Annotated in this window: 98 protein-coding genes and 1 tRNA gene (1 of these 99 running past the window's edge); 52 read left to right on the forward strand and 47 right to left on the reverse strand. The window is 65.4% G+C overall.

Annotated elements, in window-relative coordinates:
- Positions 1-555 precede the first annotated feature (555 nt).
- Positions 556-1725 (reverse strand): hypothetical protein, encoded by a 1170-nt coding sequence (locus AC5P8J_RS11360; protein WP_478405513.1) that lies wholly within the window; start codon positions 1723-1725, stop codon positions 556-558.
- 254 nt (positions 1726-1979) lie between these two features.
- Between AC5P8J_RS11360 and AC5P8J_RS11365 the strand changes: the two genes are divergently transcribed.
- Positions 1980-2585 (forward strand): tyrosine-type recombinase/integrase, encoded by a 606-nt coding sequence (locus tag AC5P8J_RS11365; RefSeq protein ID WP_495216788.1) that lies wholly within the window; start codon positions 1980-1982, stop codon positions 2583-2585.
- A gap of 1263 nt (positions 2586-3848) precedes the next feature.
- Here the strand turns inward: AC5P8J_RS11365 and AC5P8J_RS11370 are convergent.
- Together AC5P8J_RS11370 and AC5P8J_RS11375 are read right to left on the reverse strand one after the other, a co-directional pair.
- Positions 3849-4214, reverse strand: a complete 366-nt coding sequence (locus AC5P8J_RS11370) for a hypothetical protein (RefSeq protein ID WP_478405515.1) — start codon at positions 4212-4214, stop codon at positions 3849-3851.
- Positions 4215-4268: 54 nt separating this feature from the next.
- Positions 4269-4871 carry a DUF998 domain-containing protein gene (locus tag AC5P8J_RS11375; RefSeq protein ID WP_478405886.1) on the reverse strand — a complete coding sequence of 201 codons (603 nt, stop codon included), beginning with the start codon at positions 4869-4871 and terminating at the stop codon, positions 4269-4271.
- Between the two features lie 649 nt (positions 4872-5520).
- On the opposite strand from AC5P8J_RS11375, the gene AC5P8J_RS11380 reads away from it, so the two are divergent.
- Positions 5521-5877, forward strand: a complete 357-nt coding sequence (locus AC5P8J_RS11380; protein ID WP_053443631.1) for a hypothetical protein — start codon at positions 5521-5523, stop codon at positions 5875-5877.
- Between the two features lie 45 nt (positions 5878-5922).
- The gene (locus AC5P8J_RS11385; RefSeq protein ID WP_478405516.1) at positions 5923-6453 is read left to right on the forward strand and encodes a cold-shock protein; all 531 of its coding nucleotides are present in this window, start codon (positions 5923-5925) and stop codon (positions 6451-6453) included.
- A 587-nt stretch (positions 6454-7040) separates the two neighbouring features.
- Here the strand turns inward: AC5P8J_RS11385 and AC5P8J_RS11390 are convergent.
- Positions 7041-7964 (reverse strand): RHS repeat-associated core domain-containing protein, encoded by a 924-nt coding sequence (locus tag AC5P8J_RS11390; RefSeq protein WP_478405517.1) that lies wholly within the window; start codon positions 7962-7964, stop codon positions 7041-7043.
- Between the two features lie 534 nt (positions 7965-8498).
- On the opposite strand from AC5P8J_RS11390, the gene AC5P8J_RS11395 reads away from it, so the two are divergent.
- Positions 8499-9998 carry a YifB family Mg chelatase-like AAA ATPase gene (locus AC5P8J_RS11395; RefSeq protein ID WP_217014462.1) on the forward strand — a complete coding sequence of 500 codons (1500 nt, stop codon included), beginning with the start codon at positions 8499-8501 and terminating at the stop codon, positions 9996-9998.
- 163 nt (positions 9999-10161) lie between these two features.
- Entirely contained in the window at positions 10162-10827 is a 666-nt protein-coding gene (locus AC5P8J_RS11400; protein ID WP_495216789.1) for a hypothetical protein, read from the forward strand.
- Positions 10828-10897: 70 nt separating this feature from the next.
- On the opposite strand, the gene AC5P8J_RS11405 is transcribed toward AC5P8J_RS11400, so the two are convergent.
- From AC5P8J_RS11405 to yidA, 3 genes are all read right to left on the reverse strand, one after another.
- Complete coding sequence (locus AC5P8J_RS11405) at positions 10898-11284, reverse strand: hypothetical protein (protein ID WP_430371255.1); 387 nt, start codon at positions 11282-11284, stop codon at positions 10898-10900.
- Between the two features lie 104 nt (positions 11285-11388).
- A complete protein-coding gene (locus AC5P8J_RS11410; RefSeq protein WP_494540058.1) occupies positions 11389-13707 on the reverse strand; it encodes a TonB-dependent receptor in 2319 nt (772 codons plus the stop codon).
- A 380-nt stretch (positions 13708-14087) separates the two neighbouring features.
- A complete protein-coding gene (yidA, locus tag AC5P8J_RS11415; protein ID WP_134731073.1) occupies positions 14088-14921 on the reverse strand; it encodes a sugar-phosphatase in 834 nt (277 codons plus the stop codon).
- A gap of 150 nt (positions 14922-15071) precedes the next feature.
- On the opposite strand from yidA, the gene AC5P8J_RS11420 reads away from it, so the two are divergent.
- Positions 15072-15734 carry an exopolysaccharide biosynthesis protein gene (locus tag AC5P8J_RS11420; RefSeq protein WP_111097120.1) on the forward strand — a complete coding sequence of 221 codons (663 nt, stop codon included), beginning with the start codon at positions 15072-15074 and terminating at the stop codon, positions 15732-15734.
- A 131-nt stretch (positions 15735-15865) separates the two neighbouring features.
- Here the strand turns inward: AC5P8J_RS11420 and AC5P8J_RS11425 are convergent, their stop codons facing one another.
- Both AC5P8J_RS11425 and AC5P8J_RS11430 read right to left on the reverse strand, forming a co-directional pair.
- Positions 15866-17176 carry a PQQ-dependent sugar dehydrogenase gene (locus AC5P8J_RS11425; RefSeq protein ID WP_134731007.1) on the reverse strand — a complete coding sequence of 437 codons (1311 nt, stop codon included), beginning with the start codon at positions 17174-17176 and terminating at the stop codon, positions 15866-15868.
- On the reverse strand, positions 17169-17609 hold the full coding sequence (locus tag AC5P8J_RS11430) for a DUF2231 domain-containing protein (RefSeq protein ID WP_021201954.1): 441 nt from the start codon (positions 17607-17609) through the stop codon (positions 17169-17171). Before AC5P8J_RS11430 ends, AC5P8J_RS11425 begins: the two co-directional genes overlap by 8 nt.
- A 309-nt stretch (positions 17610-17918) precedes the next feature.
- Between AC5P8J_RS11430 and AC5P8J_RS11435 the strand changes: the two genes are divergently transcribed.
- The gene (locus AC5P8J_RS11435) at positions 17919-19685 is read left to right on the forward strand and encodes a S8 family serine peptidase (protein ID WP_049441989.1); all 1767 of its coding nucleotides are present in this window, start codon (positions 17919-17921) and stop codon (positions 19683-19685) included.
- Positions 19685-20263 carry a DNA breaking-rejoining protein gene (locus AC5P8J_RS11440; RefSeq protein ID WP_478427522.1) on the forward strand — a complete coding sequence of 193 codons (579 nt, stop codon included), beginning with the start codon at positions 19685-19687 and terminating at the stop codon, positions 20261-20263. Before AC5P8J_RS11435 ends, AC5P8J_RS11440 begins: the two co-directional genes overlap by 1 nt.
- A gap of 104 nt (positions 20264-20367) precedes the next feature.
- Here AC5P8J_RS11440 and AC5P8J_RS11445 read toward each other — a convergent pair whose 3' ends face one another.
- The 5 genes from AC5P8J_RS11445 to cyoA are packed head-to-tail and all read right to left on the reverse strand — an operon-like array spanning position 20368 to position 24913.
- Entirely contained in the window at positions 20368-21048 is a 681-nt protein-coding gene (locus AC5P8J_RS11445) for an SCO family protein (protein WP_495216790.1), read from the reverse strand.
- 11 nt (positions 21049-21059) lie between these two features.
- On the reverse strand, positions 21060-21392 hold the full coding sequence (cyoD, locus tag AC5P8J_RS11450; protein WP_123959183.1) for a cytochrome o ubiquinol oxidase subunit IV: 333 nt from the start codon (positions 21390-21392) through the stop codon (positions 21060-21062).
- 1 nt (position 21393) lies between these two features.
- Positions 21394-22029 (reverse strand): cytochrome o ubiquinol oxidase subunit III, encoded by a 636-nt coding sequence (gene cyoC, locus AC5P8J_RS11455; protein WP_233653622.1) that lies wholly within the window; start codon positions 22027-22029, stop codon positions 21394-21396.
- Entirely contained in the window at positions 22026-24002 is a 1977-nt protein-coding gene (gene cyoB / locus AC5P8J_RS11460) for a cytochrome o ubiquinol oxidase subunit I (protein ID WP_495216793.1), read from the reverse strand. The genes cyoC and cyoB overlap by 4 nt, the downstream gene beginning before the upstream one ends.
- 5 nt (positions 24003-24007) lie before the next feature.
- Positions 24008-24913, reverse strand: a complete 906-nt coding sequence (cyoA, locus tag AC5P8J_RS11465; RefSeq protein ID WP_010482114.1) for a ubiquinol oxidase subunit II — start codon at positions 24911-24913, stop codon at positions 24008-24010.
- 183 nt (positions 24914-25096) lie between these two features.
- Here cyoA and AC5P8J_RS11470 point away from each other — a divergent pair, with 183 nt between their 5' ends.
- Genes AC5P8J_RS11470 through AC5P8J_RS11485 form a run of 4 tightly spaced genes read left to right on the forward strand, consistent with a single transcriptional unit; the run spans position 25097 to position 28969 of the window.
- A complete protein-coding gene (locus tag AC5P8J_RS11470; protein ID WP_495216795.1) occupies positions 25097-26512 on the forward strand; it encodes an aminotransferase-like domain-containing protein in 1416 nt (471 codons plus the stop codon).
- Between the two features lie 55 nt (positions 26513-26567).
- Positions 26568-26846 carry a hypothetical protein gene (locus AC5P8J_RS11475; protein ID WP_229301577.1) on the forward strand — a complete coding sequence of 93 codons (279 nt, stop codon included), beginning with the start codon at positions 26568-26570 and terminating at the stop codon, positions 26844-26846.
- On the forward strand, positions 26846-27445 hold the full coding sequence (locus tag AC5P8J_RS11480) for a DUF6436 domain-containing protein (RefSeq protein ID WP_155030269.1): 600 nt from the start codon (positions 26846-26848) through the stop codon (positions 27443-27445). Before AC5P8J_RS11475 ends, AC5P8J_RS11480 begins: the two co-directional genes overlap by 1 nt.
- 9 nt (positions 27446-27454) lie before the next feature.
- Complete coding sequence (locus AC5P8J_RS11485; protein WP_134735144.1) at positions 27455-28969, forward strand: aminotransferase-like domain-containing protein; 1515 nt, start codon at positions 27455-27457, stop codon at positions 28967-28969.
- Between the two features lie 180 nt (positions 28970-29149).
- On the opposite strand, the gene AC5P8J_RS11490 is transcribed toward AC5P8J_RS11485, so the two are convergent.
- A complete protein-coding gene (locus tag AC5P8J_RS11490; protein ID WP_134730995.1) occupies positions 29150-30451 on the reverse strand; it encodes an aminotransferase class V-fold PLP-dependent enzyme in 1302 nt (433 codons plus the stop codon).
- Positions 30451-32853: a TonB-dependent receptor plug domain-containing protein gene (locus tag AC5P8J_RS11495; RefSeq protein WP_495216798.1), complete on the reverse strand. Its 2403-nt coding sequence runs from the start codon at positions 32851-32853 to the stop codon at positions 30451-30453. The genes AC5P8J_RS11490 and AC5P8J_RS11495 overlap by 1 nt, the downstream gene beginning before the upstream one ends.
- A gap of 201 nt (positions 32854-33054) precedes the next feature.
- Here AC5P8J_RS11495 and AC5P8J_RS11500 point away from each other — a divergent pair, with 201 nt between their 5' ends.
- Genes AC5P8J_RS11500 through AC5P8J_RS11510 form a run of 3 tightly spaced genes read left to right on the forward strand, consistent with a single transcriptional unit; the run spans position 33055 to position 35701 of the window.
- Positions 33055-33882 (forward strand): AraC family transcriptional regulator, encoded by an 828-nt coding sequence (locus tag AC5P8J_RS11500; RefSeq protein WP_021201967.1) that lies wholly within the window; start codon positions 33055-33057, stop codon positions 33880-33882.
- Between the two features lie 49 nt (positions 33883-33931).
- On the forward strand, positions 33932-34975 hold the full coding sequence (locus tag AC5P8J_RS11505; RefSeq protein WP_428707761.1) for an alpha/beta hydrolase family protein: 1044 nt from the start codon (positions 33932-33934) through the stop codon (positions 34973-34975).
- A gap of 54 nt (positions 34976-35029) precedes the next feature.
- Positions 35030-35701 (forward strand): VOC family protein, encoded by a 672-nt coding sequence (locus AC5P8J_RS11510; RefSeq protein WP_164144027.1) that lies wholly within the window; start codon positions 35030-35032, stop codon positions 35699-35701.
- 1 nt (position 35702) lies between these two features.
- Here the strand turns inward: AC5P8J_RS11510 and AC5P8J_RS11515 are convergent, their stop codons facing one another.
- The 4 genes from AC5P8J_RS11515 to AC5P8J_RS11530 all read right to left on the reverse strand — a co-directional run bounded on the left by AC5P8J_RS11515 (position 35703) and on the right by AC5P8J_RS11530 (position 40264).
- A complete protein-coding gene (locus AC5P8J_RS11515) occupies positions 35703-37115 on the reverse strand; it encodes a TPM domain-containing protein (RefSeq protein ID WP_495216800.1) in 1413 nt (470 codons plus the stop codon).
- 141 nt (positions 37116-37256) lie between these two features.
- On the reverse strand, positions 37257-38981 hold the full coding sequence (locus tag AC5P8J_RS11520; RefSeq protein ID WP_495216802.1) for a peptidoglycan-binding protein: 1725 nt from the start codon (positions 38979-38981) through the stop codon (positions 37257-37259).
- Between the two features lie 130 nt (positions 38982-39111).
- Entirely contained in the window at positions 39112-39687 is a 576-nt protein-coding gene (locus tag AC5P8J_RS11525; RefSeq protein ID WP_229301578.1) for a hypothetical protein, read from the reverse strand.
- Positions 39688-39739: 52 nt separating this feature from the next.
- Positions 39740-40264, reverse strand: a complete 525-nt coding sequence (locus AC5P8J_RS11530) for a hypothetical protein (RefSeq protein ID WP_019661618.1) — start codon at positions 40262-40264, stop codon at positions 39740-39742.
- 206 nt (positions 40265-40470) lie between these two features.
- On the opposite strand from AC5P8J_RS11530, the gene AC5P8J_RS11535 reads away from it, so the two are divergent.
- Positions 40471-41097: a YiiX/YebB-like N1pC/P60 family cysteine hydrolase gene (locus AC5P8J_RS11535; RefSeq protein ID WP_495216804.1), complete on the forward strand. Its 627-nt coding sequence runs from the start codon at positions 40471-40473 to the stop codon at positions 41095-41097.
- Between the two features lie 55 nt (positions 41098-41152).
- Here the strand turns inward: AC5P8J_RS11535 and AC5P8J_RS11540 are convergent, their stop codons facing one another.
- From AC5P8J_RS11540 to AC5P8J_RS11560, 5 genes are all read right to left on the reverse strand, one after another.
- Positions 41153-41317 (reverse strand): hypothetical protein, encoded by a 165-nt coding sequence (locus AC5P8J_RS11540; protein ID WP_005414774.1) that lies wholly within the window; start codon positions 41315-41317, stop codon positions 41153-41155.
- Positions 41318-41591: 274 nt separating this feature from the next.
- Entirely contained in the window at positions 41592-43016 is a 1425-nt protein-coding gene (locus AC5P8J_RS11545; protein ID WP_288039298.1) for a short-chain fatty acid transporter, read from the reverse strand.
- Between the two features lie 186 nt (positions 43017-43202).
- Complete coding sequence (gene ubiA, locus AC5P8J_RS11550; protein WP_049461703.1) at positions 43203-44096, reverse strand: 4-hydroxybenzoate octaprenyltransferase; 894 nt, start codon at positions 44094-44096, stop codon at positions 43203-43205.
- 113 nt (positions 44097-44209) lie between these two features.
- Entirely contained in the window at positions 44210-45199 is a 990-nt protein-coding gene (galE, locus tag AC5P8J_RS11555; RefSeq protein ID WP_049454033.1) for a UDP-glucose 4-epimerase GalE, read from the reverse strand.
- A 111-nt stretch (positions 45200-45310) separates the two neighbouring features.
- A complete protein-coding gene (locus tag AC5P8J_RS11560; RefSeq protein WP_495216806.1) occupies positions 45311-47536 on the reverse strand; it encodes a polysaccharide biosynthesis tyrosine autokinase in 2226 nt (741 codons plus the stop codon).
- A gap of 576 nt (positions 47537-48112) precedes the next feature.
- On the opposite strand from AC5P8J_RS11560, the gene gmd reads away from it, so the two are divergent.
- The 9 genes from gmd (at position 48113) to AC5P8J_RS11605 (ending at position 56269) form a co-directional block, all read left to right on the forward strand.
- Positions 48113-49219: a GDP-mannose 4,6-dehydratase gene (gene gmd, locus AC5P8J_RS11565; RefSeq protein ID WP_495216807.1), complete on the forward strand. Its 1107-nt coding sequence runs from the start codon at positions 48113-48115 to the stop codon at positions 49217-49219.
- 7 nt (positions 49220-49226) lie between these two features.
- Positions 49227-50516, forward strand: coding sequence for an oligosaccharide flippase family protein (locus AC5P8J_RS11570; protein WP_495216808.1), 1290 nt, complete (start codon positions 49227-49229; stop codon positions 50514-50516).
- A complete protein-coding gene (locus tag AC5P8J_RS11575; RefSeq protein WP_495216809.1) occupies positions 50513-51478 on the forward strand; it encodes a polysaccharide pyruvyl transferase family protein in 966 nt (321 codons plus the stop codon). Before AC5P8J_RS11570 ends, AC5P8J_RS11575 begins: the two co-directional genes overlap by 4 nt.
- Before the next feature lie 61 nt (positions 51479-51539).
- A complete protein-coding gene (locus AC5P8J_RS11580) occupies positions 51540-52565 on the forward strand; it encodes a hypothetical protein (protein ID WP_495216810.1) in 1026 nt (341 codons plus the stop codon).
- The gene (locus AC5P8J_RS11585) at positions 52553-53356 is read left to right on the forward strand and encodes a glycosyltransferase family 2 protein (protein ID WP_495216811.1); all 804 of its coding nucleotides are present in this window, start codon (positions 52553-52555) and stop codon (positions 53354-53356) included. The genes AC5P8J_RS11580 and AC5P8J_RS11585 overlap by 13 nt, the downstream gene beginning before the upstream one ends.
- Positions 53353-53856, forward strand: coding sequence for a serine O-acetyltransferase (locus tag AC5P8J_RS11590; RefSeq protein WP_495216812.1), 504 nt, complete (start codon positions 53353-53355; stop codon positions 53854-53856). The genes AC5P8J_RS11585 and AC5P8J_RS11590 overlap by 4 nt, the downstream gene beginning before the upstream one ends.
- 2 nt (positions 53857-53858) lie before the next feature.
- Positions 53859-55007 (forward strand): glycosyltransferase, encoded by a 1149-nt coding sequence (locus AC5P8J_RS11595; protein WP_495216813.1) that lies wholly within the window; start codon positions 53859-53861, stop codon positions 55005-55007.
- A gap of 21 nt (positions 55008-55028) precedes the next feature.
- On the forward strand, positions 55029-55790 hold the full coding sequence (locus AC5P8J_RS11600; RefSeq protein WP_495216814.1) for a WecB/TagA/CpsF family glycosyltransferase: 762 nt from the start codon (positions 55029-55031) through the stop codon (positions 55788-55790).
- A complete protein-coding gene (locus AC5P8J_RS11605; RefSeq protein ID WP_313178741.1) occupies positions 55787-56269 on the forward strand; it encodes a GDP-mannose mannosyl hydrolase in 483 nt (160 codons plus the stop codon). The genes AC5P8J_RS11600 and AC5P8J_RS11605 overlap by 4 nt, the downstream gene beginning before the upstream one ends.
- A gap of 39 nt (positions 56270-56308) precedes the next feature.
- Here AC5P8J_RS11605 and fcl read toward each other — a convergent pair whose 3' ends face one another.
- The gene (gene fcl, locus AC5P8J_RS11610; protein WP_313178740.1) at positions 56309-57253 is read right to left on the reverse strand and encodes a GDP-L-fucose synthase; all 945 of its coding nucleotides are present in this window, start codon (positions 57251-57253) and stop codon (positions 56309-56311) included.
- A 195-nt stretch (positions 57254-57448) separates the two neighbouring features.
- Between fcl and AC5P8J_RS11615 the strand changes: the two genes are divergently transcribed.
- Positions 57449-57525: transfer RNA gene (locus AC5P8J_RS11615), tRNA-Arg, on the forward strand.
- A gap of 447 nt (positions 57526-57972) precedes the next feature.
- Here the strand turns inward: AC5P8J_RS11615 and AC5P8J_RS11620 are convergent.
- From AC5P8J_RS11620 to AC5P8J_RS11635, 4 genes are all read right to left on the reverse strand, one after another.
- On the reverse strand, positions 57973-58374 hold the full coding sequence (locus tag AC5P8J_RS11620) for a hypothetical protein (RefSeq protein WP_495216815.1): 402 nt from the start codon (positions 58372-58374) through the stop codon (positions 57973-57975).
- A gap of 26 nt (positions 58375-58400) precedes the next feature.
- On the reverse strand, positions 58401-59756 hold the full coding sequence (locus AC5P8J_RS11625) for a Gfo/Idh/MocA family protein (protein ID WP_109814830.1): 1356 nt from the start codon (positions 59754-59756) through the stop codon (positions 58401-58403).
- 65 nt (positions 59757-59821) lie between these two features.
- Complete coding sequence (locus AC5P8J_RS11630) at positions 59822-62797, reverse strand: TonB-dependent receptor domain-containing protein (protein WP_049480062.1); 2976 nt, start codon at positions 62795-62797, stop codon at positions 59822-59824.
- Between the two features lie 133 nt (positions 62798-62930).
- Positions 62931-66290: a TIM-barrel domain-containing protein gene (locus tag AC5P8J_RS11635; protein ID WP_494540065.1), complete on the reverse strand. Its 3360-nt coding sequence runs from the start codon at positions 66288-66290 to the stop codon at positions 62931-62933.
- Between the two features lie 322 nt (positions 66291-66612).
- On the opposite strand from AC5P8J_RS11635, the gene AC5P8J_RS11640 reads away from it, so the two are divergent.
- The 6 genes from AC5P8J_RS11640 (at position 66613) to AC5P8J_RS11665 (ending at position 73943) form a co-directional block, all read left to right on the forward strand.
- Positions 66613-67767: an SIS domain-containing protein gene (locus AC5P8J_RS11640; RefSeq protein ID WP_111098633.1), complete on the forward strand. Its 1155-nt coding sequence runs from the start codon at positions 66613-66615 to the stop codon at positions 67765-67767.
- Positions 67760-68698: an ROK family protein gene (locus AC5P8J_RS11645; RefSeq protein ID WP_111098632.1), complete on the forward strand. Its 939-nt coding sequence runs from the start codon at positions 67760-67762 to the stop codon at positions 68696-68698. Before AC5P8J_RS11640 ends, AC5P8J_RS11645 begins: the two co-directional genes overlap by 8 nt.
- Positions 68699-68715: 17 nt before the next feature.
- Complete coding sequence (locus AC5P8J_RS11650) at positions 68716-70050, forward strand: D-tagatose-bisphosphate aldolase, class II, non-catalytic subunit (RefSeq protein WP_494533499.1); 1335 nt, start codon at positions 68716-68718, stop codon at positions 70048-70050.
- A gap of 33 nt (positions 70051-70083) precedes the next feature.
- The gene (locus AC5P8J_RS11655) at positions 70084-70860 is read left to right on the forward strand and encodes a DeoR family transcriptional regulator (RefSeq protein ID WP_031270180.1); all 777 of its coding nucleotides are present in this window, start codon (positions 70084-70086) and stop codon (positions 70858-70860) included.
- A complete protein-coding gene (gene nagA, locus AC5P8J_RS11660) occupies positions 70857-71972 on the forward strand; it encodes an N-acetylglucosamine-6-phosphate deacetylase (RefSeq protein ID WP_494533500.1) in 1116 nt (371 codons plus the stop codon). The genes AC5P8J_RS11655 and nagA overlap by 4 nt, the downstream gene beginning before the upstream one ends.
- Before the next feature lie 192 nt (positions 71973-72164).
- On the forward strand, positions 72165-73943 hold the full coding sequence (locus tag AC5P8J_RS11665; protein ID WP_495216816.1) for an MFS transporter: 1779 nt from the start codon (positions 72165-72167) through the stop codon (positions 73941-73943).
- A 51-nt stretch (positions 73944-73994) separates the two neighbouring features.
- Here AC5P8J_RS11665 and AC5P8J_RS11670 read toward each other — a convergent pair whose 3' ends face one another.
- From AC5P8J_RS11670 to AC5P8J_RS11685, 4 genes are all read right to left on the reverse strand, one after another.
- Positions 73995-74411 carry a SecDF P1 head subdomain-containing protein gene (locus AC5P8J_RS11670; protein ID WP_134731065.1) on the reverse strand — a complete coding sequence of 139 codons (417 nt, stop codon included), beginning with the start codon at positions 74409-74411 and terminating at the stop codon, positions 73995-73997.
- Positions 74412-74461: 50 nt separating this feature from the next.
- Positions 74462-75013 (reverse strand): HdeD family acid-resistance protein, encoded by a 552-nt coding sequence (locus AC5P8J_RS11675; RefSeq protein ID WP_111103902.1) that lies wholly within the window; start codon positions 75011-75013, stop codon positions 74462-74464.
- 58 nt (positions 75014-75071) lie between these two features.
- A complete protein-coding gene (locus AC5P8J_RS11680; protein WP_134730947.1) occupies positions 75072-75767 on the reverse strand; it encodes a ComF family protein in 696 nt (231 codons plus the stop codon).
- Positions 75768-75864: 97 nt separating this feature from the next.
- Positions 75865-77205, reverse strand: coding sequence for a chloride channel protein (locus tag AC5P8J_RS11685; protein WP_134735744.1), 1341 nt, complete (start codon positions 77203-77205; stop codon positions 75865-75867).
- Positions 77206-77408: 203 nt separating this feature from the next.
- Between AC5P8J_RS11685 and bioB the strand changes: the two genes are divergently transcribed.
- From bioB to bioC, 5 genes are all read left to right on the forward strand, one after another.
- Positions 77409-78452: a biotin synthase BioB gene (gene bioB / locus AC5P8J_RS11690; protein WP_155030290.1), complete on the forward strand. Its 1044-nt coding sequence runs from the start codon at positions 77409-77411 to the stop codon at positions 78450-78452.
- A 67-nt stretch (positions 78453-78519) separates the two neighbouring features.
- A complete protein-coding gene (bioF, locus tag AC5P8J_RS11695) occupies positions 78520-79743 on the forward strand; it encodes an 8-amino-7-oxononanoate synthase (protein ID WP_308305382.1) in 1224 nt (407 codons plus the stop codon).
- Between the two features lie 17 nt (positions 79744-79760).
- Positions 79761-80540, forward strand: coding sequence for a pimeloyl-ACP methyl ester esterase BioH (gene bioH, locus AC5P8J_RS11700; RefSeq protein ID WP_308305383.1), 780 nt, complete (start codon positions 79761-79763; stop codon positions 80538-80540).
- 29 nt (positions 80541-80569) lie between these two features.
- Positions 80570-81349 carry an SDR family oxidoreductase gene (locus AC5P8J_RS11705; RefSeq protein WP_155030293.1) on the forward strand — a complete coding sequence of 260 codons (780 nt, stop codon included), beginning with the start codon at positions 80570-80572 and terminating at the stop codon, positions 81347-81349.
- Between the two features lie 11 nt (positions 81350-81360).
- Positions 81361-82245 carry a malonyl-ACP O-methyltransferase BioC gene (gene bioC / locus AC5P8J_RS11710; protein WP_005420131.1) on the forward strand — a complete coding sequence of 295 codons (885 nt, stop codon included), beginning with the start codon at positions 81361-81363 and terminating at the stop codon, positions 82243-82245.
- A 114-nt stretch (positions 82246-82359) separates the two neighbouring features.
- On the opposite strand, the gene AC5P8J_RS11715 is transcribed toward bioC, so the two are convergent.
- Positions 82360-83004 (reverse strand): YdcF family protein, encoded by a 645-nt coding sequence (locus AC5P8J_RS11715; RefSeq protein WP_026347214.1) that lies wholly within the window; start codon positions 83002-83004, stop codon positions 82360-82362.
- A complete protein-coding gene (locus tag AC5P8J_RS11720; RefSeq protein WP_058979056.1) occupies positions 82989-83951 on the reverse strand; it encodes a pyridoxal-phosphate dependent enzyme in 963 nt (320 codons plus the stop codon). The genes AC5P8J_RS11715 and AC5P8J_RS11720 overlap by 16 nt, the downstream gene beginning before the upstream one ends.
- Before the next feature lie 159 nt (positions 83952-84110).
- Here AC5P8J_RS11720 and AC5P8J_RS11725 point away from each other — a divergent pair, with 159 nt between their 5' ends.
- Complete coding sequence (locus tag AC5P8J_RS11725) at positions 84111-84590, forward strand: hypothetical protein (RefSeq protein ID WP_019661648.1); 480 nt, start codon at positions 84111-84113, stop codon at positions 84588-84590.
- Between the two features lie 547 nt (positions 84591-85137).
- Complete coding sequence (gene mnmG / locus AC5P8J_RS11730; RefSeq protein ID WP_021203344.1) at positions 85138-87027, forward strand: tRNA uridine-5-carboxymethylaminomethyl(34) synthesis enzyme MnmG; 1890 nt, start codon at positions 85138-85140, stop codon at positions 87025-87027.
- Positions 87028-87177: 150 nt separating this feature from the next.
- On the opposite strand, the gene smeC is transcribed toward mnmG, so the two are convergent.
- The 3 genes from smeC to smeA are packed head-to-tail and all read right to left on the reverse strand — an operon-like array spanning position 87178 to position 92948.
- Positions 87178-88593 carry a multidrug efflux transporter outer membrane subunit SmeC gene (smeC, locus tag AC5P8J_RS11735; protein WP_495216817.1) on the reverse strand — a complete coding sequence of 472 codons (1416 nt, stop codon included), beginning with the start codon at positions 88591-88593 and terminating at the stop codon, positions 87178-87180.
- A complete protein-coding gene (smeB, locus tag AC5P8J_RS11740; RefSeq protein ID WP_495216818.1) occupies positions 88590-91739 on the reverse strand; it encodes a multidrug efflux RND transporter permease subunit SmeB in 3150 nt (1049 codons plus the stop codon). Before smeB ends, smeC begins: the two co-directional genes overlap by 4 nt.
- A gap of 12 nt (positions 91740-91751) precedes the next feature.
- The gene (gene smeA, locus AC5P8J_RS11745; protein ID WP_495216819.1) at positions 91752-92948 is read right to left on the reverse strand and encodes a multidrug efflux RND transporter periplasmic adaptor subunit SmeA; all 1197 of its coding nucleotides are present in this window, start codon (positions 92946-92948) and stop codon (positions 91752-91754) included.
- A gap of 119 nt (positions 92949-93067) precedes the next feature.
- Here smeA and baeS point away from each other — a divergent pair, with 119 nt between their 5' ends.
- The 10 genes from baeS (at position 93068) to AC5P8J_RS11795 (ending at position 103696) form a co-directional block, all read left to right on the forward strand.
- Positions 93068-94471 (forward strand): sensor histidine kinase efflux regulator BaeS, encoded by a 1404-nt coding sequence (gene baeS, locus AC5P8J_RS11750; protein ID WP_019337018.1) that lies wholly within the window; start codon positions 93068-93070, stop codon positions 94469-94471.
- Positions 94468-95157: a response regulator gene (locus tag AC5P8J_RS11755; RefSeq protein WP_019337017.1), complete on the forward strand. Its 690-nt coding sequence runs from the start codon at positions 94468-94470 to the stop codon at positions 95155-95157. The genes baeS and AC5P8J_RS11755 overlap by 4 nt, the downstream gene beginning before the upstream one ends.
- A 149-nt stretch (positions 95158-95306) precedes the next feature.
- Positions 95307-96128, forward strand: a complete 822-nt coding sequence (locus AC5P8J_RS11760; RefSeq protein ID WP_197656712.1) for a nucleotidyltransferase domain-containing protein — start codon at positions 95307-95309, stop codon at positions 96126-96128.
- A 164-nt stretch (positions 96129-96292) separates the two neighbouring features.
- Entirely contained in the window at positions 96293-96823 is a 531-nt protein-coding gene (locus AC5P8J_RS11765) for a gamma carbonic anhydrase family protein (RefSeq protein ID WP_010482194.1), read from the forward strand.
- A 123-nt stretch (positions 96824-96946) separates the two neighbouring features.
- Positions 96947-97636: an RDD family protein gene (locus tag AC5P8J_RS11770; protein WP_495216820.1), complete on the forward strand. Its 690-nt coding sequence runs from the start codon at positions 96947-96949 to the stop codon at positions 97634-97636.
- The gene (locus AC5P8J_RS11775) at positions 97633-98625 is read left to right on the forward strand and encodes a stage II sporulation protein M (RefSeq protein WP_019337015.1); all 993 of its coding nucleotides are present in this window, start codon (positions 97633-97635) and stop codon (positions 98623-98625) included. Before AC5P8J_RS11770 ends, AC5P8J_RS11775 begins: the two co-directional genes overlap by 4 nt.
- Positions 98615-100237 (forward strand): DUF4129 domain-containing protein, encoded by a 1623-nt coding sequence (locus tag AC5P8J_RS11780; protein WP_495216821.1) that lies wholly within the window; start codon positions 98615-98617, stop codon positions 100235-100237. Before AC5P8J_RS11775 ends, AC5P8J_RS11780 begins: the two co-directional genes overlap by 11 nt.
- Positions 100234-101418: a DUF4350 domain-containing protein gene (locus AC5P8J_RS11785; protein ID WP_126560493.1), complete on the forward strand. Its 1185-nt coding sequence runs from the start codon at positions 100234-100236 to the stop codon at positions 101416-101418. Before AC5P8J_RS11780 ends, AC5P8J_RS11785 begins: the two co-directional genes overlap by 4 nt.
- Positions 101415-102401: an AAA family ATPase gene (locus tag AC5P8J_RS11790; RefSeq protein WP_014648782.1), complete on the forward strand. Its 987-nt coding sequence runs from the start codon at positions 101415-101417 to the stop codon at positions 102399-102401. The genes AC5P8J_RS11785 and AC5P8J_RS11790 overlap by 4 nt, the downstream gene beginning before the upstream one ends.
- Positions 102398-103696: a DUF58 domain-containing protein gene (locus AC5P8J_RS11795; RefSeq protein ID WP_495216822.1), complete on the forward strand. Its 1299-nt coding sequence runs from the start codon at positions 102398-102400 to the stop codon at positions 103694-103696. Before AC5P8J_RS11790 ends, AC5P8J_RS11795 begins: the two co-directional genes overlap by 4 nt.
- Before the next feature lie 82 nt (positions 103697-103778).
- Here the strand turns inward: AC5P8J_RS11795 and AC5P8J_RS11800 are convergent, their stop codons facing one another.
- The 3 genes from AC5P8J_RS11800 to AC5P8J_RS11810 are packed head-to-tail and all read right to left on the reverse strand — an operon-like array spanning position 103779 to position 106187.
- Positions 103779-104429, reverse strand: coding sequence for a hypothetical protein (locus tag AC5P8J_RS11800; RefSeq protein ID WP_495216823.1), 651 nt, complete (start codon positions 104427-104429; stop codon positions 103779-103781).
- The gene (locus AC5P8J_RS11805; protein WP_495216824.1) at positions 104429-105607 is read right to left on the reverse strand and encodes a glutathionylspermidine synthase family protein; all 1179 of its coding nucleotides are present in this window, start codon (positions 105605-105607) and stop codon (positions 104429-104431) included. Before AC5P8J_RS11805 ends, AC5P8J_RS11800 begins: the two co-directional genes overlap by 1 nt.
- Positions 105608-105614: 7 nt before the next feature.
- On the reverse strand, positions 105615-106187 hold the full coding sequence (locus AC5P8J_RS11810) for a DUF1190 domain-containing protein (protein WP_005420172.1): 573 nt from the start codon (positions 106185-106187) through the stop codon (positions 105615-105617).
- 467 nt (positions 106188-106654) lie between these two features.
- On the opposite strand from AC5P8J_RS11810, the gene ilvD reads away from it, so the two are divergent.
- Both ilvD and AC5P8J_RS11820 read left to right on the forward strand, forming a co-directional pair.
- The gene (gene ilvD / locus AC5P8J_RS11815; RefSeq protein WP_495216825.1) at positions 106655-108493 is read left to right on the forward strand and encodes a dihydroxy-acid dehydratase; all 1839 of its coding nucleotides are present in this window, start codon (positions 106655-106657) and stop codon (positions 108491-108493) included.
- A 138-nt stretch (positions 108494-108631) separates the two neighbouring features.
- Positions 108632-109243 (forward strand): hypothetical protein, encoded by a 612-nt coding sequence (locus AC5P8J_RS11820; protein WP_495216826.1) that lies wholly within the window; start codon positions 108632-108634, stop codon positions 109241-109243.
- Positions 109244-109281: 38 nt separating this feature from the next.
- Here the strand turns inward: AC5P8J_RS11820 and dinG are convergent, their stop codons facing one another.
- The 3 genes from dinG to aroE form a co-directional block, all read right to left on the reverse strand.
- Positions 109282-111384, reverse strand: a complete 2103-nt coding sequence (gene dinG, locus AC5P8J_RS11825; RefSeq protein ID WP_109814767.1) for an ATP-dependent DNA helicase DinG — start codon at positions 111382-111384, stop codon at positions 109282-109284.
- Positions 111385-111551: 167 nt separating this feature from the next.
- Positions 111552-111905, reverse strand: coding sequence for a hypothetical protein (locus AC5P8J_RS11830; protein WP_029379808.1), 354 nt, complete (start codon positions 111903-111905; stop codon positions 111552-111554).
- Positions 111906-111908: 3 nt separating this feature from the next.
- Positions 111909-112754: a shikimate dehydrogenase gene (aroE, locus tag AC5P8J_RS11835; RefSeq protein WP_495216827.1), complete on the reverse strand. Its 846-nt coding sequence runs from the start codon at positions 112752-112754 to the stop codon at positions 111909-111911.
- A gap of 48 nt (positions 112755-112802) precedes the next feature.
- Here aroE and AC5P8J_RS11840 point away from each other — a divergent pair, with 48 nt between their 5' ends.
- Positions 112803-113675, forward strand: coding sequence for a hypothetical protein (locus tag AC5P8J_RS11840; RefSeq protein ID WP_495216828.1), 873 nt, complete (start codon positions 112803-112805; stop codon positions 113673-113675).
- Positions 113676-113730: 55 nt separating this feature from the next.
- Here the strand turns inward: AC5P8J_RS11840 and AC5P8J_RS11845 are convergent, their stop codons facing one another.
- Both AC5P8J_RS11845 and hemB read right to left on the reverse strand, forming a co-directional pair.
- Entirely contained in the window at positions 113731-114000 is a 270-nt protein-coding gene (locus AC5P8J_RS11845; protein WP_495216829.1) for a gas vesicle protein GvpG, read from the reverse strand.
- 30 nt (positions 114001-114030) lie between these two features.
- Positions 114031-114602, reverse strand: partial view of a porphobilinogen synthase gene (gene hemB / locus AC5P8J_RS11850; protein ID WP_010482215.1) — the 3' portion only. 418 nt of this gene lie beyond the right edge of the window; the window shows 572 of its 990 coding nt (coding positions 419-990); its start codon lies off the right edge, out of view; the stop codon is at positions 114031-114033.

Genomic DNA, 114602 nt, shown 5'->3' on the forward strand with positions numbered 1-114602 from the left:
GCTGCTTACATCCACGGCTTCTACAATCCAGCCCGGCTACACTCGGCGCTGGGCTACCACTCGCCTAACAACTACGCCCGGCAGCTCCGGGCTGCCGCCTGAAACGGCTTCATGGCGTCCGTTTTCAGGGGGCCAGATCACTTCGCCCCTAGCAGCGATGCCGCAGCAGCTTCACATCAGCCACCAGCTGCTGCCGCAAGCACTCGGAGCGGGTGGCTTCGGCCCCTCGGTCCGGGCAGGTCGTGTCCACGTCCTCGACGCGCTTGATATCTCGGAACAGCATTGGCACCGTGTCCTAGAAATTCCGCCACCGCTGCGCCACATACAGGCCGGGACGATCCGGCTGCGCGTTTGGGGTGAATCTGGCCTGAGTTTCGGATAGCGCCGCCTCACGGTCACGAAGAGACCGCTTATCGCCCGGGTATTGCTGTATGTCCGCTTTGGGTCAGATGCTGCCATGTCGAGCCCACGACTGCTTCCGGCCAGCAGCGGACGTTCAACGCTTGAGTTGAGCCGCGCCGCACCGCGGCGTCGGTTTGAACGAATTGTTAGCCATCAATTCTTTTTGTCTGGGTCAAGAATGGTCCGGATCTCGTGTGGGTCCACAGGGCGTCCGAAGTAGGTAGAGATCAGTGATTTCCTGATCTCGTCTTTGTCCTGATCTTGTAGGAGCTCAATGAACGGTCCCAATGAGGCTAGTTCAAGTTCAGTTTGACGAGCGCGATCAGCATTTGTTCTATGACGCGCTGACTCACGCGCGGTGTAGAACGCTGGCGCTGCGATAGCGAGTGCATAGAGTAGGCGGACGGCAATCGCTAATGTGTTATCCGGCGTTACCGGCTCATGATAGAACTTATGGAAGGTAATGCCTGCCATTGCTAGCCCGCATGTAAAAAGACCAATAGTGATCCAGCGCCACAAGTTGGCTTGACTTGTTTCTTTATTTGCAATGGTTTGATAGTTGCCCGTTACGCCAATGTCCCCGACAACCTGAACAATTCTCGCCGCATCACTTTTGTGTCCTTCAAGCGCGGATAGAACTGCTTCGGCATTGCTGAAGAAGTCAGTCTTAGCCGTAGAGAACTCACCTCTCACTTGCTGCAGAAACTCGGCGTACTCAGTGTCGCGCTTAGTTTGATCTTTGTTAAAGACTGTTTCCAGGTTCGCAAGAGCAGCTGTCATCTCAGCTTTTGACTTCGTGGATGCATCTTGAATCTCGTCGAGCCGATTCTTTTGTGCCTCAATCTGCTTGACGAGTTGACCGATCTGCTCAGCGAGCTCATTCTTCTGCTCGTCCAGAATTCCGAAGGTTTCTCTTGATTTTTCTTGAACAGCATCAAGAATTTCAGCAACTTCAGCTCTGGAGGTAGGCGAAGCTCTTGGGTAGAAGGCCCATGCGTAATTTAGAACGTTCTGATCAATATAAGATACAGCGTTTGCAAGGTGGCCGACGTTTCGATCGGAAACGAATGATGTTAGCTCAGATATTGGCTGCTGAAGGTTTGAGTTCATTTGATTCAGAGCTGACTCTGAAACCATGGTCGCCGAACTCTGGTTTACAAGGGTTCTTAGGCTTCGTACGACGTTAAGAAGCTTGTCTCGATTGAACTGAGCTACTTCATCCGAAGCAACCTTGGGATCTTGCAGTGATTTGTCACTCAACAGTTCTAGTAATATGTTGAGCGATGCGGTTATTGCATGATCCTTCAAATTTTTGCTCGCCATGATCCCCCCTGATGGCCAATTACCTAATAGACGGACCCGTGGGTCCGGTTATACGACTTACCCACAAAGCGCCGCATGATGGGCTTTGCCCGTGATACAGCTCGATCTTAGGGCGGCTGGGTCCGCCTAACAAGGCAGCGAAACCGTGACGCAGCACTAGGCTTGGCGGCGGATCAATGGTCGCTATGGGTCGCATCACGCCCAGCTTTTCGTGCTAGTCGAACGCTGGCCAATCCCTCTACCAGGAGTTGGCCATGGTAATTCTCCAGACACCTCAACCCTTCGAGTCGTGGAACAAAGGAAAGCTGGTCGGCCAGAAGGCCCCACTGAAGCTGAAGGACATTTGGGCTATCCGGATCAGACTTCAGCTCGGCCACAAGATCCGCGACCTCGCTCTGTTCAACCTAGTGATTGATTCGAAGCTACGCGCCTGCGATCTGGTTAAGCTTCGGGTATCTGACGTCTCGCATGGCGGCCAAATAGCATCCCGCGCAATCGTGTTGCAACAAAAGACGGGGCGACCTGTCCAGTTCGAGATCACCCAATCGACTCGCGAGGCCATCCAGGCTTGGATCGCCTATGTTGACCTCAAGGTCTCGGATTTCCTGTTCCGCAGCCGCGTCGCGGAATCGCCCCACCTGTCGACGAGGCAGCACGCCTGGATCGTCCATCGCTGGGTGAAAGATGCCGGCCTCGAGTCGGGCTCCTACGGCACACAGGACCAAAGCTTCATTGATCTACCGACGCACGCGAAACCTTCGGGCCGTTCAGCTCTTGCGTGGGCATACGAAGCTAGAGAGCACCGTTCGCTATCTGGGCATAGACGTGGAGGATGCCTTGGAGATCGCCGAGCGGACTGACGTCTGAGCCCGGAAAGCTGGTCCTCGTCCTGCAGAAGGTCGAGGATCGGCCAGAAGCAGACCTTTACCCTCCCCCTGATAACGAGTGCTAATTCCAACCATCTCCCAGTCCCACCCTGTCCTGCTCGGGACCGCCCTGCGACCGCTGCTTGGAGGCGGCTAGAGGACGTGGGTTTTACCGTGGTGAATCAGGCCGCCGCGTGTTGATTTCTCGCAGATGTTGGACCAAAAACCACCGCGCACCTTCTGCCAGCCATGTTTGGCCATTAGAAAGACAGTTAGCCTGTTCTCAAATCGCTCAGCTACTTTCCAGTCCCGCGTCCGGACCGTCTTTGCACAGAGAACTGCGACCGGTCGGTGACGTCTTGTCCAGGCAGATCCCTTCCCATCAAAGTGCGCGGCGACCCGTTCTATGAACTTGCAGGATTGACCCACGTAAAAGCAGCCGTCTTCCAGCGCTAAGGCGTAGACAATGATAGGCGTTGATCTGATCGTTGAGATGGAAAGCTCTATCATCACGCCCTTGCCCACTGCGGAACATTCACTCCGATGCCCTACTGATCTGAAGCAGCTCCAGTTGATACGGATGCAAGGAATTTGCGCTACAACTGCAATTCGTAACGCAGGCGCACCAAACCCCTTACGAAGTCTTGCTGAAAGCTCTTTTGATTCGAGCCAAGATTGAGTCAAGCTCTTCGACAAGAGCGCTATCATTTTTAAAAAACGCCAGACTAAAAATGATGTACAACACTGGCGCCGCCGCTACCCAATCAAACCATTTCGGTTGCGGATTAGCATGTAAGCTCAAACAAGTGGCGATTAAGATCGCGCAGAACACCAAAGCTGCGATGCTCCGCCATACGTAATGTGCGACATCCTTTTCCATGATCCCACCAAAGTTGATCTGTCTGCCCAACGCCTGGTTACGTCGGCCTTCCCTTACCAGGCGGGTACCGTGCACAGTCACAGCTGCCGTGCTCTACAGTGAGCAGCCCTACCACCGCGCTTGCATCGCCTGATGCTACGGTCATAGTGCCCATTGATCAAGGCTCCAGGTTGCCGACCCTGTCGAGCTCCGCGACCGGTATCACATGATGGCAGTAGCTGCTGACGTAACGCGAGGGTGGCGCCCGCCCGGACTTCCATGTGGACCGGGCCAAGCCCCGCCGATGTCCGCTTTCGGCCAGAGGCGGACGCTCACAATATTTCAACCACGCCCAATCACGAAGCGGTTTGGCCCTGAAATAATTTTCGAGCCGGCCCCTACTTGAACATCTCCAACAGATCCCTGTCTTCATGCCGCAGCTCCCACGTGGAGAGAAAACAGAAGCTCACACCACCTTGCATGGCAGCCTTCTGAAACCCGGCCAGTTCTTCCTTCGTAACCGGGTACTCAACCGGATCAAAGTGCAGAATCCCCCACGGCTTGACGAGAGAGAACCCAGGCAGGAGTTCCGAGAAGATCGCCTTGAGCTGGGGCTGGATATTCGAAAAGTCCTTGATCGGACCCGCGCGATTGCCAAGGGCGTGACACTGGCGGCGGATGGTCCTGTCTCCACCGACCAAGCGCGCAATAAAATGGTCCTGGTGCACTTGGACGTAGATCAGCTGGCGGCGAAAAATTCTCATCTTGCTCTCAACTCCGCACGCTCAATCATCGCCCAAGTGCAGCATACCCTTCCATCAATGCGCCGGCTCCGCCTTCAGCGCGCTTGAACCCCTTCGCAGCAGGTACAGCGCAACCAGGAACGGCCACAGCGAGTTGATCGATGAAAACACGCGCTGGGTCAGCCCCCTGAACCCATCCGGATCCGCTCCCACCACGTTCAACCAGAGATAGACGATGCCCGCGATGCTCACCATAGCAGTCACGGCGTACGCCCTTCGGTTGGCCGACCACGCGCTCAATTCGATGTGCGACATCGCCGGTGCAATGATGTTTGCGATGCCGATGGTGTAGAAGCCGTGCATCGGATGGCCCATGGGCCAGAGCCCGTTGGTCAGCATGGAGATGCCAAAGATCATCCAGCAGATCGCGCCCAAGGCAATCCGGCGGCCGGACTCCCGCCATACCCCAATGGCAAACGCCACGAATCCCACGCCGGAGCCGATGGCGGCGATCCTGGCGCAGATGCTTGCAAGCGTTGGCGCCTGCAGCAGCTCGCTGGCGTGTTGTGCAAGCGGGTTGTAGCCCGGCGCAAACACGGCGGCAACGCTGATCCAGAACAGGAACCACGGGAGCGGGACCAGACCCGCGCAGAGAAGTAGTCGGCTGCGGCGTTGCACGTGCAGTGATCCTTGTTCTGGCCTGCGCCAGTGGGTGGAGTCCATTCGAACGCTGCGGAACCTTGCTGCTGTCGGCAGGACCGCCTTGATTGACTACAGCGGTAGTCAGATTGCGCGCGGCACTCGGTAGGTTCAATAGGCAGGAAGTCATTTAAACCATCCAGCCGGTGTCGCAGCGGTTCGGTTGTATGAGCGATCACGCATGTCCCATGGACGAGTGCTGTCGCATTTGCCGCGCCTGGCATCTCTGGCCGAAGGTTCTGCCGACTCCGTTCCAGAAGTGCCGTTCCGCTTGGCACGCCAAGGCTCTCGCCGCTTCCGGTGCTATGCGACAATGCCAAAAACGTCTCGGGTTTTGGCGGCATTGACCCCTACCCCTTGGCATTCCCAACTACGTCAGGCAACTCTGGTATCGCCACCGAAAACGGGTGGCCGGGCCTCGAAAACCCGAGCTATTAGGATGTTGTTTGCACTTGCCAGCCGGCATCACCTTGCGGGGTGCCGGCTGGCATTCCGTCTGCCGGCTATGGCGGGCGGGGCGTGGGGGCCTCGTGCCCGCCGGTTTCTTCCTAATAGCCCGGTTTTCGAGCCACGCTCTGCCCGCCACCTTTATCGGTGGCGGCTTCTGCCTGCTTGCAAGGAGCCCGCCATGACCACACCGCACTCCCCTCCCCCGCGCCCCATCCAGGAAGCGCCGTCACCCGCGCCCGCGCTGGACCCCAACAGCCTCATCGCCATCCTGCACGCCATCGGCGCGGGCGCCGCGGCCGACGGCCAGCCCTGGCCCGAGCGGCACCATCTACGCAGCCGGCAGATGCAGTTGTCCGACGCCGACTGCGCGCTCACCGGCCAGCGCATCGTGCAGGAGATCCTGCTGGCGGCCGAGCGCACGCGCCAGAACGGCGAGCCCGAACAGTACGTGGGCGACCGGGTGATGGAGGGGCTGGTGATGGCCGATCTCGCGCTGACCGCCTTCATCCACGAGCGGATGCGACCCAAGGACTGAGCGCGCTTACGGCGCGGAGTTTTCTGCCTGTGTGCGGGGTGACGAATGAAGATGCACGGCCTGGCCGCTGCGGTGGTGTGCATCGCGGTGATCGGCGCCTTGTGGGTGGAGTGGCCCGAGCCCGCGGGCGATCAGGTGTGGGCCTACCAGAAGCTGCAGCCGGCCGATTACCGCCTGCTGCACAGTGATGCGCGCGGCTTCGTGACCGCGAAGGCCCAGGAGGGCTTTGAACTGCACGCGCGCCATGCTGGGGCAACGTCCTTCGAAATCCGCTGCAAGGGCGTTCTGGTGCTGGACGTGGAGAACGCGCCCTCGCGCGTGCTGATCCGCATGCCCGCCGATGCACGGTGGCGGGCGCCGGACATCGAGCGTCTGCGCACCAGCTTCGAGCGCTGGCTGGATCTGCATCAAAGCCAGGGGCGGTTGCTGGTGGAAAGCGCGGGACCTTCGTGGGTTGAGAGGCGGTTTGGGCGCTTCAATGGGTTGGTGCTGGATGAGCAACGGTGTCTGCTTGGGGCGCCCGGCATCCGCCAGCCCGATCCCACCAACGACTTCAGCGCTGAAGTACCATCGTAGGCTGACGCTCACAGTGGCGCTGCGTCTGAACAGCAAGGGGCCGCCCGATGCTCGATCCCGAGGGGCCAAGCTCCGCCACAACTACTTCAGGAGGCTGGCGGTCGAAGCCCTTGTAGGCGGTGCACGTCTCTCCCGTCTGGCCAATGGGATACGTTGAACTCTCCACCTCTTCCCCGCAGCCCGGCAGGCCCATGGCGAGCGAGAGGGCCATCAGTACTCGCAAGCCGCCAGGGACTTGAAGTGAACGCAGCTTTTCCAGCAGCCAATGTGGAGATTGGCATGCTTTCACTTGAACGCCGGTGAACCTCCCCGCAAAAAGCACAAGCCGCCCATTGGGCGACTTGTTCTCTAGTGCAAACGAGATCACGGAAGGGGGCACGCCTATCGCCTTCGACGCGAATTTTCCCACCACTGCTTCAGCGCAAGAAACAGATGAAGGAATAGGAAGATCACCGCGAAGTAGCCCCAAATACGCAATCCCGTATGCATAGCGTCCGGGTAATTGCGGTACGTGAGAACTGCGAAGTAAGAAACGCCAAAGACCGCAGCGAGAAGCTGAGTGCCTATGAGGCCTTTCAACAAGGGACTCATTTTTTCTTCTCCAGGTCCTTCTGCACGATAGTCGCCCCTGCTCCCGCCAGGCCCTGACCCGTTTGGGACGCCGCACCCTGGAGTGCCGATTGCCTGGGAATGGCAGTTCCGGTTGACGCAGTGGCACTTGCCATGTTCGGCCCACCTGGGCCGCGGGATTGACTCAGCCGTTGGAGTGATCCGCGTGCAGCTGGGCCTGCGAAATCACCCATGGCAACGCCAACCCCGGAGGCTGCCAATCCACCCGCTGCACTGCCAATCGCATTTGAAGCGACGCCCTCCGCCGTGATGGGTTGCCCTTTGATTGCGCTCTCTGCGGCGGAGCCAGCACCGCCCGCCACCGCATTGACCACGGTCTGTATGGCAACCGCACGCCCTACCGAAATCGTGCCGGAACCCACTGCCGCAACGGCCACTCCACCAGCGCCTCCGGAGACTGAGCCAACCGCAGCAGCAATGCCAGCCTCCACTTTGTCGATAGGCTTATCCGGATTCATGGCTTTCTGGACCGCGATGTCTGCGAGGCCGCCCAGGACGGCGCCGTAGATGAATGGCATTACCGGAACCCTTCCGTCCGGATCGGTGAAGGAGTACGGATTGCCATAAGCGTAGCTGTATCGATTGAAGTGTTTCGTGCTTGAATGCGTAGAGATCGGATCCACCGAGAGGAAGAGTCCCAACTGGGGATCATAGTAGCGCTGCTGCATGTAGCTCAGCCCAGTGGCAGCGTCGCTCACGTGTCCCGTATATCCAGGTCCATCCGCAACCTGCCCGCCAACAACGGCTCCATAGGGTTCGTAGTCATAGCGCTTGACCACGTTGCCATTGGCGTCGGTCTCGGCAACCACCGAACCAAGCGCATCGGTATGAATGTAGGTGACCGTCTCGGCACTTGCCGATGGCGTCAGCGCCAGGCTCATCATTAGTGTGCAACAGAGCCAGGCCCCCACGGGGCCCCGTTCGGGAATGCGCTTCGCCACCCCCAAAAGGACGAGGGAAACACGACGATCAGCCTCCTCAAACGTTCCCCCCATCCCCTTGAAAGAGCCTTCCAGCAAGATTCCGTCTTCATATCACAGCCCCCGATGGCTGGGGAAGTCACATTGAGAACCAGTGCGAGTTGACGTGAATCAAGCGGTGGCTGTTGCCACGCTGTTTTTCCAGAAGCATCCATGGTTGCACCACCTGGATGCCCCAAGTGGAATTGGCGTAGCGCTTGGAAATGCGTGGCCATGTGTAACCGACGCCATTCAATTTGAGTAGCACGTCAATTTGAGTAGCACGGCGAATTGGCGTCCATCGTTCACTTGATGGCCGAATCTTGCTTCCGCAGAGGAGGAAGGCATGCCCCAACCGTCTGCCGGAATCCCCCTAGCCGCTTCACCAGCAATTCCCGATGGTTGGCCGCAGCTTACCTGCCGCATCATCAAGCGCCCGACTGCAGGAATCCACACATGAGCCTGGCGCTGGTCCACAGCCGTGCACGCGCCGGGGTCGATGCCCCGCTGGTGCGGGTGGAAGTGCATCTCTCCGGCGGCCTGCCTGTCACCCAAATCGTGGGCCTGGCGGAAACCAGCGTGCGCGAATCCCGCGAGCGCGTGCGAGCCGCCCTGCTCTGCGCGCGCTTCGACTTTCCGCAGCGGCGCATCACGTTGAACCTGGCGCCTGCGGACCTGCCCAAGGAAGGTGGTCGCTACGACCTGGCGATTGCCTTGGGAATTCTTGCGGCCAGCGGACAGGTCGATCCGCAGTCGCTGCTGCAATACGAGTTCCTGGGCGAGCTTGGCCTGACCGGTGAGCTGCGGCCGGTGGCCGGTGCGCTGCCCGCCGCGATCGCGGCCGCCGAAGCCGGGCGCATCCTGGTGGTGCCGCCAGGGAATGCCGCAGAGGCTGCGTTGGCCGAGCACGCTGATGTGCGTGTGGCGCGTACGCTGCTGGAATGCTGCGCCGGGCTGGGCAATCCGCGCCTGTTGCCACCCGTGGAGCGCGTGGACACGACACCATTGCCACTGCCCGATCTGGCCGACGTGCGCGGGCAGGCGCATGCACGGCGCGCGTTGGAAGTGGCCGCTGCCGGTGGGCACCATCTGTTGTTGATCGGTAGTCCTGGCTGCGGCAAGACACTGTTGGCCTCGCGCCTGCCCAGCCTGTTGCCGGATACCGAAGAGACTGAGGCGCTGCAGCTTGCCGCGATTGCGTCGGTGAGTGGCGAAGGGCTGGACCCAAGACGTTGGCGGCAGCGGCCCTTTAGAGCGCCCCATCACAGCGCGAGCGCGGCGGCGCTGGTGGGTGGGGGCAACCCGCCCTGCCCCGGTGAAATATCACTGGCCCACCATGGAGTCCTGTTCCTTGATGAGCTCCCAGAATGGAACCGCAGCGCGCTGGAAACCCTGCGCGAGCCACTGGAGTCCGGCCACATCCGCATCGCCCGCGCGGCGCGCAGCGTGCAGTACCCCGCGCGGTTCCAACTGGTGGCTGCGATGAATCCCTGCCCGTGCGGCTGGGCCGGTGACCGCAGCAACCGTTGCCTGTGCAGCGACGAGCGCATCAACCGCTACCGTGCGCGGGTGTCCGGTCCGTTGCTGGACCGCATCGATCTGCACATCGGCGTAACGCGAATGGACGCGGTGGAGCTGCGGGAGAGCACGCCACTGGGTGAGCCCAGTGCTGCGGTACGTGCACGGGTGGAAGCCGCCCATGCCCGGCAGCAGGCACGTGGCGGGCTCAATGCACATCTTCCGCCGGCGGCGCTGCGGGCGTGCACGAAGCTGAGCGAGGCCGATCAGGATCTACTTGAGCAGGCGATTGAACGTCTGCAGCTTTCCGCACGGGCGATGCACCGGATTCTGCGCGTGGCGCGCACGATTGCGGATCTGGCGGGTTGCGAGGGTATCCAGACCGCGCATCTGGCTGAGGCGATTGGCTATCGGCAGTTGGATCGGGGAAATGCATGAGCCTGATTGCCGGGAACCCTCGTCCGCACGGGAGCAGCAACAATCAAAAAAATACCCCGGCCGCGTGCCCAGAAGGACAGAGACGGTACCGGGGTGTACCTGACCACCGTACCCCACACGGCGGCACACTGCAATCGGCATCAGTGGAGGCGTCCAGGCAGCGATGAGCCATGACAGATTCGAAGAAGCCCTTTCCCTGGAGCGCTTTGGCCGCTACCTGGATTGGGCGGGGGGCGACCGTAGCCGAGCCATCGCCCTGTATGGATGCAATACCCACTTGTCTGAAAGCCTCTACGCACCACTGCAGACGTTGGAAGTGGCACTGCGAAACCGCATCCACACCGTTCTGACCCAGGCCAAGGGCGAGGCGTGGTACGGCCGAGGCGCTGGCGCCCTGAAGGTTGCTCATCAACTCGAGCAGGTCGCCAAAGCCGTCAACGAATTGGTCAGAGCGGGAAAGACGGTAACAGCAGGCGGTGTGGTCGCCAGTCTCACCTTCAGTTTCTGGACAACAATGTTCAACAAGGACTACGAGGCCCTTTGGCAGCAGATCCTTCACCGGATTGCGGACCCCAGTGCGCCCAGGGGACTGAAGAGGAGGAGCTTTTCGGGACCGCTGACTCGCATACGCGTGCTACGCAACCGCGTCGCCCATCACGAACCGATCCTCGGCTGGAACCTGCGCGGGCACCACGATGAGATTCTGACGCTGATCGAATGGCTATCGCCGCCCGCCGCGACATGGTGTCGTGAGAACAACCGCTTTCCTCAGGCATACCCGGAAGACGGAATCACCTTGGTATGTTCGCCCGAGTCGAATAGACGCTGACTGCGCGTGTCCTCCTGCGGCCGGGTGCGAAGAGCGGTCGACTAACAGTCGACCCCACCAAGGGCAGGCATCAGGCTGCCGAATGCAACCGTCCCCGCTTCGCCAGCAGCGCCACCCGACGGCTGACCAGCGCGTGCAGCTCCGCCAGCTCCGACGCCCGGTCAGCCGTCATGTTCCCGCCAAACAGCACCCGCGACAACGCCGCCTCGTCGCTGTCGTCCGGGTGCTGCCACCGGTCCCGGTACACCTTCTGGCACACCAGCCAGGCCAGCCGCAGCCCCCCACCGGGCAACGGACGGACCACGCGCTCGTAGACGTGCCAGAACTGGTACTCGGCCTGCAGGTCGATCACAGGTGTCACGGACGGCGCCTGCCGGGGCCGTCCTGGGCCCCGGATGCCGAACAGCGGGGTTCGCGGGTTGTACTGAGCCATGCCGACAGCATGACCCAGCAACATTGTGGGAACCTTGCGTCGCCGCCAGAAAATCCCTGTTGATTGCCCAAGGGGGCCAGGTGGGTTTGGGGGGCCGCCAAGTGCATCCACGCATTGCGTGGATCTACCTAGAAGGTCATCGAGGTACTGAACATCAGCTGCCGTGGCGCGCTGCGCTGCAGGGTCTGGTAGTCCCCCGAGAACGACGAGCCGGCAATGGTGGCGGTGCCGATGTTGTGGCGGTTGAACAGGTTGCTCACGTCCAGCCGCAGCTCCAGGCCGGGCACTGCGCTGTCTGCACCGAAGCGGTAGGCGGCATAGGTGTTGACCTGCCAGAAGGTCGGCACGCGGATGTCGTTCTCGTAGGTGAAAGGCTGGCGCAGGTACGAGGTGCTGGTTGCACCAAAGCGCCAGTCACCGAAGTGCGCGGACAGGTCGCTGACCAGCGAGATCTGCGGGTAGCCCGGCTGGGCATTGCCCTTGATCGGGTACACCGTGTCGCCCACCACGAAATCGCTGTCGTAGTACGAACGGGCTACGGCCACGCCCTGATAGAACTGCAGGTGGTCGGTCAGGTCGGCGGTGATGCCGAGGTCGGCACCGATCACATGCATCTTCGGCATCAGCCGAACCGTGTTGATCTGCGTGAACTGGGTACCGATGGCGGCCGACAGCAGGCGGTTGCGGATGTCGTTGTAGAACACGTCGCCGGTGATCGTCAGCCGAGCGAAGCGATGCGACGCGCCTACGGTGAGGTTCCAGTTCTTCTCCGGGCGCAGCGTGCCGGCCACGCGGTCGAACTCTTCCTGGTCGGTGATGGTCCATGCCGAGGCGGTGTAGCCGATGTTGCCGCGCTGGGCCACACGGTAGCCGTTCATGGTGTTGGCCAGGTCGATGAAGGCATCGGTGGCTTCGGTCGGGCTCCAGAACAGCGAGACGTGCGGCAGGAAGTTGCTCTTCGCGCGCAGCGTGCCGTTCACCGGCCGGTCCTTGGCATCACCCAGGCCACCACCGCGGGTGCGGAAGTCCACGGCCTTGAAGCCGACACCCAGCTTCAGCGTGTCGTTCAGCACGATGTCGTCCTGCAGGTAGAACTGGCGCGAGCGGGTCACCCAGCTCGATGCGTTGTCGGTCTTGAACGCGGGGCCGTACACGTCGAACGGGCCGGTGGCCTTCAGCGGCGGGCGCTCGCCCAGCAGTGGCTGCTGGTACCACTCGGTCTTGGCCGCGGCCTTGCTCTTCTCCTGCCAGAAACCGGCAGTGAAGGTGTGCGCGCCAGTCTCGAACTGCAGGTTGACCATGCCGCCCAGGCGGTTGAGGCGCGGCGTCTGTACCTGTTCGGAGAACGGTGCGCCGTTGGGCGACGGTACGGTCGGGTCGGTCAGCGTGGCCTGGGTGTGGCTGTTGGCGTTGTACAGCTGCACGTTGCCACTCAGCGCCGGGGTGATCTGGAAGCGATGGTTGATCGATGACACGCGGTCGCGGGTGGTCTGGCCGGTGTCGTACGGAATCAGTTCGGACAGCTCACCGCAGGTGTAGGCGCCGCAGGATTTGTCCGCGTTTTCCGGCGAGGCCACGTACCACGCCCACGCATAATCGGGATAGAAGATGTCGGCCTTCCAGCCCAGCTTGCGGATCATGTCGAAGGAGATGTTGTTGTAGCCCCAGACCTTGGCCTTGCTGTCGGACAGGAACACGGTGACATCGCCCCAGGCGACGTCCTGCTGCAGCTTCAGGTCGCCGCGCAGGAAGTTCTGCGTGCCCTCGCCCTGGTACTTGTCGGCGGACACGCGCTGCAGGTCGACCAGCACTTTCGGGCCATGCTCACCGAGCTGGCCGCTCTGCCCGGACACGGTGGTGACCAGCGTGTTGTTGCTGCCCACGCCCTGCTTCACGCGCAGGCTGGGCGTGTCCTGCAGCTCGCGCAGGCGGTATTCCAGGCTGCCGCCGTTGACGCTGCTGGAGAACACGCTGACCGGTGCGCCGCCAGGGCTGACTGTGATCGCGCCGATACCATCGGGCACGCCCACGTTCACCACGCTGGTGCCGGTGAGCGAGAGGAAGCCGTTGTCGTTCAGCGGCACGCCCTCGAAGGTGATGCCCATTTCATTCATGCGGAAGCCGCGCACGAACAGGCTGGTGGCCGAGATATCCAGGCCCAGCCCATCGGTGGCGGTGTAGCTGGCACCGGGCACCTGCTTGAGCGTGGCCAGGCCGTTGTTGCCGGTGACCATCGCGTCGAGGTCTTCGGCCTTGATGATGTAGCGGTTGGGACCGACCACCTGGGTCGGTGCCACGGCGGCGCCACGCGGCGTGGCGATGACCTGCAGGGCATTGAGCGTGGTGGGCGTGTCGTGCGCGGCATCGTGCGTTTCTGCGGCGTACGCAGGGGCTGTGATGGCCGCGATGATCGCCAAGGCAAGGCGTGTCGTGGGTGGGGTGTTCATGGCAGCAGATCCAGGGTACAGGGGGAAAGCGGCGCAGGCGCACACCCAGCGCGTTGCAGCGCCGGTGTCGGCGCCCTGGCTGGCGATGCGGTTGCGTTGGGGGTGACGGCGCAGTGCGCGCCGGTCAGTGGCAGAGGAAGACGATCCTCTGCCTCAGAATTCGATGGCGTGATTTCGACGTGCGGAATTCTTGCATCGCACTGCCGCATCCGCCATTGCACCGTGGTACAGCGCCAATGGCGGTGGGGATGGGTGGGTTATACGTGGGTATAGCCCCGGCGTGGTGGGGGCCGACCTTGGTCGGCGCTCGTGTGCCAAGCAAGGTTGGCACCCACCGGGGCGGATGAGGTTGGCACCTACCAGAGCATAGGGACGCGCGGTTACTGCAGGACGAAACGCTCAATGGCGCGCGCCACGCCTTCGTCAGCATTGCTGCTGGTCTCAAACCGCGCCACCGCCTTCACAGCATCAATGGCATTGCCCATCGCCACGCTGGTACCGGCGTACTGCAGCATGGTCAGGTCGTTTTCCTGGTCGCCGATGGCCATCACGTTGGCGCGGTCGATGCCCAGGTGCTCGGCCAGCTTCTGCAGGCTCGGGCCCTTGCCGGCGCGGTGGTCGAACACTTCCAGGAAGAACGGCGCGCTCTTCAGCACCGCGAAGCGCTCGGTCAGTTCGCTCGGCAGGCGCGCGATGGCGGCATCCAGCACGTCGGGCGCGTCGATCATCATCAGCTTGATGAAGGACATCGATGGATCCATGTCCTCCACGCGGCGGTACGACAGCGGCATCCGCGAAAGATGCGAGTCGGCTACGGTGTAGTAGCTGATGTCCTGGTTGGGCGTGTACATGCGCTGGCTGTCCAGCGCCTGGAAGTGCACGCCCAGGTCGCGGGCCACCTGCTCGCAGAACAGGAAGTCGTCGAAGCTGAGCGGATATTCGACCACGGTTTCGCGCGTGCCGATGCGCTGCACCAGGCCGCCATTGCAGGCGATGCAGTAGTCGTCGTTGCCGGTGATGCCCAGCTCGTGCAGGTACGGCGCCAGGCCCGGAACCGGGCGGCCACTGGTCAGCACGATGTGCACGCCCAGCGCCCGCGCCTGCGCGATGGCCTTCCTGGCGCGGGAGGTGAGCTGGTGCGACGGGTCCAGCAGCGTGCCATCCATGTCGATGGCGACCAGTTCGATGGTCGATTGCCTGCGGCCCATGTCCATTGCGTTCAACTCGTGCGGGGCACGCCAGTTTACCCCCCTCATGCCCGGTTCACCTCTTTGCCCACGTTGGCCGGGATACTGGGGGAGCCTGTGCGTCCCCCACCGCAGGACGGCCCGTTGACCGCCCTTCCCTGGAGAACCTTGCGACGCATGACCTACCGTGCCCCCGAAACCAATGACAGCGCGCCCCTGGCCCAGCAGATCGAGCAGATGATCGACGAGCTGCCCGGCGACCAGGTGCGCGTCGGCACCCTGCTCAGCGCGCTGGGCGATGAGGGCCTGCTGCTGATCGTGATCCTGCTCTCGGCCATCTTCATCATTCCGGTGTCGATTCCCGGGCTGAGCACCGTGTTCGGCGCCTCGATCCTGCTCATCGGCCTGAGCCGGGTGCGCAACCGCCCGCTGTGGGTGCCGCAGAAGCTGGCGCGCCGCGAGATCGCCACCGACAAGCTGAAGGCCAACCTGGGCCGTGCGCTGAAGTGGGTGCACCGTATGGAGCGGCTGTCGCGGCCGATGCGGCTGGCGGTGATGGTGCGCTCGAAGAAGATGATGCGCCTGAACAACCTGATGCTGGTGTTCGCGACCCTGCTGCTGATGGCGCCGGCCGGGCCGATTCCTTTCAGCAACACGCTGCCGGCACTGGCGCTGATGTCGTTTGCGATTGGCTTCATCCAGCGCGATGGCGCGGCGGTGGCGGCCGGTTATGGTTTCGTAGTGGCCACGGTGGTGTACTTCGGCGTGCTGCTGGGTGGCGTGGGGTTTGCTGCCGAGTCGGTGTTCAGCGGGTTCCGCAGCAGTACCGCCGAACTGTAGAGCCGAGCCCACGCTCGGCTGCTGTTCGCTCGGTGCACGGAAACCCGCGCGCTGCGCGCGTAAGCCGAGCATGGGCTCGGCTCTACAAAGGCCGGATCCACAGCAGTCGAGCGTGGCTCGACGCTACACAGCTATTTGGCCGACACCCGCCACACCACGTCGCCCACGTCGTCGGCGACCAGCAGCGCGCCCTCTGCATCCATGGCCATGCCCACCGGTGCACCCATCAGCGTCTTCTCGTCCTTCGAGGTGAAGCCGCTGACCACGGTCTGCGGCCGCCCGGTCGGCTTGCCATCCTTGAATGGTACGTACACCACTTCGTAGCCGCTCAGCGGTGAACGGTCCCAGCTGCCGTGTTCGCCGATGAAGGCACCGCCGTGGTACTGCGCCGGCAGTGCCTGGCCGGTGTAGAACAGCAACCCCAGCGGCGCCACGTGCGAGCCGATGGCGTAGTCCGGTGTGATCGCCTTGGCCACCAGGTCCGGCCGCTGCGGCTGCACGCGTTCGTCCACGTGCTGGCCGTAGTAGCTGTAGGGCCAGCCGTAGAAGCCATCCTCCTTCACCGAAGTAAGGTAATCCGGCACCAGATCGGCACCGATCTCATCGCGTTCGTTCGCAACAGCCCACAGCTTCCCGGTGCTCGGCTCCCAGTCCAGCCCGGTCGGATTGCGGATGCCCGAGGCGTAGATGCGGCTGCCGCGGGTGGCCACGTCCACTTCCAGCACCACCGCACGGCGGTATTCGACGGCCAGGCCGTTCTCGGTGATGTTGCTGTTGGAGCCCACGCCCACATACAGCTTGCGGCCATCACGGCTGGCCAGCAGTTCCTTGGTCCAGTGGTGGTTGATGGTGCTGGGCAGGTCGGTGAACTCGCGGCCCTTGTCCGACATGCGGGTTTCGCCGGGCACGTAGTGGTACTGCATGATGTTGCCGGTGTTGGCCACGTACAGCGTGTCGCCGATCAGCTGGATGCCGAACGGCGAGTGGAGGCCTTCGATGTAGACGTGCTGGGTCCAGGTGTTCGTTCCCGGCGAGCGGCGCAGCAGGGTGACCCGGTTGCCGCCCTTGCCGGCCTTGCCCGAGCGCGCCTTCACCTTGCCGGCAATCCACTGCTTGGGCGTGGTGACCGGTTCTTCGCCGGGGCCGTTGCCTTCCACCACCAGTATGTCGCCATTGGGCAGGGTCAGCAGGCGCCGCGGATGCTGCAGGTTGGCGGCGATGCGCTCGATCTTCAGGCCCTCGGCCACCGTGGGGGTCTGTCCATCAGCCCAGCCGACGCCCTTGGGCACCTGCATCGGCGGCATCAGGAAGTTGGCCGGCTTGGGCAGCGGCGGCTGCGGGCCCGACTGGTCGGCGGGATGGTATTCAGCCTTGCCGGCGCAGGCCGACAGCATCACGGCCAGCGCCAGGGCGCCCATGGTGGGCAGGATGTGCTTAGCCATGACGACCTCCCTGCAGCACCGGCGGCTGCAGTGACAGCAGGATCAGGCCCAGGGCGATCAGGGCCACGGTCAGCGCCGACAGGATCGTGCCCGGCACCGCAACGGCGTACGCATCGCGGCTGTGCACGAAGGCGTTCCAGATGGCCAGCACCACCGCGACCAGGTTGAGCAAGAAGTCGATGCGGTCGATGCGGGTGGCCGTGCCGTTGCGGCGCCAGACCGCGAACAGGTTGATCAGGCGCGGCACGATGGCGATCAGCAGGCCGAAGGTGATCAGCCAGGCGGCTGCCTTGCCCCACATCACCTCGGCGCTGTTGAGGTAGATCGCGTCGAAGATCAGTGCGCCGACGAAGAAACCGAAGGGTATCGGGTTCAACAGGCTGAACAGTGTGGTGCCGAGGCCGCGATGGGCCTGGGCGAGCGGATTGACCATCATCGTGCTCCGTGCGGAAGGGTGCACGGGCTGTAGTAGCACAGCGCGATGTGAGGGCGCGCGATGACACATGGTAGATCCACGCCATGCGTGGATATGCGGGCCAACCAAGGTTGGCGTCCACCAGATGCGGGGCTCGGCAGTCGTCATTACCCCGCGGCATAAGCGTTTGTGACGCAATCGGCACATCTGCAGATTGGGTGTGTGAAGAGGTAGGGGGTTCTTCGTTGTGTCGCGTTTGGCTCGTTGCGATGGGGCAGATCCGCCCCGCCGTCCTGCCATGCCGATTCACAACAGAAGGATTCGTGTATGAAGCGACACACGCAACGCTCGGCGCCACCGCGCTCTGCGCGCCTGGCCCTCGCCACTGCCCTGGTGCTGGGCAGCCTGGCCGTCACCGCCCAGGCCCAACAGGCCGATCCACTGGCGGGGATACAGTGGCACCTGCTCAACACCGGGCAGACTGTCCCGGCTGACACACTGCCGGTGGCCGGCAACGACCTGAACGTGGATGGCCTGTTCCGCAATGGCATCCGTGGCCAGGGCGTCACCATCGCCATCGTCGATGATGGCCTGCAGATCGCGCACCCGGACCTGGCCGCCAACGTGGCGGCGGTGGCCGGCAAGAACTTCACCAATGGCTCGAACAACCCCACCCCGACCAACCCGGATGTCGACAACCACGGAACCATGGTCGGCGGCATTGCGGGCGCGGTGGGCGCCAACAACCTGGGCGTGCGCGGTGTGGCGCCGGCGGCGACGCTGAAAGGCTTCAACCCGATTTCGCGCTCGGCCCTGGGCAACCAGCAGAGCAACATCGAGTACGCCTGGTGGGACGGCGCGGAGTCGGCCGACGTGCAGGTGTTCAACAACAGCTGGGGTGCCGGCCCGGGCAATCCGAACCTGCCGCTGGCGTACAGCGAAAACACGATTCGTTCGTATGAGCAGGCACTGTCGGGCACGCGCGGTGGCCGTGGCGGCATCTACGTGAAGTCGGCCGGCAACAACTTCAACAATGCCTCGATCAGCCAGACCCAGGATGTCTGCACCACCGACACCAAGAACCGCAACACCGGCTGCGTGCCGGCCGGACGCGATCCGCGCAACAACCTGTTCAACGTCATCACCGTAGGCGCGGTGCGTGCCGATGGCGTGCGCTCGTCCTACTCCTCCACCGGCTCGGCGCTGTGGGTCTCGGCCTTTGGCGGTGAGTACGGCCTGCAGGCGCAGTACGCGCCCGGCCTGGTGGCACGCGCCTACGACCCGGCCATCGTCACCACCGACGTGACCGGGTGCGCGCAGGGCAGCAACAAGAACACCAACCGCCAGAACACCCTGGACAGCAACCTGTCGGCCATCGACAGCACCTGCAACTACACCGCCAAGATGAACGGCACCTCGGCGTCGGCGCCGATGGTCTCGGGCGTGGCGGCGCTGGTGCTGGAAGCCAACCCGAACCTGTCCTATCGCGATGTGAAGTACATCCTGGCCACCACCGCCACCCGCAACCACCCGAACCAGCCGGCGGTGACGCTGGCCGACGGCCGCACGCTGGTGCCGGGCTGGACGGTGAATGCTGCCGGCCGTGCCTACAGCAACTGGTATGGCTTCGGCGTGGTCAACGCTGCACGCGCGGTGCAGGTGGCCGAGAACTTCCAGTCGCTCGGTGCGCTGGTCGATAGCGGCTGGCGCAACACCACGCGTACCGTGGCCATCGGCAACACCTCGGCCGCCGCCGCACGCCTGACCTTCCAGCTGGCCAACGGCGCGCGCAACATCGAGAGCGTGCAGCTGGGCTTCCGGGTCAACCACCGCAACACGCGCCAGCTGCAGTTCGTGCTGGTGTCGCCCAGCGGCACCCGCAGCGTGGTGCAGCCGGCGTTCACCGCGATCGGTTCGGGCACGGGTGGCGCGCAGAGCAACTTCACCAGCTGGGACCTGCTGTCCAGCAATGCCTTCCTGGATGAGAACGCCACGGGCACCTGGACGCTGGAAGTGACCGACATGGGGCAGGCCGCGACCGCTGCATCGCGTGGCAACCTCGAATTCTTCAAGATCCGCGTTCTGGGGCACTGATGATGAAGACGACCATTCTGTTGAGCACGCTCACCTTCGCGGTGATGACCTCCCCTGCCTGGGCACAGAGCTCGGGGCAGACCCCTCCGGCCAGGACCCTGTCGACCGTGGATGCGCAGGAACTGAAGGCATCCGCTACCGGCCGCACATTCGACGTGGGCGGCACGCGTTTCCAGCTGTCGCCCTCGGCAACGGTAAAGCAGGCCAGCGGCGGCCAGTTCACGATCACCCCGCAGGCGGCGGCGACCACCAGCGCGCGTACCAAGCGTTCGCTGGATGGCGCCACCGCCGCGCCTGCTGATGCCGGTGCCGGCAAGTTCGCGGCGGCGGTGTCCCGTGACGGCGCGCCGGTGGTGGCGACCTCGCGGGTCAAGGTGTTCTTCACCGATGCAGCCTCGGCCCAGCGCGCAGCCGCCGCCACTGGCGGTACCGTGGTGAAGGTCTCCAAGGCTTCAGGCCAGGCCATCGTGGAATACCCGTCGGTGAACGCGGCGCTGGATGCGACCACCAGGCTGCTGTCCACCGCCGGTATCCGCGCCACCGAGCCGGACGTGGTGCAGTGGGAAGAGACCAAGTAAGGCGTTGAGTGGTGCCCCGGCCGGTTGGCTCTCCTGGCCGGCCGGGGATGGGTGTGTGGGGAAGTGCCGACCAACGGTCGGCACCCACCGCGGTGGAGGTGACGTCAGCGCGCGGCGAGTGTGTCGCTTTGCTTGAGACTGCAGCTGGCCAGTGCGTCGTTGCCGGCGGCGGGATGAGAGGGCTCCAGCAGCAGGCGCTGCACGTCGGAAAACAGCTTGTCCACCGGCATGCCATAGGGCGCGAACAGGCGCAGTCGACCCTGGCGGTCGAACACGTAGCCGCCGGCAATGTGGCTCATCGTGTAGGTATCCGGTACCTGACCGGGTTCCTTTTCGTAGAACGCCTTGAAGTCGCTGGCCATCGCCGCCAGCTGCGCTTCGTTGCCGACCAGCGCGATTGCCTTGGGGTCGAACGCTTCCACGTAGGTCCGCGCAACCTCCGGGGTGTCGCGGGCCGGGTCAACGCTGACGAACACCACCTGCAGCTGGTCGGCATCCTTGCCCATCAGGTGCTTGACCTGGCTGAGCTCGACCATGGTGGTCGGGCACACGTCCGGGCAGCTGGTGAAGCCGAAGAACAGATAGGTCACCTGCCCCTCCAGATCCTTGGGCCCGCGCAAGGCGCCGCGGCTGTCGGGCATCGACCAGTGCTGGCCGAGCTCTTCGCAGGCGATGTCCTTGGAGTAGAAGTCCATGCGCGACTGCGCACTGCAACCGGCCAGCAGGCCGAGCAGCAGGCCTGCGGCCAGCCGCAGGCCACGTTGGGGGAACGCGATGCCTTTCACGGTTCGCAGGCTCAGTTGATCATCATGTGGTAGTGCATGCTCCAGATGATCCACACCGACAGCGCGACGATGATGAACAGGATCACCAGGGTGAACACGAAGCTGGCCAGGTTCCAGCCACCTTCGGACTTGCGGTCCATGTGCAGGAAATAGACCAGCTGTACCAGGATCTGCGCCACCGCGAAGCCGACCAGCAGGAACAGCGTGAGCGGCCGCGACAGCACCGGGTTCATCACCAGTACGAACGGCACCACGGTCAGCAGCGCGCACAGCACGAAGCCGATCAGGTAGGACTTGGTGGAGCCGTGCGCATTGCCTGCGCGCGAGGTTTCGACGTGGGCCATGTCAGAAGGCTCCGATCAGATAGACGAAGGTGAAGACGCAGATCCACACCAGGTCCAGGAAGTGCCAGAACAGGCTCAGGCACGACACACGGGTGATGTTGGTCGGGGTCAGGCCACGGCGGTAGACCTGGTGCATGACCACCGCCATCCAGATCAGGCCGCTGGCCACGTGCAGGCCGTGGGTGGCGACCAGCGCGAAGAACGCCGACAGGTAGGCACTGGTGCTGGGGCCCGCGCCTTCGTGGATCAGGTGCGAGAACTCGTAGATCTCCATGCCGATGAACGAGGCACCGAGCACGAAGGTCACGCCCAGCCAGCGCAGCACCGCCGAGGTGTCGTGGCGATGCATCGCCAGTACGGCCTGGCCGTAGGTGATGCTGGAGACCAGCAGCAGGAAGGTCTCGGCCATCACGAACGGCAGCGAGAACAGCTCCTTGCCGGTGGGGCCGCCGGCGTAGGCGGTGCTGAGCACTGCGTACGAGGCGAACAGCGAACCGAACAGCACCAGGTCGGACATGAGGTAGACCCACATGCCGAACACCTTCATGCCGCCCTGTTCGTGGCCGTGGTCGTGCTCGTGGTGGTCCTCGTGCGCCTGCGTGTCGCTGGCCAGCTCGGGGCGGATCAACAGGTTCATGCGCGTACCTCCTTCAGCTTGGCAAGGTTGGCCGCTTCGGTGCGCGCCACCTCTTCGGAACTGACGTAGTAGTCCACGTCCTCGTCGTAGGACCGCACGATCAGGGTCACGATCATCGCGATGAAGCTGGCCGCGGCCATCCACCAGATGTGCCAGACCAGGGCGAAGCACAGCACCAGGATCCAGATGTTGAGGATCAGCGGCACGCCGGTGTTCTTCGGCATGTGGATCGGTGCGTACTTCTTCGGCGGCGGCGGCAGGCCGCGCTTCTTCGCTTCGTGGAAGGCGTCCAGCTCATCGGCCTTGGGCACCACGGCGAAGTTGTAGAACGGCGGCGGCGACGGCGTGGCCCATTCCAGCGTGCGTGCGTTCCACGGGTCGCCGGTCAGGTCCAGGTTGCGCTTGCGGTCGCGCACGCTCACGTAGATCTGCACCAGCATCAGGATGATGCCCGCGAACACGAACAGCGCACCGATGAAGGCGGCGATCAGGTACGGCGACCACGCCGGGTTGTCGTACTGGTTCATGCGGCGGGTCATGCCCATGAAGCCGAGCATGTACAGCGGCATGAAGGCCAGGTAGAAGCCGATCACCCAGCACGCGAACGACCACTTGCCCAGGCGCTCGTTGAGGGTGAAGCCGAACACTTTCGGGAACCAGTAGGCGAAGCCGGCCAGGTAGCCGAACAGCGCGCCGCCGATGATGGTGTTGTGGAAGTGCGCGACCAGGAACAGGCTGTTGTGCAGCAGGAAATCCGCGCCCGGAATGGCCAGCAGCACGCCGGTCATGCCACCGATGGTGAAGGTGACCAGGAACGCGATGGTCCACAGCATCGGCACGCTGAACTCGACGCGGCCACCGTACATGGTGAACAGCCAGGTAAAGATCTTAACGCCGGTGGGAATGGCGATGATCATCGTCATGATGCCGAAGAAGGCATTGACGCTGGCACCGGAACCCATGGTGAAGAAGTGGTGCAGCCAGACGATGAACGACAGGATGCCGATCGCCAGCGTGGCACCGACCATCGACTTGTAGCCGAACAGCTTCTTGCGCGCGAACGTGGCGGTCACTTCGGAGAAGATGCCGAACGCCGGCAGCACCAGGATGTACACCTCCGGATGGCCCCAGGCCCACACCAGGTTCACGTACATCATCGGGTTGCCACCCAATGTGTTGGTGTAGAAGTTGAAGTCCAGGTAGCGGTCCAGGGTGAGCGCACCCAGCGCCACGGTCAGGATCGGGAAGGCGGCGATGATGATCACGCTGGTGACCAGCACGGTCCAGGTGAACACCGGCATCTTCATCAGGGTCATGCCCGGCGCACGCATGCGCAGGATGGTGATGAACAGGTTGACGCCGGTCAGCAAGGTGCCGATGCCCGAGGCCTGCAATGCCCAGATGTAGTAGTCGACACCCACGCCTGGGCTGAACTCGATGCCGGACAGCGGCGGATAGGCGACCCAGCCGGTCATGGCGAATTCGCCAACGCCCAGCGAGATCATCATCAGCGCTGCGCCGACCACGAAGATCCAGAAGCTGAAGGCGTTGAGGAACGGGAACGCCATGTCGCGCGCACCGATCTGCAGCGGCACGATGATATTCATCAGGCCGACCACGAACGGGGTGGCCACGAAGAAGATCATGATCACGCCGTGCGCGGTGAAGATCTGGTCGTAGTGCTCCGGTGGCAGGAAGCCGTCACTGCCTGGCCCGGCCGCGGCCAGCTGTGCGCGCATCATCAGCGCGTCGGCGAAGCCGCGCACCAGCATGACCAGCGCCACCACCACGTACATGATGCCGATCTTCTTGTGGTCCACGGTGGTGAACCAGTCGCGCCACAGCGGGCCCCACAGCTTGAAGTACGTCACTGCGCCAAGCAGCGCGAGGCCACCCAGCACCATGGCCGCCAATGTGACCACGACGATCGGCTCGTGCAGCGGCACGGCCTCCCACGTCAATTTACCCAACATGTTCGTTACTCCTGGGAAACCTGGGCACCACCGGCAGCGCCGGCCGGGGTAGCAGCAGCGGTGTTCTCACCGACGCCGATGAACTGGTCGATGACCTTCTTGAACAGCAGCGGTTCAACACTGGAGAAGTGCTGCACCGGTGCGTTCTTCGACGGCGCGGCCAGCGCCTTGAACTGCGTGAAGCTGAGCGCGTCGGGCGCGCTGCGCACTTCGGCCACCCAGCGCTCGAAGTCTTCGTTGCTGCTGGCAGTGGCGATGAACTTCATGTTCGAGAAGCCATGCCCGCTGTAGTTGCCGGACATGCCGCGGAACTGGCCGGGTTCGTTGGCGATCAGGTGCAGCTGCGTGCGCATGCCGGCCATCGCGTAGATCTGCCCACCCAGCTGCGGGATGAAGAAGGTATTCATCGTCGAGTTGGAGGTGATGTTGAATGCCAGCGGGCGGTTGGCCGGGAAGTTGAGCTGGTTGACCGTGGCGATGCCCAGGTCCGGGTACACGAACACCCACTTCCAGTCGGTGGCGATCACGTCCACGTGCAGCGGTTCGCCAGCCACGTCCAGCGGCTTGTAGGGGTCCAGCTCGTGGGTCGACTTCCACACGATCACCGCCAGCACCGCGATGATGATCAGCGGCACGCCCCAGACCACGATCTCCACCTTGGTGGAGTGCGACCAGTCCGGCGTGTATTTCGCTTTGGTGTTGCCGGCGCGGTAGCGCCACGCGAACACGAAGGTCAGCACGATGGCCGGTATCACCACGATCAGCATCAGGCCGATGCAGATCAGGATCAGGTCGCGCTGGGCGAGCCCGACCATGCCCTTCGAATCCAGTAGCACCCAGTCACAGCCCGACAGGCCGACGCAGGCCAGGGCGACCAGCGCCAGGCGGATGCGGTTCCAGCAGATATTCATTGGAGGTCAACCCTGTTGAAGAAGCGCGCTTGACCGGCTCGCCTGCGCGCAGCGCCCGGGCGTGGAGCGGCTACACTGTGGGTACGAGGTCGCCTACAAGCAGGCGAACCACTCCAATCAAGCCCATACAAAATACAACATTGTATGGAATTGTGCATCTGCACGTATGGAAAAATCTGACCGATGACGCCACCTGCCGCCGGCCGCCGCCTGAAACATCCCAATCGCACCTGGGTCCGCCCCTTCCGCGAGGGTGCCGGCCCGCTGTACCTGCAGATTGCCCAGCAGGTGCGCGAAGCGGTGGATGACGGCGTGCTGCGCCCGGGCGACCGCCTGCCGCCGCAGCGCGACCTGGCCCAGCAGGTGGGCGTGGACCTGACCACGGTCACCCGTGCCTTTGCCGAGCTGCGCCAGGCCGGCCTGCTCGATGCGCAGGGCGCCGGCGGCACCTTCATTGCGCTGTCGGCCGGCAACCGCAGCACCTCGGTCGACCTGAGCATGAACATCCCGCCGCTGCTGGGCAGCGCGCCGTTCGCACAGGGCATGGAGGCCGGCTTCCAGCACGTGGGCCAGCAGCTGGGCCAGGGCGAACTGATGAGCTACCACGTCGGCGCCGGCACCCGCGAGGACCGCGCCGCCGCCGTACAGTGGCTGGTACCGATGCTGGGTACGGTCGGCGCTGACCAGGTAGTGATCTGTCCCGGTGCGCAGACCGCGCTGTGCGCATTGATCCTGGCCCGCACCCAGCCGGGCGAGCTGATCGCCGCCGAACAGCTGACCTACCCGGGCCTGCTGGCCGCCGCGCGCGTGCTGCAGCGGGGCGTGGTGCCGGTGGCGATGGACGCTGAAGGCATGCTGCCCGAGGCGCTGGAAGAAGCCTGCCAGCTGCGCCGGCCGCGCCTGCTGTACCTGGTGCCGACCATCCAGAACCCCACCACGGCAACGATGTCGGCGCAGCGCCGGCAGGCCCTGCTGGCGGTGGCGAAGCGCCACGATCTGACCGTGATCGAAGACGATCCCTACTGGTTGCTGGCCGGTGATGCCTCGCCGCCGCTGGCCGCCCACCGCGACGCCGGCTGCCCGGTCTACTACATCTCCACCCTTTCCAAGTGCCTGGCACCGGGCCTGCGCACCGCCTACCTGGTGGTGCCGGCCGGCGAGCCGATGGAGCCAGTGCTGGACGCCCTGCGCGCGATCGCACTGATGCCGACCCAGTCGATGGTGGCGGTGGCCTCGCAGTGGATCCGCAGTGGCCAGGCCCAGGACATGGTGCAGCGCTTCCAGCAGGAGCTGCGCGAGCGCCAGGCCATTGCCGCGCAGTACCTGCCGTCCCGTGCCCAGGCGCATCCGGCCGGCCTGCATGTGTGGCTGCCGCTGCCGCCACGGCTTGACCAGTACCGGCTGATCCAGGCCGCGCAGGAACAGGGCCTGGGCATCGCCAGTTCCGACGCCTTCAGCGTGGAAGAACCGCCGCCGGGCAACGCCATCCGACTGTCGCTGGGCGGCGCGGTCGACCAGGGCGCTTTGGCCGGGGCGCTGGCCAAGCTGAACGAGATCCTGTCCGAAGTTCCCGAGGCCCGGCACAACGCCATTGTCTGAACCGAACGCATGGCGCCCAATCCATACAAAATGATATTTTGTATGCAATGTATGGATGAAGGGACGTGCATCGATGCGCGCCGAGAAACTGAAGTTCCACCTGGTGATGGCCGGGTGCGGTGGCTTTGTGGTGCTGATGCTGGCCGCGCTGGCCTGGGTCTGCCTGCAGCCGCAGACCGTGGACGTAAAGGCCGCCGAGCGCCACGCCATCGACCAGTGCGTGCAGCGCAGCGAGGATCCGTCGCGTAGCGAGATCCAGCGCCGCGCGCAGGCCGATTCCTGCCGCGAGATGCGCAAGCAGTACGTGCACAAGTTCGGCCGGGAAGACTCCTGATGGGCGCAGCCGCGCCGCGCCGCCGCTGGCTGCTGCCGACGATGATCGCCCTCGCCTGCCTGTTCATGGCAGGCGTGGCGGCTGCACTGTGGCAGTACTTCGGCTACAGCGCGCAATCCACGTTCACCGAACAGGCCATCGTCTTCGACGACTCGCAACTGCGCCTGCCAGCCGATCTGGCCAGTGATACCGGCCGCATCCGCGTGGTGCATTTCTGGGACCCGGCCTGCGGGGTGTGCAACCGCGAGACCGGTGCCCACCTGAGCTACCTGATCAGCATGTACCGCCGCGCCGGCATCGACTTCTACGCGATCCGTCGCCCTGGCACGCAGGGCGAACTGCCCGAGCCGCTGCGCAACAAGGTGATCAACCTGCCGTCCATCGACGGCATCGAGCACATCCCGGCCAGCCCTGCGGTGGCGATCTGGGACCGGCAGGGTCATCTGGCCTACGCCGGGCCGTACAGCATCGGCATGGTCTGCAACTCGGCCAACAGTTTCGTCGAACCGCTGCTGGACAGACTGGTGCGCGGCGAATCCGTGCGCCCGAAAGGACTGCTTGCCGTGGGCTGCTACTGCCCGTGGCAGGCCAAGCGCTGAGGACGCGCAATGACATCACTGGCTCTGGGTGGCGTGGCCGCCGCAAACAACAACGGCGGTCACCTGTCCGAACCGACCGATGGTTATGGACAGGCTCCCGCCGTTGGAAGCAACGATACGCCCCGACATGCTCCGTACATGCCGCGACCGGATGTCGCAGCGCGCGAATGGGTGCAGGACGTGCTCGCGCACAACGGGCCGATCTATCTGCGCATCGTCAATTCGCTGGAGCGCACGGTGCGTCGCGGTGGTCTTGCACCGGGGCAGCGCCTTCCCTCACAGCGCGCGTTGGCGCAGCAGCTGGGCATCGACCTGACCACGGTCACCCGCGCCTTCGATGAAGCACGCAAGCGTGGCCTGATCGAAGCGCGTGGGCCACAAGGCAGTTTCATCGCACCGCCCAAGGCCGGCTTCGACCAGGTGGTGGACCTGAGCATGAACGTGCCGCCGGTGCCCGACGCCGACGCGCTGGCAGAGACGCTGCGCCGTGGTGCCGCCGCCGTGCTTGCACGCAGCAACGCGCCGAACCTGATGACCTATCACCTGGGGGGCGGCAACCCCACTGATCGCCATGCCGCGGCGCGCTGGCTGCAGCCGATGCTGGGCGTCGTGGCTGACAACTGCCTGCTGCTGACCGAAGGCGCACAGGTGGCGCTGGCCGCGATCCTGGTCAGCCAGGGCCGCGATGGCGATACGATCCTCTGCGATGCGCTGGTCTACCCGGGCCTGCTGCAGGCCGCCGCCGCACTGGGCCGGCGGCTGCTGCCGGTGGACGGCGACGAACACGGCATGTGTCCTGCAGCGCTGCTGCGGCAGGCACGCGAAAGCGGCGCGCGCCTGGTCTATCTCAATCCCACCTGCCAGAACCCGACCGCGCTGACCCTGCCGCTGCAGCGGCGCGAGGCGCTGGCGCGTGTACTGGAGAGCGAAGGCCTGCTGGCGATCGAGGATGATCCGTACTGGCACCTTGCCGAAGATGCACCGATACCCCTGGCAACGCTGGCACCGCGCCATGTGTTCTATGTGGCGACGCTGTCGAAGGTGATCAGCCCTGGCCTGCGCACCGCGTTCGTGCAGTGCCCGAGCGCTGCGCACGCCGAGGCGATGACGGCTGCGTTGCGGGCGACGCGGCTGATGGGCCATCCGCTGGTCTCGGCATTGGCCAGCCAACTGCTGCTGGATGGTTCGGCGCAGTCACTGCTGGCCCAGGTACGCGCCGAGGCACGCGAGCGCATGCGCATGGCACGTTACCTGCTCGCGCCGTCGCTGCTGCAGCGCGCGGAGGGCCTGCATGCCTGGTGCCGGATACCGGCACCCTGGACCGACGCCACGCTGGTGCGTACCGCACAGCTGCAGGGGCTGGCGATTGCGCCGTCATCGGCGTTCTGTCCGCCGGGGGTCTCGCTCCAGTACGGCGTGCGGTTGTCGCTGGGGCTGGCGGCGGACCGACGGCAGCTGGAGAGCGCGTTGCGGCGGATTGACCGGTTGTTGTTGTCCGATGCGTTGCCGGCGATCGAGCGGTAGGCGTGGAATGGGATGTGCCGACCAACGGTCGGCACCCACCCGATCGGTAGTACCGGCCGCTGGCCGGCAGAAGATTCCCCAAGCACGGTCGGAATGTGCCAACCAAGGTTGGCACCCACCAGATCAGAGGTAGATCGTGGATGGGATGTGCCGGCCAACGGCCGGCACTACCGTTCATGATCAGGCCAGGGCAGAGAGCGCCTGCACCAGCGCATCCAACTGCTCCGGTCGGGTGAACACCGACGGCGTCACCCGCACGCAGGCGCCGGAGTCCAACCCGTCACGATGCGTGGTGAACACGCGATGCTCGTCCAACAGGCGCTTCTGCAGCGCGATGTTGTCAGCCACGCTGGTGCGCCCGCGCAGGCGGAAACTGGCCAATGCACTCGCCAACGCCGGGTCCGGTGAAGACAGCACTTCGATGTGCGCCATCTGCCGCGCAGGCACGGTCCAGCGCTCGCGCAGGTAGCGCAGGCGCGCCTGCTTGCTGGCCGCGCCGATACGCTGGTGCAGCGCGATCGCTTCTGGCAGCGCCAGGTAAGCGGCGAAGTTGACCGTGCCGGTGTGCACACGGCTGCCCACGCGGCCATCGTCGGTTTCACCCATGTACGGGTCGAGGTCCGCAACGCGGCCCTTGCGCACATACATCGCGCCGACGCCGACCGGCGCACCGATCCACTTGTGCAGGTTGATGCCAACGAAATCGGCCTTGAGCTGCGGCACCGCGTAGTCGATCTGGCCGAACCCATGCGCCGCATCGACGATCACGTCGATATCGCGTGCGCGTGCGCGCTCGGCGATTTCGGCCACCGGCAGCACCAGCCCATGGCGATGGCTGACCTGGGTCAGCAGCACCAGCTTCAGGCGTGGCAGCCGCGCGAACGTGGCCTCGTAGGCCTGCAGGATCTGCGCATGGTCGGGCACTGCCGGCAGCGCGATGCTCTCGGCCTGCACGCCGCGGCGCTGCTGCAGCCAGCGCATCGCGCCGATCATGCTGTCGTAGTCGATATCGGCGTACAGCACCTGGTCGCCGGGCTGCAGGCGGTTGTAGCCGCCGATCAGCGCCAGCATCGCCTCGGTGGCACCGCGGGTCAGTGCGATCTCGTCGGCGCCCACGCCCAGCAGTTCGGCCACCTGCCGCTGCACCGCCATGTACTGCGCCGGGAACTCACGGCGGCCATACCAGGCGTTGCCACGGTTCACTTCAGCGGTATGGCGCTGGTAACTGGCCAGCGTCTCAAGCCCCATCGCGCCCCAGTAGCCGTTCTCCAGATGGTTCACTTCGTCGGTGATGTCGAAGTGACTGGCCACGGCGGTCCAGTAGTTTTCATCGCGGGCCAGCACGTCCGGCGCCACGGTCGTTGCGGGAATCTGCATGGGTGCAGCGTAACGCGCGGCAGCCGTGGCGGGCAGTGAAGACAGTGCAGCTGCAGCCGGCAGCAAGGTACCTGCACGCAGAAGGGAACGGCGGGCCGGGTCCATCAGAAGCTCAGCCGGTACTGCGCGTACAGATTGGCACCGTCGGTGTCGTGCGGCGCGTTGCGCGAGTAGACCAGGCCGCGGCTGGCCTGGAACGTGGCCTCATCCGGGTAGCGGTCGAACACGTTGTCGGCACCCACGCGCAGGCTGTGATGTTCGTTGATGCGATAGCCGACAGCCAGGTCGAGGAAGCTCATCGCGCCGAAGCGCTGGTAGATATCGCCCACTGCATTGCCGCTGGAGTCGGTCCAGGCACCGTAGTAGCGCATGCGCGCCATCAGCGACCAGGCGCCGATGTCCCAGCTGCCGGTCAGGCTGCCCTTGTGCTCGGGCAGGCGGTCTTCGAACAGCACGCGCTGCGTTTCGTTGGTCGCCACCGAGGTGCTGCCGTTGTCCACGCGGGTGCGGTTGTAGTTGTAGGCCAGGGTCAGCGTCATGCGGCCTGCGCCGAGGTCGCGCAGGTAATTGCCGACCACGTCCACGCCGGTGGTGGTGGTGTCGAAGTCGTTGGTGAAGTAGTTCACCGAGGTATAGCCCAGCGGATTGGGCGTACCGGCCGGAATGGCGAAACTGGCCGACTGGCTGAAGCGGTCGGTGAGCCTGATCTGGTAGACATCCACCGAACCGGACAGGCCCAGGTCGGTGCGCCAGGTCAGGCCCAGCGAGGCGGTACGCGATTCTTCCGGCTTCAACGGCCTGGCACCGAGCAGCTGCGCCAGCGGATCGTTCGGCGACAGGCGGCCACTGGTGAAGATCTGCAGCGTGCGCGTGTCCAGGCCCTGGGTGGTACTGGTGGTGTTGAGCTGCGCCGGCGTCGGTGCGCGGAAGCCGGTCGACACGGTGCCGCGCAGGGCCACGTCCGGCGTGATCGCGAAGCGCGCCGAGAGCTTGCCGTCCAGCGTGCTGCCGAAGCTGGAGAAGTCCTCGTAGCGGCTGGCCGCGCCGATGCTCCAGCGCTCGCCCAGCGGCACCTCCATGTCCACGTAGGCAGCCTTGCTGCGCTGGCTCCACTGCCCGGCCTGGCTGGCCGAGAAGCCCGGCGCGCCATTGGAATTGGCCTCCAGGCCCGCGGCCGCGCCCGGGCCCACCGCGTACGAGGCCGGATCACCGGCGCGCACCTGGTAGTTTTCCTGGCGGAACTCGCCACCGAAGGCGACGTTGATCGGCTTGGGCAGCGCGGCCACGTCCCACTCGTAGTTGAAGTCGGCGTTGGCGTTCTTCTCGGTCTGGGTCAGGCGGCCGAGATCGAACGCGGTCGGGCTGGCGGGACCCAGCGAGGCATTGATCGAATTCTTCAGGCTGTAGTCGATGGCGTTGCGGCCATACGAGGCGCTGACATCCCAGCGCAGCTTGGGCGTGATCTCGCCGCGCAGGCCGCCGACCAGCTGCAGGTCATTCTGGACGTTGCCGTACTGCGGGCTGAAGCCGACCGGATACAGCGAGCGCAGGTTCCAGCCCGGGAAGATGGCGGTGGTGCGATACGCGCCAGTGGTGGTATCCGGGTTGCGCCAATTGAAATCGCTGACACCGTCGCTGTGGCTGTACAGGCCGAAGGCATAGAGCTCCAGCGTCTCGCTGGCATTGGCCTTCACGTTGAAGCCGACGCGGCGGCTTTCCAGTTCCGGCTGGCCCCAGCGCTGCACCGGGTTGGGCACGTCCAGCTCTGGATGTGCAGCCTGGAAGGCGATCGCATCGGGGCGCTGGCGGGTGCGCGAGGTGGCGTCGGAGTTGGACGATTCGGCGAACAGCACCAGGCTGCCATAGTCGCCCAGCGACCAGCCGGTGCGCGCACTGAAATCGCGCGAGGCACCGTCGCCCTGCGCGTACTGCGAACAGCCGGCGGTGATCCCGGTGCCCGGGCCATCCTCGAGGATGATGTTGATGACACCGGCGATGGCGTCCGAGCCGTACTGCGCCGATGCGCCGTCGCGCAGCACTTCGATGCGCTTGATCGCGCTGGTCGGAATCTGTGCAAGGTCGGCCGCCTGTGCACCACGGTTGCCGAGCAGCGCGCTGCGGTGGAAGCGACGCCCGTTGACCAGCACCAGGGTCTGGTCCGGCGACAGGCCACGCAGCGTAGCCGGACGCACGAACACCTGGCCGTCCGCCATCGGCAGGCGCTGCACCACGAATGATGGCACCAGCTGGGCAAGCACGTCCTTCAGATCGGTGGATTCAACGGAGCTGATGTCTTCCTTGCTGAACACGTCCACCGGCGCCAGTGTTTCGAACTGGGTGCGGTTGGAGGCACGGGTACCGGTGACCAGCATTGCATCAAGCTGGGTGGGCGCGGCGCGGCTGCCGCCTGCGGCATCGACCGCATCGGCCTCCGCTGCGATCGCGCCTCCTGCGCTGGCCATGGAAAGGGCGAGGAGGATGGAACGCGAAAGCTTCGAACGATGCACGGCAGGACTCCGGGAGGACGCGACAGGGCCAGCACCTGCGGGGATATCCCAGGCCTGGACAAGGCGCGCAGTCTCAGCGCGATCTGTGAAGGAGGCATGACGTCAGTGCGACAGCTTGAGTCCGCGCAGGCGCAAGAACTGCTAAACGCCGCGCCTGCCGATCCGCTACTGTGTCCAGCATCGGATTCATGGAACGACAGGATGAGTGCGGCAGGCAAGGCGGTGTGGTACATCGAAACCCATGCGGAGCAGCCGCTGGCCTTGGCCGATATCGCCGCTGCGGTGGGACTGTCGCCATTCCATCTGTCGCGCCTGTTCCAGGCCCGCACCGGCACGTCGGTGGTCCGTTACCTGCGTGGGCGCCGCTTGACAACAGCCGCGCAGCGGCTGGCCAACGGCGCATGCGACATCCTGCAGGTGGCGATTGGCGCGGGCTACACCACTCATGCCGCGTTTACCCGTGCCTTCAGCGAACAGTTCGGGCAGACACCGGAACGGGTACGCGAACAGGGCACCGATGGGCTGGCGCTGGTGCAGGCGATCCGCGTGGACGAGGCGCCGGCTGCCTGCGCTGAGGCGCCACAGCTGCTCGACACCCCGGCCTTCCAGCTGGCCGGCATCGGCATGCGCCATACCCGCAACAGCGGCGGTGCCATTCCCGGGCAGTGGGCCCAGCTCAACCGGGAATGGCCGGCGCCGGCCCCGGTCAGTTTTGGGGTGTGCTGCAACAACGACGACGACGGCGGCTTCGACTATATCGCCGCGCTGCCGATTGGTTCACTTGGCCCTGTACCCGCGCACTGGCAGCGCGTGGATGTGCCCGCACGACGCTACTTGGTGGCCTGGCACGGCGGGCACATCTCGGCCATCCGCTCGACCTGGTTCTGGTTGCTGGATCACTACCTGCCCAGCGCCGGCCTCAGCCTGGCCGACGCCCCGGACCTGGAGCGCTACGACGCCCGGTTCAACGAGCACACTGGCAACGGCGGCGTGGAGATCTGGCTGCCGGTAGACGAAGGCCCCTGCTGACATGGAGCTGAAGATGCGCGTGAACATCACAATTGTCGGGCTGCTGCTGATGGCAGCGGCGCTCTCCGCCCACGCAGGCGACACCTGGAAAGCCGGCGAGCGCCATGGCACCACGACGGTGGCCAGTGCCGCCGTGCGCGATGCGCAGCACCGCAACACCCTGCGCTACACGGTGTGGTATCCGGCACCGGCCGATAGCAGCGAAGTCGAGGTGACCATCGGGCCGCCTGGCACGCCCCTGTTCGATGTTGGTCGCTCGGCGATGGATGCGCCACCCGCAGGCGCTCGCCTGCCGACACTGCTGCTGTCGCATGGCAACGGCGGCAGCGCGCGCATGATGGGCTGGCTGGGCACCGCGCTGGCACGGAAAGGTTATCTGGTGATCGCAGTCGATCATCCCGGCAACAATGGTGCCGACCAGATGACCCTCCATGGCAGCATGTTGACCTGGCTGCGCGCGGATGATCTGCGCGCGGCACTGGCGGCCGTGCAGGCCGATCCAGTGCTGGGCCCGCACGTCGATCCTGAACGCCTGGGTGTTGCCGGTTTCTCGGCCGGTGGCTACACCGCGCTGTTGGCGGCTGGGGCGCAACCGGACCTGCAGCGACTGCTGGCGTTCTGCACGGCGCATCCGGATGACGGCGTCTGCCGGCCTCAACAGGAAGCGGCAACGCACACGATGGAGGCGCGTGTTGCCGCTGCGGCGTCGGCCGAGCTGTCGCCGTGGATGTCCCACGCCAACGACGCACGCGCCATTCCCGGCGTGCGCGCGGTGTTCCTGATGGCACCGGCGATCATCCAGGCCTTCGCGCCCGAGCAGCTGTCCTCGTTGCGGCTGCCCGTGTCGATTGTGCTTGGCGAGGCTGACACGGTTGCGCCGCCACAGACCAATGGCGCGGCCGCGCGTGCAGTGATTGCGGGCGCTGCACTGCAGCTGCTGCCAGGTGTCGGCCATTACGATTTCCTCGCCGCATGCACCCCGACCGGGCAGCAGCGGCTGCAGGACCTCTGCAGCACGTCAGTGCCAAAGGCAAAGACCCACGCGCAGACAGTGGACGCAGCAGTGCGGTTCTTCGACCATTCACTGCGCTAGTGGCCGCCGGGCGTGGCCCGGCGCTACAGTGGGCGCGTCCACGGAGAATCGATCATGCGCCTGCTGCACCTCACCCTGCCGGTATCCGACGTCGCTTCCGTGGCCGCGTATTTCCATGATGTGCTGCAGCAGCGCGTGGTCGGCAACCATGTGCACATCGGCTGGAGCACCATCGAACTGCAGCCGGCGGGTGATTACCCCGTCGGTGGCGTGCACCTGGCCTTCAACGTACCGGACAACCGCTTCGGCGAGGCGATGGCCTGGTTGCGCGAACGGGCCCCGCTGCAACGTAATCCTGAGGGCCTGGATTACTTTGCGCTGGAGAGCAGCTGGCAGTCGCAGTCGGTGTACTTCACCGGTCCTGATGGCCTGATCCTCGAGTTGATCGGCCGGCGCCGTCTGCCAGTCAGCACGCGCGCAGGCGCCTTCCATGGCAGTGAGCTGACCTGCCTGAGCGAGGTTGGCCTACCCAGCCACGATGTCGATGCGGTGCGCGAACAGTCCAACCAGCGCTTCGGCCTGCAGCCGATCAGCCCGCCGTCGCCGCAGTTCGCGCCGATGGGCGACGACGAAGGCCTGCTGATCGTGGTTGCTGCGGACCGGCGCTGGTTCCCCGAGCAGAAAGACCTGCCCGGTGCCCAGGGCGTGCAGCTGCAGGTGGGTGATGTGAACGGTAGCGGCGAACTGCGCGATGCCGCGCTGGGCTGGCGGGTGTGGGCGGCCTGAGCTACCAGCTGCCCGAAGCGCCGCCGCCGCCGCTGCGACCACCACCACCGGACCAGCCGCCGGAACTGCTCGAGGACGAACTCGACGACGAGGTGCTGGACGAGGAACGGTAACCTTGGGACGACCTTCGTCCGCTGCGTGCTTTTTCGCCGGGCAGCAGGGTGAACAGCCAGATGAAGTACAGGAACAGCGTGCCTACGCTGGACACGATCATCGCCAACACGCGTGCGTTCTCGTCGCTGGCCCGGTCGATGGCCAGCAGCGCGCCCAGCGCATAGGCGCCGGTCAACAGCACCAGTACCACCAGCCGCACGGCGAAGCTGTTGCGGTTCCTGCGCCAGCGCGCGCGGCCGGCCTGCACCAGGAAGAACACCAGCATGGCGGCAAGGGCGACCGCCAGGTTCAGCAACGTGTGCAGGGCAAGGCTGGGCGGCAACTGGCCACGGACCAGCATCACCGCGAAGAAACCGATACTGACGGCCAACATGCCGCACAGCACGATGCGCACACCACGGCTGCGACGCCAGCACCATCCCAGCAGCGCCGCCACCGGTACAGCAGGTAACAGCACGAAGAACAGCGCAGGCAGCACATGCCGCGGCAGCAGCAGCGTCGCCGAAACCAACCCAGCGGCCATCACTGCCGTTACCAGCAGCGGTCTACCCCAGGCAGGCAATGTCGGCCAATTCGGCCTGGGCATTGCCGCATTGGCTGCCAATGCCTTGCGCCGCCGCTCACGGCGTTTAAAGCTGAACTCGGCCTCGGTCCTGGTGGCCAGCAGGCGCGGCGGTGATCGCCACAGACCGGCCAGGAACCCCACCAGCAACGTCAGGGCAACGACCGAATCCCCTGTGCGCCAATCCGCTGGCAACAGGTTGCGTGCGGATGAATCTTCCTGGGGCGGCAGCGGCTCGCCATCGATCAACGCCACCAGCACCTTGCTGCCGTCCAGCAGACCCTGGTCCAGGTCTCCCTCACGCAGGCGCGGCACGATCGCCTTGTCGATGATGCGCGCGGCATAGGCATCGGGAATGGTGCCTTCCAGGCCATAGCCGGTCTGGATGCGTACGCGCCTGTCCTGCACTGCCACCAGCAGCAACACCCCGTCATCGACACCGGCGCGGCCCAGCTGCCACTGTTCGAAGACGCGCTGTGCATAGGCTTCAATGCCGTCATCGCCAACACTGGGCACCACCAGCACCTGCAGTTGCGCGCCTTTGCGTGCCTGCAGCTGCAATGCCTGCTCGCGCAGCGTGGCGCGGGTGCTGGCGGACAGCGCGTTGGCGGTGTCCACCACCGGGTCATCCAGTGCCGGGATCGCGGCCGCCGCCAGCACTGGCAGCGGCAACAGGCAGAGCAGCAGTGCCAGCCCTACCCGCTGCCATGCGTTGCGCCACCGCAGCACCCGGCTCATGTGGACGCCATGCTTTGCAATGGCGGCGTGCTGTGCATCATGCGAAACGGCATCCGTGTATGTCCTTGCCCCATGAACGGAAAAGCCGGCCGGATTACCCCGGCCGGCCTCCTTTACCACACACCTCTTCACACGCAGCGGTCAACGGCCCATGGCCACGCGCTGCTGCTCGTCCTGCACGTGTTGCTGCGAAGGCTCATGCTTGGCCAGCATTGCAGCGCTGGTCTCCTGCAGGCTCGGTGCCGTCTGGGTCATGTCCACCGCAGTACGGAAGCCGGGAACGGTGCCGATGACGAAGGCCTTGCCATCCTGCACGGTGACGCCCTGCAGCTTCTCCGGTGAATCGATGCCGGCGGCCTTGGCCTGGGCGGTCACATGCGCGCTCATCTCGTTGCAGATCATGCCCGGCATGTGGCCGCGGATCGCATTGTGCAGCGGCGTATCCGGATGCGCCTTGTCGCCCAGTTGCGGCCCCTTCGGCGCCGCCTCGGCATGGCTGCGGCCTTCGGCCAGCTTGCCCAGCGTCGCCGGACCCGCCACGCCATCGGCGGAGAGCCCGTGCTGCTTCTGGTAGGCGATCAGTGCGTCCCTGGTATTGGCACCGAACTTGCCGTCCTCGCTCAGCGGGTTGCCTTGGCCGTCGCGCACGCCCAGGCGGTTGAGTTCCTTCTGCAGCGCAGTCACTTCCTCGCCCTTGGCCCCCTGGCGCAGCACACCGTTGTGGTCGGCATCATGCGAATGGCCACCCTTGCCGGTTTCCTTCAACTTGCCGTGGTCCCAGAAGTCCTGCGGGCTGAGCAGCTTGCCGTGCGGATCCTTCAACTGGTAATGCACGTGCTGGGCATACTGACCCGCACCGCCCGGGCCACGCCCGCCCATGGTGCCGATCGGCTCGCCCGCCTTGATCGGCTGGCCTTCCTTCACCTGGGTCGACTGCAGGTGCAGGATCTCGTGCGAGTTGCCCTGTGCATCCCTGATCTTCACCGTACCGTAGTCGCCACCGACGAACGTCACCGTTCCGGAGATCGGCGCGTTGACGGTCGGGTGCTGCAGATTACGGCCGTGCTGGCCGCCGACATAGTTGAAGTCGGTGCCACCGTGCGGCTTGTGCGCGCGGTGTTCGCCGAACTCACCGGTAATGTGCGGCTTGACCCCGTTCTGCGGGGGCAGCATCACCTGCATCGTCTGCTCGAAGGTGCGGGTCTGGCCTTCGGCATGCGCCGCTGCCGGCTTGGCCTGCGCGTGGGTGGCCGCAGCTGCGGCGGGGGCCGCGTGGCTGCCATGGGACTGGCCGTGGGTCAGGCCCAGGCGCTGCTCCACGAACCGCTCGTACTTGTCCACGTACGGCATCACCTTCTTTTCAGACAGGGTGAGGCCGCCGTAATCGCGGGTCGGGCCGTCGTGGTGGTACTTGTAGATGTACTCCTCACCCTGGCCGCGCTTGTGCGCCAGCGTGCGGTTATCGATGTAATGGTCAACCAGTGCGTCGGACTGTGCGCCGACGTCGAAGCGGTTGCGGCTGTTGAGGTGGTAGTGGTTGCCGGTCTTGTCGATGAACTGGCCCAGGCCCGAGGCCGAGGTGGTGCCCGCGGCGGCATCGGGGTTGAAGCCCGATTCAACGCGGGCGATGGCCAGCACGTGCGCGGTTTCGCGCGGGGTCAGGCCCTTCTCGCGCGCCGACTCGATGATCGTGTCGATCACCCGTGACTGTACTTCCGGGGTCGCATCGCCCCACCGGCGGGAATTGCCATGCAGGCGGCCGTCGCTCTGGTCGATCGGCTCCCGGTAGTGGCTCCACGGTTTGATGCGGTCACTGCTGTAGGCCGCCCCGCGGGGCTGGACCATGTCCTGGTAGATGTCTGCCATGTCTGTGCTATCCATTCTATGAAAAAGGGGATTTCCTTAAGGGGTACTGCTCCTGGTACTTCTGGTACTGCGGTACTGCGGTACTGCGGTGCTGCGTTCACAGCGCGCGTGCGACGTCCTGCCGCTGCGCTCAGTCTTCGATGTAGTTCACCTCCGGGTGCTTGATGCCGAGCGAGTCGATCAACGTCTCGTACTCGTCGTTGTTGGGCTCCTGCTCCTCGCCTTCCGCGCCGCGCAGCGGGGGGGTGCTGTGGGTCAACTGGCGGCCACTGGCGTCGTACAGGTAGTACCACTCGCAGAAGCTGCAGCCGAACGGCAGTTCACCGTACTGCACGACGAAGTACGGCGTACCGCTGCGGTCCTGCACGCAGGCCAGGCCAACGGCGGTATAGCCGTCCATCTCCTTGGGCGCAGCAATGGCCTGGCGTGCGCCGTCCTTTTCGATTTCCAGCGTGGTCAGCCGGGAAGCGTCCGTGTCTTGGGTGGGCTGGGCCGCCAGGTGCAGGCGGGTGCCTTGGCAATCGATATGCATGCCGGTCTCGTCGCGCGTAAGAGAGGTGGGAAGGTCCGCAACGGCAGCCGCTGGTGCGGCCGGCGACGCTGCCGGGTCAGTAGAAGCGGGGGCCGCCGCCGGTGCAGCCGCCTCAGGGCCGCTGCAGGCAGCAAGCATCAGGGCCAGCACGGGGGCAACGGGAGACAGACGCATGCGGTGCTCCTTGGGTGAATCACACGACCGCCCGCAGGCGGTCGCTCAGGGGTCAGATCGATTCGTCCTCACGCTTGACCAGTTGCCAGCACGGCTTCTGGGCAAAGGTGTAGATCTGCTGGTCGCTGGTATCGGGGGTGCGCATCTGCACCTGTACCTGGCCGTCGGGCAGGCGGGTGACCTGCATCTCGCGGCCCTGGCGTTGCAGCGTGGCCGGGTCCGGCATCACCGGCCATTCGACCTTGGCAAGCGGCACCTTCTCCTCCACCTTGCGTGGCTCCGGCTCGGCGTCGCCATCGATGTGGCTGTCCAGCAGCGGATCGGCAGTGGACGTTTCCTGCAGCGCGATCTCGTTGCCGAAATGCTTGAGGAAGTCGTCGAAGACCGGATGGGGGCAGCTGGCAGACGCGTCTGCCGGGGCCGCAGCAACCGGCGTGGCCGGCGTCGTGGCGGCGGCCGTGCTGCTCGGAGCCGGTGCGGCGGCGTCAGTGATGGCAGCCTGGGGCGCAGGCTTGCAGCCCGACAGCGCAAGCCCCAGGGCAAGCGCAAGCAGGGCAACGGGGCGGAGCTGGTTCAAGGGATCCTCCTGATTCCGGACGGTCGCGCGCGGTTCCGGCGCGGTAGGGTGGCAAGGATAGCCATGCCTCTGTCGATTCAGTTTCAACATCCGCTGTCAGGAATATCCCGACATGCTGAATTGAGACTCATATCACACTTGGGCTGAAATCAACGTCATCGCAGCAGCCGTTAGACTACGCCGCACACGCTTCGACCCTGGCCCCCATGCGCGCATTCCTGCTTGCCCTCTCCCTGCTGGCGCCAACGCTGTGGCCTGGTGTTGTGGCCGCACTGGAGGTCCGGGAAGGCGACCTGCTGTTCGTCACCGCCGGCCGCAGCGGCCTCAGCGCGGCCATCGACGATGCCACCGGCAAGCAGCACGGCCCCAGCTTCGACCACGTGGCCCTTGTCGCCTTGGCGTCGCAGGGGTGGGAGGTACTGCACGCCGACGAGAAGGGATCGCGCCGGCAATCCCTGGTCGAGTTCCGCCAGGACGCCTGCGCCAGGCAGCGGCAGATCGTGGTCTATCGCCTGCAGGCACCGCAGCAGGCCGCCATCAAGGATGCGATCGCGACCGCACGCACGATGCTGGGCAAACCGTACAACACGTCATACGTGTTGAACGAGGACAGCTACTACTGCTCGGACTTCATCGAGCGCGCATTCCGTGCGCACCATGTGTTCGCGTTGCAGCCGATGAACTTCCGCAACCCGCAGACCGGGCAGATCGCCCGGCACTGGGTGGATCTGTACCGCGGCATGGGCATGGACGTGCCGCAGGACCAGCCCGGCACCAATCCCAATGACATGTCGGCGGCGCCGGTGCTGCAGCGTATCGGCGTGCTGGAATAAGCGAAGCCCCGCACAGGGCGGGGCTTCGCGGGTTGCCCAGGCTGGGGCATCGAAGTCACTCTTCCTCGTCCTGCCCACCCTGCTGCTGGTTGCGCTGGTTGCGCTGCTGCTGTTCCTGCTGCTGTTGCTGCTGCTGGTCGCGGCCGCGCCCCTGCTGCTGATCCTGCTGGTTCTGCTGGCCCTGCTGCTTCTGGTTCGGGTTCTGGTTCTGCTGTGCCATGTCCGATCTCCAAAGCCACGCGCGGAATGCGGTGGACGGGACCATCGTCTGCAGCGATTGGTTAATCACACGTGGGTGGCCGGCTACATTCGTGTGTACGCCTGTGAATGAACGCGCGGAACCTCTTGCGGCACAAGCGCCTGAAGGATTCATGCGGGTTCGGCATGTGCTCATGCCATCCTCAGCGTTGCACGCATTCATGGCGCTCGCAGCCGGAGACACGCGCTGAACGAGGCTGGCTTTCCCGGCTCACACAGGGAAGCCAACGCTGCATTCATGGCATCACCGGCGGCACGTACGCCAGCGTCATCCCCAGCAGCCACAGCAGGCCCAGCACCAGCGGGATATGCACCAGCAGCTGGATGAAGGTGAAGCCCACGATGTCGCGTGCCTTCAGGCCCAGCACGCCCAGCAGCGGCAGCATCCAGAACGGGTTGATCAGGTTCGGCAGCGCTTCGGCCGCGTTGTAGACCTGCACGGCCCAGCCCAGGTGCGCCTTCAGTTCGTTGGCGGCCTGCATCACGTAGGGCGCCTCGATGATCCACTTGCCGCCACCAGACGGCACGAAGAAGCCCAGCACCGCCGAATAGACGCCCATCACCAGCGCGAACGAATCGGTGCTGGCCACGTGCACGAACAGGCTCGACAGCCGGTGCGCCAAGGTCTGCCCGTCACCGCCGGCGGCGTGGGTGAGGATCATCGCGATACCGCCGTACAGCGGGAACTGGATCAGTACGCCGGTGGTGCTCGGCACCGCCTTGGCCACCGCGTTGAGGAAGCTGCGCGGGCGCCAGTGCAGCAGCAGGCCCAGCGAAATGAACAGGAAGTTGTAGGTGTTGAGGTTGGCGATGGCGGTGACCACCGGTTTGTTGGCGAACTCGTTGAACAGCCAACCGAACGCCAGCAACGAGAGCAGCACGGTCAGCAGCGGGCTGTATTCCAGCCACTCGCCCGGGCGCGTGCGCCGCTGCAGCGGCTCCGGCTCGGCCTGCGCGGCGCCCGGGAAATCCTCGGCGGTACGCGCACTGCCGGCCGCAGGCGCGGTCAGCCAAGCGATCAGCAGCGAGACCAGGATCAGCACTGCGGTCAGCGCGATCGACTGCCACAGGAAGATGGTTTCGGTGAACGGCAGGACGCCGGTGATCTCCACCAGGCCCGGCGGCATGCTGGCCGGATTGGCCTGCAGCTGTGCGGCCGAGGAACTCAACCCCATCGCCCACACCGCGCCCAGGCCGAGATAGGCCGACGCACCGGCCGCGCGGTAGTCCATGCGCAGCTCGGTGCGGCGTGCCAGCGCACGCACCAGCAGGCCGCCGAACACCAGCGAGAACCCCCAGCTGAGCAGCGAGGCCAGCATGCTGACCAGGCCCACGTACACCACTGCACTGCGGCCGGTGCGCGGCACGCGGGCGAGGAAATCGATGAAGCGAGCGACCACCGGCGCGGTGGCCACGGCGTAGCCGCCGATGACCACGAAGGCCATCTGCATGGTGAAGGGAATCAGGCTCCAGAAGCCGTCACCGAAGGCGCCGGCGGTGGCCTGCGGGGTCGAGCCGAAGCCCATCGCGGCCAGCGCGACGATGACCACGCCCAGCACCGCGAACACGTACGCGTCGGGGAACCACTTTTCCGCCCAGGCGGCCGAGCGCAGCGCTGCGCGCGCCATCCAGCCATCCTGTACTGCTGCCTTCGAGGCCATCGCCTACCCTCCCAGGTTCGATGGATCGATTCTGGGCGGTGGGGTGCAGGCTGTCAGCCACCTATTGGTCGTAGTGGCGGAAGGCCCGGCGCTGTGCGCCGCCGCCCGAGCATGGGCTCGGGCGCTACGGATATCCGGGTTCGGGGGGGCCACCTGTAGAGCCGAGCCCACGCTCGGCTGCGCGTCTCAACGCAGCGCCAGGTCCACGGCGATGCCGGCAAACAGCGCGGCACCCACCCAGTTGTTGTGCAGGAACGCCTTGAAGCACGGGCCGCGCTCGCGGTTGCGGCAGATCCAGAACTCGTAGACCACCAGCACCGTGGCCACCGCCACGCCGGCCAGGTAGTAGCCGCCCAGCCCGCCGCGCACGCCAACCAGCGCCATGGTGGCCAGGAACAGCGCGTACAGCACGCCCTGGATGACCAGGTCCAGGTCGCCGAACAGGATCGCGGTGGAGTGCGAGCCCATCTTCAGGTCGTCCTCGCGGTCGACCATGGCGTACCAGGTGTCGTAGGCGGTGGACCACAGGATGTTGCCGGCATACAGCAGCCAGCCCAGCATCGGCACCTCGCCCTGCACGGCAGCGAACGCCATCGGGATGCCCCAGCCGAACGACATGCCCAGGTAGACCTGCGGCAGGTGGGTGTAGCGCTTCAGGTACGGGTAGCTGGCAGCCAGGAACACGCCGATGAAGCTCAGGCCGATGGTCAGCCCGTTCAGGGTCAGTACCAGGCCGAACGCCACCAGCATCAGCACCGCGAACAACGCCAGCGCGGCGCGGCCACTGATCGCACCGGTGGCCAGTGGGCGCGCCTTGGTGCGCTCCACGTGCGGGTCGAGCCAGCGGTCGGCGTAGTCGTTGATGACGCAACCGGCCGAGCGGGTCAGCCACACGCCGGCGGTGAACACGAACAGCGTCCACAGCGGCGGCAGACCACCTGCGGCCAGCCACAACGCCCACCACGTGGGCCACAGCAGCAGCAGCGTGCCGATCGGGCGATCGGCGCGCATCAGACTCCAGTAATGCCGCCAACGCGGCGTCGCCGGCGACTGCGGCGAAGTGAGGGGGGTATCAGCCATGGCGATAGGATACTCCTGCGCTGGAAGGACTGCGGCGCGGGCCTGGAAAATACAGGGCCCAATGCGCCTGCGCGCACCGGGCCCCGGTGTCCTGCCCCAGCGTGACGGTGGACTCAGACCTTGCCCCACGCTGCTGGCGCGTTGTGCCAGCGCCAAGCGCTCTCAATGATCGGAGCCAATTCTGTCCATACGGGCTGCCACCCCAGCACCCTGCGCGCGCGCTCACTCGAAGCCACCAGCCGAGCGGGATCACCGGCCCGTCGCTCAGCAGCGTCGTAGGGTACGCGCAAGCCAGACACAGCCTCAGCCGTCTGGATCACGTCCAGTACGGAAAAGCCTTGTCCGTTGCCAAGATTGAACGCATGGGCACCTGGTTGTGCATCCATGTAATCCATCGCCAGCGCATGGGCTTGGGCCAGGTCTTGGACGTGCACGTAGTCCCGCACACAGGTTCCATCGGGTGTTTCGTAGTCGCTGCCAAACACCTTGAGCCGCCCGCCCTGCCCCAGCGCCGAGCGCAATACATTGGGAATCAGATGAGTCTCGCAGGCATGCGCCTCTCCGATGCCGTGCTGAGGCAGCGCCCCGGCGGCATTGAAGTAGCGCAGGCATACCGAGCGCAGACCGTAAGCTGCAGCAGCGTCTGCCAAGATGCGCTCGGCCATCAGCTTGCTCGACCCGTAGGGGTTGATGGGCTGCTTCGGATGGTCTTCGTCAATCAGCGCAGAGCACGGCTCGCCAAAGATCGCCGCCGTAGAGGAAAACACAATGCGCTCCACCTCATGACTTCGCATTGCCTGCAGCAGATTCATCGTGCCGGTGACATTGTTGGCGTAGTACGCGTACGGATCACGTACCGACTCACCCACCAGCGACCGGGCAGCGAAGTGCATGACCGCATCGAAGTGCCGACCAGCAAACAGCCGTTGAAGGGCTGCCGCGTCCAGCAAGTCGCCCTCTACCAGCTCTCCCCACGCCACGGCGCCACGGTGCCCAGTGGACAGATTGTCGAATACGGTTACCCGATGCCCCTGCTCGGACAAGTACTGGGCCATGTGGCTGCCGATGTAGCCCGCACCGCCGCATATGAGAACGTCACGCATGAAGATCTTCCCTGACCTAGTAGGAACAATGCCTGGAGCATCCTACCCCTGAATTGGACGGAGGGCCGACACCTTCATGGCGGCCCTCTTTACGCGGTCAACGGCAGGAGGTCATTCCTTGCCGTCAGACTTGTACTCGTAATAGCCGTAGCTGTAATAGCCCGTGGCACGCTTCTCGACCGCGTTGAAGATCGCACCCTTGATCTGCACGCCGTTCTGCTCAAAGCGCTGCAGCGTCAGCTCGATTTCCTTGGCCTGGTTCACGCCGAAACGCGTGACCAGCAGACTCGAACCCGCGTGGGTGGCGACCAGCGCCGGATCGGTCACGGCCAGGATCGGCGGCGTATCGACGATCACCAGGTCGTACTTGCCGGACATGTCCTGCAGCAGCTGCGCGAAGCGCGGGTGCATCAGCAGCTCGGCCGGGTTCGGCGGAATATCACCACGCACCATGTAATGCATGTTTTCCAGACCGGACACCGGATGGATCACTTCGTCGGTGCTCAGCTTGCCGCCCAGCACGTCCGACAGGCCCTTCTGGTGCGACACACCCAGGATCTTGTGCAGCGTGCCCTTGCGCATGTCGGCGTCGATGACCAGCACGCGCTGGCCAGCCTGCGCAATAACCGCGGCCAGGTTGGTGGAGACGAAGGTCTTGCCCACGCCCGGGCGCGGGCCCGAGATGGTCAGGATGTTGTTCTTCGCTTCCAGCATGGCGAAGTGCAGGCTCGTACGCAGACTGCGCAGCGCTTCCACGGTCGGATCAGCCGGGGCGGTTACCGCCAGCAGGTGCTGGCGACCGTCGGCCACGACGCGCGTACCGTGCTTGCCCTTGCGCAGCTTGGGCAGCGTATTGGACACACTGAGCGGGATGGCTGCGTACACGGGCAAGCCCAAGGCTTCAATGTCTGCCGGGTCTTCGATGCCTGGGTTGAGCATTCGCTGGAGGAAAACAAACGCGACGGCGAGCAATGCCCCGAGTAGGGTGCTGACGATAACAATCAAAGCCTTACGCGGCTTAACTGGATTTGCCAGATCAACTACTGCGGAGTCGACAATACGTACGTTGCCAACCGCACCTGCGCGGGCTACATCCAGCTGCTGAGCTTGATTCAACAACGCCGTATACAGCTCGTTACTTACTTGCAGATCACGTGTCAGGCGCAGCAACTCCTGCTGGGTTTCCGGCAGATCACCCACCTGCTTCTGGAATCCACCCTTGCGGCCCTCCAGATCACCGATCTGCCGGAGCAATGCGCGATAGGCTGGATGCTCGCGAGTAAAGCTCCGATCCATCTCAGCCTGCTTCAAACGCAACTGCTGGATGCTCGCCTCCACAGCGACTTCCTGCTCCAGCAGCCCTTTCGTCTGCATGGTGATATCCACCGAGCGAGACTGCGACTGGTACGCGCTCATGGCGGCCTGGGCCTGCTCGACCTGACGGCGAATAGTTGGCAGCTGATCCTTTACGAACTGGAGCTGAGACGCTGCCTCCGCCGAGCTCCGATCCACGTTCTGGCGAACATAGGCATCGGCGACTCTTTGCACCAGGGCTTCGGCACGAGCGGCGTCAGAGTCCTGATATCGAATTGCCAGGATCCCTGAATCTTTACCTTGTTCGACCGCCTGCAACTCATCCTGAATGCTTGCTACGACATCAAGACGCCGCGTCTTCACCAGCTCGAATCGGACACCGGGATTGCCTTGGAGACCTGAAACTTCAAGGACTATCCCACCGCGACTAACTGGCACACCCACCTTGCCGCGCAGCAGCCTTTCACCTTCAGGCCCGTAAAGGGAAAACTCACCAGCTCCATTTTCGACCTGAAGAATATACTTTTGGTCGATCTGAGATCCGGGAACGTCGAATCGATGGACGTCGAGCGCTTCACCACCCCAGGCATAACTAGTAAGTCCAAACCAAGGATCGGCTACAGGGGCCTCCTCAGTTGGCTTGAAACGACGTGAAATGAACCCGCCGATCAATGGAAACTGGTATGGCTCAACCTGTGTGTCGAGCTGAAGGGCATCAACAGCGGCCCCTACCACCGTGCGAGAGGTCAGGAGCGCGACCTCTGTAGTTGCGGCGGTGCTACCTCCACCTCCCAACGAAGCAAGATCGGCCAGACCCGGGATGGAGGGAACCTTAGACTCCACCTGAATCATAGCTTCCGCCTGATAAACAGGCTTCGAAAGCAATGCATAGGCACAGCCAACCGCGAAGAAGACCACCGCGACCGAGATTATCAACCACCGGCGATCCAACAATACGCCGAGTACTTCGCGCAGATCGATCTCGTCGTTCTTTGCAGCCCGGTCTTCCATTTGTTTGGTCATTGATTCCACTTCATCATCGAAAAATCTCGCGCAGCGACCCAGGGGCGATCCCGACAAGGCCGCACTTGTTGGCACCATCAAAGGACCGAGGATCCTAGATACTTCTCAGCAGGCAGGAAGGAGGAGTTCGGCCGTCGGGCCACACAGCATACCTCGAATCCGGCTCAGAGATGAAGTTCAACGCAATCGATATCAACTACCTCGAACGCGCGCGCGTTGCATCGCGAACAAGGACTGCTATGCTTGGGGGTCGTCGAAGGCAGGCTATGGGCTCTAGTCAGCTGCAGAGCGCGCGACACCCGAAAGCAGCTTGGGGAGCCACTGATACGCAAACAAGCTACTTGACCGGACGCCCCACGGGAGACACCTCACTCGCGGTGCCGCCAGTCACTAGGCGACAGCAAGTCAGAGCCGTCTTGAGCACTCAAGGACCAATGGAAATGGAGTTTGGAATCGGGCAAGCCGCCGAAGAACACACGGGCATCCTCACGGACAGCACCTAAGCGTCGACTGCCAGCCTGAAGGCGAAAATCAAGCAGCCGACGATACAAGTTAACGTCATCAAATGGAATTTCAATGAGCAAGCGCGCGCTAATTACAGGAATCACCGGTCAAGATGGATCTTACCTCGCGGAACTATTGCTACAGAAAGGCTATGAAGTTCACGGAATCAAACGTCGATCCTCGTCTTTCAATACTCAGCGCGTTGACCACATTTATCGCGACCCCCACGATGCAACAAGCAAGTTGCACCTGCACTACGGCGACCTCACTGACTCCAGCAACCTAACCCGCATCATCGCGGAAGTTCAGCCCGACGAGGTCTACAACTTGGGCGCTCAAAGTCATGTGGCGGTGAGCTTTGAATCGCCGGAATATACCGCAGACGTCGACGCCCTCGGCACCCTTAGGCTTTTGGAGGCCATTCGATTCCTGAAGCTTTCTGAGAAAACCAGGTTCTATCAGGCCTCGACTTCTGAACTTTTCGGACTTGTCCAAGAATCCCCCCAGCGGGAATCAACCCCCTTCTACCCCAGAAGCCCCTATGGCGTGGCAAAACTCTACGCTTACTGGATCACGGTTAACTACCGTGAGAGTTACGGCATGTACGCGTGCAATGGGATTCTGTTCAATCATGAAAGCCCACGTCGCGGCGAGACATTCGTAACACGAAAGATTACCCGCGGCCTGGCGAATATTGCCCAAGGCCTCGAGAAGTGCCTTTATATGGGGAACCTCGACTCCCTACGAGACTGGGGCCATGCCAAAGACTACGTTGAAATGCAGTGGCTGATGCTTCAACAGCAGAAGGCCGTCGACTATGTGATTTCAACAGGTGTTCAGTACAGCGTCCGCCACTTCATTGAACTCGCGGCCTTCGAGCTGGGCATCACGCTGCAGTTTGTAGGCGAGGGCGATTCGGAAAAAGCGGTAGTTGTACGGGTGGATGGCGACCAAGCGCCACACGTGCGCCCTGGCGACACCATCGTTTGCGTTGATCCTCGATACTACCGCCCGGCAGAAGTTGAAACGCTGCTGGGTGACTACGCCAAGGCGGAACGCGAACTGGGTTGGAAGCCAACTACAAGCCTGCAAGAAATGGTTTCGGAGATGGTGCAGTCGGATCTACTGGAAGCCAAAGAGAAACGCTATCTGATTGAATGTGGCATCCGCGATAGCTGACAGAAAGATGTTTAGAGCATCGCTAATTTCCGCCATTACCGCCATCCTAGTGATGGCGGTTAATTTTCTAGTGAGCGTCGTCACTGCTCGAAGCCTCGGCCCCGAGGGTCGCGGTGCATTCTACTCAGTGCAGGTCTTCGCCCTTTTCGTGGCATCATGCGCCCAGTTGGGCCTGGGACAGGCCATGGTTTATGCAGTACGCGCGAAGATTATTCAATTCAGTAGTGCGTATGACCGCTCCAGCGCGTTAACTACGATTCTTTCCGTATGCCTGGCAGCCGCCACATTTCAGATTTTCCTTTCAGAGGATGATATCAGCATATGGACAGCACTCTGCTATGCCGCGGCGGTATCCATTACTATCTTTTGCGGCTTCTGCGCTCAACTAGATAGTTCACTTAAAGCCTACAATTTTTCGAGAATCGGACTGCCAATCTTGGTCCTCTTGGGTCTTGGCACCGCCTCACTGGCTGAAACGCTTAGCTTAAGAGTTGCAATCGACATACAAGCAGCTGCGACACTAGTCATTGCTTGCGGAACATGGCTGTATCTTCGGAGGAAATTTCGCGGGGATTCGCCCATGGCGACTCCACCAGGGGAGCCGCGTCAAGTCCACAAGCAATCGCTGATGGCGCTTGGATTGAAGTTTCACGCAACGACCATGACTGGAATCATCGCGACGAATGCTGACAAAATCTATCTCATGGCAGTGGCAAGCGCTGCAGAACTCGGGATTTATTCAATCGCATTTTCCACATCTCGAATACTTAGCTCACTCTATGAATCGATAGCGACATCGCTATATTCCCGTTATGGCGGACAGCGCGACCCTGGATCAACGGCTGCGGTCTTGCAGGTATTCCGGATAACATTCGCCCCGATGTTGATCGCCGCCATCGTAGCTGGACTTGCAGGCCACATTTTCATACCACTGATCTTCGGCCAACGCTTCATCGGAGCGGCGCTGCCTTTTTCAATCCTGTTGATTGAAGCGACGCTCTCTGGATCAAGCTGGATGCTCGCCCAAAAATTCAACATCGACGGAAAGCCTGGGCTTGTCGCTGTAAGGCAGATTGCATCGGTAGTACCTATGCTAGCGGCACTACCACTCCTGCCGCAGCATAACTTAATCATCTGGCTGTCAGTTGCAATGGCAATATCAGGCGCAATAAGGCTATTTTTAACTATTCTATTTATGATTAAGATTGAGAACATTCGACTGCGCCAGTTGATCCCGACTGCCAGTGACGCACATTTTGCACTTAGCATTTTTGACAGGAAAAGGAGTTTCGAGTGAAGCGTAGCAAAGGCTCGATCCCGCATGCACAGGTGATGGCGGAACTTAAGGAAAGCCTGTCTAGAGTCGCCGATGTCATCAGCAGCGACACGATTCACTTTGTGGACATTCCAGTCCATGGCAATGTCGGCGACATCCTGATCATGTCAGGGACATTGAAGTTCCTAAGCGACTACAAGATTCGTCGACTGCAGACATCTGCTTACTTCAACTACGACCCGAACTGGGCTGAGGCTGGCGTACCCATTGTGCTTCAGGGAGGCGGCAACCTTGGAGACCTTTACGATGGCCCCCAAGGGGTACGAGAGAGCGTCATATCCCGATGCGTCACGAACAGAATTGTCATACTTCCTCAGACAATACACTTCTCGAGCCCCGAGAATTATGAGGCATGCTGCTCTCTTTTCTCCAAGCATCCTGATCTTCACATATTCGTGCGAGACACCAGATCTGCTGCTCTGGCGAAAAGGATGACCCCCAATGTCTATCTTTCACCTGATATGGCGCATCAGCTTTGGCCAATGACTACCGCACAGCGTCCGAAGTTCGATCAGCTTGCCTTTAAACGAACTGACGACGAGCGTAGCGGTTCCGCAGCGACCGATGAGGGGCACTCTATCGACTGGCCCACCCTCATTGGATGGCACGGTGCAGCTGTCAGAATATATGCAAAGATTGGAAAACTACCATTTCTCCGCAAGTCAAAATCCGCTGCAAATATACACAGCGAGATCTGGTGCCATTACGCCAAGCATCTAGAATCGCTCTCCGCGTCTCACTTCAGTCAGTACAAGGAAGTTGAGACCGATAGACTACATGGGCATATCCTGAGTTCATTACTGGGGATAGAGAATGTCGTCAGCGACAATTCATATGGTAAGAATGGCGGATATATCCGTTGTTGGACCCATACGAGCGATCATGTAACCCTGGTCGAGCAGACAGAGCATGGCCAAGACTAATTCACGAGTGGACGGAAGATCGCTGCTATGGACCTTCTGTCTTGTGCTAGTACTGATTTCCATGTCCATCCATCAGCTGCGTTACGCGATGTACCTCATCCCGTTCGCAGCTCTGGTTGCAGTCATTTCGACCCAGAAAATCAGAATTCCCGCGCCTGTACTTCCATTTCTTGCCTACGCTTCTGCTGCTGCCCTCACTGTACCATTTGGCGGAGAGCTGGGTTTCAAGGACTTCTATTTTGTATTCTCAGGCATCGCGATTACACTTGCCTTCTCAAATCCAATAGAATTCAGCTGGATCAAATTTCTCCTTCCGGTTGTATTCATTGCCAGCATAATTGGGGCTATCACTCTACGCGGGTGGCACGGCCTGGAATTCGATTTACTCGACTCTTCCTCCTCCCTCGAGAGTACTGGCTCGTTTGTTTGCGGACTATTTGCCGTCGTAGCACTGGCACGATCTCGATGGGCAATGCTTTTCCTCGCAACGGTGGCATCGATCCTTCTCCTTAAACGTGCGGCTCTCCTTGGCATCGCGGTGTGCATTCCTTTCGCCTTTTTGCCAGAGCGGAGAGCGAAGCAGTTGCTGTCCAGTCCAGTCATGGTGCTGGTAAATCTTGTAGCTGTTGCCTTTGCATTAAAATACGCCATCGGCGATCTAGATACCGCAATCACCGCAGTAACTGGAAAGTCTGCTAACGAAGTCGGCCTAGGCAGGCAGCTTCTTCAGTCAGAGGCGGCGCACAGCATCGCTGGAAACCTTCACTACGTCTTCTACGGAAACGGCGTTGGAACAGCCTACGCTACCTTCCTCGGAAAGTTCGGGCAAGGAGATGCAAACATGCACTCTGATGCCCTTAAGATGGTCTATGAGCTCGGACTAGTATTCTTTCTTACATTCATCTGGCTCGGATACAGGGCAAAAACACTAGAAGCAAAGATGCTATTCCTTTATAGCAATCTTATATTCTACTTTGACAATACAATCATATATTCCTTCTATCTATTCTTCCTGCTTTCAATGCAAATGCTTGACCAGGATGATAGGGAGTTGAAACAGGGGAGCCACGCACCATGCAGCCAGTAGTTTCAGTTGTCATGCCTGCATACAATGCAGAGGAAACGATTGAGGAGGCCGTTGTCTCCATCCTCAATCAAGACCTGCGCGAAATTGAGCTGATCGTAGTGGACGATGGATCTACGGACCAGACAGGACTCGTCCTCGCTCGACTCCAGGCCGACAGCCGACTTCGGGTAGTAACGCAGAAGAACGCGGGCGTGGTCGCTGCCCTCAATGCCGGAATTGCAGTCGCAGCTGGAACATTCATTGCTCGCGCGGATGCTGACGACTATTACAGCCCCAGTCGACTGAGCCTCCAGCGCTCGGTGCTTGACGCCGACCCTCGCGTTTCCCTGGTCTATACAGACTTTTTCAAAGTATATCCCGACGGAACACTCACGCCATCCACAACTCCGGGCAATCACGACGATGCGATGACCTCGTTATTTAGAGGCAACTTCGTAATGCACAGCAGCGTCATGTTCCGACGAAAGGATTTCATCCAGGCGGGCGGTTATCGACCTGAGTGGAAACACATTGAAGATTGGGAGCTTTGGTTCAGACTTACTCTTCTTGGCAAAATGGCCAGAGTTGGCGATGGAGTTTCTTTCCTTCGGGTCCACGACGGAAGCGTGTCCGCAAAGCATGAGATTTTCCAGGCAAAAGCTGGATTGAAATTGAGATGGAGCCTGATCCAGTCTCAGCGATACCCTGTTTCGAGCATGGTCCATATGATCCGCCCGGCACTGAAGGTTTTCGTGGGCAAGCACGCGCTGTCCGTCGCTCGCAAAGTGCTCGGGAGGAAGCGCTATCAATGAGCTACATTACTTGTGATTGGGCTGCAAACCGAGGAAACCCCAAGGGCCGCTTGATATTGCTCAGCTTTCGAGCTGTCAATCTGATCAGTCGTATGCCCAAGGTCATCAGGCTCCCTCTACTTCCAGTCGTTGCTGCCTACAGAGTTGCGATCGAATGGATTCTAGGCGTTGAAATACCATGGAAAACAAGGATTGGTCCTGGCGCATCGCTCTACCACGGGATTGGCTTGGTCATCAATGATCGAACGATTATTGGTCGCAATGTTGTACTGAGGCACTGCACTACAATTGGCGTTCGCGTTACAAGCTCGAGCTTCGACGGCATCGCCCCAGTCATTGGGGACAATGTTGATATCGGATCAAATGCAACAATCATTGGGCCAATTAAGATAGGGAACAATGTATCGATAGGCGCTGGAAGCGTCGTTATTACAGACGTTCCCGACGACTGCATCGCCGTTGGAAATCCCGCCCGAATAATCAATCGCCGGACAAGCTGAAGATGAGAGTTCTCATTGTCCACAACTATTATCAGCAGGCCGGCGGCGAAGATTCCGTTGTCAGGAACGAAGCGGAGCTGCTTCGTGCGAACGGCCATGAAGTGAAGCTTTACGCTGTCTCCAATCAATCAATCCAAGGGTTCGCATCGAAGATTATTGCAACGGTAAATGCAATATTCTCCATTCCCTCATACCTCAGGATTAGCAAAGAGATATCTGAGTTTCGTCCTGATGTAGTTCACGTCCACAACTTCTTCCCACTTATCTCGCCATCCGTATTTTATGCCTGCCGAGCCAAGAAGGTACGATCGGTTTTCACTCTTCACAATTACCGGATTGTGTGCCCGACTGCGACATTGTACTTTGATGGTGAAGTGACCGAGAGGAGCATAGACGAGGGCCCTTGGTGGACCGTGGCTCGTCGTGTGTATCGGAACTCGCTCATCGGAACTTTTTCAATTGCCGCCAGCGTCTCACTGCATCGGCGACTGGGTACGTGGAAGAAGGTTGATCAGTTCATTGCGCTCACCGAGTTTGCAAAGAGCCTGTTTTCGAGAGCAGGGATACCAAGCTCCAAGATTAGAGTGAAGTCCAACTTCTCTCATCTGGAAATTGAAGAGTTCCCCGAGCAGGGAGTTCGTGATGGTTATCTTTTCGTGGGTCGACTTACTGAAGACAAGGGAATACACGTGCTGCTCGAAGCGGCACGTTCCGCTGACGTAACTGTGACAGTCATTGGTGATGGCCCGCTATCGGAAAATGTTTCGGCCAACAAGAATATTAATTTCTTGGGCAAGCGAGATTCTTCGATAATCAGGTCTGAAATGAGGAAGGCCAAGGCACTCATCGTTCCCAGCTTGTGGTACGAGGGCTTTCCAATGGTCATCGCCGAAGCGTATTCACAGGGCCTTCCCGTCTTTGCCAGTGATATCGGTGCTCTTAGCGAGTTGATAGAGCCAGAAGTAACCGGCGAGTTGTTTAGTCCGGGAAGCCCTGATGAGCTCGCCGCTCTGTTGATCAGCCATAAAAACTCTGAGCATCGAATAGCGCGAATGAGTTCCGGTGCGCGCAGCCGTTATCTGGACTCCTACTCTCCGGAAGTAAGTCTTCGAACCCTTTTGTCGGCCTACAACTCCGAGCAGTCCCTCTAAATTGCATGGACAGCATCCATAGTGAATAACCCCTGTACTTCTATCGACGTTATCGGCACACCGATCACTCGCGTCAGCTGGGATCAGTCCCTACACCGTATTCACGCTTGGAGCATGCGTCGAGACAGCAGGGTAGTCTGCATCTGCAACGCCCACTCCGTCGTCACAGCACGTCACGACAAGGAGTTCGCAGCAGCCGTGAACTCTGCCGACATGGCAACGCCCGATGGTGCGCCGGTGGCCTGGCTCATGAGACGTCTTGGCGCTTCCGGACAGCAACGCATCAATGGTCCCGACCTGATGCTCAAGTACTGCGAGGCAGCCGCCAAGCGCGGCGAGTCCATCTACCTCTATGGTGGCGCTGAGAGGACCTTGAGCATTCTCCGCGACGAGCTGCCCAAGCGATTCCCTGGCTTGGTCATTGCCGGCTCGCACTCACCGCCCTTCCGCGCGCTCAGCGAAGAAGAGGATGCTGCCATCGTGCGCGACATCAATGACTCTGGTGCCGGGACGATCTGGGTCAGCCTCGGCTGTCCGAAGCAGGAGAAGTGGATGGCGGCGCACCGTGGCCGGATCAATGGCGTGATGATCGGTGTCGGGGCGGCATTCGACTACCATGCGGGTGTTATCTCCCGGGCCCCGCTCTGGATGCAGAACAATGGCCTCGAATGGCTGCACAGGCTAGCGAGCGAGCCTCGTCGGCTGTGGAAGCGCTACTTCGTCACCAACACCCTCTTCATTTGGCACGCTGCGCGCCAGCTTATGACGGCGCAGTCGAAATGACCCACTTGACCGAGCTTCCACCACGGCACTTGAGTGCAGCTGACTTCAAGGCCGTCGTTCGGGACACACCGCTTGTGTCGATTGATCTTCTGGTCATGGATCCACGGCAACGCATGCTTGTGGGGTTACGCACCAATGAACCTGCACGCGGATTCTGGTTTGCGCCGGGTGGGCGCATCCGCAAAGGCGAGAACTTCAGCCAGGCATTCCGCAGGCTGACTCTGTCTGAGCTCGGCCAATCGCTGGAGATCAGCGAAGCCACCTTCGTTGGAGTGTATGAGCACTTCTACGCCGAGGACTTCACCGGAGCATCGGATGCAGGTACACACTACGTGGTGCTGGCCTACTCCATCAGCGTGGATCCCGCGAGAATGGCTCTGCCGGAGGAACAGCATGCTGAGTACCGTTGGGTAACGGCAGAAGATGCTTTGTCCGATGCCTCGATCCACCCCAATACCCAAGCATACGCTCGCAAATGAAAAAGGGCCAGCGAACGCTGGCCCCTTCCATCCGAAACCTTAGGCCGCGCGCAGGCGCCCTTGGTTGTCGAGGAACCAGCGATACGTCTGTTCGACGCCTTCCCGGAGCTCGATCGAAGCCTTCCAGCCCAATCCATTCAACCGTGAGACGTCCAGCAGCTTGCGCGGGGTGCCATCGGGCTTGCTGGTGTCATTGCGGATCTCGCCCTTGAAACCTGTGACGTCCTTCACCAGCTCCGCAAGCTCGCGAATGCTGATGTCATCACCGACACCCACATTGACGATGTCCGAGCCTTCATAGGTCTCAGTCAGATACACCGTTGCGGCTGCCATGTCGTCTACATGGAGGAACTCACGGCGTGGCGTCCCCGTACCCCACATGACGACCTCGCTGTCACCACGCTCAGCGGCTTCATGGAACTTCCGCAGAAGCGCCGGAAGCACATGCGAGTTCTGCAGATCGAAGTTGTCGCCCGGCCCATAAAGATTGGTCGGCATCAGGCTGATCGCGTTGAATCCATACTGCTTGCGATAAGCCTGGCACATCTTGATGCCCGCAATCTTTGCGATCGCATACCACTCGTTCGTAGGCTCCAGGCCTCCGGTCAGCAGCGAATCCTCGCGGATGGGCTGCTCGGCGAACTTGGGGTAGATGCACGACGAACCCAGGAAAGTCAGCTTCTTGGCGCCATGGCGGTATGCCGCGTCGATCACGTTGTTCTGGATCTGCAGGTTCTCAAACAAGAATTCGGCAGGGTACGCATCGTTTGCATGGATGCCGCCTACCTTGGCCGCAGCCAGGATGACGATGGCCGGCTTCTCGGCCTCGAAGAGCGCTTCGACCGACGCGCGATCCCTGAGATCGACGCGCTCGCGCCCTGCTAGCAAGAGGTTGTCATATCCCAACGCCTGCAAACGGCGCACCACAGCACCACCCACCAGCCCCCGGTGTCCTGCGACAAAAATCTTATCGTGCTTGTCCATGCCCTTTCCGTTCAACTGCTGAGTCATGGGTCAAATTTTAGCAGACGGCCTCAACCCCATTCGGGTCAGGCCGGCCTTGATGACGGGTGGGTTGAGATTTATCCGGGGAAACCAGATAGAATGCCCTCCTCACGGCCCCTTCCGGGTGTCTTGATGCTCGTCCCGGCAGGTTCCGAGGGCGAGGCTGTATACAACGCGCCCGTAGCTCAGCCGGATAGAGTAGTGGCTTCCGAAGCCATTGGTCGGGGGTTCGAATCCCTCCGGGCGCGCCATCTTCCCCTGCTCCCGTCTGCCCTTGCAGACCCGCCTCCCAGCAGGATGCCCCCAGCAACACCCCGGCTCCCAGAGCGTGACCGCCAAGCGCTTCAGCCGGCGGCACAGCGCCATGGCCGATCGACAGCGAGCCTCCGCGCGCGCCAGTCACTCAAGCCCATGCAGCGCCCGCACCTCAGAGTCCCTCTCGACCAGATACATGTTGAACAACTGCGTCGCATCCCGCGACCAGCTCCCCTCCAGCCAGCGCCACCTCCACCTGGGGCAGCTTCCGCTCCAGGTAGTAGATACGGCTGCCATCGCCCGAGAAGTGTCCATCCAGCAGCTGCCAGCGCGCGAGATCCCCCCGGGCAGCGGCTTCCCATCGCAATAGACGTTGCTGTCATCAACTGCGTACAGCGGGTCCTGCGGGATTGTTTGCAGCAGCTCGCCACGCAGGCAGTGCTTTATGCACCGGCCGCAGTATTGCGCCTGTCCCGCCAGTAACCACCGCACTGGCGGAAGCTGTCGCGGTCGATCGCGGGCAGGCGGGTCCTGGCGTGGTAGACGGCGGGCGCATCGCGCGCGACGAAATAGTGTTCGGGGATGAACTCGAAACTGGCCGCGTCGGGCTTGCGCAGCAGCCGGCCCTGGTGGAAGACCTGGCCTTTGTGGATACGCCAGAATTCGATGCCGTAGGGGCCGACGAATCGCTGGTCAGGAAGTTCGCCGATCTTCTGCCATGGCATGGTCTGGGGCTCCGCCCGTGGTGGGGCCGCTAGTTCAATGCGGTCGGCGGGAAAAACAGCCGAGCGTTGGCTCGGCTCTACAGGTGCCAATGCACCGATGCAGACGGCAACGCCGGGCATGCGCGGCGTTGCCGTTGATGTGCAGATCAGTACTTACCATCGAACGCAAAGACCGGCTTGCGCTGCTTCCACGCACCAGCGGTGAAGTCCGGGAACTCCAACGTCTGGAAACCGTTGGCGATGGACTGCTCGCTCAGCGGCGTGATCGCACTCCAGGTCACCGCATCGTAGATGTCGATCGGCATCGGCGCCTTGGCCTTCAGCGCTTCCACAAACGCGTGGATGACGAACCAATCCATGCCACCGTGGCCGGCGCTGGCAGCGGTCTCGGCATTCTGCTTCCACAGCGGATGCTCGTATTCGTCCTGGTACTTCTTGAACTCTTCCCACTGGTGCGGCGGGCTGCGGCCTTCGATGTGGATCGAATGGTTTACATCCATCCACAGGCCCTTGGTGCCCTGCACGCGGAAGCCCATCGAGTACGGGCGCGGCAGCGAGGTGTCGTGCTGCAGCAGGATGGTCTCGCCGTTCTCGCAGGCCAGCGTGGTGGTGACGATATCGCCGAGCTTGAACTTCACCTTGGTGCTGGGGTGGGTGGTGCCACCACTCTTGGCCACGGTGTATTCGTGCAGGCCACGTGCCTTGGTCGCGAACGCGTTGATGTGGGTGAAGCGGTTGCCACGGTTGATGCCGGTGTACATCGCGCACGGGCCGATGCCGTGGCTGGGGTACAGCTCGCCGTTGCGCTCCACCGAATGCTCGGTGCGCCAGCGTGCTTCGCTCCAGCCCTTGGGCCCGAACTCCACGCCGCTGTCGTAGGGCTGGTTCGGGTCGCCGGAATTGAACTTCACGCCACGCAGGTCGTGCTGGTAGCCGGCCTGCAGGTGCACCAGTTCGCCGAACAGGCCCTGGCGCACCATCTGCAGCGCCGCCATCACGTCGCGGCGGTAGCAGACGTTTTCCAGCAGCATGTACGGAGTGCCGGTGGACAGCTGCGTCTTCAGCACGTCCCAGTGGTCCTGCAGGGTGATGCCGGCCACCACTTCACAGCCCACGGCCACGCCGGCCTGCATCGCCGCAATCGCCATCGGCGCGTGGTATTCCCACGGCGTAGCGATGATCACGCCATCGATGCCCTTCTGTTCGAGCAGGCGCTTCCAGGCATTGGTATCGCGATCCTGGCCGTAGGTCTTCGGGGCCGGCTTGCCGGCCTTGGCCACCATGTCCATGGCACGGCCGAGCATGATCGGTTCGATGTCGCACAGCGCGACCACCTCGACGTCGTCGCGGCGCACCAGCTCCTTCAGCAGCACCAGCCCGCGCATGCCGGTACCGATCATGGCCAGGCGCACCTTGCGCCCGCGTGCCCATGCCGGGGTCTGCGGCAGCAGGCTGCTGGCGGCGACAGCGGCACTGGCCGCGATGAATTCCCTACGCTTCATGGCAAACATCTCTCCTCTTGGCAGCGAGCCGGCCGTAGCCGGCTCGCCGGGTCACGCAAACGGAATTACTTGAAACGGTAGCCGATGGTCACACTGTAACCACGGCCGAAGATGGTCGCGTAGTCACTGGAGTCACCCAGGAAGCTGTTCGGATCGTAGAACGGCAGGCGGTTGAACAGGTTCTTGACGGTGAAGCTCAGGTTCCACGCATCATCCGGGCGCCAGGTGACGCTCATGTTGGCGGTCCACCACGACGGCGCACCGTCGCACTTGCTCTTCTGCAGGGCCAGGTAGCCGCCGGTGCAGGTTTCCTTGTTGTTGCTCACCTCATCAACCTGGTCGGTGGCCCACTTGGTGCCGCCCACGTAGTTGACGAACATGCTGGTGGTGACCTGCTTGTAGGTCCAGTCGGCATTGAGCGTGGCACGCAGGCGCGGGTTGTTGTAGTAACCCACCACGTCGCCGTAGTACCAGCCGTTGGCTTCATCCATGTAGAAGCGGTTGCGGTTGGCGATGGTGGCGGCCAGGCCGATGTTCAGGTTGCCCCAGTCACCCAGCGAGAAGCGGCTGCGTGCATCGATGTCGAAGCCGTCGATCAGCGTCTTGCCACGGTTCTTGTACTGGCCCACCACGCTGGCCACGTTGCCGGCGGAGTAGCCCGGCAGCACCGACGGGCAGCTCACGCCACTGGCCGGGTCGGCACACATCGCCGCCAGCTGCGCCAGGTTGGCGCGGTCACTGTCGGTGATCGGCGAGCGCGACGAGGAGATGATGTCTTCCATGCGGCGGTAGTCCGGCGCGACGATTTCATTGTCGCGATAGATGAACCAGTAGTCGGCCGACACCGACAGCCAGGTCGCCGGCTCGTAGACGAAGCCGAGGGTGGCGATCTTGGCCTTCTCCGGTTTCAGGTTCTTGTTCGGCTGGGTCATGCGCGCCACGGTGCGGCTGCAATCCACGTTCAGCAGGTTCTTGCCCAGGTCGACATCGCCCGGACGCTGCGAGCGCAGCAGCAGGTTGGCGATGGCGTTGGTCTCGTTGCAGCGCAGCTCGTCGCGGTAGCCACCCAGCTGCGCGAACACGCCGCCGTTGCCGGATTCGGCCAGGCTCGGTGCACGGAAACCGGTCGAGTAGGTACCGCGCAGCATCAGCTGGTCGAACGCCTGGTACTTGAAGCCGATCTTCGGCGCGACGTTGGCGCTGAAGTTCGGGTACTTGTCCACGCGCACCGCCGCATCCAGTTCCAGCTTGTCGGTGATCGGTGCCACGGTCTCGGCAAACAGCGCGTAGGTGTTGCGCTTGCCGTCGAACCAGGAACCACCCTGCTGGGAGATCAGGCCGTTGGCTGCATCCGCGTTGCCCGGGGTGTAGAAGGTTTCGCGGCTGGCGTTGAAGCCGAACGCGGCGCGCATTTCACCGGCCGGCAGCTGGAACAGCGGGCCTTCGATCTTGCCGTCCAAGGTGTGCAGACGGGTCCACGACTGGATGTCGAAGGTCGGGAACGCTTCACGGATCAATGCAGCGTTGGCTTCGCTGATCTCACCGAACTTGTATGCCGGGTGGTCGGAGATGATCACGCGGCCGGTGGTCGGATCGACCGAGTACGGGCCGAACGCCTTCTCGAAGCCCTTGATGTTGACGTTGATCGTCTGGTACGTGGTGGAGTGGGTGCCGGCACTGGCGAAGGCGGTCTCCCAGTTCCAGTCACCCCGGTTGCCACGCGCACCGGCCAGCACGCGGTAGCTCTTGTCGGTATTGCGCTGGCCGAAATAGTTCGGGCCGGCATCCTGCAGCAGGTAGTTCAGGCCGACCACGCCGCCCATCATTGCCTTCATCTGCGGGCTGGCGTGGTTGTACTCGTTGTTCGGGCCCAGGAACGGGTACAGGAACTGGTTGACGGTGTTGCCGGTGTTGCGCGAGAACCAGCTGGTCGGGTTGCCGGTGGTGGTGCCGTAGGTGCGCGGCGTGCCGCCGTTGGCGCGCAGGTCGATGTCGGTGTAGGTCGCCTCGGCGAAGATCTCGGTGCTGTCACCCACCAGGAACGTGCCGTTGAGGTAGGCGGTATTGCGCTCGGACTTGGCGCCGGCATCGATCTCGTTGTTCATCCAGGTTTCCCAGACGCAACGCGGACCGGCCGCTTCACTGGTCAGCACGTTCTTGCAGCCCGGCGCGGCTTCCTGCACGCGGCGGCCGGTGACCGGATCGAAGGCGAAGTAAGTGCCCGGATTGAATTCACCCGGCTTGCTGCCCACGCCCAGGCGCAGGTTGTTGAGGTAGTTCGGATTGTTGACGTAGTACTGGTCGGGCCGCTTGTCGTAGAAATCGCTCAGCGGAATCGCGTCGCGGCGGTACATGTTGACCGCACCGTAGATGTTGAAGCGGTTCTCGGCCAGGTCACCGAAGCCGGCGGTGATGCTGGCCTGGCGCTCGCCGTAGGAGTCGATGCGCGAGGAGGTGTCGTTGGTGAAGCTGACCTCGGCGCCCTGGAAGTTGCGCTTGGTGATCACGTTGATCACGCCGGCCACCGCGTCGGTGCCGTACACCGCCGACGCGCCGTCGGTCAGCACTTCCATGCGTTCGATGGCCGCAGCCGGGATCGCGTCGATGTTGACGAACTGGGTCTGGAAGCCGGCCGGTGCACCGTAGTACGACAGGCGACGTCCGTTCAGCAGCACCAGCGTGCCCTGCGCGCCCAGGCCACGCAGATTGGCCTGCGAGGCACCGTCGGAACCGGTGAACAGCGAACGCGCGTCCTGCTGCGCTGGGCGTGCCGCCGGCAGGTTGTCGAGCACCTGCAACAGCGTGCGCGCACCCATGTTCTGGATGTCCTGCTTGCTGATCACCTGCACCGGCGAGGCGGTTTCAACGTCGGTGCGGCGGATGTTGGAGCCAGTGACCTCGATGCGGGCCAGGTCGGTGGCCTTGTCCTTGCTCTCCTGGGCGAAGGCAGGAACGGCGACCGACAGCAGCACGCCGGCGATGGCCAGCGACAGCGGAGCGATCGAACGACAGGGGGGGCGGTGGTGGCGGGCGGGCAACATCGGGGTTCTCTCCTGGCAGGGGTGCGGCGCGAATGGTGAGCGCGTGGGCGTTCGGCGGGCAAAACGCTCCCGGGCCACGGCCATGGGGGCCGTAGTCGGAATGGGCGGGGGGAGGAGCGGTGTTACGAGGGGGTCATGGGGCGACGATGCTGGCGGAGTCGCCCTCCTGGCCGATCAGTACGGCATTGGCCCAGTTGGCGCAGACCTGGGCGGGTTGACTGCCCTGCGCACCCAGCGTGCGCAGGCTCAGGGTGGAAAGGCCACGGATGTCCAGCTCCGGCTTGACCACGCCGGGTGCCTTCACCAGGCCGCTGTCGTACAGCAGGCGGTTGTCGCCCCAGACCTGGAACTGCAGGCCACCGGCACTGCGGCAGGCGTCGTCGATGCCGAGGTCGGCACGCAGCAGGTGCCAGCCGCCCTGCAGGCGCAGGTCGATGCGGCTGTTGGCGCCGACGCCCAGGCCACGGCGGAACTGCAGGCCGTTCATGCGCATGCCGGCATCGCCACGGAACGACTGGTCGGCGCGCACCTGGCTGGCCAGCGCGGCCGGCACCGGCAGCTCGGAGAGATAGCGCTGCCGGGCCGGTCGCTCCGGTTCCTGGTGTTCGAGGATGTGGAAGGTGGACAGTGCGATCGGGCCGACGTCGCGCGGCTGCAGCGCATCGAAGGCGCGGGCACTGCCCTGTGCGGCGGTAACCATCGGATCGGTGCTGCTGGCGCCATCGCCTTCCGGGTTCTGCACGCTCAGCACGCGGAAGCGCAGCAGGCGGCCGGCATGGGCCGGGAACGCGATGCGCTGCACGCCTTCCTTCAGCTGCAGGCGGCCACGTGCGATCGGCTCACCCCATTCGCCATTGCTGTCGCCCAGGTACACCTCGTAGTCGCGTACCTGGCCGTGCTTCCAGTTCTTGTCGTTGCGCGGCGCGATGTCGATGCCATCGATCATCCTGCGCTCGCCGAACCCGATCACCCATTCATGCGCACCGGTGCGCACGGCCTGGTTGCGCACACTGCGGAACCAGGTACCCGGGTCATCATCGAAGGCGTTTTCCAGCGCGTGGCCGGGCTCTTCGGCCGGGCGGTTGACCACCAGCAGGCTGTCGGCCGGCAGTTCGCGGCCAAGCACCGGCGCGGCCGGATAGGCGTCGTCGGCAGCGGCGGCGGCGACCGCGAAGTCCAGCTGCAGTTGCAGGGGCTGGCGGATGTCCTGGCTGGCGGTGCGCACATGCAGCGTGCCGCGTCGTTCGGCGGCATCGAAGTACCATCCTTCAGCAGCAGCGTTGAACGCAGCGGCATCAGCCAGCGCCGGCAGCGCGCGGCCAGCGGCCTGCACCGCACGCGGCGCCTGGCGGCTGAGCACGCGCAGGCCGTAGCGGCGCTGCGGCAGCTGGCCGTTGTACTGGCCCTGCACCGCATCGATCTGCACCTGCACCGGGCCACTGCCCTGCGCCGGCGCCTGCACGCGGATCTGCTGCGTGCTCGACTCGCCCTGCTGGTAGCGGCGCGTGTTGCCATCGTCTTCGTACAGCGTGTACTGCGACTCGCCCTGCGGATACAGGTCGAACGTCACTTCATCCAGCGGCTTCTCGCCGTCGAACAGCATCGATGGGTACATCGGCAGGATCGCTCCGGCACGCACGAACACCGGCAGCGTGGCCAGGTCCACCTGGCGGTCGAGCTGGCGGCCGTCGGCGCCGGCCTGCACGCGGCGGCCGTCCCAGTAGTCGATCCAGCCGCCGGCCGGCAGGTGGATATCGCGGCGCCAGCCACGGCTGGCCGCCTGGCTGCGGTACACCGGCGCCACCAGCAGATCGCGGCCGAGCAGGAACTGGTACTTGTAGGTTTCATCCTGCGCATGCGGATCGCGCGGGTTGTCCCACATCAGGCCACGCACCGGCGGCGCGCCGGTCTGCGCGGCCTCGTGCACCAGGCCGTACATGTACGGGGTCAGGCGCATCTTCAACTTCAGGTAATCGCGGTTGATGCTGCGGTAGGGCTCGTCGTACCACCACGGATGCTTGCGTGCGTTCGACGACCAGCCGCTCATGCCCATCAGTACCGGCGTGAACGCCTTCCACTGCAGGTCGCGGGTGAAGGTCTCGGCGCTGCCGCCGAAGATCGCATCCACGTCGCCGCTGGCGTAGGCCATGCCGGACAGGCCCGACCCGACCAGGGTCGGCACGTGCCAGCGGATGTAATCCCAGCTGCTGCTCTGGTCGCCGGTCCACGCGACGGCGTAGCGCTGGATGCCGGCCCAGCCCATCACCGTCCACAGGAACGGGCGCGAGTCGGAATTGTCGAGGATGCCGTTGAAGGCCTGGCGGTTGGCATCCATCGCGAACTGGTAACCCTTGCCGGTCCAGGCCACGTCCAGCTTCTGCACGCGGCTGCCGGCCTTGCCGACTTCCCAGGCGATCTTGTCGACACCGTTCTCGGTCCACAGGCCGGTGCGGAAGCCGTAACCGGCCAGGCCTTTCACGGTTTCCGGCAGCTGCTTGTAGCCACAGCCATAGCCATCGTTGGGCAGGATCCAGCCACCGGGCATGTCGTGGGCGCGGTACTGCTTGGCCACGCTGTCGATCACATCGGGGGTGGTGCCGGTCGGGCCGTCGCTCCAGCCTTCGGGCACGGTGCCGGGCTTCTTGCTGTTGTCGCCATCGTTGTAGCAATCGGCGTCGCCGTAGGACAGCGCCCAGCGCGCGACCATGTTCGGGCGGCCAGTCAGCCGGGTGTAGCGCTCGATCAGTTTCGGCAGGTCGGCGCCGACGAAGTAATAGGCATCGAAGCGGTCTTCGCGATGCAGCAGCGTGGACTGGTCGGCCTCGCGCAGATCGTAGCTGCCATCGCTCCAGGTATTGCGCAGCATGCCCCAGCCACGGCTGCTCAGCAGCATCGGGGCAGGGCTGGGGCGGTCGCCCTCTTCCCAGCCGCCGGAATAGGACACCTCCAGCTCGCGACCCTTGAACTGGTAGCGGCCGTTCTGCTGGCCGCCACCGAAGTAGCCCTCATCGGCCTGCGAGGACAGCACCTGCACGCTCTGCGTGGCATCCAGGTCCAGCGGCTGCAGTTCCTGCCACAGCGCGGTGGGCTGGCCGTTGTCCAGCCGTTCCAGGCGCATGCGCAGCGGCTGCCGCTGTACATGCAGCACCAGGGACTCGGTCCGCACGCGGATTTCCTGCGCGTCTTCTTCCAGCTTCGCCTGCACGTTGGCCTTGGGCTGCGGCAGTACGATCGGCGCGGCCTTGTCGCCGGCGCCGGTCAGCGTGCCGTTGCGGCCTGCCTGCACGCGGATGATGTCGGTGGCCGGCAGTTCGATGCGGAGGCGCGCGCCCTTGTCGGTCTGCAGGTCCCAGCCCTGCACGCCGTCGCGGCTGGCGCTGGCGGCAACCGAACGCAGGTTGCCGACCGACTCGGCCTGGGCCGGCATGGACGCCAACATCAATGCCGGCAACAGAGCCAGCATCAGCGGCGAGCGACGAACGCAGATTTCCACACGGACTCCCAACCCGTTCACCGGGCGTTTCGAAAGCGGTTGGGCCGACTCTAGGGCAGCGATTCGAAAGATGTCAACAAATTGAAAGGAAAAAGGAAGATATATTCCGTTGAAACGAAAGTTGTTGCGTCGCAATACTTTGTGTAATCGATTGCAGCTGCCTGTTAAGCATTGTGCGATACGGCATTCGCCCCGTTCTTTCGTTTTCCCGAGCGCCCGGCGCCGGGAAAGGTCATCGCGTCATTTTCTTTCTTTTTACTTTCGATGTTTGACATTTCGAAAGAAAACGCAGATGGTGCGCTGGCCCAACTGGAACCTCCGAATGGACGTCACCCTGCTTTCCGATGTGTCCGCCTGGCAGCGCCTTGGCGGAGCCGATACCGCTACCGAAATCGCCCAGCAGCCAGCGCTGTGGGAAGCCCTCGCCCAGGATCTGTCGCGTGCCCGCGACCGCCTGCAGGCCTTCCTCGGCGGCAGCCTCAACGATCCCAACCAGCGCGTGCTGTTCACCGGCGCCGGCAGCTCCGGCTTCATCGCCGAGATGGTGGCCGATGCGATCAACGCGCAGTGGCCGGCCGAGGTGCGCGTGGTGCACACCACCAGCCTGCTGACCCATCCGGCGCTGTACCTGCAGCGCGACCGCCCGACCCTGCTGGTCTCGTTCGGCCGCAGCGGTTCCAGCCCGGAAAGCGTGGCCGCGGTGGACCGCGTGCGCGCCGATGTGGATGAGGCACGCTTCCTCGACATCACCTGCAACGCCGATGGCGAACTCGCCCGTCGTGGTGCCGGCCGTGCCGATACCTGCACGCTGCTGATGCCGTCGGCCAGCTGCGATCGCGCCTTCGCCATGACCAGCAGCCTGACCTGCATGCTGCTGGCCGCACTGACCGTGTTCGATCGTTCGCCGTGGGATGCGCGCGTGGCGCGCCTGAAGCAGATCGCCGCGCTGGCCCGCGAAGGCCAGGCGCAGTGGGATGCACCGGTGGCGGCGCTGGCGCAGCGCCCGTTCAACCGCATCATCTACCTCGGCAGCGGCCCGCTGGAAGCGCTGGCGCGCGAGTGCGCGCTGAAGGTGCTGGAGCTGACCGCCGGCCGCGTGCTGGCGTTGGCCAACACGCCATTGGGGTTCCGCCATGGCCCGAAGTCGACGCTGGACGGCAACACCCTGGTGGTGGTGCTGCGCAGCGTGCAGCCGCTGGCGCGCCGCTACGAGCAGGACCTGCTGGAAGAGCTGCGCCGCGACGGCGTGGCCGGCCAGGTGCTGGCGATCGGCCCGCATTCGGACATCGGCGCCGATGACGAATACACCCTCACCGTGCCGGCACTGGATGATCCGTGGCTGGCGCCAGTGTGGCTGGGCTTCGCGCAGTTGTTCGCGCTGCAGCGCTCGGCCGCGCTGGGCCTGACCCCGGACAACCCGTTCCCGGACGGCACCGTCAACCGCGTCGTCAAGGGCGTCACCATTCACCATGGCTGAGCTGATCGCCCACGCCTGCTATGGCATCGACATCGGCGGCACCAAGATCGAGCTGGTGGCGTGCGACGCGGCGATGCAGGTCACCTGGCGCCGCCGCGTGGCCACCCCACAGGGTGACTACGACGGCTTCCTGCAGGCGGTGGTGGCGCTGGTCGCCGAGGCGGACGCTGCCCTCGGCCGTAGCGATGCGGCCATCGGCATCGCCCTGCCCGGCGTGCGCGACCGCCGCAGCGGCCGCCAACTCAGCGCGAACGTGCCTGCACTGACCGGCCAATGCGTGGCGCAGGATCTGCAGGCACGCCTGCAGCGCCCGCTGCACTTCGGCAACGATCTGCAGTGCTTTGCCCTGTCTGAAGCGCACGGCGGCGCGGCTGACGGCTACCCCAGCATGTTCGGCGCCATTCTCGGCACTGGTGCCGGTGGTGGCTTCTGCCTGCAGGGCCGCCTGCTGACCGGTTTCAACGGGCTGGCCGGCGAATGGGGCCACTGGAGCGTGCCCGGTCATCTGCTGCAGCGCCACGGCCTGCCGCTGATCGACTGCGCCTGCGGCCTGCAGGGCTGCGTGGAGCGTTATGTGTCCGGCAGTGGCGTGGCGATGATCGAGCGCCACCTTGGTGGCAGCGCCGCCGACGCCAGCGCCGTGATCGCCCTGGCCGAAGCCGGTGATGCCCGCGCGCGCAAGGCGCTGGACATCCACCGCGACCTGCTCGGCCACAGCCTGGCCGCGCTGGTGCTGGCGCTGGACCCGCACGTGATCGTGCTCGGCGGCGGCCTTTCGCAGTACGCGCCGCTGTACCAGCACCTGCCCGCCGCCATCGCCACCCACCTGTTCAAGGGTGTGCAGGTGCCACCGATCGTGCCGCCACGCTTCGGCGATGCCGGTGGCGCACGTGGTGCCGCCCTGCTCGCCTGCCAACCCTCGTTTTCCTGATTGACCGGAGCCTGACCATGTCCCCGTTGCAGACCCTGCTTGCTTCCCACCGCGCCGGTGCCAACGTCGGCCTGTACAGCGTCTGCTGCAGCAACGAGCAGGTGCTGCGCGCGGCCATGCACGTGGCGCTGGCGCACGGTACCGTGCTGCTGATCGAGGCCACCTCCAACCAGGTCGACCAGTTCGGCGGCTACACCGGGATGACCCCGCCGCAGTACCGCGATTACGTGGGCACGCTGGCCGATGAAGAAGGTTTCCCGCGCGAGCGGCTGATCCTGGGTGGCGACCACCTCGGCCCGAATGCCTGGCAGAAGCGCCCGGCCGCTGAAGCGATGACCCACGCACGCGTGCTGATCGAAGCCTATGTCGCCGCCGGTTTCCACAAGATCCACCTCGATTGCAGCATGTCCTGCGCCGATGACCCGGTGCCGCTGCCCGATGCCGTCGTCGCTGCACGTTCGGCCGAGCTGGCCGAGATCGCCGAGCGCACCGCCGCCGAACATGGCCTGCCGCCGCCGGTCTACGTGATCGGTACCGAGGTGCCGATTCCCGGGGGTGAAGCCTCGCTGGCCGAGGGCCTGCAGGTGACCACGCCCGCTGCTGCCGCGCAGACCCTGGCGATTCATCAGCAGGCGTTCGATACGCCGCAGCTGCGCGATGCGTGGCAGCGCGTGATCGCCATGGTGGTGCAACCGGGCGTGGACTTCGACCACAGCAGTGTGCACGAGTACGACCCGGCCGCCGCCAGCACGCTGGCCGACTTCCTCGAACAGCAGCCGCGCATCGTGTTCGAAGCGCATTCCACCGACTACCAGCGCGAAAGTGGCCTGCACGCCTTGGTGCGCGACCACTTCGCCATCCTCAAGGTCGGCCCGGCGGCGACCTTCGCCTACCGCGAAGCGCTGTTCGCGCTGGCCGCGATCGAGGCCGAACTGCTGCCGGCCGCACAGTGCTCGCGCCTGCCGCAGGTGCTGGATGAAGTGATGGTGGCGCAGCCGAAGTACTGGCAGTCCTACTACCAGGGCGATGAGGCAGCGCTGCGCCTGCTGCGCAGCTATTCCTTCAGCGACCGCTGCCGCTACTACTGGGGCGAGCCCGCGCTGGTGCAGGCGGTGCAGACCCTGTTCGCCAACCTGGAACAGCACGCGCCGCCACTGGTACTGCTCAGCCAGTACCTGCCGGAGCAGTACCGCGCCGTGCGTGAGGGCACGCTGGCCAACACGCCCACCGCGCTGGTGCAGCACCGCATCGGCCTGTGCCTGGGCGAGTACGCGCGCGCCTGCAGCGCCAACCAGGCCGGAACCCGCACGCAGAACGCACGTTCGGCTGCCGCCGTTGCTGCGAACGGCTAATCTTTACCTTTCCCCGCGACACCGAGAATGGCCATGCGCAACACCCGCTCCCGCCGGCAACAGATCCTGCAGCTGCTGATCGAGCACGGCTCGGTGCAGGTGGCCGATCTGGTCGAGCGCTTCGGCGTGTCGGCGGTGACCATCCGTGCCGACCTGACTCACTTCGAATCGCAAGGCCTGGCCAATCGTACTCACGGCGGCGCCACGCTGGTGCGCACGCCGCCACAGGAACAGGACATCCACGAAAAGGACGCACTGAACCTGCCGCTGAAGGAATCGATCGGCGCGTGTGCCGCGCGCCTGGTGCGGCCCGGTGACAACATCATCATCGACTCCGGCTCGACCACGATGACCCTGGCCCGCCACTTGCGCACCCAGCGCGACGTGACGGTGATGACCAATGGGTTGAACATCGCTTGGGAACTGGCCAACGCGCCCGGCATCAACGTGCTGCTGACCGGTGGACTGCTGCGCCAGCAGTCGTTGTCGCTGCAGGGCAGCCAGGCCGAAGCCAGCCTCAACTCCTACAGCTTCGACACCCTGTTTCTGGGCGTGGACGGCCTGGACCTGCAGTTCGGGCTGACCACCCACGATGAAGCCGAAGCCCGCCTCAACCACCGCATGGTCGAGCGCGCGCGCCGCATCGTGGTGCTGACCGACGCCTCCAAGTTCGGCCGCGTCAGCCTGCACCGCATCGCACTTCTCGATCAGATCCACGCCATCATCACCGACGCCGGCATCGACGACGCAACCCGTGAAGGGCTGCAGCGGGTGGGCATCGAAGTGATCATCGCCGAGCCCACTGCATGACCGACACCCGCACCCTGCATGGCCGCATCCTCACCCCGCTGGGCTGGCGGCGTGGCCAGGTCCACTTCGATTCGCACATCCGCCAGCTGCAGGTGGACGACCACAGCGGCGCCGACGACCTGCAGCTGCCAGTGATCCTGCCCGGCTTCGTCGACCTGCATGTGCATGGCGCGGCTGGCGTGGACCTGATGCAGGGCGGCGACGTGGCACGCACCATCGCCCGCACCCATCTGCGCTTCGGCACCACCACGCTGCTGGCGACCACCATGACCGCCGGGCTGGACGAGATCGAGCACGCGCTGCACGGCGTCGCTGCGGCGATGGCGGCGCCCGATGCCGACGCCGCCAGCATCGTCGGCGTACATCTGGAAGGGCCGTTCATCAGCCCGCAGCGGCTGGGCGCACAGCCCAATCGTACGATCGAGGCGACGGTGGCACTGGTGCAGCAGCTGCACGCGCTGGCGCCGATCCGGGTGATGACACTGGCGCCGGAAATCGGCGAGCACACCGCGCTGATTCCCGCGCTTTCGGCAATGGGCATCCGTGTGCAGCTTGGCCACAGCGCTGGCACTTACGAAGAAGGTGTTGCTGCGCTGCAGGCCGGGGCTTCCGGCTTCACCCATCTGTTCAACGGCATGACCGGCGTCGACCACTACCGGCCTGGCATCGCCGCGGCGGCGCTGGCACATGCGCAGTACGCCGAGATCATTCCCGACCTGCAGCACATCCATCCCGGCGTGATCCGCCTGGCCGCGCGCGCGATTCCGCGCCTGTACGCGGTGACCGACGCGACTGCCGCCACCGGCATGCCCGACGGCGAGTACGCGCTGGGCGAGCAGCGCGTGCACAAGTGCGGCGGCTGCGTGCGCCTGGCGACGGGTTCGCTGGCCGGCAGCGCACTGACCATGGACCAGGCGCTGCGCAACCTGGTGCGCGTCGGCCTGGACCTGGCCGACGCCTCGCAGCGGGTTTCCACCTTCCCGGCCGACTATCTGGGCCTGGGCGATCGCGGCCGCATCGCGCCCGACGCCCGCGCCGACCTGGTGGTGCTGGACGCCGAACTGCGCCTGCAGCAGGTGGTCATTGGTGGGCGCGTGGTCGATCTGACCTGACGCAAGCGATGCGGCCCGGATGCCGCGCGGGCTCCCTGTAGAGCCGAGCCATGCTCGGCTCACCGCGCGAAGCGCGGCATGGGGAACCTCGATATCGGAATGGAAAGCAGCCGAGCATGGCTCGGCTCTACAGAATGCACTCTGCGACGAACCGCCGCCGGGCCTGGCCCGGCGCTACCACAGGAACTGCCGATGACTGCAAGCACCGCCCCGCGCTGGCCCGTACGCTACCTGCTCTTCATCGGCGGCCTGGGGGGCCTGCTGTACGGCATCGACATCGGCATCATCGCCGGTGCCCTGCCCTATCTTGAAGCGACCGCCAGTCACGCCTGGCAGCTCAGCAGCCAGCAACTCGGCTTCGTGGTGGCGGCGGTACTGCTGGGCAGCGTGCTGTCCTCGCTGTTCGCCGGCATGGTCGCCGACCTGATTGGCCGCCGCGGCGCGATGCTGCTGGCCGGCCTGCTGTTCACCGCTTCGATTCCGATCATGGCACTGGCCTCCGGCTACACGCCGCTGCTGCTCGGGCGGCTGCTGCAGGGCATCAGTGGCGGTTTGATCGGCGTCGTGATTCCACTGTACCTGGCCGAAGTGCTCAGCCCCGAGCGGCGTGGACGCGGTGCGGCGATGTTCCAGCTGCTGCTGACCATCGGCCTGGTGCTGGCGGCACTGATCGGGCTGTACCACGCCCATGCGGTGGATGCCGCCGCCGAAGCCGTGCGCTCGCTGCCGGTCGCGCAGCAGGCGCAGGAACTGTTCACGGTGAAGGACCACGCCTGGCGCACCATCTTCTGGAGTTGTCTGGCGCCTGGCCTGCTGTTCTGCGCCGGTATCTTCTTGCTGTCCGAATCGCCACGCTGGCTGGTACGCCGCGGCCGCATCGATGAAGCCCGGCGCAGCCTTGAGCGCGTCCTCCCCGCCGCAGAGGTTGAGCCCACGCTGGCCCAGATCCAGGCGCCGGAATCGAGCAGCAGCGACGGCAAGCGCGACCCGCTGTTCAGCCGCCGCTACGTGGTGCCGTTCGTGCTCGCGTGCGTGGTGCTGGCCTGCACCCAGGCCACCGGCATCAACTCGGTGCTGGCCTACGCGGTCAACATCCTCAACCAGGCTGGCCTGTCCGGTTCGGTGGCCAACGGTGCCGACGTGGCGATCAAGCTGCTCAACGCGGTGATGACCGTGGTCGCGCTGCTGCTGGTCGACCGCAAGGGCCGCAAATTCCTGCTGATGCTCGGCAGCGGCGGCATCTGCGTGGCCCTGCTGGGCGCGGCCACGCTGTTCTTCCAGGCCGAACGCGGCCGTACCGACGTGCAGCCGCAACTGCAGGCAGCGGTCAGCGGCGACGGCCTGCGGCTGGTGCTGGATGATGCGCAGTGGCAGCGCCTCGGCGCTGGCATCGACAGCGAAGGCCGGCCGCTGCAACTGACCGTGTCGTATGCCTACGGCGACTTCACCAATGTGCGCGCCCTGCGCAGCGACAACCTGACCGACCGCGAGCTGCGCATCGAGCGTGCCGGCACCGTGCAGCCGGACAGCGTGATCGGTGCGTTCTTCCGCAAACTCCACCTGAATCCATTTGCCGACCCGGCCAGTGCCAGCCAGGCGCCATTGCGCATCGAGCAGGCCCGCATTGGCCCGGTGCCGCCACCGGCACACGGCTGGGCCGTGGCCACCTGCATCCTGGTGTTCGTCGCGTTCTTCGCCGTCGGCCCCGGCGTGTGCGTGTGGCTGGCACTGTCGGAGCTGATGCCGAACCGCATCCGCTCCAACGGCATGAGCATCGCGCTGCTGATCAACCAGTTCGTCTCAACCACCATCGCCGCGATCTTCCTGCCCACGGTGGGCCACTACGGCTACGCCAGCATGTTCGTGTTCTGGGCGGCGTGCACCTTCGTGTTCTTCCTGGTGGCCGCATTCTGGCTGCCGGAGACCAAGGGCAAGTCGCTGGAAGAGATCGAGGCGCGGTTCGCCCGGTAGCGGTCGACCTTGGTCGACCTCCCCGCGCGGCGCGGGTTCATGGCGCGTCCGTCAGTCGCCAGTGATGTGCTTCGCCAGCTCCTGCGCCTCGGCAACGCTGGGCAGCCCGCTCAGCATCATCGATTCGCCGAACGGCCCCTGCACCGTCGCCACCATCAGCACACGGCCATCCACGCTGATCGCTGCCCGCTGGCCCACCAGTGCTGCCGTGTCATCGTGGATGCGCTGGTGCGCTTCGGGCCGGTAGCGGATCTGCAGGCCGGGCTGCTTGGAATCGTCCAGTACGTAGCGCACATCAGCAATGTCCGCACTGCCGGCAATCGGCGGCTCGCGCAGGGCCAGGGTTTCGCCTTGCCATTGCGCCGGCCGGCCTTTGCCGGAGGCGTCCACCGCGCTCAGGCGCACATCCACGCCGGGGCGTGGCGCATGATCCTTGCCTGCCAAGGCACCGGGTGTGGCGCCAGGCATGCATCCGGTCAGGGCCAACGCCACGCCCAGCAACAGGGAAAGCGCAGCCCTCACTTCAGCTTCCGCAGCTTGAATGCCACCAGTACCTGCAGCAGCCCATACAGCAGGCTGCCGATGCCGATCCACAGCGTGGTCACCGCCACGCCTGCGTACGGGTTGGCCGCAAACAGCAAGCCCAGCACCACCGCCAGCACGCCACTGAGGATCAGCAACCACTCGCCCTGGATCTGCTTGCGCACGCGGATCGCGAGCACGATGCGATAGATGCCCGCCACCAGCAGCCACGCTGCGAGGAACAACACCAGCACGCTGGCGGTGGCCAGCGGGTTGATCACCGCCAGGATGCCGAAGCCCAGCGAGGCGATGGCATACAGCGCCAGCCACCCACGCGAGGCACCACTGCCGCCGCTGATCAGTGCGAACAGGCTGATGACACCTTCAACGATGGCCATCACGCCCAGTGTCCACGCCAGCGCCATCGCTGCGGACAAGGGCCAGCCGATGGCAACGATGCCAAAACCCAGTGCGACAAGCCCGTACAGCAGCAGGATCCACCAGCTGCGGCCAACCGCCGACAGCAAGGGAGACAAGGGGGAATTCATGACCACTCCTTCGATCCGGAACCGGCCTCATCCTAGCCCCTGTGGATGAAGAGGGCGATCACGGCGCCCGCGCGCAGACCCACACGCGCACCTCCGCAGCGCCCACCAGGCGCAGCGTCTCGGCAACCTCCATCACCGTGCTGCCGGTGGTCATCACATCATCGACCACGGTCAGCCGCGTTGGCACCAAGCCACGCACATCGAACGCATCGAACAGATTTTCCCTGCGCTGTTCGGCCGTGCGCTCGGACTGCGGCGCGGTGTGGCGCCGCCGGTACAGCCCCTGCCAGACCGGCATCGGCAGCAGCCGGCACAGCTCGCCCGCCTGGTTGTAGCCGCGCTGGCGCAGCCGGCGATTGTGCAGCGGCACCGGCACCAGCGGTGGACACCACCACGGCGGCGGTGCGCGCTGCATCAGCTGCGCGAGCAGGCGTCCGGCTGCGAGATCCTGATGGAACTTGTAGCGGACCAGCAACTGGTCGACCGGTGGCAGGTACAGCAGGCTGGCGTGGGTAGCCGTCTGTGGCGGTACCTCCTCGCGGCAGCTGCCACAGACGATCAACGCGGTGTCGGGCAACGGCAACGCGCAGCGCAGGCAGGCACGGCCTGCCCAGGGCAGATCGGCCAAGCAAGCGCAGCACAGATCAAGATCATCGTGGCCCGGCTCGCCGCAGACCAGGCAGCGGAGCGGTAGCAGCACACCAAGCAGTGCGCGCGAGACACGGGTTGCCGAACGCAGGCGATAAGTACGCATCACCCAATACTTGATGGCGCACGCCGCGTGCGGCCATCGGCGAAGCACCGATTGCAGTGTCGGAACTGCCCTCAACTGCGACGGGGGCCGCCGCCCGTCAGGAAAGGCGTTCACCCTGTCCGGTCGCCGGTGGCGTAGCGGCGGGCCCGATCAACAACTCTGCCAACCCACGGTAGATCGGCACCCGGCAGACCAGCCCGGACACGCCACGCGCGATCAGCACCGTGGCCAGGATCGGCAGCAGCAGATCACCACTGTCGGTCAGCTCCAGCGAGATCACCGCCGAAGTCAGTGGCGCCTGAGTGACGCCGGTGAGGTACGCACACATGCCCAGCAGCACGAACGCGCGCGGGTCCACGCCGGGCATCAGCACTGCCAGGTTGTGGCCGAGTCCAGCGCCGACCGCCAACGCCGGCGAGAACAGGCCGCCGGGAATGCCCGCCACGTACGAGGCCAGATTGGCCAGCAGCTTCATCAACCCGAACTCGTGGCCGACCAGCGCCTGCCCCTGCACCAGGCTGCGCGCCTGCTCGTAGCCGGTGCCGAACGCGCCTTCACCGAAGACCAGGGCGAGCAGTACCACCGCCATGCCGCAGCCTGCGGCCAGCAGCACCGGATGCCGCTGCCGCAGTTGCCCGAGCCAACGCGGGCGGCCCGCCGCACTGGCCAGCACCGCACGCGCGAACAGGCCGCCCAGCAGCCCTGCCACCACGCCGCAAAGCAGGATGGCCAGCCAGCCCTGGCCGAGTGGCAGGCGTGCACTCACATGGCCGAAGTAGGTGTAGTTGCCGAGCAGGCCCAGCGACACCACGCCGCCGACGATCACTGCGGTCAGCAGGGTGCCTGAGAAACGATGCTCGAAGCGGCCGCTGAGCTCCTCGATGGCGAAGACGATACCGGCCAGCGGCGTGTTGAAGGCCGCCGCGATACCCGCCGCACCACCGGCCAGCAGGAAGTGCGAGAGCTCGCGGGGATCCTTGAAACCGAACCAGCGGCCGAACAGATACATCAGGCTTGCGCCTACGTGCACGGTGGGCCCCTCGCGCCCGACCGATGCGCCCCCCAGCAGCGACAGCGAGGTCAGCAGCAGCTTGCCGGCCGAAACCGCTGGGGAAAGGTTGGTTTTCCGGAACGGCTCATCGGCCTTGTCCAGCGCAGCGATGACCTGCGGAATGCCGCTGCCCCGCGTGGGCTTCAGCACGCCGGAAGTGAGCCACGCCAGCAGCGCGAAGATGCCGGGCGTGAGCAGCAGGGCCCACCATGGCGAGTGTGACGTGATGCGCTGGAACAGATGGAAGGCCGCATCGCTGGCCTTGGCGAACAGGATCGCCACCAGCGCCACGGCCACGGCGCCGCCCCAGAGCGCGGCGCGGCGGCGCCAGGCTTCACTGAGGACCAGCGCGCTGACGCGGCCGCGGAGGCGATGGAGATCGATCATGGCAACGAGTCTGCGTGACAGCGATTGCATTGGACAGCAGGCACTGTGGCTGGATGCCTTGCGGCATGCGGTGAAATGCAGTGCATGGGTCGGTGCTTGAGTCACGAAGGATCTGTAAACCATTTCGAAATTAGAATGGTTGACAGTACTGCCACGCCCACCCACACTGCCGCCCTCGCTCCATTCGTACCCAAGGCCCCGCCATGGCTGCTGCCATCCGCCACGACTGGCATCACGACGAACTGCAGGCGCTGTTCGATCTGCCGTTTCCCGAGCTGCTGTTTCGCGCCGCAGCGGTCCATCACGAGCACTTCGACCCGTCGCAGGTGCAGGTGTCCACGCTGTTGTCGGTGAAGACCGGCGGCTGCCCGGAAGACTGCGCGTACTGCCCGCAGGCGCAGCGCTACAGCACCGGGGTGAATGCGCAGAAGCTGATGGAGACCGATGCGGTGCTGGCCAAGGCGCGCCAGGCCAAGGCCGCCGGTGCGTCGCGCTTCTGCATGGGTGCCGCATGGCGTTCACCGAAGGATCGCGACATTCCGAAGGTGGCGGCGATGATCGCCGGGGTGAAGGCACTGGGCCTGGAGACCTGCGCCACGCTGGGCATGCTCAGCGGCGAGCAGGCACGTGCGCTGAAGGACGCCGGCCTGGACTACTACAACCACAACCTCGACACCGCGCCGGACTACTACGATTCGATCATCCACACGCGCCAGTACCAGGACCGCCTGGATACGCTGGAACACGTGCGCGATGCCGGCCTGAAGACCTGCTGCGGCGGCATCGTCGGCATGGGCGAGACGCGCGCGCAGCGCGTTGGCCTGCTGCTGGCGCTGGCCACGCTGCCGGCGCATCCGGATTCGGTGCCGATCAACAAGCTGGTGCAGGTGGCAGGTACGCCGCTGCATGGCAGCGCCGAACTGGACCCATTCGAGTTCGTGCGCATGATCGCGGTGGCCCGCATCGCCATGCCGCGCTCGATGGTGCGGCTGTCGGCCGGGCGCGAGGCGATGAGTGACGAACTGCAGGCGCTGTGTTTCCTGGCCGGCGCCAACTCCATCTTCTACGGCGACAAGCTGCTGACCACCGGCAACCCGGAAAGCGAGCGCGATCTGGCGCTGTTCGCACGGCTGGGGCTACAGCCGATGGCGGTGCAGGTGGATGCCGAAGGCCACGACCACGGCGGTACCGTGCACGCCGATATCAGTGCCGATACGCCCGGCTGTGGCTGCGCTCACGCGGCCTGAGACGGGCCGCAAGCAGGCGCCGCGGCAACGCGCTACCCTAGCCGCCCCGTCGACGCATTCAGCCACCATGGCCCGCCCCGACCTGACCGCCCGCCTCCACGCCCAGCGCGCTCTGCGCGATGCCCAAGGCCGTCGCCGCCCGCGACGCATGGTCACCCGTCGTGATGGCGTGCGCCTGGAAGTGGAGGGCCAGTGGCTGACCGGCTTCTGCAGCAACGACTACCTGGGCCTGGCCCAGCAGTTCAGCGTGGTCAACGCGCTGCAGGACGCCGCCGCACGCGAAGGCGCTGGCGCCGGTGCCTCGCACCTGGTCTGCGGCCATCATGCCCTGCATGAGGCGCTGGAACGCGAGGTGGCCGAGTGGCTGGGCTATCCGCGTGCGCTGCTGTTCGGCAGTGGCTTCGCCGCCAATCTGGCGGTGCAGCAGGCACTGCTGAGCGAAGAGAACGATGTCTGCGTACAGGACAAGCTCAACCACGCCAGCCTCCTTGATGCCACCCGGCTGGCCGGTGCGCGCCTGCGCCGCTACCCGCACCTGGATGCGGAAGGCGCGATGCGCCAGCTCAAGCACGCGCCCGACGGCGCGGCAATGCTGGCCACCGATGGTGTCTTCAGCATGGACGGCGACATCGCACCGCTGCGTGCATTGTCGCTTGTGGCACGCCTGCAACAGGCGCTGTTCTATGTGGATGATGCGCACGGTGTAGGCGTGGTCGGTGATGGCCGTGGTGCCGTGGCCGCCGCCGGACTGGGCGTGGACGACGTACCGCTGCAGCTGGTCACACTGGGCAAGGCACTGGGCGGTTCCGGTGCGCTGGTGCTGGGCCGCGACGACCTGATCGAGCATCTGGCCGAAACCGCGCGCCCGTACATCTACACCACCGCCGTGCCACCGGCGATGGCCGCTGCTGCGCTTGAAGCAGTGCGCCTGGCGCGCCGCGACCACTGGCGTCGCACAAAGCTGACCGACCTGATCGCGCTGTTCCGCACTGAAGCGCGTCGCCATGGCCTGGACCTGATGGCTTCGGAAACACCGATCCAGCCGCTGCTGTTCGGCGATGACCGCACCGCCGTGGCGATGTCCACGGCGCTGGAACAGGCCGGCTGGCTGGTCGGTGCAATCCGCCCGCCGACTGTGCCGGAAGGCAAGGCACGCCTGCGCGTGACACTGTCCGCGCTGCATACGCCGGAACAGGTGCGCGGCCTGGTGGAGGCTATCGCCAGCGCGCGCGATCGCGTGACCCTGGCGGTGCGTGACGCCGCGCCACCGCCGTTGCCCGCTTTCGCCTGAGTTCCGTGTCGTTGCCCATGCATATTGAAGTCACCGGCCGTGGGCCGGACCTGGTACTGATCCATGGCTGGGCCCTGCAGGGCGGTGTGTTCGCGCCGCTGGTGCAGCGCTTGGCGGACCAGTTCACCCTGCACCTGGTCGACCTGCCCGGCCATGGCCACAGCCGCGAGGACACCACGCCGCTGCGCCTGCCGTTCGTGGTCAGTGCCATTGCCGCGGCCACACCGCCGGCGGTGTGGTGCGGCTGGTCGCTTGGGGGCCTGTTCGCGCTGCACGCGGCGGCGACGCTGCCGAAGGTACGCGGGCTGGCGATGATCGCGGCCACGCCGCGCTTCGTGCGTGGCGAGGATTGGCCGCACGCAGTGGAGCCGACGGTGTTCGAGCAGTTCGGGCGCGAGCTGGCCACCGACTTCGGCGGCACCCTGGAACGCTTCCTCGCGCTGGACGTGATGGGCTCGGCACACGCCCGCGAGGAGCTGCGCGTCCTGCGGCAGCGCCTGGTCGAGCGCGGTGCACCCACCGAACGCGCCCTGCTGGAAGGCCTGCGCCTGCTCGAAAGCACCGATCTGCGCGGCGCGCTGCCGACGCTGGGCAAGCCCAGCCTGTGGATCGCCGGCCAGCGAGACCGGTTGGTGTCTCCGGTGGCGATGCAGGCCGCCGCAGCGCTGGCCCCGGGCGCGCAGGCGCTGACGATCGCCCATGGTGGACATGCGCCTTTCCTCGGCCATGCCGATGAGGTGGCCGCCACCCTGCAACACTTCGTTGCCGGCCTGTCACCGGCCGATGGCGGACAATGAGCCCCCTCCGAATTCCGCAGGATTGACGCATGGATCTGGGTATCAACGGCCGCTGGGCACTGGTCTGCGGCGCAAGCAAGGGCTTGGGCCTGGGCTGCGCGCGTGCGCTGGTGCGCGAGGGCGTCAACGTGGTGATCGTGGCTCGTGGCGAGGAGGCACTGCAGGTTGCCGCCGCAGGGCTGAGCGCCCTGCCCGGTGCCGGTGAGGTGCGCGCCGTCGCCGCCGACGTCACCACCGAGGCCGGCCGCACTGCGGCGCTGGCCGCCTGCCCGCAGGTGGACATCCTGGTCAACAATGCCGGTGGTCCGCCGCCCGGTGATTTCCGCAATTTCGAACGCGACGACTGGATTGCCGCGCTGGACGCCAACATGCTGGCGCCGATCGCGCTGATCCGCGCCACCGTCGACGCGATGATCGAGCGCGGCTTCGGCCGCATCGTCAACATCACATCGTCGGCGGTGAAAGCCCCGATCGACATCCTGGCGTTGTCCAACGGCGCGCGCAGTGGCCTGACCGGTTTCGTCGCCGGCCTGGCGCGCCGCACGGTGGCCCACAACGTCACCATCAACAATCTGCTGCCCGGCCAGTTCGACACCGACCGCCTGCGCGCCAACTTCGCCCACAGTGCGGGCAAGGACGGCGATGCCGGCGAAGTCGCCGAACGCCGCCGCCAGCAGATTCCCGCCGGCCGCTTCGGCACGCCGGACGAATTCGGCGCCGCCTGCGCCTTCCTGTGCAGTGCGCAGGCCGGTTACCTCACCGGGCAGAATCTGCTGATCGACGGCGGCGCCTACCCCGGTACGTTCTAAGAGAGTTCGCAATGCCGTCCCACTTCGATGCCCGCCATGTCCGTCGCGCGTTCGCGCGTGCCGCCACCAGTTACGACGCTGCCGCCGCCCTGCAGCGCGAGGTGCAGTCGCGGCTGATCGAATCGCTGGACTACCTTGAGGCACGCAAGCCCGAGGTGGTGCTGGACATCGGCGCCGGCACCGGCCATGCAAGTGCGTTGATGAAGAAGCGCTGGCCGAAGGCGCAGGTGATCGCGCTGGACGTGGCGCTGCCGATGCTGGACCAGGCCAAGCGCCAGGCCGGCTGGTGGAAGCCGTTCCAGCGCCTGTGCGGCGACGCCGCCGCATTGCCGTTGGCGGACAACAGCGTGGATGTGATCTTCAGCAACCTGTGCCTGCAGTGGGTGGACGACCTGCCGGCGGTGTTCGCAGGCTTCCGTCGCGTGCTCAAGCCCGGTGGCCTGCTGCTGTGTTCCACCTTCGGCCCGGAAACCCTGATCGAACTCAACGAAGCGTTCGCCGCCGCCGATGACCGCCCGCACGTCAGCCGCTTTGCACAGATCGCCCAGTTCGGTGATGCGCTGATGATGGCCGGCTTCCGTGACCCGGTGCTGGACCGCGATCTGTTCACCCTGACCTACGACGACCTGCCCTCGTTGATGCGCGAACTGCGCGCGATGGGCGCGACCAATGCGCGGGTGGACCGCCGCCATACGCTGACCGGGCGTGGTCGTTTCGCCGCTGCCGCCGCTGCATACGAGCCGATGCGCCGTGCCGACGGCAAGCTGCCCAGCAGCTGGGAAGTGATCTATGCCCACGCCTGGGCACCGGACCCGGGCGCGCCGATCCGCGAAGGCGGGCATGACGTCGCCTCGGTGCCGGTGTCGGCGATTCCAATCCGGCGCAAGCAGACCTGATCGTCTGGTAGTGCCGGCCGCTGGCCGGCAACCTCACGATTCCATGGTGGGCATCTGCCGGCCAGCGGCCGGCACTACCCAATGCGACGCCGCGCCCAACGCAGGCTTCCGCCCTCAGGTATTGGCCGGCGAACTCAGCGGCGGGCGCACCAGGTCGCGGTGGAAGAAGTAGATCTCCTGCACCAGGAAGCGCCAGCTGGTGTGGAAGCTGCGGAAGCGCGTGCTGGGCGTGGACGAGGCCAGCGCATCGATGCCCAGTGCCTTGCTCAGTCGCAGCGCGCGCGCCATGTGCAGCGGGTCGCTGACGATGATCACCCGGTGCAGGTCGCGCTGGTCCATCAGTCGCTTGGCTTCGACCAGGTTCTGCACGGTGTTGCGCGACGCGGTCTCGATCAGGATCGCATCGTCCGGCACGCCATGCTTCAGCGCATAGCGCCGCGCCACCTGCGATTCGGAGAAGCGCGCACCGGTGCCGCCATAGCCGCCGGTGAAGATCAGCAGCGGCGCGTACTGGGCCTCGTACAGGTCTAGTCCATGGCGGATACGTTCTTCGAACACCGGCGATGGCTTGGCGTCATAGGCGGCCGCACCCAGCACGATGATGGCATCGGCCTTGGCGGCCTGGTCGCGCTCGCCGACCCAGACGATCCAGGCGGTCACGCCCAGCAGCCAGATCACCAGCAGGACAAACAGCCGCCACAGCCAGCCCAGCAGGCCGGTGCGGGGCCGGTGCCGGTCGCGGCTCATGGCGCGCCCCAGCGCAGCGCAGGCAGGTCGACATTGCCACCAGACAGCACCAGGCCCACGCGCAGGCCGGCGAAGCGCTGTGGCTGTGCCAGCACGGCAGCGAGCACGGTGGCCGACGACGGCTCGACCACCTGCTTGAGCACCTCCCACAGCAGGCGCATCGCCGCCATCGTCGCGGTGTCATCAACCACGATCACCTCGGCACCTGCCGCGCGCAGCAATTCGAAATTCGGCGCGCCGATCAGGGTACGCAGTCCATCGCAGATCGTGTCCGGGGCGAACGCGCCCTGGCGCTCGCCAGCGGCCAGCGAGCGCGCGGTATCGTCGGCTCCGGCTGGCTCGGCCAGCACCAGGCGGGTCTGCGGGCTGGCGTGCTGCAGGGCCAGCGCGGTGCCGCTGGCCAGGCCACCGCCGCCGACCGGCACGACCAGCACGTCGAACGGGCCGTCGCTGTGCAGCAGCTCCAGCGCGGCGGTGCCCTGCCCCGCCATCACCGCCGGGTCGGTGTATGGATGGACGAGAGTCGCGCCGGTATCGGCCTGCACTTTGGCGCAGGCGGCCTCACGATCGGCGGTGGTCGGCGGGCAGCGCCAGAGGGTGGCGCCATGGCGCGCGATGTTGGCCAGCTTGGCCGCCACCGCGCCTTCCGGCACCACCACGTGACAGGGAATGCCACGCGTGCGCGCGGCCAGCGCCAAGGCGGCGCCATGATTGCCGGAGGAGTGCGTGACCACGCCGGCACTGGCGCGATCGGCCTCCAGCGACCACACCGCGTTGCAGGCACCACGGAACTTGAATGCGCCGCCGCGCTGCAGGTGCTCGGCCTTGAACGCGAGTTGCGCGCCGGCCAGCGCATCAAGCATGCGCGAGCGCAGTACCGGGGTCACGCTGGCATGCGGGGCAATCCTCGCCGCAGCAAGCAGGACGTCATCGGCGCGGGGCAACAGTGAATCGCTCATGACGCAAGATTAACGTATGGCTTCGCGCTGGCGACCGGGGCGCAGGTCATGCCAGCATGCAGCCCTACGCCTCCATTCATCCTGGCCGGCGGAATTAAGGGCCGATTCAACGCTGGCGCCCGAAGCTGACTGCACACCCGTCCTCTGGGGGGACCCACCATGAAAATGCGCCTGATGCTTGCCGGTGGCCTGCTGCTGGCCCTGACCGGCTGCACCACCTACGACTATGTCGGCGGCGGCCGCAGCGGCAGCTACTACCACGGTGCGCCGTCGGTGGAGTACCGCTACCCGGCCGGCTATCCCTACAACTACGGCCCCTACTACGGTGGCTATGGCGGCTACTACGGCGGCTACGGCAATCCGTATTACTCGCGCCCGATCTACCGCCCGCCGCACAACCATCGCCCGCCGCCGCGCCCGGGCAATGGTGGCGAGCACCGTCCGCCGCCGCCGTCGCGACCGTCGTACAACGGTGGTTCGCCGTGGCGGAACATGGACTCGATGCGCCGCCCGCCGCAGTCGAACGCACAGCCGCCGGCGCCCCAGGCCCGTCCGGCACCGGCACCGAGTGCGCCGAGGATGAACGGTTCCCCCTGGCGCAACATGGATCGTGCGACGCAGCGCACAGTTGAGCGCTGAACCGTCTTGCATTTCACACGGTCCAAGCCCCACTCTACGCGGACAGTGACGGCCCACGTCACAAAGTGACAAAAACGACACGGGCCGCCGCAAAAAGCTCTACGTCGATATCCGACAGGAACATCTGGATCCCCCCTGTTCCGGCCCTGTCGGATGTCGGCACCTCTGAAGGCAGACGGCCCCGCAATGCGGGGCCGTTTGTTTTGTCAGGTCGCCAACCGGCGAAAGCCCCAGCTTCAGTAGATCCACGCCATGCGTGGATGGCGCCTTCCCGACAACCCCAAAAAAACAGGGCCGGACAGTCCCCCGACTGCCGGCCCTCTGCTCCCCCACCGTGCGCCTGTACCGGCCCCTGTTCCAATTCCGGTCACGGGCGCCTACGGCGCCAGCCACGATGGGTGCTATTGGGTTATCTGCAAAAATCCTGCCAACTTTAGGGCCGATTTCGCCGCCAACTGGCCGGCGCCGGCGTCCGGACCCCGAATGGCGCTAAAATCGCCACCCCGGCGTCGCCCCGGCCGCGCCTGCCCCAAGCTGAACAGCCCCCATGAACCCGTCCTTCCATCGTTACGACGTCATCGTCATCGGCGGTGGCCACGCCGGCACCGAAGCCGCGCTGGCCGCGGCCCGCACCGGCGTGCGCACCCTGCTGCTGACCCACAACATCGAAACCGTGGGTGCGATGAGCTGCAACCCGGCCATCGGCGGCATCGGCAAGGGCCACCTGGTCAAGGAAATCGACGCGCTCGGCGGTGCGATGGCGCATGCCGCCGACCGCGCCGGCATCCAGTGGCGCACCCTCAACGCCTCCAAGGGCCCGGCCGTGCGCGCCACCCGCTGCCAGGCCGACCGCAACCTGTACCGCATGGCGATCCGCGCCATCGTCGAAGGCCAGGCCAACCTGACCGTGTTCCAGGCGGCCGTCGATGACCTGGTCATCGAAGGCGACGCCGTGCGCGGGGTCATCACCCAGACCGGCCTGCGCTTCGACGCCGAGGCCGTGGTGCTGACCGCCGGCACCTTCCTGGCCGGCAAGATCCATGTCGGCCCGACCCAGTACGCCGCCGGCCGCATGGGCGACCCGCCGGCCACCACGCTGGCCGCGCGCCTGCGCGAGCGCCCGTTCCAGGTGGACCGCCTGAAGACCGGCACGCCGCCGCGCATCGACGGCCGCTCGCTGGACTACAGCGTGATGGATGAGCAGCCCGGCGACTCGCCGCGCCCGGTGATGTCCTTCCTCGGTTCGGTGGACGAGCATCCGCAGCAGGTCAGCTGCTGGATCACCCACACCACCGAACAGACCCACCAGATCATCCGCGACGCGCTGCACCGCTCACCGCTGTACAGCGGCCAGATCGAGGGCATCGGCCCGCGCTACTGCCCGTCCATCGAGGACAAGGTGGTGCGCTTTGCCGAGAAGGCCAGCCACCAGATCTTCGTCGAACCCGAAGGCCTGGGCATCGTCGAGATCTACCCCAACGGCATCTCCACCTCGCTGCCGTTCGACGTGCAGCTGGAGATGGTGCGCAGCATCCGCGGTTTCGGCAACGCGCATATCACCCGCCCGGGCTACGCGATCGAGTACGACTTCTTTGATCCACGCGGGTTGAAGGCTTCGCTGGAAACCAAGCTGGTCAACGGCCTGTTCTTCGCCGGCCAGATCAACGGCACCACCGGCTATGAAGAAGCCGCCGCGCAAGGCCTGTTGGCCGGCCTCAACGCTGCACGCCAGGTGCGCGGACTGGACGGCTGGTGCCCGCGCCGCGACGAGGCGTACCTGGGCGTGCTGGTGGATGACCTGATCACCCACGGTACCAACGAGCCCTACCGCATGTTCACCAGCCGCGCCGAGTACCGCCTGCAGCTGCGCGAGGACAACGCCGACCAGCGCCTGACGCCGGCCGGCCGCGAGATGGGCCTGGTGGATGACCGCCGCTGGAACGCGTTCGAGACCAAGCAGGCCGCTGTTGCTGCCGAACGCGCACGCCTGGGCGCGCTGTGGGCAACCCCGGCCAATGCGCTGGGCCGCGAAGTGCAGGACACGCTGGGTGTGGCGGTCAGCCGCGAGACCAGCGTGCTGGACCTGATCAAGCGCCCCGAGCTGGATTACGCGCAGCTGATGCAGGTGCCATCGCTGGGGCCGGCCGTGGCCGACGCCAAGGTGGCCGAGCAGGTGGAGATCGGCGTGAAGTACGCCGGCTACCTGGACCGCCAGCGCGAGGAGATCGAGCGCCAGCAGCGGCATGAAGCCACGCCGATCGCCGAAGCCTTCGATTACGCGGCGGTGCGCGGGCTGTCGGCCGAAGCGCTGCAGAAGCTGGAGCGCGTGCGCCCGCAGACCATCGGCCAGGCACAGCGGATTCCCGGCATGACGCCGGCGGCGATCTCGCTGCTGCTGGTGCATCTGGAACGCGCACGCCGCGGCCGCGTGGCGTAAGCGGTCGCACCTGCCTCTGGTGGGTGCCGACCTTGGTCGGCACATGAGTCTGCCTTGGTGGGTGCCGACCTTGGTCGGCACGGAAGCATGGAGTGTCGCGATCTGATGATCCGTGCCGACCAAGGTCGGCACCTACCAGAGCAGTTCGCGTTACCGCGCGTCCGCGCCACCACCCAGCACCTTGAACAAGGTCACCCGGTTGCCCGCCTCCTGCTGCTGCAACGCGATCAGGTCCTGCTGCGCGGCATACAGGTTGCGCTGTGCGTCCAGCGACTGCAGGTAGCCGTCCAGCCCGGTGCGGTAACGCGCATCGGCCAGCGTGTAGCTGCGCTGGCTGGCAGCGACCAGCGCGCGTTGCGCGTCCATCTGCGCGGTCAGGTGATCACGCGTGGCCAGCGCATCGGCAACTTCGCTGAAAGCCTGCTGGATCGCCTTCTCGTACTGCGCGACGCCGATGTCCTTGCCGATCTTCGAGGCATCCAGCGACGCCTTCAGTGCGCCGGCATGGAAGATCGGAGCGGTGATACTGGGCGCGAACGACCAGCCACGGGTACCAGCCGAGAACAGCGTCGACAACGCGGTGGAGCTGTGTCCGTAGTTGGCAGTCAATGTCAGCGTCGGGAAGAACGCGGCGCGCGCGGCGCCTATATCGGCATTGGCCGCCTGCAGCGCGTGTTCGGCGGACAACACGTCCGGGCGCTGCAGCAGCACGCTTGAGGGCAGGTCGGCCGGCAACGGCGCCAGTGCCACGCTGCCCTCCAGCGCCTGCGCGGTCGGCAGCAGGGCCGGATCCAGCGGCGCCCCCACCAACAGCTGCAATGCATCGCGATCCTGCGCCTGCTGCGTCTGCAGCTTGGCCAGCGCGCCGCGCGCGGCTTCCACGCTGGTCTGCACCTGCGACAGGTCCAGCCCCGAGGCCAGCCCCTGCGCATGGCGGGCCTCGGTGCGCTGCAGGGTCTGCTGCTGGCTGTCCAGGGTCTGTTGCGTGAATGCCAGCGACTGCCCATCGGCGGCCAGCGCCAGCCACGCCGTCGCCACTTCGGCGACCAGGCTGGTGCGCGCCGCACGCTGGTTCTCGGCACTGGCCAGCCAGTTCTGCAGGGCTTCGCTCTTCAGGCTGCGGATGCGCCCGAACAGGTCCAGCTCCCAGCTGCTGATGCCGACCTGCAGCGCGTCGGACTCGGTCACCTGGGTGGCCCCGGTCTCACTGTTGGCGTCACTGACCCGCGAACGGGTGACGCTGCCGCTGGCATCCACCGACGGCAGCAGCGCCGCACGCTGGATGCGGTACTGCGCCCGCTCCTTCTCCACCTGCAGCACGGCCACGCGCAGGTCGCGGTTGTTCTGCAGCGCCAGCGCGATCACCTGCTGCAGGCGTGGTTCCAGGAACACCTCACGCCATGCCGGCATCGCCAGCGCAGGATCAGCCTCGCCGGTGGCCGCATTGCCGAACTGCACCGTCACCGGTGCCCCGGGCCGCTGGTAATGCGGCGCCATGCTCACGCAGCCACCGAGCACGGTGGTCATCGTCGCGGCCGCCAGGGCGCGCAGCAGCATCGGCTTCATGGGTGTGCCTCCGGGACAGTGGCTTCGGTCGGTGCGCGGCCCGGGAACATGCGGCGAACCAACAGGTAGAACAACGGCACGAAGAACATGCCCAGCACCATCGAGGCGACCGTGCCGCCGGCCACGCCGGTACCCAGCGATCGGCGCGCGGCTGAACCGGCACCGGTGGCGAACACCAGCGGCAGCACGCCCATCAGGAAGGCCAGCGAGGTCATCACGATCGGCCGCAGCCGCAGGTAGACCGCCTGCAGGATCGCCTCCCGGGTGCTCTTGCCCTGCTGTTCGAGGATGCGCGCGAACTCGACGATCAGGATGCCGTTCTTGGCCGCCAGGCCAATCGTGGTCAACAGGCCGACCTGGAAGTACACGTCGTTGTTGAGGCCGCGCAGATTCATCATCAGCACCGCACCGAACACGCCTACCGGCACCGCCAGCATCACCGCGAACGGCACCGCCCAGCTTTCATACAGCGCGGCCAGGCACAGGAACACGAACAGCAGCGAGATGGCGTACAGCATCGGCGCCTGGTTGCCCGACAGCTGTTCCTGGCAGGCCATGTCCGACCACGCGTGGCTGAAGCCTTCCGGCAGCGTATCGGCCAGGCGCGCGATTTCGGCCATCGCCTCGCCGGAGCTGACGCCCGGCGCCGGCTGGCCGGTGATCTCCATCGCCGAGATGCCGTTGTAGCGCTGCAGCGCGGCCGGTGCGCTGGACCAGTGCGCGCTGACCAGCGATGACAGCGGCACCATCTGCCCAGCCTGGTTGCGCACGCTCCAGCGCTCGATGTCCTGCGGCTGCATTCGTGCTTCGGCAGCGCCTTGGATGAACACCTTCTTGATGCGGCCCTTGTAGATGAAGTTGTTGACGAAGTCGCCGCCCAGCGCCGCGTTCAAGGTGTCATTGATGTCCTGCGGATTCACGCCCATCGCCTGCGCCTTGGCGTCGTCCACCTTGACCGCATACACCGGTGCATCTTCCAGGCTGGCATAGCGCACGTTGACCAGCTTCGGATCCTTGGCAGCTTCCTTCAGCAATGTGTTGCGTGCAGCCACGGCGGCGGCATGGCCGGCACCGCCTTCGTCCTGCAGTTCCAGGGTGAATCCGCCCGCATCACCCAGGCCGAGGATGGCCGGCGGCGAGGTGATGAACACCTGCGCATCGGGCACGCTGGCCATGGCCTTGGTCAACCGTGCGGCGATGGTATCGGCATCATCCTTGCGGTCATCCCAGTCCTTCAGGCGGATGAAGGCCTGGCCGACATTCTGGCCGCTGCCGGTCACGCTGAAGCCGGCGGTGGCCTGGATCGACAGCACGCTGTCGTCTTTTACTGCGGCGGCACTGAGGCGATCCATCACAGCACGGGTCTGTTCCAGCGTGGCGCCGGCCGGCAGCTTCACCAGCGCGTTGAGCATGCCCTGGTCCTCGTCGGGCAGGAACGCGCCGGGCAGGTGCCACAGCAGCAGGCCGGTGACCACGCTCAGCACCAGGTAGAACACTACGCCGAGCGTGCGCCGACCGAGGAAGCCATCCACCCGACGACGCAGGCCGTTGGAGGTGCGCTCGAAACGGTGGTTGAACCAGATGAAGAACTTGCCCAGCAGGCTGGGTTCGCCGCCGTGGTCGCCGTGCGGATGGCCGCCCTTGGGAATCTGGTGCAGGATGCTGCCGCACAGCGCCGGGGTGATGGTCATCGCCACCAGCACCGACAGGATCATCGCTGCCGCAATCGTCACCGAGAACTGGCGGTAGATCACGCCGGTGACACCGCTGAAGAACGCCATCGGCAGGAACACTGCGGTCAGCACCAGCACGATACCGACCAGCGCGCCGGTGATCTGGGCCATCGCCTTCAGCGTCGCCGGCTTCGGCGCCAGCCCTTCGAAGGTCATCACCCGTTCCACGTTCTCCACCACCACGATGGCATCGTCCACCAGCAGGCCGATGGCCAATACCAGCGCGAACATGGTCAGCGTGTTGATCGAATAACCGAACGCGGCCAGAACGCCGAACGTGCCCAGCAGCACCACCGGCACTGCGATGGTCGGGATCAGGGTGGCGCGCCAGTTCTGCAGGAACAGGTACATCACCAGCACCACCAGGATGATCGCCTCGATCAGGGTGATCACCACTTCCTTCAGCGAGATGGTCACGAACGGCGTGGTGGTGAACGCCACGTGGGCGGTGTAGCCATGCGGCCAGTACTTCTGCAGCTGCTGAAGCCGTGCATCGATGGCCTTGGACACGGCGATGGCGTTGGCACCGGCATTGAGTTCGATACCCAGCGATGCAGACGGCTTGCCGTTGAAGGTGCTGATGCTGTCGTAGCTCTCCGGGCCCAGGCCGATCTTCGCCACCTCACCCAGATGCACCACGCTGCCGTTGGCATCGGCCTTCAGCACCACCTGCGCGAACTGTTCGGGCGTGTGCAGGCGGCTGCGCGCGGTCACCGTGGCGTCGAGCTGCTGGCCCTTCAGCGCCGGCTGGCCGCCGAGTTCACCGGCCGAGACGTCGGTGTTCTGTGCCTGCAGCGCGGTCTCGATGTCTGACGGCATCAGCGCGTACTGGCGCATCTTCTCCGGGTCCAGCCAGATGCGCATGGCGTACTCCTGGCCGATCGGCTGGATGTTGCCGACACCGCTGACGCGGCTGATCTGGTCATCGATGCGCGCTTCCATGAAGTTGGCGACATCGAAGTTGTCCATGCTGCCGTCTTCGCTGGTGAACGACAGCACCTCGAAGATCGAACCACTGGACTTGGTGATGGTCAGGCCGTTCTGCTGCACCGCCTGCGGCAGCGTGGCCATGGCCGCCTGCAGCTGGTTCTGCACCTGCACCTGCGCGGTGTCCGGATTGGTGCCGGTGGCGAACACCAGGTTGACCTGCGCCGAGCCGTCGGAGGCACTGGTCGAGGTCATGTACATCAGGTGATCGAGGCTCTGCTGCGACTGCTCGATGACCTGGGTGACCGCATTTTCCACGGTCTGCGACGAGGCACCGGTGTAGGTGGCACGGATGGTGATGGTGGGCGGGGCGATCTGCGGGTAGCGGTCCACCGGCAGGATCAGGATCGCAAGCAGGCCGAGCAGGCTGACCGCAATGGCGATCACCCAGGCGAAGATCGGCCGGTCGATGAAGAAACGAACCATGCGCGGCAGGCCTCAGTGCGACTTTTCGTCGGTGTTGCCGTTCGGGTCGATCGCCGGCATCGCCGCCAGCTGCGCCGTGGTGGCCGCCACCGCCTTGACCTGCTGGCCCAGTGATACCGCACTGCCGTTGCTGACGATCACCCGTTCGCCGGTCTTGAGACCATCGGTGATCTGCCACTGGTTGCCGACCACTTGGCCGGTGCTGACCCGGCGCTCGACCACATGATCCTTGGCGTCGAGCAGGCGCAGCAGCGGCTCGCCGCGTTCGTTGCGCGTCACCGCCTTCTGCGGCACCAGCAGCGCGCGCGCGTCGGTGGCCATCGGCAGCACCGCCTTCAGGTACATGCCGGGCAGCAACAGGCCGTCCGGGTTCGGGATGACCGCACGCAGCACCACATTGCCGGTACCCGGATCGACCGCGCTGCCGACGAACTCCAGCGTGCCTTCGTGCGCATAGGTGCTGCCGTCCTCCAGCAGCACCTTCACCTGTGCCTTGCCATCGATGGCCTTCACCAGGCCGGCATCGAGCTGCTTGCGCAGCGCCAGCATCTGCGTGCTGGACTGGGTGACATCCAGGTACACCGGGTCCAGCCGCTGGATGGTGGTCAGCGCGGCGTCCTGCCCGGCCGCGACCAGCGCACCAGCGGTCACGCTGGAGGTGCCGATGCGACCGTCGATGGGCGCGGTCACCCGGGTGTAGTCGAGGTTGATGCGGGCGGCCTGCAATGCAGCGCGCGCGGCAATCACGTTGGCCTGCGCCTGCTTCAGCGCCGAGGTGGCGTCGTCGGCATCCTGCTTGCTGGCCGCATCCATGCTCACCAGCGCGCGGGTGCGCTCGGCCTTCGGCTGTGCCGACAACACGGTGGCCTCGGCCTGCGCCAGCTGCCCGCGGGCGGTATCGAAGGCCGCCTGGTATGGCGCCGGATCGACCTGGTACAGCAGCTGCCCCGCCTTGACCTGCTGGCCTTCGGTGAACAACCGCTGGCGGATCAGGCCGCCGATCTGCGGCCGCACCTCGGAGATCTCGAACGGCACGGCGCGGCCGGGCAGCGTCTGCTGTAGTGCCAGCGGCTGCACGCTGGCCGTGATGACGCCCACTTCGGGCATGGCCGGTGCTTCAGCCCTGCCCGCCGAACAGGCCGCCAGGGCCAACAGCAGGGGCAGCAGCAGGGGACGCGGGGAACAGGACAGCGGTCGCAGGAGTGACATGGGGGGCGTGGGGGGGCCTTGCGTTGACCCGTGCACGCTGCCGTGGAACTGTGCAGAGAATATGGAGATTGTGCGACCGGCTCAGCTGGCGCTTGCTTTCGGCGCCGCATGCGCCGCTAATGGCCTCCGCGATGGCGAAGATTCGACTCAAATTCGGCCTGACCGCGAAGACCTTCCTCGCGATCTTCACCGCCTGCCTGCTGGTGCTGGCAGTGAACGGTATTGCCAGCCGCGTGGCCTTCCAGACCGGATTCCTGGACTACCTCAACGACCAGGGCGACCTGCGCATGCAGCGGCTGATGCCCCACCTGCAGCGCGAGTACCGCGAGCACGGTGGCTGGGGACATCTGCATGGTGATGGCGACCGCTGGGCGCGGTTGCTGCGCCCGGATCTGGCCCATGGGCACGAAGGACCGGTGCCGCCGCTGTCCGACCAGACCGGCGTGCCGTCGCGTCTGGGCCTGTTCGATGCGCAGCACCACTTCGTGGCCGGCAACCCCGACGCCACCAGCGATGACGAGCCGCATGCGGTGCAGGTGGACGGGCAGACCGTAGGTTGGCTGGGCATGGTGCCGTTCCAGACCGTCATCGCCACCAACGACCTGAATTTCTACAACACCCAGGTGCGCGCCTGGTGGGTGATCGGCATCGCCCTACTGCTGGTGACGGTACTGCTGGCCTGGCTGGTATCGCGGGCGCTGCGCCAGCGCCTGGCCAAGCTGGCCGCGGCCACGCACCGGCTGGCGGCCGGTGACTACGCCACCCGCATCGAGCGCACCAGCGACGATGAGCTGGACGCACTGGTCAACGACTTCAACCGGATGGCGCAGGCGCTGGACGATACCGAGCGCAACCGCCGCGCCTTCATCGCCGACATCTCGCATGAGCTGCGCACGCCATTGGCGGTGGTGCGCGCCGAGCTGGAGGCGATCGAAGATGGCATCCGTCCGCTGGACCGCGCCAACCTGGTGGGCCTGCAGGGCGAGATCCGCCAGCTGGGCAAGCTGATCGACGACCTGCACGACTTGTCGATGACCCAGTCTGGCGGCCTGGCGTACCGCTTCGCGCCACTGGACTTGGCGGCACTGCTGCGCAGCGAACTCAACGGCATGCGCGTGCGCTTCGCCAATGCAGGCCTGGCGCTGGAGGAAGATCTGCCCGCCATGCCGTTGCAGGTGTCCGGTGACGAACGGCGCCTGCAGCAGGTGCTGGCCAACCTGCTGGAGAATGCACTGCGCTACACCCACGCCGGTGGCCGCGTACTCGTGCAGGCAGCGCACGTGCCTGCCGGCGTGCAGCTGATCGTGGAAGACACCGCGCCGGGCGTGCCGGCCGACAAGTGCGCGCTGTTGTTCGAACGCTTCTACCGCGTGGAGAGTTCGCGCAATCGTGCCAGTGGTGGCAGCGGGCTGGGCCTGGCCATCAGCCACAACATCATCCTCGCCCACCACGGCGTCATCCACGCCGAGCCCTCGCCACTGGGCGGGCTGCGCGTGGTCATCACCCTGCCGGAGCCTGCATGAGCACGTCGCCCGCCACGTCCGCGAAGATCCTGATCGTCGAGGACGAGCCACGCCTGGCCTCGGTACTGCGCGACTACCTGGCCGCTGCCGGCATGGCCAGCGAGTGGGTGGACGACGGTGGCCAGGTGATCGACGCGTTCGCGCGCTACCAGCCCGATCTGGTGCTGCTGGACCTGATGCTGCCGCAGCGCGACGGCGTGGACCTGTGCCGCGAACTGCGCGCCAGCAGCGATGTGCCGGTCATCATGGTCACCGCACGGGTGGAAGAGATCGACCGCCTGCTGGGCCTGGAGATCGGTGCCGACGACTACATCTGCAAGCCGTTCAGTCCGCGCGAAGTGGTCGCTCGGGTAATGGCGGTGCTGCGCCGCTACCGCCCAGACCCCGGTGCGCGCGCCAACGGCGGCCTGCACATCGACGAGCCGGCCGCACGCGCCACCTGGAACGGCAAGGGCCTGGACCTGACGCCGGTGGAATACCGCCTGCTGCGCACGCTGCTGGCCACGCCAGGCCGGATCTGGGCGCGCGATGAACTGCTCGACCGGCTGTACCTGGACCATCGCGTGGTGGTCGACCGCACCGTCGACAGCCATGTGCGCAACCTGCGCCGCAAGCTGGCCGACGCCGGCATGGAAGGCGAGCCGATCCGTTCGGTGTACGGCATGGGCTACAGCTACGAGCCGTAATCGCGTTCGCCGGGCTTGGCCCGGCGCTACCCCGTCATGCCTCGTCGACGAACGTCACCCCCTGGTAGCGCCGGGCCATGCCCGGCGAGCGCAGCGATGCAGACCTGCGCTACAGTCGAGAACGCTCGACATCAACGAATCACGACTGCATGGACGACATCCACCCGATCGCGCCGGACAAGCGCGCCGCCATCCTTTCGACCCTGGCCGACATCGAACAACGCTACGACGTACGCGTGCTGCTGGCCTGCGAGTCGGGCAGCCGCGGCTGGGGCTTTTCCTCGCCGGACAGTGACTACGACGCGCGCTTCATCTACGTGCATCGCCAGCCGTGGTATCTCAGCGTCAACGAGAGCACCGGTCCCGGCGAAGCGCAGCGCGATGTGATCGAACTGCCGATCGACGATGAGCTCGATGTCAGCGGCTGGGACCTGCGCAAGGCACTGCGGCTGGTCTCAAAATCCAATCCGACACTGATCGAATGGCTGCGTTCGCCGATCATCTACCAGCAGGATCACGCTGCGATGTCGCAGTTGTGGAAGGCAGCTGAGTCGTTCTATTCACCACTGGGAACGTGGTGGCACTACTTCAACATGGCGCGCTCGAACCATCGCGGTTACCTGCGTGGCGAAACGGTACGCACGAAGAAATACCTGTACGTGCTGCGCCCACTGCTGGCCTGCCAGTGGATCGAACACGAACAGACACCCCCGCCGATGGCCTTCGAGGATCTGCTGGACCGGCTGCTGCCGCTTGGCCCGGTGCGTGAAGCCATCGATGCCCTGCTGGCCGTGAAACGCGCCAGTGCCGAGTTCAGTGCCGGACCACGCATCGCGGCGATCAGCGATTTCATCGATCGTGAACTAGCCGCCCGCGCCGAGCAGGCCCCACGGCTGCCTGCTGGCCAGGGCGACAGCGCCTGGCTGGACGCGCTGTTCCGGCAGATGCTGGCCGAGCACGCGCCGTCCTGAGCGGTTGCACCCGTTTCTGGTAGCTGCCGACCTTGGTCGGCACCGAGATCACCATCCACGCATGGCGTGGATCTACTGTGTATCCGCGCGGCCCCAGGGCGGTACCTCCCCCAGCGTTCGCACGCGTATCATCGTCGCGAACGCCCTGATTTCCGGAGACTTCGATGAACCCGCTGCGCCCCTTCCGCGACAAGATGCCCGTCCTCGGCGAGCGCGTGTACATCGACCCGGCCTGCACCGTCATCGGTGACGTGGAGCTGGCCGACGACGTGTCGGTGTGGCCGGGCACGGTCATCCGCGGCGATGTCAACTACGTGCGCATCGGTGCGCGCACCAACGTGCAGGACGGCACCATCATCCATGTCAGCCACCACAGCCCGTACAACAAGGCCGGCTACCCGACCCTGATCGGCGAAGGCGTGACCGTCGGCCACGGCTGCATCATCCACGCCTGCACGATCGGCGATTACAGCCTGATCGGCATGGGCGCCTGCATCCTCGACGGCGCCCGCGTGGAGCGCCATGGCTTCGTCGGCGCCGGTGCGGTGGTCGGCCCGGGCAAGGTGGTGGGCGAAGGCGAGCTGTGGGTCGGCAACCCGGCCCGGCCGGCGCGCACGCTGAGCGACAAGGAGATCGAGTCGCTGCACTATTCGGCCGACCACTACGTGCGGTTGAAGGACGAATACCGGGGCTGAGCAGCCAACGCCGCCACGCGGCTCTGCTAAAGTCTGGGCCCGACCAGGACCTGTCGAGACCCCCATGCCTGTGGCTGCCTGCCGGAGAGGACTCCGGCGCCCACAACGAAGGCCATCGCGCTGATGGCCGCACCGATGCTCGATACCTACCGCGAGGTGGTGACGCCAGAGGGTGTGCCGCTGCAGTTGCCTGCCGCCGGCCCGGTACCGCGGGCGATGGCCTGGCTGGTCGATCTCGGCGTGCGCATCGCGACACTGGTGCTGGTGTCCATTCCGCTGGCGCTGCTGGACAAGTTCGGCTCCGGCCTCTACCTGGTGCTGATGTTCCTGGTCTACTGGGCCTACCCGATCGTCTGCGAAGCAGTGTGGGGACGCACCCTGGGCAAGCGTGCGCTGGGGCTGCGCGTGCTGTCCCGCGATGGCGCGCCGGTAGGCTGGATGGCGGCGATCACCCGCAACCTGCTGCGCACGGTGGACATGCTGCCCTTCGGCTATGCGCTGGGCCTGATCAGCAGCCTGTTCGATCCGCATGGCCGCCGCCTCGGCGACCTGGTGGCCGGCACCGTGGTGGTGCATGCACCCGCACTGTACCTGCCACCGCCGCCGACCATCGACAGCGTGCTGGCCCCGCCGCAGCCCCTGCGACCAGAGGAACAGGCCGCGCTGATGGCCTTCGCCGAGCGCGCGCCACGCTTGTCGGCGGCGCGCCAGCAGGAGCTGGCCGGTATTGCCGAGCCACTGACCGGCACCCAGGGCCAGGTCGGCGTTCTGCGCCTGTATGCGATGGCCAACTGGCTGCTGGGGCGGCGATGAAACAGGAGCAGTTCGTCGCCCGCTACCAGCAGGAATGGCAGGACCTGGAGCAGTGGCTGCTGCTGCGTGCCGGCGCCTCACGCCGCACGCGCCGCAAGGCCAGCGGCCTGGCACTGGACGACACTACCTTCCCGCAGCGCTACCGGCGGCTGTGCCAGCAGCTGGCGCTGGCCCGCGAGCGCGGCTACAGCCCGCAGCTGGTGCAGCGCCTGCAGCAGCTGATGCAGCAGGGCCACAGCGTGCTGTACCGCACGCCGCCGACACGTTGGCGGGGTGCCCTGGAGTTCCTGGTGGCCGACTTCCCGCTGCTGGTGCGCAGCCAGGCGCGCAGCATGTGGGTAGCGCTGGCGATGTTCGCGCTGCCGGCGGTGGCCTGCTTCGTGCTGGTGCAGGTCTATCCGGACCTGATCCACATGCTGATGGATAACCGCCAGATCGCAGAGATGGAGCGCATGTACGATCCCGCCGCCGAGCGCCTGGGGCGTGACAGCGGCACCGACTGGATGATGTTCGGCCACTACATCATGAACAACATCAGCATCGCCCTGCGCACCTTCGCCAGCGGACTGCTGGCCGGGCTGGGCACGCTGCTGGTGCTGCTGTTCAACGGCGTGATCATCGGTTCAGTGGCAGGCCACCTGCAGCACATCGGCCATGGCGACCCGTTCTGGCGCTTCGTGGTCGGCCACGGCGCCTTCGAGCTGACTGCGATCGTGATCGCTGGCGGTGCCGGCCTGCAGCTGGGCATGAAGCTGCTGGCGCCGGGCCGGCGCAGCCGCCTGGATGCACTGGTCGACGGCGGCCGCATCGGCGCGCGGCTGTGCCTCGGCGTTGCCTTCATGCTGTTGGTGGCCGCCTTCATCGAAGCCTTCTGGTCATCGATCGCCGAAGTACCTGCATGGGGCAAGTTCAGCGTGGCCGGTGTGTTGTGGGCCGGCGTGCTGCTGTGGCTGTGGCGCGGCGGACGTGGAGCTGGCCATGCGCATTGACCACCTGGACGTGGCGCTGCGTGCCCGCAGTGGCTGGGAAGCGATGGAGCTGGGCACCGCGCTGTCCCGCCGTCACGCGCGCGCGCTGTGGGGCAGCTGGCTGCTGGCCAGTGCACCGCTGTTCGTGATCTTCAACGCGCTGGGCTGGTGGCTGGATGCCTTCGGCTGGGCCTGGCTGGCGATGTGGTGGTGCAAACCGCTGTTCGAACGTGCGCCGCTGTATGTGCTGTCGCGCGGCATCTTCGGTGAACCAGTCGGCACGCTGGCCGCGCTGCGTGCGCAACGTCACTGGGGCAACAGCGGCTTCTGGGGCTACCTGGGTTGGCGTCGTTTCAGCGTGCTGCGCAGCCTGTGCCTGCCGGTGAACCTGCTGGAAGGCAACACACCGGGCCAGCGCGGTCCACGTCGTCGTGCAGTGGCAGCCGGCGTAGCGGGCGCGGCACTGGTACTGACCGTGACCTGCATGGCGTTCGAAGCCGTGCTGGTGTCCGGCGCGATCGGTGCGGTGTTCATGTTCATGCCACTGGAGCTGATGTCCGAATCCTGGCGCGCCGCATGGGACACGATCGGCCAGGACACCCCCGCATGGGCACGGCTGGGCTTCAACCTGGCGTGCTGGCTGGCCTCGGTGCTGATCGGCCCGTTCTTCGTCGGTGCGGGCTTTGGCCTGTACTTGAACCGGCGCACGCAGATGGAAGCCTGGGATGTGGAGATCGCCCTGCGCCGCCTGCGCGAGCGGCTGCTGCCGGCGGCATCGACGCTGGCCCTGCTGCTGTGCCTGGCACTGCCGCTGGTCTCCGCACCGGTGCATGCGCAGGACACAGACGCCGAGCCCGAACGCGCCATGGGCAAGCCCAACGACCGTGGCATCGACGCCGAGGAAAGCGACGAAGCACCGACCATCGACCCGGCCAACACCCCGGCAGCGATCTTCGGCGGTACGCCGGTGGATACCGCCGGTTTCCGTCAGGCAGTGAACCGCGCCTATGAAGACCCGCTGCAGCGCCCGACCCGCCAGGTCACCCGCTGGAAGCCGATCAAACAGGCCGAGGAAGAGAAGAAGGAAGACAAGCAGCTGCAGCGTGACACCAACAGCAACGGTGAACGCAAAGCGCGCAAGGACGGCATGGCCTGGCTGGCGCGGCTGGCCGAATGGGGCCTGTGGGGGCTGCTCGGCGTCCTGCTGCTGGTGCTGCTGCTGACCGCACGGCTGTGGCTGCCGTGGCTGCGGGGCAGTGGCCGACGCAAGGCCGAGGCCGCACCGCCGGTGGTGGAGGAACAGGCGGAGTTGCCGGTGGTGCTGCCGCCGGACGTGGCCACCCAGGCCGGCCTGCTCTGGGACCAGGGCCGGCCGCGGCAGGCGCTGGCCCTTCTGTACCGCGCCAGCGTGCGCACGGTGGGCGAGCGCAGCGGTATCGCGCTTCCACCCGGTGCCACCGAAGCGCAATGCCTGCGCGCGTCGCGGCGCATGCCCGAGGCCAGCGACCGTGACCTGTTCGCGCGCATCGTGCGCATGTGGCAGTACGCCGCCTACGGTGGCCGCCTGCCCAGCCGCGCCGATTTCGATGCATTGGCCGATACGCTGCGCCAGCAGTACCGGTGGCAGGCATGAGCCCGCGCCTGTTCTGGTCGCTGCTGCTCGGTGCATTGGTGCTGTTCGGTGTACCGCTGACGATCCTTTACCTGCGCACGCATGAGCGGGTGACCGAGACCGTGCAGCTGCCGCCGCAGGGCGAAGCTGGCTACAACCCGCTGTACGTGCTCGGCCAGGCCCTGCGCGCCGACGGCATTGACGTGCACTCGCGGCCACGGCTGGAACTGCGGCAAATGACGCTGGGGCCGCACGACACGGTGGTGCTGCTGCAGGACAGCAGCGAACTGCCGCCGCCCGTCGCCAGCGCGCTGCTGGACTGGGTCGACGGGGGCGGCCACCTGCTGGTGCGGACGCCGCCACCGGCCGAGGACGATGCCGGCAGCACGCAGGGGCCCCTGCTGGATCAGCTGGGCGTGGACAGCCTGTTCCAGCGCAGCGACTGCCAGCCGTTCCATGTCGACGACGATCCTGGTCACGTTGAGTTCTGTGGAGGCCGCCGCTTCACCCTGGGTTTTGCCGCCAGTGCACAGGCCGAACGTCGCTGGGGCACGGATCGCGACCTGGTGTTTGCGCGCCTGCGCCATGGCCAGGGCAAGGTGAGCGTGCTGGCCGACATGGAGTTCATGCGCAGCGAGGTGGACTCACCGGCAGCGCGCCTGGCATCGGCAGGGGGCAAGGCCAGCGACGGCCTGCACGACGCGGCGCACCGCGACCTGACCCGCTATCTGCTCGATCCGAACTACGGCAAGGGTGCGGTCTGGCTGATCTACGCCAGCCGCCCGCCGTCGCTGTGGTCGCGCATGTTCTACCAGGGCTGGCCACTGTGGGCGCCACTGCTGCTGGCCCTGCTGGGCTGGTTGTGGGGCCGCTCGCAGCGCTTCGGCAGCCTGCTGCCGTCACCGGTACTGGAACGCCGTTCGCTGCTGGAACACGTGCGTGCCAGTGGTGAACTGCTGCTGCGTTTCGGCCACGGTACGCGCCTGTACGAGGCCGTACTCGCCCTGTTCCTGCACCGCCTGCGCCTGCGCGCACCGGTTGCGGCCGCACTGGAGGGTGCGCCCCGCGATCAGGCCATCGCCGAGCTGCTGAAGTGGCCTCAAGGCCGCGTTGCCAGCGCGCTCACGCCCCCTCCGCCGCACGATTCCTCCGCCCTGCGCGAGCGCATCCGCTTGCTGCTCCAGATGAGATCCCTGCTATGACCGAAGTCCCCGAGCTGCCGGCGGCCGCCAACGCCCGCCTGATCGAACGCGTCGATGCCATCCGCACCGCCGTCGGACACGCCTTCATCGGCCAGGCCGATGTGCTGGACCAGATTCTGGTGGCCCTGCTGGCCGGCGGCCACGTGCTGATCGAAGGCGTGCCCGGGCTGGGCAAGACGCTGCTGGTGCGCGCGCTGGCCCAGGCCCTGGAGCTGGACTACGGTCGCGTGCAGTTCACCCCCGACCTGATGCCCAGCGACGTCAGCGGCCACGCGGTGTACGACCCGAAGAGCGAGAGCTTCAAGATCCGCCGCGGCCCGGTGTTCACCAATCTGCTGCTGGCCGATGAGATCAACCGTGCACCGGCCAAGACCCAGTCGGCGCTGCTGGAAGTGATGCAGGAAGGCCAGGTGACCATCGAAGGCAAGGCCTTCACCCTGGCGCCGCCGTTCATGGCGCTGGCCACGCAGAACCCGCTGGAGCAGGAGGGCACCTACCCGCTGCCGGAAGCGCAGCTGGACCGTTTCCTGCTGAAGGTGCTGATCGACTACCCGCAGCTGGAGGACGAGAAGCGCATGGTGACCGCGATCACCAGTGGTCGTGCGGCCAGCGATTTCGACCTGAGCCAGGTGCCGCGCGTGCTCGGTGCCGGCGAGTTGCTGGAACTGCAGCGTGCCACTGCGGCGATCACCGTCGATGACGAAGTGATCGACTACGCGGTGCGCATCGTTGCCGCCACCCGGCAGTGGCCGGGTATCGCGGTCGGTGCCGGCCCCCGTGGCAGCATCGCGCTGGTGCGTGCTTCGCGCGCGCAGGCGGTGCTGGCCGGCCGTGATTTCGTCACTCCGGATGATGTGCGCGACATCGCACGCCCGGCGCTGCGCCACCGCATCGCGCTGGCCCCGGAACTGCAGATCGAAGGCCAGGACGCCGACGACGTGCTGGGCGCGCTGCTGGCCAAGGTGGAAGCGCCGCGCCGATGAGGCCGGCCCCGCTGCTGCTGGCGCTGCTGCTGGCCTGGGCCGCCTTGGGTGGCCTGGTGCTGGGCGGGTTGCTGCCGCGCTGGAGCTGGGCGCTGGCGGCACTGGCGATTGCCGTGCCGGCGTTGATGGATCTGTGGCGGCAGTCGCGGCGTCCGTCGCCGCAGGTGCAACGCGAACTGCCCGAAGCGCTGGCACTGGGCGTGCGCCGCGAGGCCGCGCTGCGGCTGCAGGCAGACACGTCGATGACGGTGCAGGTGTTCGACCTGGTGCCCGGCGGCTGGCCGCTGGAATCGCTGCCGCAGCGCGTACGCCTGCAGGCCGGCAACGCCTCCACCCTGCACTATCACCTGCAGCCGCTGCAGCGTGGGCACTTCCGCTTTGAAGGCGTGCACCTGCGCATGCGCTCGCCGTGGCGCCTGTGGTGGCAGCAACGCACGCTGCCTCCCGCGCTGGACGTGCGGGTCTATCCGAACTTCGTGCCGCTCACCCGCTTCGCATTGTTCAGTGCCGACCAGGCCTCGCGGCTGGTCGGTGCGCACGTGAAGCGCCGCCGCGGTGAGGGCACCGACTTCCACCAGATGCGCGAGTACCGCATCGGCGACAGCCTGCGCCAGCTCGACTGGAAGGCCACCGCGCGTGCACGCAAGCTGATCTCGCGCGAGTACCAGGACGAGAAGAACCAGCAGCTGCTGCTGATGCTCGACAGTGGCCGGCGCATGCTGGCCAGCGAAGGCGGGCTCTCGCACTTCGACCACGCATTGAACGCTTCGCTGGTGGTGGCGTACCTGGCGCTGCGCCAGGGTGACGCCGCCGGCCTGTTTGCTGCCGGTGGTGAACGCCGCTGGGTGGCACCGCAGCGTGGCATGGGCACGGTCGAGCACCTGCTACGTGCCAGCTACGACCTGCAGCCGCGCGCGGTGGCCACCGACTACCTGGCTGCGGCCACCGAGGTATCGCTGTGCCAGCGCCGGCGCGCGCTGGTGATGCTGGTCAGCAACGTGCGCGACGAGGACATCGAAGACCTGCTGGCGGCAGTGCGCCTGCTGCAGCGGCGCCATCTGGTATGCGTGGCCAGCCTGCGCGAGCGCGAGCTGGACGGCGTGCTGGACAGCGAAGTGCAGACACTGGAAGACGCCACCCAGGCCGGTGCCGCCGCACTCTACCTGCAGCAGCGCGCGAAGGCGCACGACGCACTGCGCAGCGAGAAGGTGATGGTGCTGGACGTGACCGCCGATGCCCTGCCCGGCGCGCTGGTGGAGCGCTACCTGGCGGTGAAGCGCGAAGGGTTGTTGTAGCCCTGCGCTTGACCGGAGCCGAGCATGGGCTCGGCTCTACACGTGTTGTTCCGTAGAGCCGAGCCCACGCTCGGCTGCCGTATCAGCGCTCACCCAACAACCGCCGCTGCAACCGCTCCACCGCACGCTGCAGCAGCACCCGGTTGCGGGCCAGCTTCATCCACTGCGGCAGGCGCGAGAACATGGATCGGTGATGGCCGCGGCTTTCGCGCAACGTCGCGCCCGCGTATTCTTGCAGTGCCTGCAGATGTTCAGCGTTATAGGCCCAGAGCAGGCCCGCGCGGGTCGGTTCGACCAGGCGCAGCGGCAATCCGAAGTGCGGATCGGCAGGCTCGGCGTCACGCAACGGACGCACCACGACCGAAACATCGGTACTGCGATCACATTGCGCACATCGAGCAGCGAAGGACGCCGGTGCAGGCACGCCAGCGGGAACCCGGCGGCGCACATGCAGCCACTGATGCCCACAGAATCCACAAGGTTGGCGGCCCAGCATGTAGACCGCACCGACCCAGTCACCACTATCCAACGCAGAACTGCAGCCGGTGCAGCGGAAACGCGCGGTCCATCGATAGGGTTTCCAGCTGGCGATAACCCAACCGGGGGTGTCGCAGCGATGGCAACGCACAGCGACGCGGTCCGCGAAGGCCTGCAGGCTGCGCCCGTCATCGAAATGCCGGCCCGGCACGGGCGTGGGACGCCCATGCCGGCCAGGCCAACGCCGCACCGTCATCAGACGTAGATCCGCGTCGGCGCCTCATCAACGATCGCGTGCGGCACGAAGCGCGCACTGTCGCGGGTGATCGCGCTGTCGTCCTCGCGGATACCGATGCCGCAGGCGTGGTCACCGATCACCCAGCTGCCGATCAGCGGGTAGCCACCTTCGAAGCGGGTCAGCGGATGCGCGCGCTGGATGATCGCCGGGCCGTCGTAGGGACCGTCGCTGCGCTGGGTGCTGCCATCGGCGAGGTGCATCTCGATGTTGGCGCCCTCGCGCGAGAACAGCGGCTTGCGCACCCAGCCCGAGGCCAGCGTGCTGCCGTCATCGAAGTGCGCTTCCAGCAGGTTCGGATGGCCCACGTTGCGCTGCCACAGCAGCGGCAGGATGCCCTTGTTGCTCAGCACCGCCTTCCACGCCGGTTCCAGCAGCTGCATGCCCGAACCGGGCAGCGCGCGACCGAATTCCTCGGCCATCAGGTCTTCCAGCGGGTACAGCTTGAACAGCGTGCCGATCACCGAATCGTCCAGCGCGGTGAAGCGGCCGTCCTCGGACAGACCGATGTCCTCGACGGCGATGGCCTGGCCATGCAGGCCGGCCTGCGAGGCGCAGTCGCGCAGGTACTCGACCGTGCCACGGTCTTCTTCGGAACTGCCCACCGCGCTGAAGTACAGCGGCGGCGGCAACTGCGTGGCCAGTTCGCCGAAACGCTCGACCAGCGCCTCGTGGATCGCATTGAACTGGTCGGCGTGCTGCGGCAGGCGACCGGCGTTGCGCTGGTCTTCCAGCCACTGCCACTGGAAGAAGCTGGCCTCGAACAGCGAGGTCGGCGTGTCGTAGTTCAGTTCGTACAGCTTGGCCGGGCCGGTACCGTCGTAGGCCAGGTCCAGGCGCCCGTACAGGTGTGGCTGGCGCTGGCGCCAGCTGTCGGCGATCCAGTCGCGGTAGTGCGACGGAATCGCCAGCTGGTCCATCAACCGTTCACTGGCGATGACATCGCCCACCAGGTCCAGCGCCATCTGGTGCAGCTCGGCGCTGGGGTCTTCGATGTCCTGTTCGATCTGGCGCAGGGTGAAGGCGTAGTACGCGCTTTCATCCCAGTACGGCTGGCCGTCGATGGTGTGGAAGCGGAAACCCGCCTCTTCCGCGCGTACCCGCCACTGGGCACGCTCGGCAATCCGGATGCGCTGCATGGGTCGATCAGCCGCCGTAGCTGCCGCTGGTGCTGCGGCGTGCGCTGGTGTTGCCGAAGCCACCACGGCTGGCAGTGACCGCACGGTTCGGCTCGCTGGTGACCGGCGCCAGGCCAGCCTTGCCGGCACCGATGCCGCTGGCGGTGTTGAGGCCACCGGTGCCGCCCGGTGCCGGGCGCGCCCAGCCAGCGTTCTTGTCCTGGTAAGCCGGTGCCGACGCCGGCGCCTGCGGGGCGAGGCCGCCGCGGTTGCTCAGCATCTGCGACATGAAGAAGCCCATCATCATCGGGCCGATGAACGAGGTACCCGCCGAAGTGTGCTGCTGCACGCACTGTTCCGGCTTGTAGTCCTTCTCGCAGGCTTCCTTGCTGGCGTACTTCGGCGCCGCATCGGCGGCCTGCTTCTGCGCTTCGGCAAAGGCATTGCGGCACGACGACGGATCGCCGGTGGCCTCGGTGCAGGCTTCCACCGAGGTGTACAGGCCTTCCTGCACCTTCACCTCCGGCTCCTTCTGGCAGGCGGTGAACAGCAGCGGCGCGGCGCTCATCAGCAGCAGCGCGGTGGTGCGGGAACGTTTCATGGCCTCATGCCCTGTCGACGGATCAATGCCCCAATGATGCCAAATCCGGGCCAGCAACCGGAATCGGCAAAGTGGGAAAGATGAACGGCCTTTCATTTTCGTCGTTCCCCATCATCCGCGCATGACGTGGATCCACCGGTGTCGACCAAGGTCGACACCTACCAACAGCCGCAGGAAACGTCGAAGGCGGGGTGGGTCCGTTTTCAGGGAGCCAGATCAGTGAGCCGCATGGATGCGGCGACCAAGCCCCCATGGACGGGTTAACGGCGTCCCCTGCCACCGGACCCACCCCGCCATCCCACGGATAGGCCAGCTGTTGCTGTTGAGGTTGCCGGCCAGCGGCCGGCACTACCGCGGGTGCCGGGCGCAGTCCGGCCGGACCACCTCCGGTGGTTGCAGCAGCAACCGAAAAAATTGGCCATGATCGGCTGACCCCCACGTCGTACGGCACGCCCGTTCCGCCCGCCATGCCCGAATACCGTTCCCGCACTTCCACCGCCGGCCGCAACATGGCCGGCGCCCGCGCCCTGTGGCGTGCCACCGGCATGAAAGACGGCGACTTCCACAAGCCGATCATCGCCATCGCCAACTCCTTCACCCAGTTCGTGCCCGGCCACGTGCACCTGAAGGATCTTGGCCAGCTGGTCGCGCATGAGATCGAACAGGTCGGCGGTGTCGCCAAGGAATTCAACACCATCGCCGTGGACGACGGCATCGCGATGGGCCACGACGGCATGCTGTACTCGCTGCCCAGCCGCGAGATCATCGCCGACGCCGTGGAGTACATGGTCAACGCGCACTGCGCCGACGCGCTGGTGTGCATCAGCAACTGTGACAAGATCACCCCTGGCATGCTGATGGCCGCGCTGCGCCTGAACATCCCGGTGGTGTTCGTCTCCGGCGGGCCGATGGAAGCGGGCAAGACCAGGCTGTCCGAGCACAAGCTGGACCTGGTCGACGCGATGGTGGTGGCCGCCGATGACAGCGCCTCCGACGAGAAGGTGGCCGCGTTCGAGCGCAGCGCCTGTCCCACCTGCGGCTCCTGCTCGGGCATGTTCACCGCCAACTCGATGAACTGCCTGACCGAAGCGCTGGGCCTGTCGCTGCCCGGCAACGGCACTACGCTGGCCACCCATGCCGACCGCGAGGCGCTGTTCCGCCGCGCCGGCCGCCTGATCGTCGAGCTCTGCCATCGCTGGTACGGCGGCGAAGACCCGAGCGCGCTGCCGCGCGGGATCGCCACCCAGGCCGCGTTCGCCAACGCGATGACCCTGGACATCGCCATGGGCGGCTCCACCAACACCATCCTGCATCTGCTGGCCGCAGCGCAGGAAGCGGAGGTCGACTTCGACCTGACCCACATCGACGCGCTGTCGCGACGCGTCCCGCAGCTGTGCAAGGTGGCGCCGAACACACCGAAGTACCACATCGAGGACGTGCACCGCGCCGGCGGCGTGTTCGGCATCCTCGGTGAACTGGATCGCGCCGGCCTGCTCGATACCACAGTGCCGACCGTGCACAGCGCCAGCCTGGCCGACGCACTGAAACGCTGGGACGTGGTGCGCAGTGACAACGACACTCTGCACACCTTCTTCAAGGCAGGCCCGGCCGGCATTCCCACCCAGGAAGCCTTCAGCCAGGCCACGCGCTGGCCGACGCTGGACATCGACCGCGCTGAAGGCTGCATCCGCTCGCTGCAGCACGCGTACTCACTGGAAGGCGGCCTCGCCGTGCTGCGCGGCAACCTGGCCGTCGATGGCTGCGTGGTGAAAACCGCAGGCGTGGACGAATCAATCCACGTGTTCGAAGGCCCTGCGCGCGTCTATGAAAGCCAGGACGCGGCCGTCGCCGGCATCCTCGCCGACGAAGTGCAACCCGGCGAGGTGGTGGTGATCCGCTACGAAGGCCCGAAGGGCGGTCCCGGCATGCAGGAAATGCTGTACCCGACCAGCTACCTGAAGTCGAAGGGGCTGGGCAAACAGTGCGCGTTGCTGACCGACGGCCGCTTCTCCGGTGGCACCTCGGGCCTGTCGATCGGCCACGTCTCGCCGGAGGCCGCCAGCGGCGGTGTCATCGGCCTGGTGGAAGATGGCGACCGCATCCGCATCGACATTCCGGCCCGCCGCATTGATCTGCTGCTGGATGAGGCCACCCTGGCGCAACGCCGCGCCGACGCCGATGCCCGCGGCTGGAAGCCGCGTGCGGTGCGCCCGCGCAAGGTCACCAGCGCCCTGAAGGCCTACGCCCTGCTTGCCACCAGCGCAGACAAGGGCGCCGTGCGCAACGCCGCGCTTCTGGGCGATTGACCGCCATACGGTAGTGCCGGCCGCTGGCCGGCATCTGTACTGCGACGCCCCACATCAATGAGGTTGCCGGCCAGCGGCCGGCGCTCCCCATCCTGATCCGTTATGGTGGTCCAGGAAGTCACCAACACGGAGGTTGAGATGATGTTGCTTTCCTTTGCGCTGGCCGCTGCCATGGGTGCAGCAGCCGAACCGCCAAAAGCACCCGACTGCAGCTACGACCGTGCAGCGATGCTGGCGATGGAACCTGGCCGGTTCGATCAGGACCTGGAAGGTGGCTGGCGCCCGTTGGCCGACCGTGGCTGTACCCGCGAAGCGGCCGACCTGCTGTCCGCCTACGGCGCACTGCCCAAAGCGGAAGGCAATGTCATCATCACGTGGCACGAGGGCCAGCTGCGCGCGGAGCTGGGGCAGACCGCGCAGGCGATTGCGCTGATGGAACGCAGCCACAAGCCAGTAAACGGGAGCGACCCGGGTTACTGGAATGCCTACGTGGACGGCATGGTCGCGTTCCTGCGCCAGGACCGCAGCGCCCTGGAGAAGGCTCGTGCGAGGCTGGTCGCGATACCGACGCCCACCGCGATGGCGGAGAACATCAAGGACGGCCGCTACCACTTCACCACCGACGGCGGGCAGCAGGTGCAGATGCCGTGGCCGCCGAACCTGGACGTGCTTGATGGACTGCTGCGCTGCTTCGGCAAACCCTACGTGAAGGCCTATGGGCCAGGCTGCCGGAATCCGGAAGGCCGTTGAGGCCCTCCGCCGGGCATGGCCTGCGCTACCAGCACCCGTCAACCAATCACGCGCTTGAACGGCGGCAGGGCGTCGATGATGCGCTTGCCGTAGCGGCGGGTCAGCAGCCGCGAATCAAGAATGACCACGCGGCCGGTGTCGGTGGAGGTGCGGATCAGGCGGCCGGCGAACTGGGTCAACGTGCGCAGCGCATGCGGAATGGCGATCAGGTTGAACGCATTGAGCCCGCGCCCCTCGAACCATTCGCTGAGGGTGGCGGTCTGCGGGTCGGTCGGCACCGCGAACGGCACCTGGGTGATCACCACCGTGGTGCAGGCTTCACCTGGCAGGTCGAGGCCTTCGCCGAACGAATTCAGCCCGAACAGCACCGAGCCCTCACCCGCCGCGACACGGCGCAGGTGCTCGTCGATCAGACGGGTCTTGGACATCTCGCCCTGCACCAGCACCTGCTTGCGGCGCGCGGCCGACATCAGGCCAGCCACCTTCTCCATCTTCCAGCGCGAGGTGAACAGCACCATCGAGCCCTTGGCCCAATCCAGCTCGGTGTCGAGGTAGCGTGCCACTTCGCGCGGATGGCCTTCGCGGTCATCCGGCGTGACCGGGAACTTCGGCACGATCAGCTCGGCCTGGTTGGGCAGGTCGAACGGCGACGACAGCGAAACCATCTCGGCCTCTTCGGGAATGCCGTTGTCGATCGCCAGCGATTGGAAATCGCCACCGCCGGTCAGCGTCGCCGAAGTCATCACCACCGAATCCACTTCATCCCACAGCAGCTTGCGCAGCACGTGCGCGGCCGACACCGGCGAGCCGTGCAGCACCAGGTCGCCGTCGCGGGTGGCGGTGACCCAGCGCGCCATCGGCGGCGCGCCGTCCTTGTCCTCGCGGCGCCAGGCCTGCCACAGGTTGTACTGCTGCTCGATCATTTCCAGCGCCATGCCCAGGTTGCGCTGCAGGCGCTCGCGCGCGGCATCGTCCGGCTTGCCCTTGGCGACCTGCGCGGTGGCGGCATGCGCCCAGTTGTAGAGGCTGCGGGTATCGTCAGCCAGCGCCTCGATCGGCTCGCGCCAGGCCTCGGGCAGTCGCCCATTCGCCGCGCGCCACATCGGCTCTTCGTCCGCCGGCGCCGGCATCCACACGCGCTCGATATGATCGCGGAACGCGCGCAACTGCTTGGCCACGTTGCTGGCCACTTCGATCGCTTCGTTCGGCAGCAGGTTGCCGAGGCGGTCCTTGTCGACCGCGCGGTAGGCACCGGCGATCAGGATCTGCAGGCGGCCGGTGCGCTTGGCCATTTCATCCAGCGCCAGGCTGGCCGCGCCCTGGTCGATCGCCACGTTGCCGATGTGATGGCCTTCGTCCAGCACCAGCAGCATGTCCGACGGCGGCGCGATCAACGGCTGGCCGTTGTCGCTGTCGCCGATCGACAGCGCCGACAGCAGCAGCGCGTGGTTGGTAACGACGATCTGCGCATCACGCACGGTGTTGCGCGAACGCAGCACCGCACACTGCGCCGAATAGGCACAGCGGCGCCCGGCGCAGCCCGAGGCCGGCGTGGTGATGCGGCTGCGCAGGCCGGGGCTGATGGTCTCCGGTGCGTTGTCGATGTCGCCATCCCAGCTGCCGCTGGTGAAGGCGTCGGTCAGGCGCTTGGCGATGTCCATTTCGATCGGCGCCAGCGGCCGATCAAACAGCGGCGCGTCATCCTCGAACATGCCGCCCTGCGAGCCCTCACCCTGTGCCTCGGCAGCATTGCGCGTGCACAGATAGCGGGTGCGGCCCTTGGCCAGCGCCACGGTCGCTTCCAGGCCGGTGGCCTTGAGGAAATTCGGGATATCGCGCTCCACCAGCTGCGACTGCAGCGCCACGGTGCCGGTACTGATCACCAGCTTCTTCTTGCTGGCCAGCGCAATGGGTACGCCCGCGGTGAGGTAGCCCAGGCTCTTGCCGACGCCGGTGGGCGCCTCGACCACGCCGACGCCGCCACTTTTCGACAGCGCACGCGACACCACGCCGATCATCTGGCTCTGCGAGCGGCGGGTGGAGAAGCCGGGGGTATTGGCCTGCAGCGTGGTGTACGCCTTGCGGATCGCGTCCTTCAAGGCGTCATCAAGCGTGCGCGGAGCGGCGACGGTTTCGGTCACGCCGGGAAGTACCGTGGCTGGATCAGGCCGGTCATTGTCGCATGGCCGGCCACGTTCACCGCCGCTGGCACCCTGAACGGGCCAGCGACGACGCCTGGCGGCGGTCACGGTCCGGTGGCCGGACCTCTCAGGGGCCAGATACGCCGGGCATGGCCCGGCGCGACCGGTCAGGCCGCCGGGATCGTACGGCTACGCAGCAGGCGCACCAGTGCCCACACCAGCAGCACCACGCCGATGGCCTCGACCATCGCCAGCGCGAAATGCAGCACGCCGAGGATGGCGCCCATGCCCGAGATGGCGCTGAAGTTGCCACTGCTGACCAGCCACATGGGCAGGATGCCCGCCGCCAGGCCACCCAGGCTGGACAGCAGCAACAGCCCCAGGCCGACCAGGGCGCCGGTGCGGGTGGCATCGCGCGGTGCGCCGATCACCCAGACCAGGCCGATGCACAGCGCGATCAGTACCGGCAGGCGCACGCCGACCATGCTCAGCACGGTCACCATCAACGTTGTGCTGTCCATCGATCAGTCCTCGCCGGCCAGCACGGCCGAGCCCTGCCGCAGCGACTGGTAGACCTCGTCGGTCTGCGGGCGCACGCCATGCCACTGCAGGAAGCTCTCGGCCGCCTGTTCGACCAGCATGCCCAGGCCATCCACGGTATTGCGGCAGTTCGCCGCACGCGCCCAGGCCAGGAAGGCGATGGCGGCCTCGCCGTAGTTCAGGTCGACGGCGGTGGTCATCGAATTGACCAGCGACAGCGGCAGCTTGAACTCGACGTCGCGGTCGCGGCCGGCCGAGGTGGCATTGACGATCAGTTCGAAGTCGCCCAGATCACGCAGGTCTTCCCAGTAGCGGCTGATCGCGCGGCCCGGTTCGCCCATCGCGTCGATCAGTTCATCGGCGCGGTCCGGCGTGCGGTTGACCACCACCAGCTCGGTGATGCCGGCATCGAGGAAGGCCGGGGCGACGCTGCGCGCGGAGCCACCGGCACCGATCAGCAGCATGCGGCGGCCACGCAGGTCCAGGCCATGACGGTCGGTCAGGTCACGCACCAGGCCGATGCCATCGGTGGTGTCGCCATGCCAGCGGTCGCCCTTGCGCAGCAGCGTGTTCACCGAGCCGGCGCGGCGCGCACGTGCGGTCAGGGTGGAGCACACCGAGAACGCAGCCTCCTTGTGCGGCGAGGTGACGTTGGCGCCGACACCGCCTTCGGCGGCGAAGGCTTCCAGGCCGGCCAGGAACGCATCCGGCGCCAGGTCGATCGCGCGGTAATCCACCGCGATGCCTTCCTGGCGACCGAACGTCGCGTGGATCTGCGGCGACTTCGAGTGGGCAACGGGGTGTCCGAAGACGGCGTAACGGTCGGTCATGGAATCCTCAAGCTGGCTAGACTGATGCTCTTTCGTGCACGGACCCGGATGATGCGCATCACCCCGCCCCTGCTGGTGCTTGCCGCCAGTCTACTCTCTGCCCCCGTGGCGATGGCGTTGAACGAGTACGGCATCGAAGGCATGGGCGTGGTCTCGACCCGTGCCGACGAGGGCCGCGCCACGATCAGCGCCGATGGCCAGCGCATCGTGTTCGCACGCCGCGGCGAGGCGGGCTGGGGCCTGTGGCAGGCGCGCGTGGTCGAGGGCCGCTGGCAGCAGGCGCAGGCGCTGCCGGTGGGCGTGGCCGGCGAGGCCCGCGATCCCTACTTCAGCCGTGATGGCCGCTGGCTGCTGTTCGCGGCCGGCCGCGAGGGCGCGCTGGCGCTGTACCGGGCCACGGTGGAAGCCGACGGCCAGCTCGGGAAGGCGCGGCCCTTGGCGGGCGATGGTGGGCGCCGGGAAGAGCGCGGGCCGGCCCTGAGTGCGGACGGCAAGCGGCTGTTGTTCGCCCGCGAGCAGGGTCGCGGCGCGGGCTGGGACCTGTTCGTGGCGTCACTGGACGCGCAGGGCGTGCGTGGCCCAGCCACCGCGTTGGCCGCGTTGAACAGCGCCGACGACGAGACCGACGGCGACTGGCTGGGCAACGACGGCGCCGTGGTGTTCAGTCGTGGCAGCGGCGCGACCGCGCAGGTGTGGAGCAGCGGCTGTGCGTGGACCGGCGCGGCGCTGCAGCCATTGGGGCTGTCATTCAACCAGGCCGGCGGCTGGACCGGCGCGCCGGTGATCGACAACGCCAAGCCGGGCGAGATGATGGTTGCCAGCAGTGCGGCGAAGGCGCCACGTGCCGGTGGCGTGGATGTGTACCGGTTGGCGGTGCCGAAGGTGGCGGCGGTTGCGGGGTGCGTGCCTGCCGCCCGGTAGATGCCAACCTTGGTTGGCATGCGGGAAAGTGCCAACCAAGGTTGGCACCCACCCGTCAGCGCGACAACACCTTCGCGCGCTGCTGCTCGTACTCGACTTCGCTCAACTGGCCGTTGTCCTTGCGCTGGTTCAGCGCGGCCAGCTCGGCCTGCACGCTCTCCGGCAGGGCCTGCTCACGGGCCACGTGGCGGGCGGCGGAGAGCTGCTCCGGCGGGCGCTTGCCGGCCCGCCAGGCGGCGATGAAGACACCGACGATGATGGCGCCGAACACCAGTGTTCCGGTGCCCCAGATCAGCCATTGCATCCATCCCAGTTCGGGTGCCATCGCAGTCCTCCGTCTATCGTGTCGCTATTGTCAGCGCTCGCGCAGCCATCGCGCCACCTGCGGCGCGAAATAGGTCAGTACGCCGTCGGCACCGGCCCGCTTGAAGCCCAGCAGCGACTCCAGCACGCAGGCGCGCTCGTCCAGCCAGCCGTTGGCGAAGGCGGCCTTCATCATCGCGTACTCGCCACTCACCTGATAGGCGAAGGTCGGCACGCCGAACGTCTCCTTCACCCGGCGCACCAGGTCCAGGTACGGCATGCCCGGCTTGACCATCACCATGTCGGCACCCTCTTCCAGGTCCAGCGCGATCTCGCGCAGGGCCTCGTCGCCGTTGGCCGGGTCCATCTGGTAGGTCTTCTTGTCGGCCTTGCCGAGGCTGGCCGCGCTGCCCACTGCATCACGGAACGGACCGTAGAACGCCGAGGCGTACTTGGCCGAGTACGCCATGATGCGCACGTTGATGTGGTTGCCGGCATCCAGCGCACGGCGGATCGCGCCGATGCGGCCGTCCATCATGTCCGACGGCGAGACGATGTCCACACCGGCCTCGGCATGCGACACCGACTGCTTGACCAGCGCTTCAACCGTGATGTCGTTCAGCA

The organism is Stenotrophomonas sp. YJH_SMC_37, from assembly GCF_059370035.1.

Bases quoted from the DNA above. Each gene is read 5' to 3' on its own strand.
- AC5P8J_RS11770 (WP_495216820.1), top strand. From the start codon at position 96,947: ATGGCCGCACCGATGCTCGATACCTACCGCGAGGTGGTGACGCCAGAG.
- AC5P8J_RS11405 (WP_430371255.1), bottom strand. From the start codon at position 11,284: ATGTTGCTGGGTCATGCTGTCGGCATGGCTCAGTACAACCCGCGAACC.
- AC5P8J_RS11670 (WP_134731065.1), bottom strand. From the start codon at position 74,411: ATGCCTGGCGCCACACCCGGTGCCTTGGCAGGCAAGGATCATGCGCCA.
- aroE (WP_495216827.1), bottom strand. From the start codon at position 112,754: ATGACCGACCGTTACGCCGTCTTCGGACACCCCGTTGCCCACTCGAAG.
- AC5P8J_RS11505 (WP_428707761.1), top strand. From the start codon at position 33,932: ATGGCAGCGGCGCTCTCCGCCCACGCAGGCGACACCTGGAAAGCCGGC.
- AC5P8J_RS11630 (WP_049480062.1), bottom strand. From the start codon at position 62,797: ATGTTGCCCGCCCGCCACCACCGCCCCCCCTGTCGTTCGATCGCTCCG.
- AC5P8J_RS11605 (WP_313178741.1), top strand. From the start codon at position 55,787: ATGACCCACTTGACCGAGCTTCCACCACGGCACTTGAGTGCAGCTGAC.
- AC5P8J_RS11725 (WP_019661648.1), top strand. From the start codon at position 84,111: ATGAAAATGCGCCTGATGCTTGCCGGTGGCCTGCTGCTGGCCCTGACC.
- cyoC (WP_233653622.1), bottom strand. From the start codon at position 22,029: ATGAACCTGTTGATCCGCCCCGAGCTGGCCAGCGACACGCAGGCGCAC.
- AC5P8J_RS11800 (WP_495216823.1), bottom strand. From the start codon at position 104,429: ATGACGGTGCGGCGTTGGCCTGGCCGGCATGGGCGTCCCACGCCCGTG.
- AC5P8J_RS11775 (WP_019337015.1), top strand. From the start codon at position 97,633: ATGAAACAGGAGCAGTTCGTCGCCCGCTACCAGCAGGAATGGCAGGAC.
- AC5P8J_RS11365 (WP_495216788.1), top strand. From the start codon at position 1,980: ATGGTAATTCTCCAGACACCTCAACCCTTCGAGTCGTGGAACAAAGGA.
- AC5P8J_RS11810 (WP_005420172.1), bottom strand. From the start codon at position 106,187: ATGAAACGTTCCCGCACCACCGCGCTGCTGCTGATGAGCGCCGCGCCG.
- cyoB (WP_495216793.1), bottom strand. From the start codon at position 24,002: ATGTTGGGTAAATTGACGTGGGAGGCCGTGCCGCTGCACGAGCCGATC.
- AC5P8J_RS11625 (WP_109814830.1), bottom strand. From the start codon at position 59,756: ATGAAGCGTAGGGAATTCATCGCGGCCAGTGCCGCTGTCGCCGCCAGC.
- AC5P8J_RS11500 (WP_021201967.1), top strand. From the start codon at position 33,055: ATGAGTGCGGCAGGCAAGGCGGTGTGGTACATCGAAACCCATGCGGAG.
- AC5P8J_RS11795 (WP_495216822.1), top strand. From the start codon at position 102,398: ATGAGGCCGGCCCCGCTGCTGCTGGCGCTGCTGCTGGCCTGGGCCGCC.
- AC5P8J_RS11785 (WP_126560493.1), top strand. From the start codon at position 100,234: ATGAGCCCGCGCCTGTTCTGGTCGCTGCTGCTCGGTGCATTGGTGCTG.
- ubiA (WP_049461703.1), bottom strand. From the start codon at position 44,096: ATGGCTGATACCCCCCTCACTTCGCCGCAGTCGCCGGCGACGCCGCGT.
- AC5P8J_RS11765 (WP_010482194.1), top strand. From the start codon at position 96,293: ATGAACCCGCTGCGCCCCTTCCGCGACAAGATGCCCGTCCTCGGCGAG.
- AC5P8J_RS11545 (WP_288039298.1), bottom strand. From the start codon at position 43,016: ATGGCCTCGAAGGCAGCAGTACAGGATGGCTGGATGGCGCGCGCAGCG.
- smeA (WP_495216819.1), bottom strand. From the start codon at position 92,948: ATGTCACTCCTGCGACCGCTGTCCTGTTCCCCGCGTCCCCTGCTGCTG.
- AC5P8J_RS11680 (WP_134730947.1), bottom strand. From the start codon at position 75,767: ATGCGTACTTATCGCCTGCGTTCGGCAACCCGTGTCTCGCGCGCACTG.
- AC5P8J_RS11560 (WP_495216806.1), bottom strand. From the start codon at position 47,536: ATGACCAAACAAATGGAAGACCGGGCTGCAAAGAACGACGAGATCGAT.
- AC5P8J_RS11390 (WP_478405517.1), bottom strand. From the start codon at position 7,964: ATGAGCCTGGCGCTGACGCCATCGGCAAGTGCCGAGACGGTCACCTAC.
- AC5P8J_RS11420 (WP_111097120.1), top strand. From the start codon at position 15,072: ATGACCTACCGTGCCCCCGAAACCAATGACAGCGCGCCCCTGGCCCAG.
- AC5P8J_RS11620 (WP_495216815.1), bottom strand. From the start codon at position 58,374: ATGCCCGGCGTTGCCGTCTGCATCGGTGCATTGGCACCTGTAGAGCCG.
- nagA (WP_494533500.1), top strand. From the start codon at position 70,857: ATGACCGACACCCGCACCCTGCATGGCCGCATCCTCACCCCGCTGGGC.
- AC5P8J_RS11440 (WP_478427522.1), top strand. From the start codon at position 19,685: ATGATGAAGACGACCATTCTGTTGAGCACGCTCACCTTCGCGGTGATG.
- AC5P8J_RS11655 (WP_031270180.1), top strand. From the start codon at position 70,084: ATGCGCAACACCCGCTCCCGCCGGCAACAGATCCTGCAGCTGCTGATC.
- AC5P8J_RS11425 (WP_134731007.1), bottom strand. From the start codon at position 17,176: ATGGCTAAGCACATCCTGCCCACCATGGGCGCCCTGGCGCTGGCCGTG.
- AC5P8J_RS11360 (WP_478405513.1), bottom strand. From the start codon at position 1,725: ATGGCGAGCAAAAATTTGAAGGATCATGCAATAACCGCATCGCTCAAC.
- smeB (WP_495216818.1), bottom strand. From the start codon at position 91,739: ATGGTTCGTTTCTTCATCGACCGGCCGATCTTCGCCTGGGTGATCGCC.
- baeS (WP_019337018.1), top strand. From the start codon at position 93,068: ATGGCCTCCGCGATGGCGAAGATTCGACTCAAATTCGGCCTGACCGCG.
- smeC (WP_495216817.1), bottom strand. From the start codon at position 88,593: ATGAAGCCGATGCTGCTGCGCGCCCTGGCGGCCGCGACGATGACCACC.
- bioB (WP_155030290.1), top strand. From the start codon at position 77,409: ATGGCTGCTGCCATCCGCCACGACTGGCATCACGACGAACTGCAGGCG.
- AC5P8J_RS11515 (WP_495216800.1), bottom strand. From the start codon at position 37,115: ATGAGCCGGGTGCTGCGGTGGCGCAACGCATGGCAGCGGGTAGGGCTG.
- AC5P8J_RS11400 (WP_495216789.1), top strand. From the start codon at position 10,162: ATGAGCCATGACAGATTCGAAGAAGCCCTTTCCCTGGAGCGCTTTGGC.
- AC5P8J_RS11535 (WP_495216804.1), top strand. From the start codon at position 40,471: ATGCGCGCATTCCTGCTTGCCCTCTCCCTGCTGGCGCCAACGCTGTGG.
- AC5P8J_RS11485 (WP_134735144.1), top strand. From the start codon at position 27,455: ATGACATCACTGGCTCTGGGTGGCGTGGCCGCCGCAAACAACAACGGC.
- AC5P8J_RS11385 (WP_478405516.1), top strand. From the start codon at position 5,923: ATGAAGATGCACGGCCTGGCCGCTGCGGTGGTGTGCATCGCGGTGATC.
- AC5P8J_RS11580 (WP_495216810.1), top strand. From the start codon at position 51,540: ATGTCCATCCATCAGCTGCGTTACGCGATGTACCTCATCCCGTTCGCA.
- ilvD (WP_495216825.1), top strand. From the start codon at position 106,655: ATGCCCGAATACCGTTCCCGCACTTCCACCGCCGGCCGCAACATGGCC.
- AC5P8J_RS11640 (WP_111098633.1), top strand. From the start codon at position 66,613: ATGGACGTCACCCTGCTTTCCGATGTGTCCGCCTGGCAGCGCCTTGGC.
- AC5P8J_RS11755 (WP_019337017.1), top strand. From the start codon at position 94,468: ATGAGCACGTCGCCCGCCACGTCCGCGAAGATCCTGATCGTCGAGGAC.
- cyoA (WP_010482114.1), bottom strand. From the start codon at position 24,913: ATGAATATCTGCTGGAACCGCATCCGCCTGGCGCTGGTCGCCCTGGCC.
- AC5P8J_RS11845 (WP_495216829.1), bottom strand. From the start codon at position 114,000: ATGGCACCCGAACTGGGATGGATGCAATGGCTGATCTGGGGCACCGGA.
- AC5P8J_RS11525 (WP_229301578.1), bottom strand. From the start codon at position 39,687: ATGCGTCTGTCTCCCGTTGCCCCCGTGCTGGCCCTGATGCTTGCTGCC.
- AC5P8J_RS11830 (WP_029379808.1), bottom strand. From the start codon at position 111,905: ATGGACAGCACAACGTTGATGGTGACCGTGCTGAGCATGGTCGGCGTG.
- AC5P8J_RS11540 (WP_005414774.1), bottom strand. From the start codon at position 41,317: ATGGCACAGCAGAACCAGAACCCGAACCAGAAGCAGCAGGGCCAGCAG.
- galE (WP_049454033.1), bottom strand. From the start codon at position 45,199: ATGCGTGACGTTCTCATATGCGGCGGTGCGGGCTACATCGGCAGCCAC.
- AC5P8J_RS11705 (WP_155030293.1), top strand. From the start codon at position 80,570: ATGGATCTGGGTATCAACGGCCGCTGGGCACTGGTCTGCGGCGCAAGC.
- AC5P8J_RS11805 (WP_495216824.1), bottom strand. From the start codon at position 105,607: ATGCAGCGCATCCGGATTGCCGAGCGTGCCCAGTGGCGGGTACGCGCG.
- AC5P8J_RS11520 (WP_495216802.1), bottom strand. From the start codon at position 38,981: ATGGCAGACATCTACCAGGACATGGTCCAGCCCCGCGGGGCGGCCTAC.
- AC5P8J_RS11685 (WP_134735744.1), bottom strand. From the start codon at position 77,205: ATGATCGATCTCCATCGCCTCCGCGGCCGCGTCAGCGCGCTGGTCCTC.
- AC5P8J_RS11590 (WP_495216812.1), top strand. From the start codon at position 53,353: ATGAGCTACATTACTTGTGATTGGGCTGCAAACCGAGGAAACCCCAAG.
- AC5P8J_RS11475 (WP_229301577.1), top strand. From the start codon at position 26,568: ATGAAGGGACGTGCATCGATGCGCGCCGAGAAACTGAAGTTCCACCTG.
- bioH (WP_308305383.1), top strand. From the start codon at position 79,761: ATGCATATTGAAGTCACCGGCCGTGGGCCGGACCTGGTACTGATCCAT.
- AC5P8J_RS11395 (WP_217014462.1), top strand. From the start codon at position 8,499: ATGAGCCTGGCGCTGGTCCACAGCCGTGCACGCGCCGGGGTCGATGCC.
- yidA (WP_134731073.1), bottom strand. From the start codon at position 14,921: ATGGACATGGGCCGCAGGCAATCGACCATCGAACTGGTCGCCATCGAC.
- AC5P8J_RS11780 (WP_495216821.1), top strand. From the start codon at position 98,615: ATGCGCATTGACCACCTGGACGTGGCGCTGCGTGCCCGCAGTGGCTGG.
- AC5P8J_RS11370 (WP_478405515.1), bottom strand. From the start codon at position 4,214: ATGAGAATTTTTCGCCGCCAGCTGATCTACGTCCAAGTGCACCAGGAC.
- AC5P8J_RS11675 (WP_111103902.1), bottom strand. From the start codon at position 75,013: ATGAATTCCCCCTTGTCTCCCTTGCTGTCGGCGGTTGGCCGCAGCTGG.
- AC5P8J_RS11595 (WP_495216813.1), top strand. From the start codon at position 53,859: ATGAGAGTTCTCATTGTCCACAACTATTATCAGCAGGCCGGCGGCGAA.
- AC5P8J_RS11650 (WP_494533499.1), top strand. From the start codon at position 68,716: ATGTCCCCGTTGCAGACCCTGCTTGCTTCCCACCGCGCCGGTGCCAAC.
- AC5P8J_RS11585 (WP_495216811.1), top strand. From the start codon at position 52,553: ATGCAGCCAGTAGTTTCAGTTGTCATGCCTGCATACAATGCAGAGGAA.
- AC5P8J_RS11435 (WP_049441989.1), top strand. From the start codon at position 17,919: ATGAAGCGACACACGCAACGCTCGGCGCCACCGCGCTCTGCGCGCCTG.
- mnmG (WP_021203344.1), top strand. From the start codon at position 85,138: ATGAACCCGTCCTTCCATCGTTACGACGTCATCGTCATCGGCGGTGGC.
- AC5P8J_RS11490 (WP_134730995.1), bottom strand. From the start codon at position 30,451: ATGGACCCGGCCCGCCGTTCCCTTCTGCGTGCAGGTACCTTGCTGCCG.
- gmd (WP_495216807.1), top strand. From the start codon at position 48,113: ATGAGCAAGCGCGCGCTAATTACAGGAATCACCGGTCAAGATGGATCT.
- AC5P8J_RS11510 (WP_164144027.1), top strand. From the start codon at position 35,030: ATGCGCCTGCTGCACCTCACCCTGCCGGTATCCGACGTCGCTTCCGTG.
- AC5P8J_RS11470 (WP_495216795.1), top strand. From the start codon at position 25,097: ATGACGCCACCTGCCGCCGGCCGCCGCCTGAAACATCCCAATCGCACC.
- AC5P8J_RS11430 (WP_021201954.1), bottom strand. From the start codon at position 17,609: ATGGTCAATCCGCTCGCCCAGGCCCATCGCGGCCTCGGCACCACACTG.
- AC5P8J_RS11480 (WP_155030269.1), top strand. From the start codon at position 26,846: ATGGGCGCAGCCGCGCCGCGCCGCCGCTGGCTGCTGCCGACGATGATC.
- AC5P8J_RS11840 (WP_495216828.1), top strand. From the start codon at position 112,803: ATGATGCGCATCACCCCGCCCCTGCTGGTGCTTGCCGCCAGTCTACTC.
- AC5P8J_RS11380 (WP_053443631.1), top strand. From the start codon at position 5,521: ATGACCACACCGCACTCCCCTCCCCCGCGCCCCATCCAGGAAGCGCCG.
- AC5P8J_RS11665 (WP_495216816.1), top strand. From the start codon at position 72,165: ATGACTGCAAGCACCGCCCCGCGCTGGCCCGTACGCTACCTGCTCTTC.
- bioF (WP_308305382.1), top strand. From the start codon at position 78,520: ATGGCCCGCCCCGACCTGACCGCCCGCCTCCACGCCCAGCGCGCTCTG.
- AC5P8J_RS11720 (WP_058979056.1), bottom strand. From the start codon at position 83,951: ATGAGCGATTCACTGTTGCCCCGCGCCGATGACGTCCTGCTTGCTGCG.
- AC5P8J_RS11570 (WP_495216808.1), top strand. From the start codon at position 49,227: ATGTTTAGAGCATCGCTAATTTCCGCCATTACCGCCATCCTAGTGATG.
- cyoD (WP_123959183.1), bottom strand. From the start codon at position 21,392: ATGGCCCACGTCGAAACCTCGCGCGCAGGCAATGCGCACGGCTCCACC.
- AC5P8J_RS11760 (WP_197656712.1), top strand. From the start codon at position 95,307: ATGGACGACATCCACCCGATCGCGCCGGACAAGCGCGCCGCCATCCTT.
- bioC (WP_005420131.1), top strand. From the start codon at position 81,361: ATGCCGTCCCACTTCGATGCCCGCCATGTCCGTCGCGCGTTCGCGCGT.
- AC5P8J_RS11645 (WP_111098632.1), top strand. From the start codon at position 67,760: ATGGCTGAGCTGATCGCCCACGCCTGCTATGGCATCGACATCGGCGGC.
- fcl (WP_313178740.1), bottom strand. From the start codon at position 57,253: ATGGACAAGCACGATAAGATTTTTGTCGCAGGACACCGGGGGCTGGTG.
- AC5P8J_RS11820 (WP_495216826.1), top strand. From the start codon at position 108,632: ATGATGTTGCTTTCCTTTGCGCTGGCCGCTGCCATGGGTGCAGCAGCC.
- AC5P8J_RS11410 (WP_494540058.1), bottom strand. From the start codon at position 13,707: ATGAACACCCCACCCACGACACGCCTTGCCTTGGCGATCATCGCGGCC.
- AC5P8J_RS11790 (WP_014648782.1), top strand. From the start codon at position 101,415: ATGACCGAAGTCCCCGAGCTGCCGGCGGCCGCCAACGCCCGCCTGATC.